This window comes from Pseudomonas sp. PIC25 (assembly GCF_002286785.1).
Lineage (GTDB): Bacteria > Pseudomonadota > Gammaproteobacteria > Pseudomonadales > Pseudomonadaceae > Pseudomonas_M.
Genome location: NZ_MUJY01000191.1, coordinates 57,672 through 144,687, shown reverse-complemented (window position 1 = coordinate 144,687; position 87,016 = coordinate 57,672). Strand labels below are relative to the sequence as shown.

The window sequence follows — 87,016 nt, the reverse complement described above, 5'->3', positions numbered from 1 at the left end:
TGTTGGAGAGACATAAAAAATCCGATGCCAGAGACCTGGCATCGGATTTTCGGGGAAGCCCCGCCGGGGCTCAAATGCTTAAGTGAACAGCATTACCGCATGAGCGGGGCTTGTCGTTTACATCAGGACTCAGTCCTCGCGATACCGACGCAGCTTCAACTGCTTGCCGGCCACACGGGTGTCCTTGAGCTTGCCGAGCAGGCGATCCAGCCCCTCTTCCGGCAGCTCGATCAGGCTGAACGTCTCGCGGATCTGGATACGCCCGATGGCCTCGCGAGCCAGGCCGCCCTCGTTGAGGATGGCGCCGAGCAGGTTCTTCGCCGCGATGCCGTCACGCGCCCCCAGCGAGGTGCGACAGCGCGCCCGGCCTTCGGCCAGCGGCATGGGCGCACGACGTTCGCGGTATTCGCCACGCTCACTGGAACGCTCGCTGCGCTCGCGCGGAGCCGCACTCGGCACCAGAGGCTGCTCGCGCTCGACTTCGGCGAGGTTGAGCGCCTGGCCGTGAGTGGCCTTGCGCAACAACGCCGCCGCCAGGGCACGCGGGCTGCAACCGATATCGGCGATCAGGCGGTCGAGCAGCTCGCCGTGGGTTTCCTCGGCGTCGGCCACCAGCGGCACCAGGCTGGCGGTCAGCTTCTTGATGCGGGCATCCAGTACCTGCTGGGCATTCGGCAGGCGTACCTCGGCGACCTTCTGCCCGGTGACGCGCTCGATCACCTGCAGCATACGGCGCTCGCGCGGGGTCACCAGCAGCAGCGCACGGCCATCACGGCCGGCACGCCCGGTACGGCCGATGCGGTGCACGTAGGATTCCGGGTCGTACGGCATGTCGACGTTGAATACGTGGGTGATGCGCGGTACGTCGATACCGCGCGCCGCCACGTCGGTGGCGACCACGATGTCCAGGCGACCGTCCTTCAGCGAGTCGATGACCCGCTCGCGCTGGTTCTGCGCGATATCGCCGTTCAGCGCGGCCGCCTTGTAACCCTTGGCTTCCAGCGCACTGGCCAGGTCAAGGGTGGCCTGCTTGGTGCGCACGAAGGCGATCAGCGCGTCGAACTCCTCCACCTCCAGCAGACGCAGCACCGCTGCGGTCTTTTGGTCGGCATGCACCATCAGGTGGGCCTGCTCGATGCGCGCCACGGTCTGGGTCTTGGCGGCGATCTTGATGTGCTGCGGGTTACGCAGGTGCTTTTCGGCGATGGCACGGATCGAATGCGGCAGGGTCGCGGAGAACAGCACGGTCTGACGCTCTTCCGGCAGCGCCTGGAAGATTACTTCCAGATCGTCCATGAAGCCGAGCTTGAGCATCTCGTCGGCCTCGTCGAGCACCAGGTGCTGCACGGTCGAGAGCATCTTCTCGTCGCGGCGCAGGTGATCGCACAGACGGCCGGGCGTGGCGACCAGAATCTGCGCGCCCTGGCGCAGCGCCTTGAGTTGCGGCCCCATGGGCGCGCCACCGTAGACGGCGACGACACCAACGCCGGGCATCTGCTTGGAATAGGTTTCGAACGCGGTGGCCACTTGCAGGGCCAGCTCGCGGGTCGGCGCGAGGATCAGTATCTGGGGCTCACGACGGGACGGATCGAGACGGCTCAGCAGCGGCAACGCGAAAGCCGCGGTCTTGCCGGTGCCGGTCTGGGCCTGGCCGATCATGTCGTGGCCGCCGAGGATCACCGGGATCGACTGGGACTGAATGGGGGAAGGCTCTTCGTAACCCACCGCGGTGATCGCGGAGAGTACAGCGGGATGAAGGCCGAGCGCGGCGAAGCCGCCGGTTTCCTGGGTCATGGGTCTGCCTCGTGTGCATCCGCAAAGACCCCATGTCCGAGGCTGCACATGCCATGAAAGACCCTGGGGTCGCCCTGGCAGCCTGGCTGACGAGAATTTGCGAGAACGCGTGAATGGATGAAACGTCAAGGATAGTCCGCGGGGCGGACACGCAGCCGAAAGCGAGGTTTCGGAGAAATTGCACTACCTGTAACGAAGCCTGATTTCAGGCCGGCGCGCACTATACCGGAAAAAAGCTGCAGGTGCGTGGATTTTTCCCGGCGCACCGCCGGACGGTCAACCCTTCCGCAACCAAAGGCAATGGCGCCCGGCCACCTTGGACAAGGTGCGAACCGGCAGCTATACCCCTCGGGTCTTTCCGTTCCCCGCACAAGGATTTCCGTCATGGCAGAAAGCCCCAACGGCCGCGTCAGCCGCGAGAAGCGCGGCCATGTCCTGTTGCTCGGCCTGGATCGCGTGGCCAAGCGCAATGCCTTCGATATCGAGCTGCTGAACGACCTGGCGCTCGCCTATGGCGAGTTCGAGAATGACAACGAGGCCCGGGTCGCCCTGGTCTTCGCTCATGGAGAACACTTCACCGCCGGCCTGGACCTCGCCAATGTCGCACCGGTGTTCGCCGAAGGCTGGGGGGTTCCCGAGGGCGGCTGCGACCCCTGGGGTGTGTTCAATGGCCCCCGGGTCAGCAAACCGGTGATCGTCGCCGCCCAGGGGTACTGCTTCACGATTGGTATCGAACTGATGCTCGCCTCGGATATCTGCCTCTGCGCCAGCAATACCCGCTTCGCCCAGATGGAAGTGCAGCGCGGCATCTTCCCCTTCGGCGGTGCCACCCTGCGCCTGCACCAGCACGCCGGCTGGGGCAACGCCATGCGCTGGCTGCTCACCGGTGATGAATTCGATGCCCATGAAGCCTACCGGCTCGGTCTGGTGCAGGAAGTGGTGGCCAGCGAAGACCTACTGCCACGCGCACTCTGGCTGGCCGAACGGATCGCGGCGCAGGCGCCCCTCGGCGTACAGGCCACCCTCGCCTCGGCGCGCCAGGCGGTACGCGAAGGCGAACAGGCGGCAATCCGCAGCCTGGCGCCCATCGTGCGCACGCTCATGGCCACGGAAGATGCGCAGGAAGGCGTTCGCGCCATGCTCGAACGCCGCCCCGGCAACTTTCAGGGACATTGATCCCGGCACCCGGGCGGCACCCGCCGCTCGGCCCCCTGCGGGGCGCCGCTAGCGCGAGCCCTGTGCCGATGCCTGCATCTCGGTGAAACCGGACGCCGCTTCCTGCACATCGGCGGGAAAGTCTTCCATCTCGAACACCTGGCGCAACTCGATCACTTCGTTGTCGCCCGCCGGGCAGCGCTTCGCCCATTCGATGGCCTCTTCCTTCGAATTCACCCGGATCATCCAGTAGCCGCCCAGCACCTCGTTGGTTTCCACGTAGGGACCATCGGTCACGGTCGGCTTGCCCCCGGCAAACGACACCCGCGCACCGGTGGCCAGCGGATGCAGCCCATCCAGCGCGAGCAGCACACCGGCCTCCTGCAGGGATTCGTTGTACTTCATCATCGCCGCCACAGCGTCCGGGTCCGGCGTGGTGCCCGGTGCCGCTTTCTCGTAGCCCTTGGGGATCATCAGCATCATGAAACGCATCGCAAGACTCCTGTCATCAATCGTTGTGGGAAATCACTCGATCACATTGAGCATCCAAGACACGCCGAAACGGTCCGTCACGATGCCGAAGCATGGCGACCAGAAGGTCTTGCCGAGCGGCATCTGCACTTGGCCGCCCTCGCCCAGCGCCGTGAAAATCCGGTCGGCCTCGGCTGCACTCTGCAGCGTGATCGACAGGGAGAAGCCCTTGAAGCCGGGCTGCTCCGCGCTGCAACCGTCGGACGCCATCACCTGCGTCTCGCCGATGCGGAAGCAGCAATGCATCACCTTGCTTTCGTAGCCGGGCGGCAGCATGCCTTCCGGCAGCGGATCGGGGCTATCGCTGAAACGCAGCAGCTCCGACACCTCCGCGCCCAGCGCCTGCCGGTAGAAGGTCAGGGCCTCTTCGCAACGGCCATGGAAGAATAGATAGGCTTGAACCAGCATGATTGCTCTCCTTCCCGAATGGGATGTCGCGAGCCTCGTCATGAGGTCGCTCTAACCCATAGTCGAGCGGCATGACGACGGATCGACAGCCGGAGAGAAAAATTTTCGTCAGGTCGCCGGGCGCAGCACCTCGATCAACGGCCGCAGGGAATAGCCGAGCCTGGGTGCCAGCGCATCGGCCCTGGCGACCAGGCCGTCCAGATCGAGCTGTTGTTCGAGATCGGCCGGCACCAGCAGGATCACGTTGCCCTCTTTCACCGGGCACTCCCAGTAATGCCGGTGATAGAGCCCGCGCAGCAGCGCCGCGCCAAGCGGCTTGCCTTCGTCGTTGGTCCACTGGTTGATCACCAGCCAGCCGCCCGGATTGAGCTGCTGCTGGCAACGTTCGAGAAAGCGCCAGGCCAGGTGCCCCGGAGCCGGGCCGGTATCGGTATAGAGATCGACGAAGATCAGGTCGGCCTGCTCGGCGCTTTCCAACAGGTCCAGCGCATCGCCGACACGGATATACAGCCGCGGATCGTCGCCCAGGCCGAGAAACTCCTGGGCCAGGCGCGGCACATCGGGGCGCAGCTCGATGGCCTCGACATCCTCCAGCGGCAGGAACTTCAGGCACGCCTGGGTCAGACTGCCGGCCCCCAGGCCGAGGAACAGCGCACTCTCCGGCGCCTCGTGGCAGAGCGCACCGAGCAGCATGGCGCGGGTGTAGTCGTACTCCAGCCAGCTCGGATCGCGGGTGAATACGCAGCTCTGCTCCACCGATTCGCCGAACTCGAGGAACCGGTAGTCGCCCACCTCCAGTACGCGGATCAGGCCAAACTCGTCGCGAACCTCGGCAAGCAGGCGTTCCTCTTTTTCCATGGGTGTCTCGTCTCGCGGCGGGCAAGAGGCCCGCGAAAAGGGAGGCGCATCTTAGCGGGCTCGGCCAATAGTCGGTAATGCCAATCGCACACTCTCCATATATAGCCTCTATCACCGCCCCGCTGGTCGATCGGTTACCATGCGTTCCACCTGCGACATGCGAAAACGAGCACACGATGACCGACACCTGGAGCCCCGACAGCTGGAGAGCCAAGCCGATCCAGCAACAACCCGAATACCCCGACGCCGCGCACCTGGCCCAGGTCGAGCAGACCCTGGCCGGCTTCCCGCCGCTGGTGTTCGCCGGCGAAGCCCGTGAGCTGCGCCGGCAGTTCGCCGAGGTGACCCAGGGCCGCGCCTTCCTGCTCCAGGGCGGCGACTGCGCCGAAAGCTTCGCCGAGTTCTCCGCGGCGAAGATCCGCGACACCTTCAAGGTGCTGCTGCAGATGGCGATCGTCATGACCTTCGCCGCCGGCTGCCCGGTGGTGAAGGTCGGCCGCATGGCCGGCCAGTTCGCCAAGCCACGCTCGTCCGGCGAGGAAACCCAGGGCGACGTCACCCTGCCCGCCTACCGGGGCGACATCGTCAACGGCATCAGCTTCGACGCGAAGAGCCGCATCCCCGACCCCGAGCGCCTGCTCCAGGCCTACCATCAGTCCACCGCCAGCCTCAACCTGCTGCGCGCCTTCGCCCAGGGCGGCTTCGCCGACCTGCATCAGGTGCACCAGTGGAACCTGGACTTCATCGCCAACTCCGCCCTGGCGGAGAAATACAGCGCCCTGGCCAACCGCATCGACGAAACCCTCGCCTTCATGCGCGCCTGCGGATTGGATACCGCACCGCAACTGCGCGAAACCAGCTTCTTCACCGCTCACGAGGCGCTGTTGTTGAACTACGAACAGGCCTTCGTCCGTCGCGACAGCCTCACCGGCGGCTGGTACGACTGCTCCGCGCACATGCTCTGGATTGGCGACCGCACCCGCCAGCCGGACGGCGCCCATGTGGAATTCCTGCGCGGCGTGGGCAACCCCATCGGGGTCAAGGTCGGCCCGAGCATGACCGACGAGGACCTGATCCGCCTGATCGACATCCTCAACCCGGATAACGACCCCGGCCGCCTCAACCTGATCGTGCGCATGGGCGCCGACAACGTGGAAGCCGGCCTGCCGCGGCTGATCCGCACCGTGCAGCGCGAAGGCCGCCAGGTGTTGTGGAGTTCCGACCCGATGCACGGCAATACCATCAAGGCCTCCAGCGGCTACAAGACCCGCGATTTCGAGCGCGTCCTCGCCGAGGTGAAGCAGTTCTTCGACGTGCACCAAGCCGAAGGCACCTATGCCGGCGGCATTCACATCGAAATGACCGGACAGAACGTCACCGAATGCATCGGCGGCGCCCGCCCGATCACCGAGGACGGTCTGTCGGACCGCTACCACACCCATTGCGACCCGCGCCTCAACGCCGACCAGTCGCTGGAAATGGCCTTCCTCATCGCCGAGACGCTGAAGCAGGTTCGTCGATAGGCACCACACTTACTCGCAGGAGCAGATTCATCCGCGAAGGAACAGCAGTCATGCGCGAATGGATTCGCGCCCCGCACATACCTTTGTAGGAGCGAGCTCTGCTCGCGAATGGGACCGCGCAGAAGCTTCGCCAGCAGAGCTGGCTCCTACAAGAGCAGCCCCGCCGATCCGACTTCAACCGTACAACAACAGCTGTAGCCGGGCCGCCAGCGCGGACCGGCAATTCAACGCCACGTCCGGCAGTTCGAGCCAATCGGCCAGAGCCCGCAACTCGCCCGCCAGGGCGACGAGCGCTTCCTCGTGCAACCCCGCCTCCTCCCCATGTACGGCATGCACCGCCAGGCGCCCATGGGCCCGCTCACTGCGCAAATCGACCCGCGCGACAAGGCGCTCGTGATGGAGGAACGGCAGCACGTAGTAGCCATACACCCGCTTGTGCGGCGGGGTATAGATTTCCAGGCGGTAATGGAAATCGAACAGGCGCTCGGTCCGTGCCCGCTCCCAGATCAGCGAATCGAACGGCGATAGCAAGGCACTGGCCGTCACCTTGCGCGGCACCCTGGGCTCGCCCAGGCAGTAGGCCGGCTTATCCCAACCCTGTACCCGGACAAGCGACAGATCGCCGCTCTCCACCAACTCAGCCAGTCGCACGCGGGTGTCGGCCGGCTCGAGCCGATAGTAGTCGCGCAGGTCCTTTTCCGTCGCCACGCCCAATGCCGCCGCCGAACGCAGCAATAGCCGGCGCTGCGCCTCCGCCTCGTCCGGCTCGGGCTGCGCCAGGATGACGGATGGGATGACCCGCTCCGGCAGATCGTACAGCCGCTCGAATCCCCGTCGGCCGGCGACCGTCACCTCGCCGGCGGCGAACAGCCATTCCAACGCGTGCTTCTCCGCACTCCAGTCCCACCAGGGTCCGGCCCGCTCTTGCCGCGTGGACAGGCTACCCGCCCCCAGCGCCCCCTGCTCCCGCACCGTTTGCAGCACACGCTGGATCAGCGGCTGCTGCTCCACGCCAAAGCGCGCCAGTTGCCGGTAGATGCCTTCCCCACGCGCCGCACGGCGCATCCGCCAGCGCATCGCGGGATACAGCTCCAGTGGCAGCAGCGAAGCCTCGTGCCCCCAGTATTCGAACAACGCCCGCTGCCGCCCGGTGCTCCAGGCAGCTTGGTCGAGCAGTTTGCGGGGGTAGATGCCAAGGCGGGAAAACAGCGGCAGGTAATGAGAACGCACCAGGGCGTTTACCGAATCGATCTGTACGACGCCAAGGCGCTCAATCACCTTGAGCAGGTGTGCCGCACGGATCGCGGCGGTCGGCCGGCGACTGGTAAAGCCCTGGGCCGCCAGCGCGAGACGGCGGGCTTCCTTGAGCGACAACGACAACGCAACGGACATCCATTCTCCAAAGCCGCACCGGAGCGGCGGTAACCCTCGGCGATCTTAGCTCAGACCGCACACACCGCCACGTTCTCATCCGGCATTGGAAACGGCCGCGCAAAGGTGAACGCCCGCTCGCTCGAGCCATGCGCATCCATACAGAGCAGCGCCCGCCGCGCCTCCTCCAGGGTCGGCACCTGCCCGGCCGGAATCCACCAGAGCGCCAGATGCGGGATCGCCAGTTTCTCGAACCACTGCTTGCGATCGCGCAGAACCTTCAGGTGGTCGCCTTGGTAGACATATGTCTTGAGCGCCTCCAGCGATTGCCACACCGACAGGTTCACGATGATCGAAGGATCGCCGAACAACCGGATTGCCGTGGCATCGCCAGCCTCGTCCTTGAGCCGCCAGACGAAACCCGGGCTGCGCTCCGCGAGAGCATTGATGTGATCCAACTGTTCGACGAACCCCTGCATGAGCGGGTCATCCAGGGGTGCCCTGGCCTTGGCTACGTTTACCTGGGCCAGATGATAGTGCTGCGTCATTCATAACTCCTTTTTGAGACTCAGCGCTTGAGCGGATCGCTCCAGAACGGCCGCTCGCTTTCCTGGTAGACGTCAGCCCGTGTCAGCCCGATATCCTTGAGCGCGTCATCGCTCAACGCAGCCAGTTGCCGGCGCTGCCTGGCCAGTACCCGCCAGCGTTGCAGCCGGTTCCAGGCACTCGCCAGCAGGAGGCCGAAGCCATGGCGGGCCTGAGGAAATGTAGAAGCAATGGCGTAACCGCGTTGGAATTTCATAGCGAAGCCCTCCGATCTGAACCATCCTGGGTATCCGAGCACTGCCACTCAGCGCTTCAGGATTGGCGACAGTGTCTCGCCGGGCTTAAGATCAATCCAACGAATGTTTTTTATGTCACTCATCTCGGAGATTGATGGATGAGCAGCTACGTCGGTATCGACACGGAACTTCTGCGCACCTTCGTTGCGATTGCCGACACGGGCGGTTTCACCCGTGCGGCCGAAGCCGTCAACCGTACCCAGTCGGCAGTCAGCATGCAGATGAAGCGGCTGGAAGAAGAAGTGCTGGAACGGGCGCTGTTCGAGCGCGATGGCCGGCAGGTTCGGCTCACGCCAGAAGGCCAGGTGCTGCTCGGCTACGCACGGCGCATCCTCAAACTGCACGGCGAAGTGCTGACCACCTTGCGCGAACCGCACATGGTCGGCTCGGTGCGCATCGGTACGCCCGACGACTACGTCATGCGCTTCCTGCCCGGCATCCTGTCGCGCTTCGCCCAGGCCTACCCGCTAGTCCAAGTGGAGGTACATTGCGAGCCGTCGTTCCAACTGCTGCAACGCAGTGATCTCGACCTGACCATCGTCACCCGCGAGCCGGGCAAGGAAATCGGCCAGCTACTGCGCCAGGAACACGTTGTCTGGGCCGAGGCGGTTGGCTTTGCCCCACACGAGCAAAATCCGCTGCCGCTGGCGATGTTCAACTCGGACTGCTTCTGCCGCTCCTGGGCCTGCAATGCCCTGGACAGCATGGAGCGCCCTTATCGCATGGCCTACACCAGCCCCAGCCTCTCGGCGATCATGGCGGTGGTCAGCGCCGGCCTGGCCATCACCGCCCAGTTGCAGAGCCTGATTCCACCGGACATGCGCATCCTCGGCGAAGCGGAGGGACTGCCAGGCATGCCGATGGCGAGCATCGTGCTGCTGCGCAACCCGCACAGCCAGAACCCGGTTACCGAGTGCCTGGCCGAGCACATCGCCGAAGGCTTCAAACTTTAAGGGCCAGCGACACCGCACAGAGCAGCAGGAAACCGCAGAACATTGCCCGCAACACGCGCTCCGGCAAGGAATGGGCGAGCCGCACGCCCCAACTGATGCTGAGCAGGCCGCCTATCGCCAGGGGAATGCCCAGCAGCCAATCGACATGATCGTGGAGTGCGTAGGTCGCCAGCGTGACGCCGGTGCTCGGTGCCGCCAACGCCAGCGACAGGCCCTGGGCGATCACCTGGGTCGTCCCGAATACGCTGGTCAGTACCGGCGTCGCCAGTACCGCGCCACCCACCCCGAACAGCCCCCCGAGCAGCCCCGCACCGCTGCCCAGTGCCCCCAGCCATGGCCAGGGGTGCCGCAGCTCGGTGCCGCCCCCGCCGTGACGCAGGAACACCTTGGCGAAGTTGTAGAACGCCAGCGCCACGAGGAAACCGACGAAGGCCATGCGCATCCGCTCGGCATCCAGCGACACGGCCCAGCGTGCCCCGAGCAGGGCGAAGCAGAACCCCGAGGCAGCCAGCGCCAGGGCATGGCGCGGGTCGATGCGATTGCGCTGGTGATAACGCCACAGCGCCAGCAACACGTTGGGTACCACCATCACCAGCGCCGTCCCCTGGGCCAGTTGCTGGTCCAGGCTGAACAGCACGCCCAGGGTTGGAATCGCGATCAAGCCGCCACCAATGCCGAACAGACCGCCCAGCGTTCCCAGGCCCAGGCCCAATACCAGGTTCAGCAGCATATCCAGAGGGTTCATCGCTTCACTCCAAGCCAACACGACGAGCATGCTACGCAGCCGTGGCTGGCACGGAAACGCACAACCACGCACAATGGCTATGCGCTTTACGCAAGAGCGAGCCTATGAATAATCCCGATACCCTCACTGACCAGTTCAGCCTGTTCCTTGACGTGCTGGACTCCGGCAGCTTTTCCGCCGCGGCCCGCCGCCATCCGCTGACCCCTTCCGCCGTGGCCCGACGCATCGACGCCCTGGAGCGCGCCCTCGGCAGTACCCTGTTTATCCGCAGCACCCATGCCGTGCGCGCCACACCGGCCGGGTTGGCGTTCGCCGAGCGGGCTCGCCGGATACTCGCCGAGCTGCGCCTGGCCCGCGCCGAAGCCGCCTCGCTGAGCAGCGCGCCGGAGGGCCTGATCCGCATCGACGCACCAGCGCCTTTCGGCCGTCGCCGGCTGGCTCCGGCCATCGCTGAGTTCCTCGCCGCCAATCCGGGGTTGGACGTGCAGTTGCGGCTGATCGACAGCTTTATCGACCTGCATGGCGAACACCTTGGCGAAGTGGACCTGGTGCTGCGCATCGGCCCGCTGGCCGACACCCGGCTGGTCGCTACTCCGCTGGCGCCTCTGGTACGCATCGCCTGTGCCAGCCCGGACTACCTCAAGCGCCGCGGTACTCCACGCGAACCGAGCGAACTGATCGACCACGACGGCCTCGACTGGGACAGTCTCGCCCCACCCTATGCCTGGCGCTTCCAGCGCGCTGGCCGGCTCCAGCATTACAAGCCGCAACGCCAGCGAATGACCGCCAACAACGCCGAGGCCCTGCTGTTCGGCGCGCTCAGCGGGCTCGGCATCACCCACCTGCCGACCTGGCTGAGCAGTGAGTATCTGCTGCGTGGCGAACTGGTTCCGCTGTTTTGCGAGGAGGGCCTGCCTGCGCCTGAGCCGAGCAGCATCTACGCCCTGCGCCTGGAGCGTGAAGCCAGTCCGCGCACCCGCCTGTTGCTGGCCTTCCTGCAGGAGCGCTTTGGCCATCCGCCGCCGTGGGATCAGGCGCTGCAGAGTCGCCTGGTGCCCTCCAGCTAGGCAGTGCGATCAGCGGGCTGGCCAAAAAATAGTCAGCGCGCTAAATTCAAGCACATCGTTATTTAGAGGTATCGTCATGAATACCCCCCGTTGCGACGACCTGCTGCTCGACAACCAAGTCTGTTTCGCCCTGTATTCCACGTCGCTGATGCTGACCAAGGTCTACAAACCGATCCTGCAGGCCGTCGGCCTCACCTACCCGCAGTACCTGGCCATGCTGGTGCTCTGGGAGCGCGACGGCATCACCGTGGGCGAACTCAGCGCCCGCCTGCTCACCGACCCCGGCTCGGTCACCCCCCTGCTCAAGCGACTGGAAGGCGAAGGGCTGATCACCCGCACCCGCAGCAGCGCCGACGAGCGCGTCGTGGAGCTGCGCCTGACCGACAAAGGCCGCGAACTGCAACGGCAGGCACAAGCCTTCCCCGCCTGCATCGTCGAAGCCAGCGGGCAGTCGGCGGAGCAACTAATGGCGCTTAAGGACGAACTGGTGAAACTACGCAGCCAGTTGCAACAGGCGCTGCCCGCCTGACTTCGCGAATCGCGAACCACGTCATCGATTCCGTCGCGTTGCCGCTTCGCTTGTTCGCGTTGGGGCTCCTACACTTCGACTCCACGCGCCGGTCCTGGGCCAGTGCGCGATCACACCGCTTCAGAAAACAATGCGGTCGGGGCGGCCAGGGACGGACCGATATCGGTCCCCAGCGATAAGGAACACAACCGATGCCACGGGAAATGTCGGCCGGCAATCCGAATGCGCCGGTCCTCAGCGGCTCACTGAGTAATGCGCTCTACCGCCATGCCGAGCAACGCTGCTTCGCCTTCTTCATCTATCTGTTCTACGTGAAGATCCTGACGGAGCGCGCGAATAATCTGCACAATGCCAACCTCCAGGCCCACGATGCCATCGAGCACAAGGCCACCCACCAGATCGACAGCGGCTTCCGTCAGCCGAACCAGCCGCACTACTACGGTTTCGACGACAACGATCCCAATATCGTCAACAAGTCCGCCACCGCCTGCGGCAAGATGGACGCCGCGCATTTCTGCAACCTGGGTATCGACAGCCGCTACCAGAACGCCTTCGCGCAACTGGGGCGGAACGACGCGGCGCTGAACGATTACTACGAGAACCTGAAGAAAATCTGCGGCGACACCCGCATGCTGCCGCAACGCATCAACATCGGCCCGGACCGCGTGATCGACCAGCTCCACGCCGAACTGGCCGTGCGCTTCCTGCGCGCCGGCGGTCCGCCGATCACTCGACAGAACGTTACGACCTACTGCCAGGAAGGTATCAAGAGCATCGCTCGGTACCAGGCCACCCGAGGCGCCGGGATCGTCGCCTGCGCCCAGCGTTACGCCGATTTCTACGCGGCGGCACAGAGCGAGATGTGGCAATCGATCTCCGGCTCGGTAGCCGCTTCCTGCGCGGCCCATGGCCTGCCAGTTACGGATTATCTGTCGTATGTCTGAGTGAGTTCCCGTGGCGAACTCATCCGCGATTGGGCGAGAGCCGTTTGCGGATGAGCCCTCCACAGAACCCGCTTTCGTATGAGCCAGCTCTGCTGGCGAAGCCTTTGCGCTGTCCCCTTCGCGAGCAGAGCTCGCTCCTACAAGAGCGAAGCCCGAATTCGCCTCTATACGTGGCGTTCCGTGTCCGGATAAATACCAACGCAATCCGTGGACGTGTTCCCGGATTGCGTCGTGGCTTATCCAGGCTACGAACGACTATAGGTGTGGTTTCATCCGCAAATGACGAACGTCGGCACTTGCCCAGTTGAACAACGTGACCGAAGACCGATCACCCTCACCCTGATCCCTACCATTACTTCAGAAATTCCTGAACTAAGTATTTGCCGCCAGCGATTTTTCCGTTTCGCCGACTGACGAAGAATCCGGCCCAACGATTCCTACAACCACAAGAACCGTGAGGCCACCCCGTGGAGAAAACCTTCCACCAGCCCCTGGGCGGCAATGAAATGCCCCGCTTCGGCGGCATCGCCACCATGATGCGCCTGCCGCACATCCAGACCTCCGAAGAGAAACGCGCCCTGGATGCTGCCTTCGTCGGCGTGCCGCTGGACATCGGCACCTCGCTGCGCTCCGGCACCCGCTTCGGCCCCCGCGAGATCCGCGCCCAGTCGGTAATGATCCGTCCGTACAACATGGCCACCGGCGCCGCACCCTTCGACTCGCTCAATGTGGCCGACATCGGCGACGTGGCGATCAACACCTTCAACATGGCCGAGGCGATCCGCATCATCGAGGCGGCCTACGACGACATTCTCGAACATGGCATCGTGCCGCTGACCCTGGGCGGCGACCACACCATCACCCTGCCGATCCTCCGTGCGATCAAGAAGAAGCATGGCAAGGTCGGGCTGGTCCACGTAGATGCCCATGCCGACGTCAACGACGAGATGTTCGGCGAGAAGATCGCCCATGGCACCACCTTCCGCCGTGCCGTCGAGGAAGGGCTGCTGGATTGCGACCGCGTGGTTCAGATCGGCCTGCGCGCCCAAGGCTACACCGCCGAGGACTTCAACTGGAGCCGCAAGCAGGGTTTCCGCGTGGTGCAGGCCGAGGAATGCTGGCACAAGTCGCTGGAACCGCTGATGGCCGAGGTGCGCGAGAAGGTTGGCGGCGGTCCGGTGTACCTGTCGTTCGATATCGATGGCATCGACCCGGCCTGGGCTCCCGGCACCGGCACCCCGGAAATCGGCGGCCTGACCACCATCCAGGCGATGGAGATCATCCGTGGCTGCCACGGCCTGGATCTGATCGGCTGCGACCTGGTGGAGGTTTCTCCGCCCTATGACACCACCGGCAATACCTCGTTGCTAGGGGCCAACCTGCTGTACGAAATGCTCTGCGTGCTACCCGGAGTGCAGCGCCGCTAAGGCGCGACCGGGCTTTTGATCCTGGCGGGTGCGCTCCCCGGCGCACCTGCAACGCTCAACAACAATAATCAGGGTGTTAACCATGAACCGTGACGAACCCATGCTCCTGATGGACGACCAGCCGCCGGCGGACGCTTCCTTCAACCCGCGCCAGTTGCTGATCTTCCTGATTCCGTCGCTGCTCGGCGTGCTGCTGTTCCTCACCCCCATCGTCTACGAGGAAAAGGTCACCATCGGCCTCGGCCTGCTCGCCGACGGACTGAAGGCGGCCGTAGGCGCCTGGCTGCCGGCCATCGCCGTGGGCCTGCTGGTATTCTCGTCGGTACTCGGCCTGGTCGGCAGCCTGGCCAAGCCGCGCTGGATCACCGAGCGTCGCGCACTGAACGAGCTGTTTAACCTGCATCCGTTCTGGCTCGTCCTGCGGGTGATCGGTGCGGTGTTCGCTGCGATGACCTTCTGGGAGTTCGGCCCGGCCTGGGTCTGGAACGCCAACACCGGCGGCGTGGTGCTCAAGGACCTGGCACCGGTGCTGATCACCTTCTTCCTGGTTGCCGGCCTGGTCCTGCCGCTGCTCACCGACTATGGCCTGATGGAGTTCTGCGGCACCCTGGTACGCAATGTGTTCCGCAAGGTCTTCGGTCTGCCCGGCCGCTCGGCCATCGATGCCATTGCCTCCTGGCTCGGCTCGGGCACCGTCGGCGTGCTCATCACTGCGCAGCAATACCAGAAGGGTTTCTACAGCGCCCGCGAAGCGGCGGTGATCGCCACCAACTTCTCCATCGCCTCGATTGCCTTCAGCCTGCTGATCACCAGTTTCATGAAGCTGGACCACCTGTTCGTGCCCTTCTACCTCACCGTGGTGGTCGCCGGCCTCGCCGCCGCCATCATCACGCCGCGCATCCCGCCGCTGTCTTGGAAGAAGGACGAGTACATGGCGGGCGTCGGCAAGCAGCTCAAAGAGGACGTCCCCAACGACACCTCGCTGCTGCGCTGGGGGCTGGTGCAGGCGGTCAAGCGCGCCAACAGCAACCCCTCGCCCGTGGAGATGGTGCGGATCGGCGTGCACAACGTGGTGGACATCTGGCTCGGGCTGCTGCCGCTGGTGATGGCCATCGGCACGGTTTCCCTGGCTATCGCCGAGTACACCCCGGTGTTCACCTGGTTGTCCTACCCCTTCGTGCCGCTGCTGGAAGCGCTGCAACTGCCGGACGCCGCCAAAGCCGCGCCGGCGATGCTGGTGGGATTCGCCGATATGTTCCTGCCGGCCGTGCTGGGCAAGGGCATCGAGAGCGAGCTGACCCGCTTCGTAGTGGCCTGCGTGTCGCTGACCCAGTTGATCTATATGTCCGAGGTGGGCGTGCTGATCCTCAAGGCCAAGCTGCCGCTGAACCTGCTGGAGCTGTTCGTGATCTTCATCATCCGCACGCTGATCACCCTGCCGATCATCGCGCTGATGGCGCATTGGATCGTGGGTTGAGAGACGGAACCGGGTCGGGCGAATGAATTCGCCCCACGGAATGGGGCTGGCGTGTACCCGGCTCCGCCTTTTGAGGATTTCGAACCATGACCACCTGCGGCGAATTTCTCGTCAAGCAACTGGAAGCCTGGGGCGTGGATACCGTCTTCGGCATTCCCGGCGTGCACACGGTCGAGCTGTACCGTGGCCTGCCCCACAGCGGTATCCGCCACATCACCCCGCGCCACGAGCAGGGTGCCGGTTTCATGGCCGACGGCTATGCCCGGGCCAGCGGCAAGCCCGGGGTGTGCTTCATCATCACCGGACCGGGGATGACCAACATCCTCACCGCCATGGCCCAAGCCTACGCGGACTCCATTCCCATGCTGGTGATCTCCAGCGTCAACGAGCGCGACCGTCTCGGCCTGGGCAAGGGCTACCTGCACGAACTGCCGGACCAGCGCGGCCTGACCGCCGGTGTCACCGCCTTCAGTCACACGCTGATGAGCGTCGAGGAACTGCCGGCAGTGCTGGCCCGCGCCTTCGCTGTGTTCGAGGGCGAACGCCCGCGCCCGGTGCATATCGAGTTGCCGCTGGACATCATCACCACCCCCGCCGATCACCTACGCGTGCAAGCCAAGCCACGCACCAGCCGCCCGGCCCCATCGGCCGCCCTGCTGCGCGAAGCAGTGGACACGCTGCGCCGAGCCGAACGGCCGCTCCTGCTGCTCGGCGGTGGCTGCGTCGAGGCCCAGGCCGAAGCGCGTACCCTGGCCGCCGCGCTGGACGCACCGACGGCACTGACCATCAACGCCAAGGGCTTGCTGCCTCCGGGCCACCCCTTGCTGCTCGGCAGCAACCAGTCGCTGGTGCCGGTACGCCAACTGGCGCTGGAGGCCGACGTGGTGCTGGCTATCGGCACCGAGCTGGGCGAAACCGACTACGACGTGGTGTTCGACGGCAACTTCAAATTGGCTGGCGAGTTGATCCGTATCGATATCGACGCCCAGCAGTTGCAACGCAACTGCACCCCGACCCTGGCGATCCAGGGCGACGCCCGCGAGGCCATGCGCCTGCTGCTGGAAGCGCTGCCGACACGCGCGGCGGACCCGCAGAGCCCCGGCGCCCGGCGCACTGCGGCGGTACAGGCACAACTGGCCGAGGACTTCGCCGGCTGGGCGCATTACCGCACGCTGTTCGCCACCGTGCTGGACGCCTTGCCGGCCGCCCGTTTCGTCGGCGATTCCACCCAGACCGTGTACAGCGGCAACCATCTGGTGGAGCTGGACGGCACGCGGCGCTGGTTCAACAGCTCCACCGGCTACGGCACCCTCGGCTACGGCCTGCCGGCGGCCATCGGTGCCCGACTGGCCAAACCGGACCGTCCGGTGGTGTGCCTGATCGGCGACGGTGGCATCCAGTTCAGCCTGCCCGAGCTGGCCAGCGCCGTGGAGGCACGAGTGCCGGTGATCGTGCTGCTGTGGAATAACCAGGGCTATGGCGAGATCAAGCGCTACATGCAGCGCCGCGACATCACCCCGCTGGGCGTGGACATCTTCACCCCCGACTTTCTCGCCATTGCCCGAGGCTTCGGCTGCGCGGCGGAGCGCGCCCGGGACCACGCCCATCTGGCCGACCTGCTGCGCAGCGCACCGCAGGACCGACCGTTGCTCATCGAGATAGCGGAGGCGCCACCGTTTCACCCCTGAGGCCCGATAACCCGTAGGAGCCAGCTCTGCTGGCGATTGCTCGACCCGAGTGGCGCCGGATCGCGAGCAGAGTTCGCTCCTACAAGCAGGGTCGCAACTCAAATCGTAGGGGCGAATGCATTCGCCCAAGGCGCCGAACGGCGCCCGCAAAACAAGAAACACCGAAACGCTTCACCTGACTGCCACGTTCCACCAAGACCAATAAGCCAATACGGGGAGTCGTCACATGTTCAAGCAGATCACCCAACACTTCGGCCAGGACGGCCTGGAGCCCACCGCCAGCGATCACCGCAGCCTCGGGCTGGGCGGCACCACCGCGCTCTGGCTGGGCGCCAACGTGGTGGTGACCACCATCCTCACCGGCATGCTGCTGGTGCCCGACCTGCCCTTCCTGCAGGCAATGCTCATCGTCCTGGTCGGTTCCGGGATCGGCATCCTGCCGCTGGTGCTGGTCGGCCTCATGGGCCAGCGCAGCGGCCTCACCACCATGGTGCTGGCACGGGGCAGCTACGGCACCCGCGGTGCCAAGCTGCCGTCCCTGGTCAACCTGCTGACGCTGCTGGCCTGGAGCTGGATCCAGGCGCTGCTGGCCGGGATGAGCCTGAACTACGCAGTGGAAGCCACCACCGGCTATTCCAACCTGCCGCTGTTCACCGTGTTTTGCGAGACCCTGGTGGTGCTCATCGCCCTGCGCGGGCACCTCGGCATCGAGCGGGTCGAGCGCTGGGCCGCCATCGGCATGCTGCTGCTCGCCGCGGCGGTGTTCTATGCCATGGGCCGTAACTTCCAGTTCGGCGAACTGCTGAGCATGCCGGTGCAGCCGCGTAACGAGATCAGCCCCGGCATTGCCTTCGACATCGTGATCGCCACCGCCTTCTCCTGGATTCCCCTGGCCGCCGACTACAACCGCAACTGCCGCAGCCAGGGCGTGGCGGCGGTGGGCACCTGGGTCGGCTACGTCGCCGCCACGCTGCTGGCCATGGGGCTGGGCGCTACGGTGTCCGGCTTCAGCGTGCTCACCGGCATGGAGCAGACCTACGACCCGGCCGTGCTGCTGGCCGGGTTCGGTTTCGGCCTGCCGGCGGCTATCGTGGTGTTCCTCTCGGTAATGACCACCAACGTGATGTGCGTGTATTCGGCCACCCTCTCCTACCTGAACATGCGCCCGCAGACGCGCTTCTGGAAACCGGCATTGACCATCGGCGTGCTGTCCATCCTGGGCTCGCAGATTCCCGGCATCCTGGATAACTTCCAGAACTTCCTGCTGGTGATCGGCAGCGTATTCATCCCGGCCTTCGCCGTGCTGATTGCCGATTACTTCGTGATCCACCGCGGGCAGTACGCGGTGAGCGAACTGCTCGACGAACGCGGCGGCCGCTACCGCTACCTGAACGGCATCAATCCGGCCGCCTTCGCGGCCTACGGACTGGGCGCCGTGCTGGCCTACTATTGGGGCTGGGTCTCGCCGCTGACCTACGGGGCCTCGCTGCCGGTATTCCTGCTCACCGCCGCCAGCTACCTGGTGCTGCGCCGCTGGGTGCTGGTACCGGGGGCGCAAGTGGCCTGATGACATGGCGTGCTGCCCGCGAGCCGTTTGTCGCGGGCAGCAGGCTCTACAATGAGCCGACAATCCATGAGGGAACGCCATGAAGATCGTCAGCCGCGACCGCTGGTTCGAGGTGGAGCACCGTTACGACGGCATCAGCCTGATCCACGAGCCCTACATCCGCCCGTTCTACCGCTGCAACCTGTGGCACGTGCAGGGCCGTGACCGCGATGTGCTGATCGATTCCGGTTCCGGGCTGGTCAGCCTGCGCGAGCAGTTACCCTGGCTGACCGAACGCCCACTGCTGGCAGTGGCCAGCCATACGCACTTCGATCACATCGCCGGTCATCATGAATTCCCCGAGCGCCTGGTGCACCCGGCGGAAGCGGACATCCTCGCCTCACCGACCCGGTCCAACACCCTGGCCGATCCCTACGTTGGCGACGAGATGTTCGAAGCCCACCCGGACTGCCCGTTGTGCTATGCGGAATATCAGGTGAAGGCGGCGCCAGCGACGCGGCTGATCGATGAGGGCGATGTGCTCGATCTGGGCGACCGGGTATTGCAGGTGCTGCACACCCCCGGCCATTCGCCGGGCGGCATCAGCCTGTGGGAAGAGAAGACGCAAACGCTGTTCTCGGGCGATATCGTCTATGACGGTCCGCTGATAGACGACGCCTACCATTCGGACCGGGACGACTACGCCAACAGCCTGCTCCGGCTGCGCCGGCTACCGGTGCGCACCGTGCATGGCGGGCATTTCCCGAGCTTTTCCGGCGAACGCCTGCGCCAGTTGATCGACGACTGGCTGCGCAGCCACAAGCCTTAATGCCGTTGCCGGGGCTGCGCCTCCTGGCGGACTTCGATCGGGCGCGGCGGCTCCACCAGGCCAAGGGCGACGCTCAGATTCCAGACCCAACGTTCAAACCATGCTTTCATCGACTGCACTCCTCTGATGAGCTGGGGACGAGGGCCCTGCCCTCTTTTCAAAGCCTAGATGCTGCCTGCCGTTTTGCCTTGCGTCATGGCGATTTGCCTGACGAACGACAGTTCAGTCGATTCCGCCTCCGGCCAACTAGGGCTGAACCTTTGCCTCATGCGAGTCGCGGCCGGCGCCGAAGCCGATCTCGCCACCCGCTCGGACCGGCCGGCTGACAACGGATGGCGTCGGCGAGGCCTTGCCGGCAAAGCCGGCGTCACGCTTGATCGACGGGAAGGGATGTGCCGTGAGCGGCACGGCGCCGTGGGCGAAACCGGCGAGCACGATGCACAGGAACAACCCGGCGAACACCACGAACACCGTTCCGAGAGGGTTTTGCTGATCCATGGGAGCGATCCTTATCGACAGGCAGCCAATACAGGATCGACGGCCCCGCTCGCAGATAGTTCTAACGGAGCGGAGGGGAAAAATGCGCGGCGGGCCTTCCCTACGGAAAACCCGCCTCCGGCACAACGAAAGATGGGCCCGCCTCAGCCCAGCGACGCGGCTTCCTGCCCGGTCGCAGAGGCACTGCGGGGAGCGAACCGGCTGAGCGCATAGAAGAACGCCCCGCCGAGGAAGCAACCGGTGAACCAGGCGAAATTGGCGATCGGCTGGAACCAGGGCACGAAGGTGAAGCACAGGCCGATCAGCGCTGCCGGCACCAGCGCCTGTACCGCGACCCAGTTGACCCCGTTGCGATACCAGTAGCGCCCGTTGGGGCTGTCGTCGAACAACGCATCGACGTCGATCTTCTGCTTCTGCACCAGATAGAAGTCCACCAGCAGGATGCCGAACAGCGGGCCGATGAAAGCCGCCAGCACATCCAGGGTGTAGTGGATCACCTCGGGGTTGTTGAACAGGTTCCAGGGCGTGATGAACACCGACGCCACCGCGGCGATCATGCCGCCGGCGCGCCAACTGATGCGGCTGGGCGCGACGTTAGCGAAGTCGAAGGCCGGGGAGACGAAGTTGGCGACGATGTTGATGCCAATGGTGGCGGTAACGAAGGTGAAAGCGCCGAGCAGCACGGCGGTGGTGTTGTCGATGCGCGCGACGGTAGCGATCGGGTCATGGATCATCTCGCCGAAAATCGGCAAAGTGCCGGAGACGATCACCACGGTCACCAGGGAGAAAGCCAGGAAGTTCACCGGCAAGCCCCAGAAATTGCCACGCCGGACATCCTGCATGCTGCGGCAGTAGCGGCTGAAGTCACCGAAATTGAGCGTTGGCCCCGAAAAGTAGGACACCACCAGGGCGATGGCCATGATCACTTGGCCGAAGGCGGCCCAGCCGGACAGCTCCTTCTCCGCCAGGGTGAAGCTGATGTTCTCCCAGCCGGCCTTCCAGACGATCCAGGCCGCCAGCACGAACATCACGGCATACACGGCCGGGCCGGCGAAGTCGATGAAACGGCGGATCGCCTCCATCCCCCACCAGAACACCAGCGCCTGGACGAACCAGAGCGAGAGGAAGCCGAACCAGCCGAGGTAGGACAGGCCGAGGAAGGTCACCTCGTGCAGGCTGGCCATCTCCGGGAAGAAGCGCAACACCACGATGATCAGCGCACTGGACGCCAGGTAGGTCTGGATGCCGTACCAAGCGACGGCGATCAGCCCCCGGATCACCGCCGGGATGTTCGCGCCGAACACGCCGAAAGCCAGCCGGCAGATCACCGGATACGGCACCGCCGCCATCTGACTGGGCCTGGCCACCAGATTGGCGATCGCCTGGATGATGCAGATACCCAGCAGCAGCGCGATGAGCACCTGCCAACTGGCCAGGCCAAGGGCGAACAGGCTGGCGGCGAAAACATAGCCGCCGACGCTGTGCACGTCGCTCATCCAGAAGGCAAAGATGTTGTACCAGTTCCATGTCTGCGGCACGGGGCCGAGATCGTGGTTGTGCAGGCGCGGGCTGTAGCCGGCCGGACGTTGCTGCTCGCTCATGAACGCTCTCCCTGGGTATCGCCCGACAGCCGTATACAGCACCTGAACCTGTCATGGCAGTTTTTGTATACGAATTAAAAGGCATGATGTGTGCCACCTGCCTTTTCCGTTTCTGCCGGAAAGCGCTAAGCGATTGGTTTTCAGAGTCGAATCACAGAAAGCCGTCCAAACGGACAAGTTCTTCCTGTACCGAAGATGCCCGCAACGAGTGCGGCAGCGCACCGTGACGGTGCGTTTCGACACATGGGAAAGAGAAACAGCGGTAACAGGCTGGAATGACCGAGAAGATCAAGAAATTTGTATACCAAACCGCATACACGAATCGATGCTGCGTTGACTGCAGGAACGAAGAATCAGGGCGAATGAATTCCCCCTACGGTTGAGATCGTTCCTACGCTCCGCGTGGGAATGCAGCCCCGGACGCTCCGCGTCCGCTTGCGTGAGCGGGACGCGGAGCGTCCTGACAGAGGTTCCCACGCGGGAGCGTGGGAACCATTAACCCAAAACCGCAGGGAGCGGCCGAAGGCCGCCCTCCACTTTAACTCACCGCTTCCTCGGCCTTGCGCCGGTACGGAAACACGTCGATCACCTTGCCCGCGCGGATGGCGTCCTGCAGGCTCTTCCAGTAATCCGCGTCATAAAGATCGCCATGCAGCTTGGCGAAAAGCCGGCGCTGGTTGATGTCGGCGAAGAGGAAACGCGGGAACTCCTCCGGGAACACGTCGTTGGGTGCCACCGAATACCAGGGCTCGGAGGACATCTCGTCCTCCGGATAACGCGGCGGCGGGATGCGGCGGAAGTTCACCTCGGTGAGAAAGCTGATCTCGTCGTAGTCGTAGAACACCACCCGGCCATGACGGGTAACGCCGAAGTTCTTCAGCAGCATGTCGCCGGGGAAGATATTCGCCGCCGCCAGTTGCTTGATCGCCAGGCCGTAATCCTCCAGTGCCTCGCGCACCTGGGCTTCGTTGGCGTGTTCCAGGTAGATGTTCAACGGGGTCATGCGGCGCTCGGTCCAACAGTGCCGTACCAACACCGTATCGCCTTCCATCTCGACGGTAGAGGGCGCCACTTCCAGCAGTTCGGCGAGGCAATCCGGGTCGAACTTGCTCTTCGGGAAGCGGAAGTCGGAAAACTCCTGGGTATCGGCCATGCGCCCCACCCGGTCGACACTCTTTACCAGCCGGTACTTCTCGATCACCGTCGCGCGGTCGACGTTCTTCGACGGCGAGAAACGGTCCTTGATGATCTTGAACACGGTATTGAAGCCCGGCAGGGTAAACACGCTCATGACCATGCCCCGCACGCCCGGCGCCATGACGAAACGGTCGTCGGTGGTGGCCAGGTGGTTGATCAGCGCCCGGTAGAACTCCGACTTGCCGTGCTTGTAGAAGCCGATGGAGGTATAGAGTTCGGCGATGTGCTTGCCCGGCAGGATGCGTTTGAGGAAACCGACGAATTCCGCCGGAATCGCCACGTCCACCATGAAGTAGGAACGGGTGAAGGAGAAGATGATCGACACCTCCGCCTCGTCGGTGATCAGCGCATCGACCTGGATACCCTTCCCTTCGCGGTGCAGCAGCGGGATTACCAGCGGCCATTGCTCGTCGCGGGTATAGATACGCCCGACCAGGTAGGCACCCTTGTTGCGGTAGAGCACCGAGGAGAACAGCTCCACGCGCAGCTCCGGGTCCTTGCAGACCCAGTCCGGCAGGTTCTGCCGCAGTTGCCCTTCGAGGCGCGCCATATCGCGGGGCAGATCCTCGTAGGGCACGTCGAAACGGTAGTCCTCGAAGATTTGCTCGAGCATGCCTTGCAGATGCCCCTGCGGGTCGTAGCTGCGGGTCTGGGCGGCGCGCTCGTGGCTGCGCAGCGACGGCCGGGTGGTATGCACGAACATGGTGCCGTCGCTGATGCAATCGTGGCTGAACAGCCCGCAGAAGATCGAGTTGTACCAGGTCTCCGCCAGTTCATCGTCGAAACGCAGGTCGATCAGCGCGATGTAGGCGCTTTTCACCAATGGCCAGAGCCCGACGCTCAGCAGCAACTCCTCGTTGAAGGTCTCGCGCAGACGCGCCGTCACTTCTCCGACCTTTTCCTCGTAGAGGTTGATCCGCGCCGCCGAGGCCCGCTGCGCTTCCTGCCACTGCGCCTGTTCGAAGCGCGCGCGGGCACCGTCGGTGATGTGCCGGAAGTGCTCACGGTAATCATCGAAGCCATTGAGGATCTGCCGGGCGATCTCTGCGGCCGATTGCTGCACCATGGGAAAGTCTCTGCTGCGAATTCGGAATGGCGAGCTTAGCCAGTGGCCGTGCCAAGGGAAAGCGGTCGGAAGTAGCAAAATGCCGTCTCATTCGACGAAAAACGGCCTGGACCATTGAAAAGCGCGTTTCGGATTGCCAAGCCCCGATCCGGGGGCAACACTTCGTTCTCCTGCCGGTCAGGGAGACCACCGTGAAAACGTCCGATTTTCTTCGCCTGCTCAGCCTCGCGGCCCTCTGGGGCGCCAGCTTTCTGTTCATGCGCATCATCGCGCCGGTAATCGGTGTTTTGCCGACCGCCTTCTTCCGGGTGCTGCTGGCCACTCTCGGGCTGCTGGCGATCCTGCTGGTGTTACGCGCGGGCTGGGACTTTCGCGGCAAACTCAGGCAGTGTCTGCTGCTGGGCGTGTTCAGCTCCGGCATTCCCTTCGCCATGTACGCCATCGCCGCACAGTTGTTGCCGGCGGGCTACTCGGCGATCTTCAACGCCACGACGCCACTCATGGGCGTGCTCATCGGCGCGCTGTTCTTCGCCGAGGCGCTGACCCTGGCCAAGGCCGGCGGCGTACTGATCGGCCTGCTCGGCGTGGCCGTGCTGACCCGCACCGGGCCAGTGGCCTTCGACACCACGCTGCTGGGAGGCGCCCTCGCCTGTTTGGTGGCCACCGCCTGCTACGGCCTGGCCGGTTTCCTCGCACGGCGCTGGATCAATCAGCAAGGCGGCCTGGACAGCCGGTTGGTGGCCCTCGGCAGCCAGGTGGGCGCCAGTCTGTTCCTACTGCCGCTGTTCGCCGTCGCCACCGCAGTGCAGCCACCGGCCAATTGGGGTGGCGGCGCGGTCTGGGCGAGCCTGGCCGGGCTCGGCCTGTTTTGCACTGCGCTGGCTTACATCCTGTATTTCCGTCTGCTCGACGATATCGGCCCGGTGAAAGCCAGCACCGTGACCTTCCTTATCCCGCCCTTCGGCGTACTCTGGGGCGCGCTGCTGCTAGACGAACCGCTGTCCTGGGCCTACCTCTACGGCGGTGCGCTGATCGCCCTGGCGCTCTGGCTGGTCTTGAAGCCGACGCCGGTCGATGCGGCCAAGGAGCGAACCGACGAAGAGAGTCCGCTTCTGCAAGAACGGCAGTGAGTACGGCCCGTGGAGGCGAACTCTCCACGGGCCGGACCGTCAAGCCGTCTCGGCGATCTTGCCCCGCGCCTCCGCCGGTGTGCGGAAAACGAAGAGCAGGCCCAGCACGATCAACCCCATGCCAACCAGGCTGAGCATTGCCAGGCGGTTGCCAAACACCAGGTAGTCAAGGATCGCCGTCCCGGCGGGTACCAGATAGAACAGGCTGCTGACATTCACCAGGTTGCCGCGGGCGATCAGCCGGTACAGCAGCAGGGTCGCCAGCAGGGAAATGACCAGCCCCATCCAGCCCACGGCAACGAGGAATCCCAGGCTCCAGTCAACCCGGAAAGGCTGGAACGGCACGAAGGCCGAGCACAACAGGAGTCCCGCCAGGTACTGCAGCGGCAGAGTGCCCAGGGGATTCTCCCGGATGCGCTTCTGCATGATCGAACCCAAGGTGATGCTGGCCAGCGCCAGCAATCCGCAGAGCATGCCGCCCCAGGACAAGCCGGCCAGCCCGATGCGTTCATAGACCACCAGCACCAGCCCGCCCAACCCAAGCCCCAGGCCACACCAGCGCGACGGCGACAAGCGGCGCTCCAGGCAGATTGCCGTGAGGATTGGCTGGACACCCAGCAGCGTAGCCATCACACCGGGCGTCACCTGTAGTTCCAGCGCCAGCAGATAGAAAATCTGGTAGGCACCGAGCAGCACCGCACCGGTCGCCAGGGCATACAGGCGCTCACGCCGACCGGCCGGCAAATGCAGACGCAGCCAGGGTGCCAGCAGAAGTATCCCGAGCAAGGCGATGGCCGAGCGGATTTCGAGAAAAGCAAAGGGCGAGGCGAACGCCAGACCCCACTTGGAAAAGATCGCGCCACTGCTCCAGAGCAGCACGAACAGACTGGTCGAGCCGTAACCGGCCCAGGCGTTTCTGTCCAACTCGTTCATGAATCGTCACCTGATAGACGTCAATCGACAGCGCGCCGTCGGCAAGCCCGACGACGGCAATGATTTCGCAAGGGAACGCCGGCTCAGCCGGCCAGCGTCAGCAGCTGGCGGGCGGCGGCGGAGAACGGTGCGCCGGAGGCGCGCCGACAGGTGGCGGAGCGAGGTTGGAAACGACCGACGACGGCACGGCGCCGGAATGCTCCGGTGCAGCAGCGAATGCCTGTGATTGTCGTCCGATCGTCATGGAGAAATGTGCCAGCGTGAATGCCGCTCGCGGCGGCGAATGCCAAGACTCTAGCCGCCCGGGCTGCACTTGGCCAGCCCGGAGCGGTATTTCAAAGAAGCGCCGCCTTACTGCACCATCTCCTGCTCGCTGAACAGTCCCTCGAACAGCATGCTCGACAGGTAGCGTTCGCCCGAGTCCGGCAGGATCACCACGATGTTCTTGCCCTGCATCTCCGGGTGCTGGGCCAGGCGCACCGCGGCGGCCATGGCGGCGCCGCAGGAAATCCCGCAGAGAATGCCCTCCTCGCGCATCAGGCGCAGGGCCATGGCCTTGGCTTCGTCGTCGCTGACCTGCTCGACGCGATCGACGACCGACAGGTCCAGGTTCTTCGGCACGAAACCGGCACCGATTCCCTGGATCTTGTGCGGGCTGGGCTTGACCTCCTCGCCGGCCATGGTCTGGCTGATCACCGGGGAGCTGATCGGTTCCACCGCCACCGAGAGGATCTTCTTGCCCTTGACCTGCTTGATGTAGCGCGACACGCCGGTGATGGTGCCGCCCGTACCGACCCCGGCGACCAGCACATCGATACCGCCATCGGTGTCGTTCCAGATTTCCGGCCCGGTGGTCTTTTCGTGGATCGCCGGGTTGGCCGGGTTATCGAACTGTTGCGGCATGTAGTACTTCGCGGGGTCGGATGCGGCGATTTCCGCCGCCTTCTCGATGGCGCCCTTCATGCCCTTGGCCGGCTCGGTCAGCACCAGCTCGGCACCGAGCGCCTTGAGCACCTTGCGCCGCTCCAGGCTCATGGAGGCAGGCATGGTCAGCATCAGCTTGTAGCCCCGCGCGGCGGCGACGAAGGCCAGGCCGATACCGGTGTTGCCAGAGGTGGGCTCGACCAGGGTCATGCCCGGCTTGAGCACCCCGCGCTCCTCGGCATCCCAGATCATGCTGGCGCCGATCCGGCACTTCACCGAATAGGCCGGGTTGCGTCCTTCGATCTTGGCCAGCAGCGTGACACCCTTGGGTCCCAGGCGGTTGATCATGACCAGCGGCGTGTTGCCGATGGACTGGGAATTGTCTGCGAAGATGCGGCTCATGGTCGTGTCCTTTACGGAAGAGGCTCTGTCGGTGGCCTTCAAGCCTAAGACGCCGATCCGGCGCCGTCCAGCGCGCCGGAACCGGTAACCGCACGGATGGTCAACCCAGAATATGAAGAGACGCTATCGCCTGCCGATCCTGATCCTGCTGAGCCTAGCCCTGTTGCTGGTGATGGCCCACCTCATCCTGCCGTATGTGATCCGCGACTACCTGAACGACAAGCTCGCCGTGATGGGCGATTACCGCGGGCGGATCGAAGACGTGGACCTCGCCTGGTGGCGCGGTGGCTACCGGATCGATGGCCTGAAGATCGTCAAGATCGACCGCGACATCCCCGTCCCCTTCCTCGATGCGCCGCGCATCGACCTCTCGATCAGCGGGCGCGCGCTCTGGTATGACCGAGCGGTGGTGGGCCGGGTGGAATTCGAACGCCCCGAGCTGAACTTCGTCGATGGCGGCACCCGCGAAGAGTCGCAGACCGGTGAAGGCGTCAACTGGCGGGCTCAGTTGGAAAAGCTGCTGCCGATCACGCTGCATGAACTGAAAGTGGTGGACGGGCAGGTCAGCTTCCGCAACTTCAAGTCCGACCCTCCGGTGGACCTGAAGGCTACCGCGATCAATGCCAGCGTCTACAACCTCACCAACCTGGATCAGGACGGCAAGCGGGTCGCCCATTTGGAAGGCCGGGCCCAGATTCTGGGGCAGGCCCCGCTGGAGGCCGAAGCGGACTTCAAGCCCCTGAGCAACCTGGAGGATTTCCAGATACGGCTGCGCGTCACCGACGTCGACCTCACCCGCCTGAACGATTTCGCCCGCGCCTACGGCCGTTTCGACTTCGCCGCCGGCCGCGGCGATCTGGTGATCGAAGCCGAGGCGGAGAACAACCAGTTGAGCGGCTATATCAAGCCGCTTCTTCGCCACGTCGAAGTCTTCAACTGGAAGCAGGACATGGAAAACGAGGAAAAAGGCTTCTTCCGCGGCCTTTGGGAAGCCCTGGTCGGCGGCGGCGAGAGCATCCTGAAAAACCAGCGGAAAGATCAGTTCGCAACCCGCATCGAACTGTCCGGTAATCTCCAGCAAAAGGAAATCAGCCCGCTACAGGCCTTCCTGGCGATCCTGCACAACGCATTCATCGAGGCGTTCACACCGCGCTTCGAGCGGGCGCTGGAGAAGAACGATACGGACAGCGGGTGACTTGCCATTCAGTGACTGAATGCCCCGTCTGCGTTCACAGTCGCGCAGGCCTCGCGCTATAGTCGCCTTTTCAATTACTGAACCGGCCGGTATTCCCGCCGGGCGTCACGTTCGAGGATTACCCGATGAAGTTCGAAGGCACTCAGTCCTACGTCGCCACCGATGACCTCAAGCTCGCGGTCAATGCCGCCATCACCCTGCAACGTCCGCTGCTGGTGAAAGGCGAGCCGGGCACCGGAAAGACGATGCTCGCCGAGCAACTGGCCGAGTCCTTCGGCGCCAGGCTGATCACCTGGCACATCAAGTCCACCACCAAGGCGCACCAGGGGCTCTACGAATACGACGCGGTCAGCCGCCTGCGCGACTCCCAACTGGGCGTGGACAAGGTCCACGACGTGCGCAACTACATCAAGAAGGGCAAGCTGTGGGAGGCTTTCGAGGCCGACGAGCGGGTCATCCTGCTGATCGACGAGATCGACAAGGCGGACATCGAGTTCCCCAACGACCTGCTGCAGGAACTCGACAAAATGGAGTTCTTCGTCTACGAGACCAACGAGACCATCAAGGCCAGGCAGCGTCCGATCATCATCATCACCTCGAACAACGAGAAGGAGCTGCCGGACGCCTTCCTGCGCCGCTGCTTCTTCCACTACATCGCCTTCCCGGACCGCGACACCCTGCAGAAGATCGTCGACGTGCATTTCCCGAACATCAAGCAGTCGCTGGTCAGCGAAGCACTGGACATCTTCTTCGACGTGCGCAAGGTGCCCGGCCTGAAGAAGAAACCCTCCACCTCGGAGCTGGTCGACTGGCTGAAGCTGCTGATGGCCGACGAAATCGGCGAGGCCGTGCTGCGCGAGCGCGACCCGACCAAGGCGATCCCGCCGCTGGCCGGTGCCCTGGTGAAGAACGAGCAGGATGTGCAGTTGCTCGAACGTCTGGCGTTCATGAGCCGTCGCGCCAGCCGCTGATTGACGCCGCCCCATGAGGGCGGACGACAGGATCGGAGAGGAGGAAGAGCCATGTATACCGGCAGTTGCCTCTGTGGCAGCGTGAAATACCGTATCGACGCCCCCATCGCGTCGCTCACCCATTGCCATTGCAGCATGTGCCGCAAGGCACACGGTGCAGCCTTCGCCACTTATGCCGGCGTGCCGCTGGACGCCTTCCACATCACCGAAGGCAAGGACCAGCTCGGCGTCTACCACTCCTCTGTCCATGTGACGCGGACCTTCTGCAAGAACTGCGGTGCCACGCTGCAGTTCGTCGACAACCGCGAGAACGAACTGGGCATCGCTGCGGGCACCCTCGATTCACCTTTGGGTGTGCCGGAACAGTCGCATATCTTCGTCGACTCGAAAGCCGACTGGTATGAGATCCGCGACGGCCTGCCCCAGCACCGGAACGACATCTGAACCCCTTTCCTCGTGCCCGTGACGGGCACGACCCGAGGTCAACATGCTGCTTGGCTTGTTCAATGAAATGCGCGCCGCCAAGGTACCGGTCTCGGTGCGCGAACTGCTCGACCTGATCAACGCGCTCGAACACAAGGTGGTGTTCGCCGACATGGACGAGTTCTATTTCCTCGCCCGCACCGTCATGGTCAAGGACGAGCGCCACTTCGATAAGTTCGACCGCGCCTTCGGTGCCTATTTCAGGGGCCTGGAGAAGCTCGACGACTACCTGAAGGCGCTGATCCCCGAAGAATGGCTGCGCAAGGAGTTCGAGCGTCTGCTGACCGACGAGGAAAAGGCACAGATCCAGAGCCTGGGCGGGCTGGACAAGCTGATCGAGGAATTCAAGAAACGTCTCGAAGAGCAGAAGGAGAAGCACGCCGGCGGCAACAAATGGATCGGAACCGGCGGCACCAGCCCGTTCGGCTCGGGTGGATTCAACCCCGAGGGCATCCGCGTGGGCGATGCCGGCAAGCGCCAGGGCAAGGCGGTCAAGGTGTGGGACCAGCGCGAGTACAAGAACCTCGACGACCAGGTCGAGCTGGGCACGCGCAACATCAAGATCGCCCTGCGCCGCCTGCGCAAGTTCGCCCGCGAGGGCGCGGCGGAAGAGCTGGATATCGACGGCACCATCGACCACACCGCCAAGGACGCCGGACTGCTGAACATCCAGATGCGCCCGGAGCGCCGCAACACGGTCAAGCTCCTGCTGCTACTGGATATCGGCGGCTCGATGGACGCCCACGTGAAGGTCTGCGAGGAGCTGTTCTCGGCCTGTAAGACCGAGTTCAAGCATCTGGAGTATTTCTACTTCCACAACTTCATCTACGAATCGGTGTGGAAGAACAACCTGCGCCGCACCAGCGAACGCACCTCGACCATGGACCTGCTGCACAAGTACGGCCCGGACTACAAGGTGGTGTTCGTCGGCGACGCGGCCATGGCGCCCTACGAGATCACCCAGGCCGGCGGCAGCGTCGAGCACTGGAACGAAGAGGCCGGTTATGTGTGGATGCAGCGCTTCATGGAGAAATACAAGAAGCTCATCTGGATCAACCCATACCCGAAGGACACCTGGAACTACACCGCCTCGACCAACATCGTCCGCGAGCTGATCCACGATCAGATGTTCCCGCTGACGTTGCGCGGTCTGGAAGAGGGTATGCGCTTCCTGTCCAAGTGAGCGGCCGGGCAAGCGCCATCCCTCGGCGCCTTGCCCTCCCCGCTTCCGTCAGTCCGCCGCCGCCATTTCCGCGAAGCGCAGCACCACCCGGCGGTTGTGCTTGCTCTTCTTCTCGATCTTGTCGCAGATCACCCGACCGATCTCGCCGGTGTGCGCGACGTGAGTTCCTCCGCAGGGCTGGATATCCACGCCGGGAATCTCGATCACCCTCACTGAGTCTCCCAATATCGGCGGCGCGACGGATTTGGTCCGTGCCATCTCCAGAATGGCCGCGTATTCCGAGGCGGGCATCCGCTTGGCCAGCACTTCGAAGTCGCACAGGATCAGCTCGTTCAGAGCGTGGGTGATGGCGTCCTTCTCCAGAGTCGATTCCGGCAGGTCGAAGTCCAGACGCCCCTTGTCAGGGGAAATGCTGCAACCGGTCACCGGCGCATCGATGATCGAGCAGAGTAGATGCAGGCAGGTGTGCATTTTCATGTGCCGGTAGCGCCGGTCCCAGTCGATGCAACCCTGCAGGGTCTGGCCGACCGCGAAGCGATACGGATCGCAGTCCACCTGGTGCCAGATCAGCGAGCGCCGCTCCGGGTCGCGCTGGGTACCGAGCACCATGGCGTAGGAGCCGTCGGCCAGGATGAAGTTGCCGACATCGCCCGGCTGACCGCCACCGGTGGGATAGAACAGGGTACGGTCGAGCGCTACGCCGAGATCGCTTACGGCTACCACGTCGGCGGTGAAGGTGCGCAGGTAGGGCGCATCGTCGAAGAGGCAAAGCGTTTCAAGTCGGGGGTCCATGTCAGCCACCTATGGTCGGGATTCGAGGGTCGACGACGCTGCGCACCAAGGCATCCAGGCCCGGTGGGCTGAGCAGCGTCACTTCCTGCAGCGCGCTGGAAATCCGCAGGTTCAGGGGGAAATTGATCGGGCCGTCCATGCCCAGCGCATCCCAGCGCAAGCGGTATTCGATGTGATTCTTGTCCTGGCTGGCACGGTCCATGGCGAGGAACGGCAACGCCTGGTGATCGGCATCGACCACCGAGATATCGTTGAACTCCAGTTTCTCGCCCAGCAGGAACAGGCGGTCGCTGACCGCGAAGGCGCTGTAGAACCCGGTCCGCTCGGCCGGGTCGCCGTGCTTCAGGGTCTGCACCTGATTGACGATGCTGACCTTGCTGTTCGCCGGGATGTCCTGGGTGATCACGCAGGACGGACTGATGAATACGTTGTCGCCAATACGTACCGGGCCAAGTATCCGCACTCCGGCCCCCACCTCGACGTTGTTGCCCAGTGTCGGGTGGCGCTTGGTTTCCGGATTGTTGGCGATGCCCGAGGCCCCCAGGGTCACGCCGCTGAGAATGTAGCAGTCGTCGCCGATCTCGCAGGTCTCGCCAATCACGGTGCCGTAGGCGTGGTCGAGCACGAAGCGACGGCCGATACGCACCGCCGGGTGGATTTCCACACCCGAGGCGATCTTGCCTTTGTTGGTCAGCTTGTGGGCGATGATTTCACGCAGGCCACCCAGGCCATCCTCCAGCGTCCAGATTTGATGGGCCAGCCGGTAATAGAGGACGGCCTTGAACGAGGCATAGGCTTCGAGGATGACGTCCTCGCGCCCGGCCGATGCCGGATCGCGCGTGGCATAGGCCTCGAGGTCCTGGGACACCTGGACGACGGCCTCCTTCAGAATGCCGTCGAGATGCCCGAACAGGCGCTCCACTTCAGCAAAATCCAACGCATCGACCAGATGGTCGAGCAGCCTGTCGTGCAAGTGAATCTTGTGCAGAAAACCCCACATACGCCCTCCCTGGCTTTCAGCTGAAGTAGGACAGATAGGAATCCACCGAGTCGTAGATGACGGTCAGGACGACCGCATCCTTTTTTATTTCCTGGGCCAGCTTGGCAATGGCCACCAGGTTGGCTGCGGACGATATTCCCAGGCTGATGGCATCGCTGCGCATGGTGGTGCGCACCCGCTCGACGCATTCGGCCTTGGACACTTTCAACATGCCGTCGAGAATCGAGACGTTGAGGATGCTCGGCACGATGCCCACCGACAGCCCCTGGATCTCGTGCGGGGCGTGACGATCGTTGAGCAGGTCGCACTCCTCCGGCTCCACGCCGAACACCCGCAGGTCCGGCCAACGAGCCTTCAGCGTCTCGCCGATGCCGGTGATGTGCCCGCCGGTGCCGATGCCGCCGACGAAATAGTCGATGCTCTTCTCGCCGAAGGAACGGATGATTTCCTTGGCCGTGGTCTGCCGATGGGTTTCCGGATTGGCCCCGTTGCGCTGCTGGTTGAGCATCACGTACTCGGGGTTCTCCAGTTGCATCTCCATGGCCTTCTGGCCGTGGGAGTTGTTGCCCAGGCGGCTGTCCGACAGCACTACCTCGGCACCATAGAGCTTGAGGAGCTTCTGCTTCTCCGGACTGTAGTTGTCCGGGATCACCAGCACCACCCGGTAGCCGAGGATGTTGCCGGCGATGGCCAGGCCGATGCCGGTGTTGCCGCCGCTAGGCTCGATGATGGTCTGGCGCTTGCCGCGCACCAGGATGCCCTTGCGTTCGGCATCCTGGATCATGCCCAGGGCGATGCGCACCTTGTGGCTGCCGCCGGGGTTGAGCGACTCCAGCTTGGCGAAGACATTCAGCCCCACTTCTTCGGAGAACGCACCGAGGCGCACGATGGGTGTCTGGCCGATGGCCTGGAGCAAGGAGTTGTAGATCATCGCGTCGAAGCCCCTCCGTCAGTAGATGGGCATCGAGGGATCGACATCCCTCACCCAACGCTTGATCCCGCCCTCCAGCACGAAGGTGTTGCCGATGGATGCCTCCAGCATCCTGCTCGCCGCGCGCTCCGCCCGGCCGCCGCCGTAGCAGACCACGTAGTAGGTCTTGTCCTTGTCCAGTTCGTCGAGGCGCTGGTCCAGCTCGCCCAGCGGAATGTTCAGCGATCCTTCCAGGGCACAGACCTCGCACTCGTTGGCGTCCCGTACGTCCAGCAGCACGGCGTCTTCGCGGCGCTCATGGAGAATCCGCTGCAAAGCCTTGGGTTCGATGTAGGCGTCCGCCGCCAGCAGCGGCTGCGAAGACAGGCTGCTGGCGCAGACCTGCTGCTCTTCGCGCAACGAGGTGATGCTGGGGTTCGCCGAACAGGCCGGGCAATCGGCGCGCTTGGCGAAGCGGATTTCATTGAAGCGCATGGACAGCGCATCGAAACGCATCAGGCGACCGGACAACGGCTCGCCGATGCCAAGGATGAGCTTGACCGCCTCGGTGGCCTGAATCATGCCAACCACGCCGGGCAGCACGCCGATAACCCCGCCGGCGCTGCAATTCGGCGCCAGCTCGGGAGGCGGGCTCTTGGGAAACAGGCAACGGTAGCAAGGCCCGTCCTGATGGTTGAATACGCTGATCTGCCCGTCGAACCGGTAGATCGCCCCGTACACGAAGGGCTTTTCCAGCATCACGCAGGCATCGTTGATCAGGTAGCGGGTGGCGAAATTGTCCGAGCCGTCCACCACCAGATCGTATTCGGCGATCAGCGGCAAGGCGTTATCGGCATTCAACGCGCAGTTGTAAGGGATCACCCGGATGTCCGGGTTGATGTCCAGCAGCCGCCGCTTCGCCGACTCCACCTTGGGCAAACCCAGGGTGCTGGTGCCATGGACGATCTGCCGCTGCAGGTTGCTCGACTCGACCACGTCGAAGTCGATCAGGCCCAGGGTGCCGACTCCGGCTGCCGCCAGGTACAGGGAAATCGGCGAACCCAGCCCGCCGGTACCGATCATCAGCACGCGGGCCTTCTTCAGGCGCAACTGCCCTTCCCGGCCGACGTTCGGCAAGGTGATATGGCGGACGTAGCGTTTGATTTCCTCGTTGGACAACTGGTCCACATCCAACCCGCCGGACGTCGCCAGCATGATGTCCACTTCGCAGCCCTCCGGCAGCTCGCTGTCCGGATCGACCAGCCCACCGTTGGCGGTCAGCAGGAAGTGCTCCTTGAAGCTGTCGTTCTGGTAGAAAAGATGAGCACGCAGCTCGGCATGGCGTTCACAGATGGCGTTGACCAGCTCGCGCAGGGTGCGCCCCTCGGCCGGAATGGCCGTTCCCGGGAGCTTGGCTACGCGTGCCAGCACTTCCGGAAAAATCACCGTCTTCATGTACAACTCCTTTTGCAGGGTCGTTGATCAGCAAGAAAATTCCTGGCTACAGACAAAGCCGTCATTCGCCCACTCGAACAATTTGGCACCGCAAGGCCGGGCCTCGCGGACATCCACCACCAAGTACTTCACCGGGTAGATGGGCTGCCCGAGAAACAACGCCTTGTCTTCGTCCTCTTTACTGAAGTAGGCACCGACGTCCGGGTGCGAGTGGTAGATGACAGTCACCGGGTTATCGCTGCGAAAACTCTTGTTCAGCATCAGCGTGTCAGACACCGAAAAGGTGTAACCGGTACTCGCCGTGCGCTGATAAATGTCGGGATCGCGCGCATTCAGTTCGTTCTGAATATTCATTCCCTCATGCACGCCGCCATTGGCGAAGACGAATCCACAACATTCCTCGGGATAGGTACGGGATGCGTGGCGATAAATTCGTTCGAGATTTTCTTTATTCAGACATTCCATGGTTAACCCAAATGCTCCTTGGCATTTTTCGACAGCAACTTTTCCACCGGTAGTTTGGTGATGGCGAAACCCGCTAGAAGGATTGCGGAATAGGTGGCCAGGTCCGACGAGATGGGCTGCCCCTCGTACCAGGAACCGAAGATCACCGCGAACACCGGGAAGATGATGAAGACGAAAGACAGAATGACCGGGCTGAGCCGCTTCAGCAGGATGAAGTAGGCGATGAAGCCCCCCACCGACGCGATGACGCCCAAGTAGGCCAGGGCCGTCCAGGAGCGCAGGGTCACCGCGCCCAGGTCCGGGCTTTCGAGCCACAGGCCGCTGACGAACAGCAGGAATCCGGCCACACCGATCGGCAGGGTGTTGTAGGTGAGCACACTGATCGCCGAGCCCCTCTGCTTGGTGATCACATAGCAGAAGCCATGCATGATCGCCGCCGCCAGGATCGCCGCCACGCCGAAGATACCGGTATGGCCGAGATGCAACCCCTGGGTCTTGATGATCATGAAGAGGCTGGCGAAACCAATGGCGATACCAACCATCTGCGAGGTGTAGATCCGCTCTTTCAGGAACATCGACGAAAAGATCAGGATGAACACCGGCATGCTGCTGAACAGCAATGCGGTCAATCCGGAAGAAACGTGCTGCTCGCCGTAATTGAGCAGGTAATAGGGAATGCTGAAATACGTCAGCGTCACGAAAACGAAGAATCCGGTTTGCTTGCGCGGAAAGAAGATCGGGTCCTGGCGCACCAGCGCGAAAATCAGGAACAACGGAAACGCAATCAAGAAGCGCAATCCCGCCGACGTCAGCGGCGGCACACTTTCCACCGCCACCTTGATGCCCAGCCAGGTCGTTCCCCAACTCAGGCAAACCACCAGAAACAATGCCGCTGTAATCAGTTTTGCTAACCACAAATTCTGAGTTTTCTCAGTGTTCCCAATTACAGCGGACATTGGCATGATGACAATTCCTTTTTCAGTGGGTGGCAATGACCGTTTACAAGCGGGTTATAACCATCTATTGATACAGTGTAAATCAGGCTATTAGGACGAAAAATGGCTGTCAAACCAATTATTGACACGGTGTCAATACTGCAGAGCGCTCTGGAATCCGGGCTGGGTGCCAAGTACAAGAAGCTCGCCGAAGCGCTGGAAGTGAAGATCCTCGACGGCACCATCGAAGCCGGTGCCAAGCTGCCGCCCCATCGCGCACTCGCCGACCGCCTGGGCATCACCATCGGCACGGTAAGCCGGGTCTATGCGGAACTGGAGCGGATGGGTCTGGTTGTGGCGCGGGTCGGCGACGGCACCTTTGTCCGCCGGCGCGGGCTGGAGCGCAAGCGCGACGAGGGTTTCCGCAACTTCATCGACGAGCCCCAGCAGTACTACGACATGAGCCGGAACATGCACATTCCGGGGCACGAGATCGACTACCTGTCCGAAAGCCTGATGGCCTTCGCCAGCGACCCGAAGACCCTCCAGGACCTGACGCTGTACACGCCGGATGTGGGGCTGCCGCGCTATCGCATGGCCGGTGCGAGGTGGCTCGGCCACGACAGCTTCGAGCCCCAGGCCGACCAAGTCATCTGCACCAACGGCGGCCAGCACGGCCTGCTGTGCGCCCTGCTCGCCCTGCTCCGCGCCGGTGACACCATTGCCACCGAGCAATTGACCTATCCGGGGCTGATCACTGCGGCGCGCTTCCTGGGGATCAAGATTCTCGGCGTGGACATGGACGAACAGGGCATCATTCCCGCCGCCCTGGAGGAGCTGTGCCGCAGCAACCGAATCTCCGCGCTGTATTGCACCCCGACCATCCAGAACCCGACCACCGCCGTGCTGTCACCGCAGCGCCGTGAGGAACTGGCCCGTGTCTGCCGGGACAACAACCTGCTGATCATCGAAGACGAAGCCCACGGCGTGCTGGTGGAAGACCGCCCGTTGCCGCTGACCTGCCACGCCCCGGAGCGGACCATCCTCATCAGCAGCCTGAGCAAGGCGGTGGCGGCGGGATTGCGGGTTGGCTATCTGCATGCGCCGAATTCGTTGCTGAGCCGGCTGGCGGCCTCGTTGCGGGCGACCTGCTGGATGGCTACGCCCCTGGCCCTGGAACTCGCCACCCACTGGATCGACGACGGCACCGCCGACAGGCTGCGCCGCCAGCAGGTGCACGAGATCAGTCGGCGCAAATCACTGGTGGAAGGCCTGTTGTTCGGCCTGAACTACCGCACCCACCCGCAGAGCCCGCACTTCTGGATCGAAGTACCCGAACCCTGGCGCGCCTCGGAGATCGAGGCCGATCTGAAACAAAAGAACTACCTGATCACTGCCGCCGAAGCCTTTGCCGTCGGCCGAAGCGCCGTACCGCAGTATGTGCGCGCCAGCGTCAGCAATGCTTCCAGCAACGATCAGCTGTTGAGCGACGGCTTCCAGGCCCTGGCCAGGACGCTGAAGGAGGAAGCCGGCCAGTTCGCCATGTGAGTGATGGAGAAGCCCTGAACGCCAGGGCAACGACGGTCAGCGCCAATGCCGCTGCTGCACTTGTTTGCTGCGCCCCATGGAAAAGGGCATGGCCAGCAGCAGAACCAGGCTCTCCACCAGCCAGGCCAACAGCAAGGCGCACCCCAGGCCCCAGGCGATGGCTTGCGGCGCCAGCAAAACCTGATAGCGATAGGCCCGATAGGTTTCGTCGAGCAGTACGCGATCGGCATCGACCAGCACATGCCAGGCCTGCGTATACCAAGGCCCCTGCATGGCCTGCCATTCGCGGTCCAGCAACCGGACCCGCTCCACCAGCCGCCCGATGCTCTGCGCATCGTTGCGGAAAACCGGATCGTCACTGGCCTGATAATGGGCCACCAGCGCGTTCAGATCACCATTGAAAAAACGACGCGCCGTTTCCTCGAACCCGCTCAACCCCTGCTGCGCTTCCAGCCGGTGTGCCTCCACCCGCTTGGCATAATCATCGATGAACCCTGGCACCTGGACCCCGACCAGCAGCCCCAGGCCGAACAGCAGCAGACGCAGATAGCTTCGCAGCATGGATGATCCTTATGGTTTCGTCTCGGAAGTGGCATCCGGCTCGCGCCGCCCTTGGGCGATGCATTCGCCGTTGCGCCACAGGCTCCAGTCGCCGGGCTGGTAGAGGGACCAGGTTTCGTTGGCGGTCAGCGGCTCGGTGGCCAGCACCGTGACCACGTCATTCGGCGTGGTCTCCGCCTGGAAGTCCACGGTGAGCTCGGCATCCTTGAGCCGGGCCGGTCCGAACGGCGCACGCCGGGTGATGTGTGCCAGCTTGGTGGTGCAGAAGCTGAACAGCCAGTCGCCGTCGCTCAACAGGCAGTTGAACACGCCTTTGCGGCGATAGTCGGCACAGGCCTCGACCAGTATCGGCAACAGCGCCTCGACCGGCACCGGCTCGGGAAAGGTCGAGCGAATCCGGTTGAGCAGGTCGCAGAAGGCCGCCTCGCTATCGGTATCCCCCACCGGCCGGTAGAACCCCGGCGTGGTGTCCAGCCCCGCCAACTGGCCGTTATGGGCGAAACACCAGTTGCGCCCCCACAGCTCGCGGACGAAAGGATGGGTATTGGCCAGGCAGACGCGCCCAACGTTGGCCTGGCGGATGTGCCCGATCACCACTTCACTCTTGATCGGATAGCGCTGCACCAACCGGGCGACTTCCGACTCGGCGCTGGCCGCCGGGTCCTGGAACAGGCGCAGCCCCTTGCCTTCGTAGAAGGCAATGCCCCAGCCATCACGATGCGGACCGGTACGGCCGCCACGCTGCATCAGCCCGGTGAAGCTGAACACGATATCGGTGGGTACGTTGGCGCTCATGCCAAGCAGTTCGCACATGGTCAGGTCTCGCGTTGCAGCGCCTGGCGCAGGACCTCGGCCTCGCCTTCCAGACGGCGCTGGAGGGTTTCCCGGCCCAGCGGCAGGAAGCGCGTCAGCATGCGCCATAGCAACCAGGGCAGATCGCCCAGCCGGCGCGGCACCAGGTGCAGATGGAAATGCGGAACGTGCTGGTTGGACGCCGGTCCGTCGTTGATCATGATGTTGATTCCGTCACGCCCATGGCCACTGGCCCGCAGCGCCCGTTGGACTCGCTCCGCCAGCTCCACCAGGCGCTCACGCGCCGACAACGAGAGATCGCTCAGGTGCGGCGCATGCTCGCGGCTGACGAGCAGCACATGGGCCGGGCGTATCGGGTAGATATCGAGAATGACCAGGAAGTGCTCGTCCTCATGCAGCAGGTGGGCGGGCAACTGACCGGCGGCGATGGCGCAGAAAGGGCAATTCATGGGTCCTCCTTGAGCAAGTGGCCCATGCTGAACGGCTCGCTCCGGAGGTGCAAGTGCCCGGCCGGAACGCCCTCACGAAAGCAGGATTACAGCTTGGGCTCCAAGCGCATCCGCCGCTCTCCATTGCGGTCGTAGCGCACATCCGCGCCGTCGGCGCCGTCGCGGCTCATCATCTCGCGCAGGGTCGGCTCGTCCTCGTCGGCCGGCACCGGTTGGCGGCGTCCTTTCAACCAACGTTCCAGCGGCCAGCGCAAGGCTACGAGCAGCAGGTAACAGGCGAACGCGACCATGCCGAATATCGCCAGGTCGGAAACCGCGTACCAGGCGTTGTTGCCTACCTTGAACAGCAGGTCCAGCGCTAGCACCGCAACCGCCGGCGCATACAACTCCTTGGTTGGCTCGACGATGGTCGGGGTCAGCAGCAGCACAGCCCCGATCAGCCACAGCGGCTCGCGCAACCATCGCCACATCCAGCCGGTGAGGCGGAACCAGACCAGGAGACAGCCCAGCGCGGCGACTCCATAGGCGGCCCAGGCAAGCGTGTAGTCGTTCTCGATCATCGGCGGCGATTCATGGCAGGGCTGACAAAGGGGCGCTTATGATAACGGCTTTTGATCGGCCCGGCGCGTCCGCCGTCGTCCGTTCCAGGAGAGTTTACGCATGCAAGCACCCATCGCCCGTATCGATCATGACAGCCACGATCCCTACCGCTGGCTGGAGAACCGCGACAGCGACGAGGTGCTCGACTACCTCAGGGCCGAAAATGCCTACCTCGATACCGTTCTCGCGGACCAGACCGAACTGCGCGAAACCCTGTTCCAGGAAATCAAGGGCCGCATCCGCGAGACCGACCTGTCCCTGCCCTCGCCCTGGGGACCCTACCTGTACTACCAGCGCACCACCGCGGGCGACGAATACCCGCGCCACTATCGCTGCCCACGCCCGGCGGACGGCTCCCTGACGGTCGACGAGAGCCGCGAGGAACTGCTGCTCGACCCCAATGCCCTGGCCAATGGCGGCTACCTGTCCCTCGGCGCCTTCACCATCACCCGCGACCACAACCGCCTCGCCTACAGCCTGGACACCAACGGCGACGAGATCTACCGGCTGTTCGTCAAGGACCTGCGCAGCGGCGAGGTCGAGGAGCTGCCCTTCGACGACTGCGACGGCAGCATGACCTGGGCCAACGACCACCAGACGCTGTTCTTCGGCGAGCTGGACGACACCCACCGGCCGCATAAACTGTACCGCTACCGCCTCGGCGAGCAGGAGGCAGAGCTGGTCTTCAACGAGCCGGACGGACGCTTTTTCATTCACTGCTACCGCTCCAGTTCCGAGCGCAAGCTGATCCTGCTGAGCAACAGCAAGACCACCTGCGAAGCCTGGGTCCTCGATGCCGACCGGCCGCACGACGCCTTCGTCTGCCTGGCACCGCGCGAAGATGGCCACGAGTACTACCCCGACCACGGCCGCCAGGGCGGCGACTGGGCCTGGCTGATCCGCAGCAACCAGGCCGGTATCAACTTCGCCCTTTATCGCACCGCCGAAGAAACCCCGAGCCGCGAGCACTGGCAGACGCTGGTTCCGCACAGCGACACGGTGACCATGGAGGGCCTCAGCCTCAACGCCGACGCCCTGACTCTGAGCCTGCGTGAAGGCGGCCTGCCGATCATCGAAGTCCATCCGCAGGGTGCCCCTGCCTACCGCGTACAGCTTCCCGACGCGGCCTACAGCCTTCACGTCCAGGACACCCTGGAGTTCGAAAGCGCGGTCATCCGCCTGCGCTACGAAGCGCTCAACCGGCCGGCGCAGATTCGCCAGTTGGCCCTCGCCAACGGCGAACAACAGGTGCTCAAGGAGACGCCGGTGGAAGGGCCGTTCGACGCCGATGCCTATGTCAGCCAGCGGCTCTGGGCAACGGCAGCGGACGGCACGCGGATTCCCATCAGCCTGGTCGCACGCCGCGATACCCTGGGGCGGCCCGCGCCGCTCTACCTGTACGGCTACGGTGCCTACGGCGAGAGCCTCGACCCCTGGTTCTCCCATGCCCGCCTGAGCCTGCTGGAGCGCGGCTTCGTCTTCGCTGTCGCCCATGTACGCGGCGGCGGCGAACTGGGCGAAGCCTGGTACCGGGCCGGCAAGTTGGAACACAAGCCGAACACCTTCGGCGACTTCATCGCCTGCGCGGAATCCCTCGTTGCCGAGGGCTACACCACGCCCGCCCAACTGGCCATCAGCGGCGGCAGCGCCGGCGGCCTGTTGATCGGTGCGGTGCTGAACCAGCGGCCCGAGCTATTCGCCGCAGCCATCGCCGAAGTGCCTTTCGTCGACGTGCTGAACAGCATGCAGAACCCCGATCTGCCGCTGACGGTCGCCGAGTACGAGGAATGGGGCGATCCGCGCGAGGCGGACGTCTACGAGCGAATAAAAGGCTACGCCCCCTACGAGAACGTCCGGGCCCAGGCCTATCCCGCGATTCTCGCGGTGGCCGGTTACCACGACAGCCGCGTGCAGTATTGGGAAGCGGCGAAATGGGTGGCCAAGCTGCGTGCCCACAAGACCGATGACAATCTTCTCCTGCTGAAGACCGACCTCGGCGCGGGGCACGGCGGTATGAGCGGACGTTACCAGGCGCTGCGCGACGTCGCCCTGGAATACGGCTTCCTGCTCAAGGTGCTCGGACGGGAATGAGCGGCAACGCCGGGGTCGATCAGGGCGGCGTTTTTTCCCCCGGGTCCTTGCCCTCTGGATGATGATGCTCGATCACCGCGTTCAGCTCCGCCCCCATCAGCAGCACCGCGGCGGAAATGTAGAAATACAGCAGCAGGACGATGATCGCGCCGATGCTGCCGTACATGGCGTCGTACTTGCCGAAGTTCTTCACGTAGAAGCCGAATCCCAGCGACGCGCCAATCCATACCAGTACCGCCAGCACCGAGCCCGGCGTGATGAAACGGAAGCGCTGCTTCACGTCGGGCACCACGTAATAGACCAGGGCCAGTGCCATGATCAGCAGGAAAACCGCGACAGGCCAACGCACCCAGGCCCAAATCACTACCATCAATTGCTCCAGCCCCAGGTAACGCGCCAACCAGTTCATTACCTCCGGCCCGATGATCATGAAGCCCGCCGCCATCAGCAGCATCAGGGCGATGCCGATGGTGTAGACGATCGACAGCGGAAAACGCTTCCACGCCGGCCGCCCCTCCTCCACGTCATAGGCCTTGTTCATCGCGTCCATGGCCGAGCGCACCCCGGACGAGGCCGTCCACAAGGCCACGATGATCGCCATCGAGAACAGCCCGCTCTTCTGCTCCATGATCTTGTCGATGGCCGGGTTCACCTCGTCCATGGCCTGCTGCGGCAGCAACAGAGCCGCTTGCTGGCGCAGCCACTCGAAGAAGTTCTGTAGATCGAGGAAGCTCAGCAGGGCGATCAGGAAGATCAGGAACGGGAACAGCGAGAAGAACATCTGGAACGCCAGCGCGGCCGAATAGGTCGGCATTTCGTCGTCAATGAAGTCCTTGACGCTGCGCTTGATTACCTCCAGCGGCCCAAGCCCTCGCAGATAGCGTGAAAACATGTGCTGCCCCTTCTATCCTGGGTCGATTACAGATTCGGACGGCCCAGACGATCCGGAGTTCGCCCCACCTCGAGCGGAAGGCCAGGATCAGAGCTATCAGGAAGAAAACCCATGGATGACACCGTTCTACGCGATTGGCATGAACTGTCGGCACGCCAGCGCCTCGCCGTCGCCGAACTGCGGATCGACAATGAACAACAAACCTTTGCCGGGCGAATCGATGATGCCATCCGCGCCTGCGAACAGGCGGCACCCAGTCACTTGCGCGGGCTCGCCGTCCTTCACGACGAGCGCCCGGTAGGGTTTCTGCTGCTCAAACGTCCGCCGTTATCGCCTGCCTGGGCAGCGGACGACGCGATCACCCTGCATGCGCTGCAGATCGACCTGAGCCATCAAGGCCGCGGATACGGCCGGTCGGCCCTGGCGGCACTGCCCAGCCTCGCCATGCGTACATGGCCACAGGCGCGATGCCTGGCTCTCTCGGTGGACGCCCATAACGCTGCGGCCATGGCTCTTTATGTCCGCAGCGGATGGCTGGATAGCGGGCAGACGTACCAGGGGCGCCTCGGCCTCGAGCGGCGCTTCAACCTTCCCCTCTTTTCAGGAACGCACCAGCCATCGTGAAATCCCTTCGCGGCTCGAACGGAATCGAACGGCTACGCCCGCAAGCAGTCACTTCTTAGTGACACCTCTTTTTCAGGAGCTTGCCCATGAAGACTTCGAGCCTGCCCGGTCAACGGCATACCTTCGAACCCAACGTGCATGGCTGGGAACGCACCGCGTCGATCGCCGGCGGGCTGGTCCTGCTCGGCAAGGGGTTGCGCAAAGGCGGCATCCTGGGAATGGCGCAGGCAGTCATGGGCGGCATGACACTGCTACGCGGGCTGACCGGCCGATGCGCCATGAAACGCGCCATCACCGAGGCACGCGATCATCTGCACGACGCACAACTGGACGTCCGGGGAAGCGACCTGGGTGCCTTGCAGAGCAGCGCCGAAGCCGCCACCTCCACCGCCACGGTGACCGGCAACGATTCGCTGACCAGTCCGCGTGCCGGCCTCTAAGATCGTCTCAGCGCAGCAGACGCGTATCGAGCACCTTGGACGGCGCCCCCATGACGTTTTCGCTGATCTCGATGAAGTCCTTGGTGCTGGCCCTGTCCAGGCGCATCAGGCCACGGGTGACATCATCCAGGGAGCGCTCGCCGCGTTCCCGGGTACGCTGGCGGATTTCCCGATCCAGGTCCTGCAACAGCAGCACCGCACGGGCGGTGACCGGGCCGGTGGCGTTCTCGCCGCGCAGGCTCTTCACATCGCGGCTCCATTTGATCAGGTGTTCGCGGACCTTCTGGTAGCGGTCCTCGCTCAGTCCGCCGGCGCGACGCATCAGCTCGATGGCGTAGTACTCGGCCAGCCCCTCGGTGATCCAGTCGCTGCGATCGGTGTCGGAGATGCGGCTGAACACGTGCACCAGCTCATGCACCAGCGAACTGGTGCCGTTCTCGCTCACCAGCGGGCGGTCGGCATGCATGAACAATGAGTTGCCCGCCGACAATCCGCCCCGCCACATGGGGTCGCCAGCGCCGACGATCAGCAGTTTGTCCGGATCGCGCGGGAATACCGCCTGGGCTTCAGGCCAGACGAAGGTGAGCAAGGTCAGCACATCCATCCGCCGCATGCCCTCACCCACCGGCGCCGCCACGGCGACTTCGGTGTCGCCGAGCCGCGCCCGACGGGTGCCGAGCTTGCCGGCCAGCATCCAGCCAGTCGGGCGGTCGAACTTGCGCGACGGGTTATGGATGCGGAAACGGTTCTTGCCGATGCGCGGCCAGCCGGTTTCCACACTCTTCCAGCCCTTGGGTAACTCGAAAGTCAGACGCGAGACCAGCTCGATACCGTCCTGCTGCTTCAAGCGAGCGCTCGGCACCAGATCGTCGCCCCGTAGCAAGGCCCAGTTTTCCGTCATGCGGGCATCGAAGCGGTCGTCCTGCCGCGGATGACTGACCTTCACCCGGTAGCTGAGACTGGCCTTGCCTTTCGCCGGCAGCCAAATGCCACGGCTATCACCGTTCGGTTGCCACTGGCCATCGGCCTGGAAATCGCTGTAGTAACCCTGGTCGCCAAGGTCGAAATCGAGGCTGGTGACGGCCTCACCACGTTCCAGGGTCAGACGGACCTCGGCTTGGTCGCTTTCGGGCAGAAACCGCACGTGATAATCCAGATCGACTTTCTTGGCCGCCCACGACGGGCTGCTCAGTGCCAGCAACACGACAGACAACAGGGACTTCGGGCAAACGGGCATGGAGGCGGTTTCCTTGATAACGAGGAGGATCAATCCATAGACAAGGCAGGATACAGAACGGCTCGGTCGGAATCGAACCGGCTCGACCGCTTGGCTCAGCCGGCGCGGAAGATCAGATGCTCTTCCCAGTCATCCTCGGAGACGCTGGTTTCGCTGAGCATCTTGCCGGACTGGGAAATACCGGCCTTGTGTACCGCCTCGGGGTCGCCGCAGACGAGCGGGTGCCAGGGCAGCAGGTCCTTGCCTTCGGCCACCAGGCGATAACCGCAGGTAGGTGGCAACCACTGGAACTGGTCGGCCTGGGCCGGAGTTAGCTGGATGCAGTCGGGCACGCTCTGCCGACGGTTCGGGTAATCGGTGCAGCGGCAAGTCTTGAGGTCGAGCAGCTTACAGGCGATGCGCGTGTAGTAGACGCTGCCGTCGTCCTCATCCTCGAGCTTCTGCAGGCAGCACAGACCGCAGCCGTCGCACAGCGATTCCCACTCATCCTGATCGAGCTGGACGAGGGTCTTGCGTTTCCAGAAGGGTTCGACTTTGGCGGCCATGGCACATCGGACGGCGGGGCGGAAGGCGCGCAGTCTAACGGCCAGCCCGGCCGACGCCAAGGATGGGCACGACAAATGGACCTTGCGGTTGACGAGCCAATGACCCGTATCTCAATAGCCGCGCCGGAAATCCACCAGCCCACGCAAGGGCTCGTCGCGGCGGTAACGCCGAAGGTTGTCGAGGAACAGCTCCGCCATGGGCCCCGGCAGGGTCGGCGCCGAGCTGTGACCGGTGAGCAGCAGGCGCGGCGCGTTCCAGAACGGGTGCTCCGCCGGCAACGGCTCTTCGCGACAGACATCGATCACAGCGCCCGCGAGCCGCTCTTCCTCCAGCGCGGCGACCAGATCGGCATCGACCACCGCCACCCCTCGCCCGGCGTTGATGAACAAGGCGCTGGGCTTCAATTGGGCGAACAGCGCGGCGTCGTACAGGTCGCGAGTCGCCGGGGTGTCCGGCAGCAGGTTGATCAGGTAGTCCGCCTGTGCCGCCTGCTCGGCCAGCTCCGGCAATCCGGCAACCACCCGAAACGGCTCGATCGGACGTGGCTCACGGGCGATGCCGTGCAATTCGACGCCGAAAGGCTGGAGGAAGCCCGCGACACTCTGGCCGATGTCGCCGCTGCCGACGATCAGGACCCGGCGCCCGGCCAGGCTGTGCGGCAGGCGATTGTCCCAGCGCCGCTCGACCTGGCTGGCCAGACGAGCCAGCAACTGCCGCTCATGGGCCAGGATGTAGGTCAGGACATACTCCGCCATCACCTGGCCGAAGATTCCCACCGCCCGGCTCAAGCGATAGTCCCGCGGCAACTCGGGCGCCAGCATCGGCGTGATCCCGGCCCAGGTGGACTGCAGCCAAGCCGGCTTCAGCCCTTGCCGCAGCAGGGGCAGCAGCAGGTCTGGACAGCCCAGCCAGATCGGACAGTCCCCGGCCAGCCGGGCCAACTCCTCGGGATCGGCACTGCTGCGAAGCACCAGATCAGGCGCGGCAGCCGCCAGTAAATCGCGGTAAAGGGAGTGCTGGTGTTCGGCGATCAGAATGGACATGGCGAGATCCGACAGAGACAAGGAGAAGGCGGCTCAGACCGGATCGTTCATGCGCAGCAGCTCTTCCGGCAGGTGCTCGATGTATTCCTCTTCCGCCGGCGGCATCTGCAGGTGATAACCCTGGTTCTCGATATTCGCCAGGACCTTGTCGATATCCTCCCGCGCCAGCTTGCGCTCCGGCGTCAGCAGCAGGTCGAAGGCGTGCTGCGGCGGACCGAACGCCGTCAGCAGCCCTTCGGGCACGCGACTCAGCGCTTCGCGCTTGTCGACATAGAGGTACATCTCGTTCTTGCGCGGGCTCTTGTAGATCGAGCAGATACGTTTCATGGCTGATCTCCGGTCAGGGTGTCGAGCAGCTGTTGTCCCATCAGCTCGCGACGCCAGCCGCGCAGCGATTCGGGCAGATGGTAGGGACCATTGGGGTAGCCGCTCTTCAGCAGGGCCTCGAGTACTTTCTTGCGCAGCATCAGTTCCGGCGCTATCTGCAGGCGCTCCGCCTCGCGCTGGCCGACGGCGCGCAGCCGCTTCATCAACGCCGCAGCCTCCAATGGCAGGGGTTCGGGAAGCGTCTCGGGCCAGGCCTCCGGCGGCTGTGCCGCGGCACTCTTGATCAGTTTCAGCAGGGTCTCTCCGTCCTGGCGCACGGTACGCGGATGCATGTCCTCGATACGCGCCAGCGCTACCAGATCGCTCGGCTGGAAGCGGGCCAGCGGCCACAGGGTATGCTCCCGCAGGATGCGGTTGCGCGGCAGATTGCGCCGGCGCGCCTCCCGCTCACGCCAGGCATAGAGGTCGCGCAGCACGCCGAGCTGGGCCCGGGAGAGCTTCCAGGCCAGCTTGCCTTCGCGGTACAGCTCGTCCGGGTCGACCTCTCGGCGAAGTCCGGCCACCAGTTCGGCACCGTCCTCCAGCAGCCAGGCGCGCTTCCCGTCGGACAAGCGGGGATTCAGCGCTTCGTAGAGTTCGGCCAGGTGCTTGGCGTCCTCGGCCGCGTAGCGTTCCTGCATCTCCGTCAGCGGACGCTGCAGCCAGTCGGAACGGGTTTCGTCCTTGGGCAAGTCGATCTGCAGCACGGCCTGGACCAGCCGCGAATAGCCCATGGAAAAACCCAGGTTGAGGTAGGCGGCGGCCAGTTGGGTATCGAACAGCGGTGTCGGCAGGCTGCCGGTCAGACGCAGCAGTACTTCCAAGTCTTCGCTGCAGGCATGCAGCACCTTTACCACCGCCGGGTCTTCCAGCAGGGCGGCGAACGGGCTCCAGTCGCGGATCAGTAGCGGGTCGATGAGATAGGCGCTGTCGCCGTCGCCGACCTGCACCAGGCCGGCCATGGGATAGAAGGTATCGACCCGCATGAATTCCGTATCGAGGGCCACAAAAGACAGGCGCCGCCACTCGGCGCACCGCTGCGCCAGACTGGCGTCGTCACGGATCCAATGAATATCGATAGCCACACGGCACTCCTTAACAATAGTGGCCAGTATATCGACCCGGATGGTCGGCGGGTATTCGTGGCTTGCCGAGGGGCCCGCCGCCCCCCTATGCTGCGGCGTTTTTTCTCACGCTAAGGGAATGCCATGAAGAAGCTCCTGGGCCTCGTCGCCGTGTTGATCGCCGCCGCCGCGCTCTATCTTGCCATCACCCCCAGTCCCATCGACCCATTGGCCTGGGAGGCACCCACGGCGCCTGCCATGACTGGCGTCCTGGAGCCCAACGACACCCTGATGAAGGCCGAACTGCTCGGCCAGGGGCAGATCCACGGCCCCGAAGACACCGCCGTGGATGCCGAAGGCCGGGTCTACGCCGGTCTGCACGATGGCCGGGTGGTGCGCATCGGCACCGACGGCACGGTGGAGACCTTCGTCGAAACCGGCGGCCGCCCGCTGGGCATGGACTTCGACGGCGCCGGCAACCTGATCCTGGCCGATGCCTACAAGGGCCTGCTCAGCATCGACCCGCAAGGACAGATCAAGGTGCTCGCCACCGAAGCCGGCGGCGTCCCCTTCCGCTTCACTGACGATCTCGATATCGCCAGCGACGGGCGCATCTACTTCACCGACGCTTCTTCGAAATTCGAACAACCCGATTACCTGCTGGACTTGCTCGAAGCCCGCCCCCACGGGCGCCTGCTGCGCCATGACCCTGCCAGCGGCGCCACCGAGGTCCTGCTCGACGGCCTGTACTTCGCCAACGGCGTCGCGCTCTCGGCTAACGAAGACTTCGTGCTGGTCAACGAAACCTACCGCTACCGCATCACCCGCTACTGGCTGAAAGGCGATAAAGCAGGCCAGCACGATGTATTCATCGACAACCTGCCGGGCCTGCCGGACAACCTCCAGGGCGATCGCGCCGGTACTTTCTGGGTGGCACTGCCCAGCCCTCGCAAGAGCGACGCGGACTTCCTTCACCGCAACCCCTGGCTGAAAGCACAACTGGCCAAGCTGCCGCGCGCGCTCTGGCCGAAAGCCGTAGCCTACGGACTGGTCATCGCCCTCGACGAGAACGGCAAGATCGTCCGCAGCCTGCACGACACCAGCGGCAGCCATCTGCGCCTGATCACCTCGGCCAAGCCGGTGGGCGACTACCTCTATCTCGGCAGCCTGGAAAACGACCGTATCGGTAAGCTGAAGATCCATTGATTCGCCGACGCCGGCCCACTGCCGGCGTCGCTATGCTGTCCACTGCCCGACCGACGACAGGAGAGTCCGCATGCCCCTCGCACAACTGCTCAGCCCGCAGCAACTGGCCGACCGCCTCGACCAACCCGGCCTGGTGATTCTGGATTGCCGCTTCGCCCTGGAAGATCCGTCCTACGGCCAGCGCAGCTATGCCGAAGGGCATCTTCCCGGCGCCCAGTTCGTCGATCTGGAGCGGGACCTGTCCGGCCCGGTGGAAAAAGGTGTGACCGGACGCCACCCGCTGCCCGCCCCCGCACAACTGCTGCAACGCCTCCGCGATTGCGGCCTGGATAGCGACAGCCAAGTGGTGCTCTATGACGACGGCCCCGGCGCCTTTGCCGCGCGGGCCTGGTGGCTGCTGGCCTGGCTCGGCAAGCGCGACGGCGTCTTCTTGCTCGATGGCGGGCTCAAAGCCTGGCGCGAGGCCGACCTTCCCCTCACCACCGAGACGCCAGCCGTACGCCAGGGGCATTTCGAAGGACAGCCCGACCCGGCCCTGGTGGTGGATGCCACAACCCTTCGGCAGCGCCTGGACGACCCGCAACTGGCCCTGCTGGACGCCCGTGCCCTGCCCCGTTTCCGCGGCGAGGTGGAGCCGATCGACCCGGTAGCCGGCCATATTCCCGGCGCGCGCTGCGCAGCATTCACCGACAACCTGGGCAGCGATGGCCGCTTCCTGCCGGCCGACCAGTTGCGCCAGCGCTTCGCGGCATTGCTCGAGGGCCGCTCCCCGGAACGGCTGGTGGCCTACTGCGGCTCCGGCGTCACCGCCTGCCACAACCTGTTCGCCCTCTGCCTCGCCGGCTATCCCCTCGCACCGCTCTACGCCGGGTCCTGGAGCGAATGGATCACCGATCCTGGGCGCCCGGTGGCGACCGGCAACTGAGTCATTCCGCACACCCGGATGCGAGCCCTATGGCGCTCCGTTGCCCGGCGCCCTGTCTGCCACGGCTTACTACCGAACGGCATATGGCTCATAACCAATGTGTGGAAATGATTTAAAAACAGCCCTTTACAGCCAACTTATCGCACTACACTTCAAATCGAGCGGCTAAGTTCGCTCCCGGCGGGGCCCTCACAGAACGAGAAGCTGCCAAGCGCCCAGGCCCCCGCCGGCCATCGATGTCGCGAGGGCTGTCATGGGTATTGCCGCAAGCGAACTGTGCAAGCACGTTATCCGCCCTACCCTGCTCTACCTGGGGCGCCCATCCGTCTCCGCCGAAGCCCTGCTGCTGGGAGTGGCCGCCAGCCAATCCGCGCTCGGCGCAGCCCTCGACGATCGCCAGGGCCATGGCCTCTACCGCATCGACGAGGCCCGCCACCAGCGGCTCTGGGACCTGTACCTGGCCAAGGACCCGGACCTCGCCAGCCTGGTGCGCGGCTTGGCCAGCCAGCATGCCTTTCTCGCTGCCCCTCATCTGGAACTCACCGTGAACCTGCGCTACGCCACCGCCATCGCCTGGCTGCTGGTGGAGGCGGAAATCAGCAGCCTCCCTGCCGCCGACGACCTGTCCGGCTTGGCGAACATCTGGCGCCAGGTGTTCCAACCGCAAGGCAAATCCGGCGATTTCATCGCGGCATGGACCCGCTGGATAGGTGCGCTCAGTCAGGTCGCCTGACCGCCTTAAAAACCATCCAAACGATCAGGAAATGACCTCTCGCCAGAGTGTCGGATTGTCCTACAAACCGCTCTATTCCGCGGCCTCCAGCTTGGCAATGTTGGTCAAATCGGGTAGCGTGCCGTCCCCCCGCCCCACGTGCACGGAGTTACCCCAACAATGAGAAAAGTCTGTCTCAAGACCTCCATCGCCCTGGCCCTTACTGCCCTTTCCACACAGACCCTGGCCAACGGCATCGCAATCAACGAGCAAAGCGTCAGCGGCATGGGCACCGCGTTTGCCGGGCGCTCCTCTTCCGCGCAGGACGCCAGCACCCTCTATGGCAACCCGGCAGGCCTGTCCAAGCTCAAGCGCAGCGAGGTTAGCGGCGGCCTGGCGGCGATCAAGGCCAAGGTCGAGATCGACGATGCGTCCAGCAGCGCCAGCGGCACCAACGACGGTGACATGGTGCCCTTCGCCAGCGTGCCGTTCGGCTATTTCGCCACCCCGCTGAACGACGACTGGCACTTCGGTATCGGCGTGTACGCGCCTTTCGCCCTCATCAGCGATTACGAAAAGAGCTTCCAGGGGCGCTACAAGGGGCTCTACAGCAAGGTGCAGGTGGTCACGCTGCAACCAACCCTGAGCTACCAGATCAACGACCGCGTATCGGTCGGTTTCGGCCCGACGATCAACAGGATCGACGGCAAGCTCACCAACATGCTCGCCACCAACGCCCTGAACGGCGGCAACGGCGACACCAAGCTGAACATCAAGGGCGACGACACCGCGCTCGGCTACAACATCGGCGTGCTGGTCGACATCAACGACCGCACCACCTGGGGCCTGACCTACCATTCCAAGGTCGACTACACCCTGGAAGGCCGCACCAAGGTCAGCAACTCTCCCGCACTCCTCGGCCTCGACGGCAGCTACGACGCCAAACTGGACTTCACCACGCCGGAGTCGGTCGATACCTCCATCACCTACAAGCTGGACGACCGCTGGACCCTTTACGGCGGTGCCACCTGGACCCGCTGGAGCCGCCTGGACAAGATCGTGGTGGAGAACGAGGGCATCCCGGCCCTGGTTTCCGGCCAGTTCAGCACCCTGACCGAAGAAATGCACTGGGAAGATACCTGGTCCTATGCGATCGGTGCGGCCTACCAGCTCAACCGCCAGTGGGTCCTGCGCACCGGTTTCGCCCTGGACGCTTCCCCCACCAGCAACGCTGACCGCACCGTGCGCATCCCGGTGGGCAACCGCAAGGTGTTCTCCCTGGGTGCGGGCTGGTCGCCGAGCGACGATCTAACCATCGACGTGGCCTACTCCTACCTGCGCGAGAGCAAGGCGTCGGTCAACCAGGAAAGCTCCGGCCAGATCGGCCCGTTCACGCTCCAGCCGGGTTACAGCGCCGAATACCGCAACAGCGCTCATGGTATTGGTACGCAAGTGACCTACCGCTTCTAACACTGCATTCCGAATGCGCTAGACTCGCGCGGCGATAATCACAACAAAAACGCCGCGTGAGACGCCCATGACCGCGCTATGCACCGCTCTTCCCGAGCGACTTTCACTGCTTCTGGTGGATGACCACCGGATATTCCTCGACGGCCTGGCCCTGGCGCTCGGCCCGCTCTGTCCGGACCTGCGCATCCAGACCGCGCAGACCGCTGCCGAAGCCGAGCAGTGCCTGCAACACGGCAGCTTCGACCTGATCCTCCTCGACCTGCGCCTGCCCGACGTGCCTGGCCTGGAACTGCTGCAACGCTGGCAGCGCCAGGGACTACCGACGCCAGTGGCGATTCTCAGTGGCAGCGATTCCAACCAGGACGCCCAGGCGGCATTGGCGGCCGGCGCACTGGGGTTCATTCCGAAGAGCGCCGATAGCGAAGACCTGCGCCAGGCGGTGACCCGTGTCCTGCTCGGCGAAGTCCTACCGATGCCACAGACGACGGAGCGCCCGCATCTGACGCCCCGGCAACGGGAAATTCTCCTGCTGCTCGCCGAGGGCCTGCCGAACAAGGCCATCAGCCGTCGCCTGGGGCTCTCCGAAGACACCGTCAAGACACACCTGAAAGCCCTGTTCCAGGAACTCGACGTGCATACCCGCACCGCCTGCGTCAGTGCGGCGCGGCAGCGCGGCTGGCTGTGACCGCCCCCGGCAGCAGCAACGCCAGTGCCCGGCGCAGGCGGGCCGGCAACAAGGGCTTGGCCAGCAGGGTGACATGCGCCGGCATGCAGCGCTCCTGCAATTCGGGACTGACATCCGCACTGATCAGCAATGCCGGCAGCATCTGCCCGGCCGCTTCGCGCAAGCGTTCGATGGCCTTGAGGCCATCCTCTTCCCCGGCCAACCGGTAATCGCTGATCAGCACCTGTGGCCGAAAAGCGGCCTGGCGGCCCAAGGCTTGCGGCAGATCGGCACAAACCTCCACCTCGCATCCCCAACGTTGCAACAGCCCTTGCAACGCCTCGCGTCCCGCTGGGTCGTCTTCCAGCAACAGAATCCGTCCAGCCAGCACATTGACTGGTGCGGCGCTTCGCGAAACCTCGGCGCCCGGCGCCACCGCCGGCAGACGCAGACTGAACCGGGCCCCCTCCCCCGGACGGGAATCCAGGCGCAACGGATGCTCAAGCAACGCCGATAGTTGCCGGACGATGGCCAGGCCGAGCCCCAGCCCGCGTTCGGTGTTGCGTCCCGGATTGTCCAACTGACGGAACTCTTCGAAGATCAGCTCCTGTTCCTCCGCAGCCAGGCCACGCCCGTCGTCGCCCACCTCCAGCAACACCTCGTCGCCTTGCGCCTCGGTCCGCAGCCAGACGTGCCGGGCCCCGGCATGGCGTAGCGCATTGTTGAGCAGGTTGCGCAGCAGGCGCTCCAGCAGCAGCGCATCGCTGCGTACCCAAAGCTCCCCGCAGTCCAGGCGCAACTGACAATCGCTCTGCTCGATCTCGGCCTGCGCCTCGTCCACCAACCGCGCCAGCAAAGGGTGCAGCGGCAGGCTCTCCGGACGCGCCTGTACCCCACCCGGCAGCGTCAGACGGGTGAAATCGAGCAAGGATTGCAGCAGGCGGCTGAGCTGCTCCACCGAGGTCACCAGACGCTCGCCGACCTGCCGGGTCAGCGGCTCGCGGGTCTGCTCGAGCAAGTGCTGGGCATACAGCCCCATGGCATTGAGCGGCTGGCGCAGGTCGTGGCTGGCTGCGGCGAGCAGACGCAGCTTGCGCGCATCGTCCGCCTCGGCGCGCAAGCGGGCGAGGTCCAGTAGCCGCAGGTTGAGCCAGGCGCTGCGCTGGCCATGCTCCTGCAGGTAGGCACCGACGCTGCCGATCAGGTTGGCACAGACCAGGAACAACCCTGGATAGGCCAGGCTCGCCCGGGTTTCGGGAAACCACAGGCTGGGCAGCAGGAACAGGCCGCAGAATCCCCAGCCCGAGAGGGACGCCGCCCGGAAAGACAAACCGAGCAGCACGTAGCCGAACAGCAGGATCAGGAACAACCCTTCGTACGGCATGGGCACGCCCTGAGCCCAACAGAAGTGGACGATCAGCGCAACGCAACCGCCGTTCAGCGCGTACACCGTGGCATAGACAGCGTGCGTCGCCCTGGGGGAACCGTGCGGGCGCCGGCAATAAAAGAACCCGACCGCAAGCCCACCCAGCGCCAGCAGGCGTAGCGGCAGCACCGAGCCGGCAACCGCTGGCGGCATCAGGGCGAAATCGAGAAAGGTGTAGATCAGTTGGAACAGCACCGCGGTCGCCGCGATCAGCGGCAGGCGACGACGCAGTCGACGTACCCGGTGTTCGACGAACAGCCGTTCCAGCGTCGGCACGAAACGCAGCCTGGCATGCCCCCGGCGCTGCTGGGCCAGCAGAAGCCGCTCCAACTGCTCCGGCGTCGGCGCCTCGTCAGCGCCCGTCATGACCGAGGGCCATCCGCATCAATGGCCGGAATCGGCAAGCTCCTGTTTGGCGGCAATCGCGTCATAGGTTTCCACCCGGTGCAGGTCATCGGCGCTGAACAGCCGCTGGCGCAGGAGCCGGCTTTCCCGCTCCCGGTCCGCCTCGCTCAGTCCGTTGCCACGCAGGCCGGCGAGTTCGCTCCGGTACGCCGCATAGCGCTGCTTCCAAAGCCGCTCGGCCCGCTGCTCGGCGAGCAGCCGTTCGACCGTGGGCGGATCATAGGTCATGGCGAGGAAATCGCGCACCTGCTCCTCGCTCGCCCCTTCCTGCCACAGCCGCTCGCTTTCCTCCTGCACGGCCAGCGCTTCGCTGGCACGCATGGCCTCCGGCAGTTGTGCGCGCAACGCCTCGATGGCCTGCGCCTTATCTTCGCCGGAGAGGTCATCGCGGGCCTGCAGTGCGAGGCTGTCCAGGGTGTAGCGCGCGTAGGCCTCCTCGGCGCCGAAGAATGCCTCCACCGCGACAGCGTCCATGTGTTCCCGGCGCAACCGGGCAAGGCGCTGAAACGCGTCCTCCAGCGCCTGCGGCTGGCTCTGCGACGAATCCAGCGGCTGCTGCATGAGCGCCAGGCTGGCGCGCTTGTAATCCATGTAATCGGCCAGCAGCCGGGAAAACTGCCCGAGCGCCGGCTCGCGCAGACGCCGGCCGGCATCGTCCACCATAGCCGCTACCGCAGGCTCCAGCCCGATCCGCTCGGCGGCGCTGAGGAAATAGTCGAGGTAATCGCGTACCCGCAGACTCAGCACCAGGTTGCCGGCGGCGTCCATCGTCAGTTCGCCATCGATCTCGGTGTCCGCCATCGCCGGTATCGTCGGTCGTTGCACGGACGGCGCGTCCTGCGCCCGGGATGGCAGCGGTACGACGCCAAGCGGCGCCGGCGCGAGGCTGGCGACCATCCGGCTCGACGTCGCGACTTCCGGCGTCGCCGGCCATTGCCAGTACAGCACCGCACCGGCGCAAACCAGGGCCAGGGCGACGCTGGCCAGAAACCAGGATCGTGGAAACATGGGAATCGCTCCGCTGGAGGGCCGCTCGGGCCCTCCGTCATCTCAGACGCCCTTGTTCTTCAGGCGATTGGCATGCTGGCGATACAGCGAGACCGGATCGGTCCAGCCGCGCAGGCCGAACAGATGGTTGATCGCATCCACGTGGTTCATGTTGTAGGTGTCACCCAGCACCGAACCCAGGTAGGTGGAACAGACGCCCACCAAACCATCGTTCTTCTCGCTGCCGAAGGCCAGCCCGGTGATCGCCAGGAACGGGTCCACGGCGTCCAGCACGTTGGTGTAGGCGGTATTGCCGGTCCAGGAGAAGTAGCGGATGTCATAACCGCGCACGTTGTGCACTTCGGTGGATTTAGCGCAGTAGCTGGAGGTGTTCACGCCCCACGGATGACGGCTATTCAGCGCGGCGGTACCCGCAGTCGTCAGCGTTCCCAGCGCAGCGATGGCGTTCTGCGGATTGCTGCTGCCGGAGAGCAGATTGATCATCGCTCCCAATGCATTAGCCAAGGCAGCAGCTCCGCCCTCGATGGCACCGTTCGCCGGAATGGCGCCACGTATCACATCCGCCACCTTCGAACCCTTGTTCACGCCGTTGACGGAAGTCACCGACGCCACCAGGTCCGGCCGCAGCGAAGCCGCTACCCGCGAGGTCGGCGAGCCCTGGCTGTGTCCGATCAGGTTGACCTTGCCGCCATTGGCCGTCGCCCAGGGCACGATCTGCTGCGCCAGCGCCGCGCCGCGCTGCTCGCTATCGTTGAACGCGGCCACACTGGCGACATACACCTTGGCGCCGTCGCGCTCCAGGTTCCAGGGAATGGTGTGGAAGTAATTGACCAAGCCACCGATGGTGTCGAAACCGGTAATACCGTGCACCAGCACGATGGGATATCTGGTCTGGGTGTATCCGCTGGCTTGCGCTTCGATAGCGCCCGCCAGGGCCAGGGTGGCCAAAGCAGTGGAAATGACTCGACGCATGGAGTGCCTCCGTTGTTTTTGTTGTGGCACGCCGGGGGAACGGCATCCGGGCGTGGAGGCAGTCTAGGGAAGCACCCTTCCCCGACCTATCGCCCAGATGGGTGAAGGGATACAAACGAAAAGGCCGGACATGAAGTCCGGCCTTTCCTTTCAGCGACAGCCTCGGCGCATCAAGCCTTCGGCTCATCCTTGTTCAGGTCCATCACGCTCTGCGCGGGCGTGCTGGGCTGCACCGGCTCGGGTTCTTTCGGCGTCACGACCGGTGCCGGCTCGCTTTTCTTGCCGCGCAGACGGGACATGACCCAGCCGCCGATGGCGACGGGCACAATCCAGAACTTCTTCAGCAGGATCAGAAGCATGGCCAGCAGGCCGGTCTTGGCGGCGACCTTGCCGGCGATCAGTGCGCCCAGACCGTAGGCGGCGACTTCGTCGAGGTCGGGGTTGAAGTCGGCGTAACGGCTGCCCTGGTTGAACTCGGTCATGGCCAGGACTTCCGGCAGGTTACGCTCGATGTCCGGCAGTTGGTTCATGTTGGCGATGAAGTTCAGCACCAGCACGCCTTTGCGGCCCAGCACGCGGATGTTGTAGTTGAGGGTGTTTTCCTCGGCCTCGCCGAACTTGAGCTCCTTGGCCCAGTGCAGTTTCTTGCCGGCGGCATCGTAGTGCGGCTTGGCGGCCCAGCCGACCAGCTCGACGCTTTCGTAGCCGTTCTCGCTGCGCCAGGTGTTATCGGCCACGGTGTCTTCTTTCATGCCTTCGAGCATTTCGTCGTAGTCGATGTCGGCGGCGTCTTCGTCGGAGACGTAGCCACTTTCCTCGTATTCGACGGTGACGGCCCAGGATTCCTCGGCGAATGGGGAAATGCCGGCCGGCAGGATCATGCCCAGCGGCAGCGTATCGCTCGGCGGGTTGCCCCATGCCTCGACCAGAACGCGCTCGGCATCCGGGCCATCGAGGAACACGAAGCGGTCGGAGACGTCGAGGGTCGCCAGGTTATCGCCGATGACGATCTTGCCCTGCTGGAACTTCAGGCTGGCGAGGAACTCTTCGGGGCTGGGGTATTCCGCCTCTTCGGCGGCTGCCTCATCGGCGTCGACGAGAATTTCCTCGTGGTTTTCCTGAGGCTCTTCGGCGGCGGTATCGGCAAACACAGGGGAAACGCTGACGGCCAACAGACTGGCCAGGATCAATTCCTTGATCATGGGAACTTCCTAAGGGTAGGGATAAAGGCGGCTAGTCTAGCAAAAGGCCACCCACCAGCGCGGAAACATTTTGCAAAATAGCTCACGCTTCTATCAGCGACTACCTCAACAGCTCCCCAGCCCCAGCTGCAACAACGCCAAACCGCTGTGGCGCCAGCCCCACCAGGCCAGCGTCAGCAGGGCCACACCCAGCACCAGCACGCTGGCCAGCCACAGATGGCCGGCTTTCATGCCGCGTTACCTGCCGCTTGCAGGCGCGCCACCGGCCGTTCGCGCACCGGCCAGTTAAGCGCGGCGGCCATCAGGCTGAGCAGGATGGATAGTTGCCAGACCAAGTCGTAGCTGCCGGTGTGGTCGTACAGGTAGCCGCCCAGCCATCCGCCGAGGAAAGCGCCGATCTGGTGGAACAGGAAGACGATGCCGCCCAGCATGGACAGGTTGCGTACGCCGAACAGCGTGGCCACGGTGCCGTTGGTCAGCGGAACCGTCGAAAGCCACAGCAGGCCCATGGCGATACCGAAAGCATAGGCGCTCCAGACGGTCAGCGGCGCCATGATGAATGCCGCGATGACCACCGCGCGCACCAGATAGAGGCCGGTCAGCAGGCGCGGCTTGGACATCCGCCCGCCGAGCCAACCGGCGATGTAGGTGCCAAAGATGTTGAACAGCCCCACCAGTGCCAGGACCGTGGTCCCCACCTGCGCCGGCAGGTGCTGGTCCACCAGATAGGCCGGCAGGTGGACACCGATGAACACCACCTGGAAGCCGCAGACGAAGAAGCCCAGCGCCAGCAACCAGAACCCACTGTGGCTGGAAGCCTCGCGCAGCGCCTCGCCGAGGCTCTGTTCATGGGCCTGCACCGGCAGCGGCCGGTCACGCAGCATGGCCGCCAGGGGAACGATCAGCGCCACCAGCAGGCCGAGGGCGATCAGCGCCGAGGACCAGCCGAGCCAGCCGATCAGCCCCAGGGTCCCCGGTAGCATGATGAACTGGCCGAACGAGCCGGCCGCCGCGGCGATTCCCATGCCCATGCTGCGTTTCTCCGGCGGCAGCGCGCGACCCACCGCCCCGAGGATGATCGAGAAGGTGGTCCCGGACAGACCGAAACCGATCAGCAACCCGGCACTCAGCGACAGCGACCAGGGCGAATCGGCGAACCCCATCAGCAACAACCCCAGCCCGTAGAGCACCCCGCCGACCACCACGACACGCATCGCACCCAGGCGGTCGGCCAGGGCGCCGGTGAAAGGCTGGGTCAGGCCCCAGATCAGGTTTTGCAAGGCAATGGCGAAGGCGAACACTTCGCGCCCCCAACCGAACTCCGCGCTCATCGGCGGGAGGAACAAGCCGAAGCCATGGCGGATTCCCAGCGACAGGGCGAGGATCAGGGACCCACCCAGCAGCACCCAGACACTCGCACGCCAGACAGCGTTCATCGCACTCTCCTTATTGCCGCTCCCGGTCTGCCGGCAGACCGCGACGGGCTTATACGGCGCCGCGTGCTGCGGCGCTCCGGTCAATCCAGGGTTTCCAACTCTTCCAGCAGCGCCATCAGCGCCGCACGCTTTTCCGCGCCAAGGCGCTCGGCCAGCTCCGCCTGCACGACTTCCCAGGCTTCGCGGGCCTGTTGCAGGCGCGCCCTGCCCTCGTCGGTCATCAGCACCACGCGATTGCGCTGGTCGCTGCACGCACCGAGACGGATCAGCCCTTCGCTCTCCAATACCCGCAGGTTGCGCCCGAGGGTGCTGCGGTCGAGGCCCATGGCCTCGGCCAGATTCGTGATGCAGGGCTTGTCCAGCCGCTCCAGATGGCGCAGCAACGAATACTGGGCAGCCTTGAGGCCGGCGCCTTCGAGGGCATCGTCATAGCGTTTGGTGACGTTGCGCGCGGCGCGGCGCAGCTTGGTACAGAGACATTGGGTCGGCAACATGAATGCGTGTATATACCCGCATTTGCCTATGCGTCAACCGCGACCAAAGTGGAACAGGGTTTACCACATCCCCATCCGTCCATTGCCGAGAACCCCGCCGGCGGACTCGGGTCAACCCCTTATGCCGAAATCCACGGAGGAGAATTCATGAGCACTCAACGCTACGCATCCTGCATCCAAGCCTGCAACGCCTGCGCCGTGGCCTGCGAACACTGCGCCGCCGCCTGCCTCCAGGAGGCCATGATCAAGGACTTGGTGACCTGCATACGACTGGACCGCGACTGCGCCGATATGTGCCGCCTCGCCTCGCGCCTGATGTGTCGCGAGAGCGCCCTGGTGGATGAGATCTGCCGCCTCTGTGCCATCGCCTGCCGTGCCTGCGGCCAGGAATGCGCCAAGCACCTGCACGAGCACTGCCAGCAGTGCGCCCAGGCGTGCGAGCGGTGTGCCGAAGAGTGCGAGTCGATGTCGAGGGCGGCTTGAGTCCCGCCAGGCGTTAGCTAAGGGCGACGACCACCAGCACCCCACACTCCACCAGCTCCAGCAGAGCGCCGGCGGTGTCGCCGGTGGTCCCGCCCACACGCGCCATGAGCCCCTGGCGGGCCAGGCCGAACACGGCAACGGCGGCTAGCAAGGCCAACAGCCCGCTCCAGCCGAGAAGCAGGCAACCCCCGGCCGCCACGCCGAGCACACTCCAGCCCCGCTGCCGTGGCAGGTGATCGGCCAGGGCCTGGCCAAGACCGCCCGGGCGCACGTAAGGGGTCGAGAGGAACAACGCCAGCAAGGCGGTACGCCCGAGCACAGGCGCCAGCAGAAGCGCGGCCCATTGCCCGCCGTCGCTCAGCGCGGCCAGGGCGGCGAACTTGAGCAGCAATACGATCACCAGAACCACCACGGCGATGGGTCCACTGCGCGGGTCCTTCATGATCGCCAGGGTGCGCTCGCGGTCGCCGAGCCCGCCCACCCAGGCGTCCGCCGTATCGGCCAACCCGTCGAGATGCAGCGCGCCGCTGGCGAACGCCCAGAACGCCAGCAACAGCCCCGCATGCAGCAAGGGCGGCGCACCATCCAGCAGCCGGTCGAGCAGCAGCAAGGCGCCGCCGAGCAGCACCCCGACGACCGGGTACCAGAGCAGCGAACGGCCCAGTTGCTCCGCCGCCGGCATGCCTGCCAGACGCACCGGCAGGCGGGTGAGGAACTGCAAGGCGATCAGGAAGTCCGTCATGCCGCCTCGCCCGGCCATTCGAGGCGGTGAAGCGAGCCGTGCGCCACCTCCACCGACAGCAGCGCCCGCCGCTCCAGCCCACGGGCGCGGGCCAGCAGCAGGCGCATCACGCCGCCATGGGTGATCACCAATATGCGCTCGCCGGCGAATTGCCGGGTCAGCCGCTGCATTGCCGTCAATACGCGAACCTCGAAAGCCTGCAGCGCTTCTCCGTCGGGTGGCGTGAAGGCATAGGGATCGGCCCAGAAACGACCGAGCGCCTCGGCATCGGTCTCCATCAACTCGGCGGCGCTGCACCCTTCCCAAGCGCCGAAATGCAACTCACGCAAATCCGTTTCCAAGTGCAACGGCACGCCAGACCCTCCAGCCAACTCCCTGGCGAAGTCGGCACAACGCGACAGCGGCGAGCTGACCAACCGATCCCAGGGGCCAGCCCCGACGATGGCGGCGCACATCTGCGCCCAGCCGACCGGCGTCAGCGCATCGTCCAGGCTGCCACGGAAACCACCGCCCTGCTCGGTCTCGCCATGGCGCAGCAAGTCCAGTTGCACATTCATGCCGGACGATCCGCCACCGCCGCTTCAGCGAAGGTGGCCATTTCGTTGTGCAGGCGGCAGGCCATCTGCAACAGCGGCACCGCCAGCGCCGCCCCGCTCCCCTCGCCCAGGCGCAGCCCGAGTTCGAACAGCGGTTCGGCCTGCAAGGCCTCGAGGATCAGGGCATGCCCCGGCTCGGCCCCTCGATGGGAGAACAGCAGCCAGTCGCGACAACCCGGATTGAGGCAGGTGGCGACCAGGGCGGCGGCGCTGCAGATGAAGCCGTCCACCAGCACCGGCAGGCCCTGCTGGGCACAGGCCAGGTAGGCGCCGGTCAATGCCGCGATTTCGAAGCCACCCAGGCGCAGCAGGCATTGCAGCGGATCGGCTAAATGCTCGCCATGCAGCACCAGGGCGCAGTCCACCACTGCCGCCTTGTGCCGCACACCGGAGGCATCGAGGCCAGTGCCGGGCCCGACCAGCGCCCGCGCCGGCAGGTCCAGCAGGGCACAGGCCAGGGCGCTGGCGGCCGTGCTGTTGCCGATGCCCATCTCACCACCGATGTACAACTGCGCTCCCGCCTCGCAGGCACGGCGCACGCTGTCGCGACCGGCCTCGAGGGCGATCAGGCACTGGGCGTAGGTCATGGCCTGGTCGTGGACGAAATTCTGCGTGCCGGGCCCCAGGTTGAGGTGGCGCACATTGGGCAACGGCTCCAGGGGAACGGCGGTGCCCAGGTCGATCACTTCCAGCGCCGCGTCGAGCTGCCGCGCCAGCACGCTGACCGCCGCACCGCCTTCGACGAAGTTGCGCAGCATCTGCCCGGTGACCGCCTGCGGGTAGGCCGAAACGCCCTCCTCGACCACGCCGTGGTCGCCGGCGAACACGGCGATCCACAGTGTGTCGACGGCAGGCCGCGCGGTGCCCTGCAAGCCCGCCAGGGTGGTGGCCAACGACTCCAGGCGGCCCAGCGAGCCACGCGGTTTGGTCAATTGATCCTGGCGTGCCAGGGCTTCGCGCTGCGCCTCCAGATCCAGGGGACGGCAAGCCGCTTCCCACCACGACAGGTTCATAGTTGTGCTCCTTTCAAGACCATCGGCAACCCCGCCACACAAAAGACCACCCGCTCGCAGCGCTCGGCCAGCGACTGATGCAGCCAGCCGGCCTCATCCACGTAACGCCGGCTCAACTCGCCGAGCGGCACCACGCCCAACCCCGTCTCGTTGCTCACCAGCAGGACCCGCCCTGGCAGTTGCGGCAGGCACTCCAGCAGCGCGTCGCGCTCGGCGTCGAGACGCACCGGGTCGTCCAGCATCAGCAGGTTGGTCAGCCAGAGGGTCAGGCAATCCACCAGCAGGCAACGACCGGGAGCGGCTTGCTCGCCCAGCACGCGCGCCAGCGCCAAAGGCTCCTCGACCAGATGCCAGTGTTCCGGACGGCGTTGACGGTGCCGTGCGATACGCAATGCCATTTCGCCATCAAGCGGTTGGCTGGTGGCGATATAGCAGACCTCCAGCTCGCTTTCCATCGCCAGGCGTTCGGCCAGGCGGCTTTTGCCGGAACGGGCACCGCCGAGAATCAGTTCGATCATGGATTCGCCTTCAGGGAAAAGGGCTCGCCAAGGCCACAGAGGCTGCGCAGGCGGGCCGTATCCAGATGCCGCTCCACCAGATCGGCCAGCCGCTCGATGTCGCGTTCGCGCAACGCGTGGTAGTCGATGGTCTGCGGAGCCTCAAGGCCGGCCCAGCGTAGCAGTGCACCGCAAGCCGCCGGCTGCTCGAACAAGCCATGCAGGTAAGTGCCGAGCACCGCTCCATCCTCGCTGAACACGCCGTCAGGGCGGCCATCGTCCAGGCGGACGGCAGCGTGCTCCAAGGCCGACCCCTGGCTGACACCGGCGTGGATCTCGTAGCCGCTCACTAGCGCATCCTCCAAACACAGGCGGCCCTGGACGTTGCGCAACTGCTTTTCCGCCTCCAACCGCGTGACGAAATCCAGCAGGCCCAGACCCGCGCTGCTCCCCGCCTCGCCTTCCAGCCCGAGCGGATCGTCGATACGCCGCCCGAGCATCTGCAGGCCGCCGCAGATGCCCAGCAACCGGCCGCCATAGCGCAGGTGCCGCTGGATCGCCGCGTCCCAGCCATTGGCACGCAGGAAGGCCAGGTCGGCGCGCACGCTCTTCGAGCCCGGCAGGACAATCAGGTCGGCCGCGGGAATCGGCTGGCCGGGCCCGACGAAGCGCAGGTCGACCTGCGGGTGCAGGCGCAGCGGATCGAAGTCGGTGTGGTTGCTGATGCGCGGCATCACCGGTACCACCACCCGCAGCGTTTCGCCGCTCTTGGCCGACTGGCGGGTATCGATAGCGTCCTCGGCTTCCAGGTGGAAATCCGTCAGATACGGCAGCACGCCCAGCACCGGCTTGCCGGTATGGGCTTCCAGCCAGTCGAGACCCGGTTGCAGCAAAGCGAGATCGCCCCGGAAGCGGTTGATCACAAAGCCCCGGACCCGCGCCCGTTCGCTTTCCGAGAGCAACGCCAGGGTTCCGACCAGATGGGCGAAGACGCCGCCCCGGTCGATGTCGGCGATGAGGATCACCGGGCAGTCCACCGCCTCGGCGAAGCCCATGTTGGCGATGTCGTTGGCGCGCAGGTTGATTTCCGCCGGCGAACCGGCGCCCTCCACCATCACCACCCGGTGCGCCGCGCTGAGCCGGGTATGGGAAGCCAATACAGCCTCGCGGGCGATGCGCTTGTAGTCGTGGTAGGCCACAGCATCCATGCTGGCGACAGCGCGGCCATGGATGATCACCTGGGCGCCGATGTCGGTGTTGGGCTTGAGCAGCACCGGGTTCATGTCGGTATGCGGCGCCAGCCCGGCGGCCTGGGCCTGGACCGCCTGGGCCCGGCCGATCTCGCCGCCGTTGGCGGTCACCGCGCTGTTCAGCGCCATGTTCTGCGGCTTGAACGGCGCCACCGTCACGCCCTGGCGGCGCAGCCAGCGGCAAAGCGCGGTCACCAGGGTGCTCTTGCCAGCGTCGGAGGTGGTGCCCTGCACCATCAGGGTGGTCATGGGAAGTCCTTGCGCAAGGCTGCCAGCGCCTGGTCTAGCCGCTCCCACGCCGGCTCGTCCGCCGGCAGGCCGAAACGCAGGCTCGCCGGCTCGCGGAACAGCCGGACCAGCACCCCCTGCCGGGCCAGCCCGTCGTACAGCCGCTCGGCCCGCTCGCTTGCCACCCATTGGAACAGCGCACTGCCGCCACGCGGCGGCAGGCCCCGTTCGGTCAGCAGTTGTGCCAGGCGGTGGCTCGCCTGCAATTGGCGCTGGCGCTGCTGTGCATGGTGCTCGCTCTCCTCCAGGCACAGGCGCCCGAGCGCCCGCGCCGGCCCGCTCACTGCCCAGGGGCCGAGCCGCTCGGCGAGCTTCAGTAACAAGGACGTTTCCGCCAGCACGAATCCCAGGCGCACGCCGGCCAGGCCAAAGAACTTGCCGAACGAGCGCAGCACGATGAGCCCGGGACGGTCGCTGAAGGCCGCCAGGCTCAACGCCGGGGTGGCATCCATGAAGGCTTCGTCCACCAACAACCAGCCGCCGCGCGCGGCCAGGCGGGCATGCCAGTCGAGCAGGCGTTGCGGCGCCAACAGCCGGCCGGTCGGGTTGTTCGGGTTGACCGCCACCAGCACGTCCAGGCTGTCGAGCAGCGGCTCCACCGCGTCGTCGTCCAGCTCCAGCACATCGTGGCCAGCCGCGCGCCAGCCATGGGCGTGTTCGGCATAACAGGGCGACAGCACTGCGACACGGGCCGGACGCGGCCACAGGCGGGGCAACAGTTGGATCGCTGCCTGCGAACCCGGCACCGGCAGCAACTGGCCACAGCCGTAATACGCGCAAGCCGCCGCCTCCAGGCCATCGCCGGCCTCCGGCAGACGGGTCCAAGTGCTCGCCGGCAGCTCCGCCAGCGCCCAGGACCAAGGCGAAATGCCGGTGGAAAGATCGAGCCAGCCCGCCTCGGGAATCCCGTAGCGATGCGCTGCCGCGCGCAGTTGTCCACCGTGCTCAAGCATGCCAGACACCCCAGAGCACCAGCAGCGCCAACCAGAGCGCGACGCCGCCCCAGACCCGGTTCAGCGCCCGTTCGATATCCCGTGCCAAGGGCGCACGCCCCTCACCCAGCGGCGGTCGCTCGTGACGCTCGCCGTGGTAGATCGCCGGCCCGCCCAGGAGAACGCCCAGGGCGCCGGCACCGGCCGCCATCACCGGACCGGCATTGGGACTATCCCAGTCGGGCGCCTGCCGCCACCAGCATGCCAAGGCCCGGCGTGTGCGGCCTTGCAGCGCGTAGGTCAGCGCCACCAGTCGCGCCGGCAGGTAGTTGAGCAGATCGTCTATGCGCGCCGCCGCCCAGCCGAAGCGTTCGAAACGGGCGTTGCGATAGCCCCACATGGCATCCAGGGTATTGCTCAGGCGATAGAGCACCACGCCCGGCGCGCCAAGCAGGACGAACCAGAACAGCGCGGCGAACACTGCATCGCTGCCGTTCTCCAGCACCGATTCGGTCGCCGCGCGGGCCACGCCGGTTTCGTCCAGTTGCGACGTATCCCGGCTGACCATGTAGCCGACCCGCCGCCGCGCCTCTGCCAGATCGCCGAGACGCAGGGCCTGGGCCACCGGCATGGCGTGGTCGTACAGGCTGCGCAAGCCGAGGGCGAAGTACAGGGCGAGCACTTCCACGAACCAGCCGAAGTGCGGCGACAGACTCAGCAGCCAGACCAACAGCGTCGGCGGCAGCACCGCCAGGCACCAGGCGGTGACGCCATGGCTGCGCCAGCCCCGGCCCGCCTCGCCCTCCCGCGCCTGAACGGGCGGCAGCAATGAAACCCGAGCGCGCTCCCAAAGGGCGGCGGCTCGATCGTGCGGATGCCCGGCAGCCTCCGCGGCGGGTGCCGGGCCATTGAAACGGGCCTCGATCCGGTTGGCCAGGCGCCCGAAAGCCGCCAGCGGATGGCGCCGCTGCGGCTCGCCCAACCAGGCGTCCAGCGCCACCCCGGCACAGGTGAGAAAAACCAGGCTCATGCGTTTCGTTCCCAATGATTTTCGTAGAGCAGATCGGCCAGTGGCCGCGGCTGCGCCCAACCTTCCAGCGCCAGCATCGGCGCCGGATAGAAGGCGTCGACCGGCCCCAGGCAGAGCACCGCCACCGGTTTGCTGCCCACCGGCATGCCCAGCAGCCGGGCCAGGGCATCGGGATCGAACAGCGACACCCAGCCCAACCCCAGCCCTTCGGCGCGGGCAGCGAGCCAGAGATTCTGAATGGCGCAGGCCAGGGACGCCAGGTCCATTTCCGGCAAGGTGCGCCGGCCGAACACATGCTCTTCGCGTCCCTCCATCAAGGCGGCGACCAGCAGCTCGGCGCAATCGCGAACGCCCTCCACCTTCAACCGCATGAATTCATCGGAGCGTTCGCCCAAAGCTTCGGCGGTACGAACCCGCTCCTCCTCCACCAACCCTTGGATGGCCTCGCGCAGCGCGCCGTCGGTAATGCGGATGAAGCGCCAAGGCTGCATCAGGCCGACGCTGGGCGCGCAATGCGCCGCTTCCAGCAGCCGGGCCAGCAGCTCCGGCGCCACTTCGCCGCCACTGAAATGGCGCATATCGCGACGCTCGGCGATGGCGCGGTAGACGGCCGCGCGTTCATCGGGCGTGAAGGCGTGCTCGCTCATGGCCGGAATAAGGCCGCCGCCGCGGCGGGCGCGGACGGCAGATAGAAGTGAATGTAGGAAGCGGTCAGCCGGCCTCGGCGGTAGACGGCTTCGGCGGTACGCCGATAGTTCGGGCACTGCCCGCACGCCAGCGGCTCCAGCGCCGTCTGCAATGCCGAATGATGGAAGGTATGCCCACGCAAGCGGCCTTCCGGCAGCTCGACTTCCTGCAACGCCAGGGCCGTCAGGCGTGGCTGCATGCGCGCTTCGCCCGGCAGCAACCCGAGCATGGACGCCCGCTGGCCCTCCACATCGACGAGGCCATCGAGCAGGTAGAGCATGCCGCCGCATTCGGCAAGGATCGGCTTGTCGGCGGCATGATGGGCGCGGATCGCCTCGGCCATCGGCCGGTTCCCGGCCAGTGCCTGCAGATGCAGCTCCGGATAGCCGCCGGGCAGGTAGAGGCTGTCCACATCCGGCAGGGCCTGATCGCGCAGCGGCGAGAAGAACGCCAGCTCGGCGCCGAGCCGCAGCAGCAGATCGAGATTGCCCTGGTAGAGAAAGGCGAACGCGGCATCCCGCGCCACGCCGATACGCACCCCGTCCAACAGCGGCGGGATGTCCGCGGGTTCTGGAGAGGCGAAGCACACGGCTGGCGGCAGATCCACCGACGCGCTGGCGCCCAGGGCATCGGCGGCCTGGTCCAGGCGCGCATCCAGGTCGGCCAGTTCCTCCGCCTGCACCAGCCCCAGGTGACGACTGGGCAGCTCGATGCCGGCGCTGCGTGGCAAGGCACCGAACCAGCGGATACCGTCCGGCAGGCAATCGCGCAGGATCTCGCCGTGCCGCGCACTACCGGTGCGGTTGCCGAGCACGCCGGCGAACGGCAGGTCCGGTTGGTAGCTGGCCAGCCCATGGGCCAGGGCGCCGAAGGTCTGCGCCATGGCCGAGCCGTCGATCACGGCCATCACCGGCACGCCGAAACGCCGCGCCAGGTCGGCGGCGGACGGCGCGCCGTCGAACAGCCCCATTACGCCTTCGATGAGAATCAGGTCAGCCTCTCCGGCAGCCTCCCAGAGCAGGCGCCGGCTCTCCGCCTCGCCCACCATCCACAGGTCCAATTGGTAGACCGGCTGGCCGCTGGCGCGGGCGAGAATCATCGGGTCGAGGAAATCCGGCCCGCACTTGAACACCCGCACCCGTCGCCCCTGACGGCTATGCAGGCGGGCGAGCGCGGCGGTGACGGTAGTCTTGCCCTGGCCGGACGCCGGTGCGGCGACCAGCAACGCGGGGCATGGGCGGACGCCGTTCAAAACTCCACGCCCTTCTGCGCCTTCACCCCGGCCTTGAAGGCGTGCTTGACCAGGGACATCTCGGTGACGGTGTCCGCAGCCTCGACCAATCCCGGCGGCGCGCCCCGGCCGGTGGCCACCACGTGCTGGTACAACGGACGTGCGGCGATGTCGGCCAGCACTTGGTCCAGCTCCAGATAGCCGTGCTTGAGGGCAATGTTCAGCTCGTCCAGCACCACCAGGCCAATGTCCGGGTCGCTCAGCAGCTCCGTCGCCACCACCCAGGCCTGGCGGGCTTTCTCGATATCGCGCTGCCGATCCTGGGTTTCCCAGGTATAGCCCTCGCCCATCACGTGGTAGCGCACCTCCTCGGGAAAACGGCGGAAGAACAGCTCCTCGCCCGAGGTGGCGGCACCCTTGATGAACTGCACCACCCCGACCTTCATGCCGTGCCCCAAGGCGCGGGCCACCATGCCGAAGGCCGAGCTGCTCTTGCCCTTGCCATTGCCGGTATGCACCAGCAGCAGGCCGTATTCGTCGGTCGCCTGGGCGATCTTCTCGTCGACGATGGCTTTCTTGCGTGCCATCCGCGCCTTGTGCCGCGCGTCGCGGTCAGCCGATTCGCTCATCGGGGTTCTCCAGGGGTCGTGGGTGTCCGAACAGTGCGCAGGCGCCCGCATAGAGCACCGCCGCGATGCCGACGTACAGCGCCAGGCTGGCGAAGTAGCGCGGGTAGTACATGCCGATGCGCTGCACGAATTCGGCGAAGATCGGCTCCGGGTAGCGCCCGGAGAAGTAATAGAAGCCGCCGCCGGAAAACAGGTAGCAGACGAAGGCACTGACCACCAGGGTCAAGATCAACGTGGCCAGGCTGACCCATTCGTTACGATGCCAGCCAGCGTACAAGCGCCCGCCGAACCACAGCGAGCCGTAGGCCGGCAGCAGCAGCCAGTAGGCCGGCGACACGCACCAGTCGCTCACCCCGGCCCACTGGATCGCGGCGAAATCCAGCAGCGACGCCTCGATGAACAGCGCCGGGAACACCCAGCGCGGCCGCAGGAAGACACCAGCGAGAAAAAACACCGCCCAGGACGCGCTGGGCAGGTTGACGGTGGCGAAGTGTTGGCCTCGGGTCATGGCCATCAGCAGCGCCAGGGCGATACCGACGACCAGTTGGACACGGGGTGACAGTGTGGGCATGGCGGTTCTCCTTTCCTGGAAACGGTTCCCTAGAGGGCCTGGTAGCGCACGGTGACGTACACCGCCTGGCCCGGCTGGTTGAAGCCTTCGATGGTCCGGTAGTCGGCGTCGAACAGGTTGGTCAGCCGCGTCTGCAGGCGCCAGGCTTTGTCGATGCGGTATTCGCCGCGCAGGTCGAGGGTGGCGAAGCCGGCCAGTTCGGTCTGGTTGTCCAGGTCGTCGTAGCTGGAATCCTGGGCGTGCAGGCTGGCACCGACGCTGAAGTCGCCAAAGGCCCGGTCCACATCGAGATTGAACAGTTGCGAGGGTCGCCGGTTGAGGTCCTTGCCGTAGAGATCGCCCCGTGTGGAGCGGTTTTCCGCATCCATCAAGGTGTAGTTGGCGGACCAGTCCCAACCGAGCAGCGTGCTGCCGAGCGCCAGTTCGAGGCCGCGGATACGTGCCTTATCGACGCCCTCGGCGCGCAGGTTGCCGTTCGCCCGCACGTTGGCGATCAGGTTGTCGATGGACGTGCGATAGGCATTCACCGACCAGTGCCCCCAGCCATGCTTGCCAGAGAGGCCGGCCTCCAGGCTGCGCGAGGTTTCCGCGTCCAGGTTTGGGTTGCCGAAGCCAGGGAAGTAAAGCTGGTTGAAGGTCGGTGCCTTGAAGGCCGTGCCGTAGCTGGCGGTCAGCCGCAGCGCGTCGCTGAGCGCGTAGCCCCAGGCGGCGTTGCCGGTGTCGTGGTCGCCGAACTGTTCGTTGTCGTCGCGGCGCAGCGATAGTTGCCAGTCGTGCCGGCCGTATTCGCCCAGGTACTGGACGAAAGCGCCGGTATTGTCGCGGGAATCCTCGACGTAATCGGTGGTGCCATTGACTTCGTCGCGCTGATGGTCGAAGCCAAGGCTAAGGGTATGGCCTTCGGCAAGGCTGAGGTCGTTCTGCCAACTGGCGCTGTCGCGGCGGCTGTCGAAGCGCGACTCGAAAGCGCCGTCCAGGAAGCTGTCGGACTTGTCTTCGCTGCGCCCCACTTGCAGCGTTACCAGCCAGGGCTCCAGCGGAGCGAAGCGCGCACGCCCGCCGATAACCTTCTGCACCCCGTCGGCGTTGGCGCCGAAGCCGGCGGTGCGGCGGCGGTTCACCTGGTCGTAGTCGTTGTGGGACTTGGCCTGCAGCAAGTTGCCGTCCAGCTCCAGGCCGTTGTCGAAGCGGTAGCCGGCGCTCAGCGAGCCCGACAGATTGCGGTAGCCATCGGCATCGTTCTCATAGCCGCTGGCGTCGGCGGTCTTGGCATTGATCCCGTCGGTGTCCTGGCCGCTGATGCCGAGGCTGTACCAACCGTGCCCATCGCCACCGGACACGCCGGCGCTGCCGTTGTAGCTGTCGTGGGTGCCGTAGCCGGCGGAGAAGAACGGCTTGGCGCCCTGCCCCATGCCCCGGCGGGTGAAGATCTGGACCACCCCGCCGATGGCCTCGGAACCGTAGAGGCTGGAACGCGGCCCGCGCACCACCTCGATGCGCTCGATCAGTTCCACCGGCAGGTCCTGGAACGCCGCGCCCCCGGAGCTCACCGAACCGACCTTGATACCGTCGATCAGCACCAGCACATGGTTGGAGTTGGTGCCACGCATGAACAGCGAGGTGGTCTTACCCGGCCCGCCATTGCTGGTCAGGGAAACGCCCGGCACCTTCTTCAGCAGCTCCGGCACCGATTGCGCCTGGCTGCGCTCAATCTCGGCACGGTCGATCACGGTGACCGCGGCCAGGCTCTGCTCGGCGGTCCGCGCTGTGCGGGTGGCGGTCACCACCTGCTCATCGAGGCTCAGGGGGTCGGCCGCCTGGGCCAGGGGAAAGGAAGACAGGCCCAGCAGCGCATACGCCGCCGGCCTCAGCAAAGGCTTGCGAATCAAGATCGTTCTCCGTCGTGCCACCCGCGCGACATGGGCTGGATAAGGCAGTGGAGAACGAGCGGAGACCGCGGCGGCGACATGCCCCGCGAGCCCGGCAAAGCCCTCCGCGATGCCAATGGATGCGACAGGCCGGTCTCCGGGCTCGCGAGCGGAACTCTGTTCCCGACCGCGCCTTCCCATGCCTGTGGCACAGTGGCTGCGTTGCGGTCGTTGACTCGCCTACCGTTGCGGGGGCAGCGCCGGATTCTTCGTGCGAATGAACCGGCTTCCCTGTTTCACCCCTTCGGCACATGGCCAAGGGGCACCTGAAGCAAGGTGCGGAGGTTAGAGAGAGAAGGAACGGGCGTCAACGGCGCCCAGCGAAAACGCGGCCTGTCTCGGGCGACACAGACCGCAACGACCACCGGGCACGGCTGGAGTCCGGTGGAGATACTGCTCAGTTGCGCAGGTTGCTGCCGGCCTCCTGGATCTTGTCCTGCATACTTCTGTTCAGTTCGGTGGCCATGGTATCCGTGGCTGTCCGTATCAGATCGTTGAGAATGCCGTTGACCTGGTTTGACTGTGCCGCCGAGAACTGCGGCGCCCCGTCAGCAGGTGCGGCCTGCCCTTGCGGCAGGTAGGAGGAGGAAGGCTGCAGCGTTCCGCATCCGCCCACGCCGAGCAACAGGGCAGGCAGCGCGATCGCCATGACGAATGGTTTCATGTGAAATATCCCTTTCAGTACACGCCGAACCGCTTCATCGGCTCGATGGATGAAACTGCTACGGTTCGTATGCTTCGCCGATCGCCGGCCGGGACCAATACGACAGATGTACTACTGCGGGGGGATGCGGATGAACGGCCCATCATGATGGGAGCGGATGAGTTGCGGGACGGCGCACTGCGTCTCGGCACAATGTTTCTTTTTGGCTAGGCTGGGGCTAATCCCCGACAAGACCACAATGCATGCCCGAGCGAACGGTAAAAGATCGAATCATCGTTGCCGACGACCACCCGGTGTTCCGCGATGGCTTGAAACGCATCGTCCTGAAGCGATTCCCCAGCGCCCAGGTACAGGAAGCCGGCTGCATGGAAGAAGTACTCACCCATGCCCGTGCAGGCGAGGAACCGCCAGATACCTTTGTCCTCGACCTGCTCTTCCCCGGCCTCGATTCGACGCGCAGTATCGGCGAGCTGCGCCAGGAATTCCGCAGCAGCTCCATCGTCATCGTATCGATGGTGGATGACGCCGCGCTGATCCAGGACATCATGGCCGCCGGCGCCGATGGCTTCATCGGCAAGTCCGTTTCCCCCGACGAGATCGGCGCCGCCCTCGCCGCCATTCGCAACGGCGAGTTCGTGGTGAAGTTCTCGCCCAGCGGCCTGGTTCCGGCACGGCACGAGCCCCCTGCGCCACTGGAACCTCTGACCCCGCGCCAGCGCGACGTGTTGCGCCTGGTCGCCGAGGGCCTGTCGAACAAAGAGATCGCCCGCAAGCTGGAGATTTCGCCGTTCACCGTGCGCATCCATGTGTCGTCGCTGCTGCGCGCGCTCAACGTCGGCACGCGTTCGGCCTTGGCGGCCAAGGCGGTGAAGTCAGGTTTCTGACCGATCAGGCCACCGCCTGGGCCCGCGCGCCCAGACGCAGCGCGCTCAGCACCGAGCGCAGCTCCGCCGGCCGGACCGGCTTGGCCAGCACCGGGATGTCCTTGTCGCCGACCCGCCCCTGCCGGCCCTGACGCCGGTCCAGTGGCTGGGCTATGCCTACCTGTCGCTGGTCGGTGCGCTGCTCGCCTATGTGCTGTGGTTCCGCGGCATCTCCCGGCTGACACCGGTGGCCGTCTCCTCGCTCGGCCTGTTGAGCCCGCTGACCGCGGTGATCCTCGGCTGGGCCTTGCTGGGCCAGGCCATGGGCGGCCTGTCGCTGGCGGGGCTGCTGATGGTGCTCGGCAGCGTCCTGGCCGTGCAATGGCAAACCGGCCGCGAGTCGTCGACGCCTTGCCCCACCGAAATAACCCTGGCCACCCGCCGCCCAGCCTGAATCCCCTCCCTCCGACGGAACGACACCATGGACAACCCCATCCGCACACTCATCGAATCGCGTATCTCTGCCAACTATTACGACACCCGCCGCGACGTACCGGAAGCGTTGATCGAGGAGCTGGTTCGCCTGGCCACCCGAGCGCCTTCGGCCTTCAATTTTCAGAACTGGAAATTCATCGCCGTGCGTTCGACGGAGGCCAAACAGCGCCTGAAAACGGTCGCCTTCGGTCAGCAGAAAGTCGTGGACGCCCCGGTCACCTTCATCATCTGCGGCACCCTCGCCGCCCACGAACGTCTGCCCGAGGTGCTTCGTCCGTCGCTCGAGGCCGGCATCCTCGATCGCTCGGTGTTCGACGGCTGGGTGGCGATGGCCGCGCGCTCGCACAGCGACAACCCCACCCTGCAACGCGACGAGGCAATCCGCTCGGCCTCCCTCGCAGCGATGACGCTGATGCTCGCCGCCGAAGGCATGGGACTGTCCAGCGGCTCGATGAGCGGCTTCGATCCCGCGGGGGTGGCACGGGAATTCCAGTTGGCGGAAACGGAGATCCCGGTGCTCCTGGTGACCGTGGGCTACCCGGCGCCGGGCAACTGGCCGCAGAAGCCGCGCCTGCCGTTGCGGGACGTGCTCGAATTCGCCTGAGAGGAAAGAAAAAGGCCTGGCCGATGGCCAAGCCTTTTCGAGATGGTGGACCGAAGGAGGATCGAACTCCCGACCTCCGCATTGCGAACGCGGCGCTCTCCCAGCTGAGCTATCGGCCCGATGTGGCGCTGACTGTAGCCTGACGAAATGCGCCTCGCAATAGGGCCCGGCAATGCTCGTGCCGCCTTGCCGAGCCAGGGCTCGGTGGCGGCGGATGGAGCCTTTGAGCAGGCTCGCCATCGTTCAGTGCCTGGGGACGAAGCCGGACGGCTTGGTCGACAGCCAGTCGACGAACTGACGGAGGCGCGAGTCGGCGAGCAGGGCGTCGCGGCTGTTGTAGGTCAGCGCCAGCTCCTTCTCGCTGAACAGCTTGTGGATCTGGTTATGGCAAGGACGGCAGACCCAGAGGGTAGCAGTGATGCGCTCGCTCTTCGCGTAGCGCTTCTGCACATAAGGCTTGTCGTGCAGGGCCTTGGGAATCAGGTGGTGCCGGGTCAGGGGCGCCGGGCGACCGCAGAGTTCGCAGGTGTCGGGCTGAGGCGGCAGGCGAATCGGTTCGGGCATGACGGATCAGCGTTTGCGGCAGAGTGTCAGGCCATCGCCGATGGGCAGCAGGGACAGGTCGATCCGCGCGTCATCCCTCAAGGCCCGGTTCAGTGCCTGGATCGCCCGCGTGTCGGCGCTTTCCGGATGGGTTTCGAGGACGCGTCCGCTCCATAACGTATTGTCGAACAGGACCAGGCCGCCGGGCCGCAGCAGTGCAAGGGCCTGCTCGAAATAGGCCGGATAATTGGTTTTGTCCGCATCCACGAAGACCAGGTCGAAGTGGCCGCCCTGACCATCGCGAAGCAAGGCCTCCAGTGTCTCCAGTGCAGGTGCCAGCCTGACCTGGATGCGCCCCTCCACGCCGGCCTCCCGCCAGTAGCGATGCCCGATCACGGTGTACTCCGCGGAAACATCGCAACAGATCAGTTCGCCATCCTCCGGCAGGGCCACGGCCATGCAGAGTGCGCTGTAGCCGGTGTAGGTACCGATTTCCAGCAGACGCCGTGCGCCAGTCAGCTGGACCAGCAGGCCCATGAACTGGCCCTGCTCCGGGGCAATCTGCCAGCCGGCAGTGGGCAACCCGGCGGTTTCTTCGCGCAGGCGGCGCTGTACCTCGCTCTCGCGCAGCGAGACGTCCAGCAGGTAGCGGTATAGGGCGTCGTCCAGGTTCAGGGTACGGTTGGTCATGGGCATCTCCAACCCGTCAGGGCTTCCAGTGAACCGAACGGAATCATGGATTCCGGGCGAGGTGGCCGCTGTCCAGCACGCGCTTGGCGTTCAGGTAGCTTTTTTGCCAATAGGCTGTGGACAGGCTGTCCAGACGCACGGTTCCACCGCTAGACGGGGCATGGACGAAGCGGCCCTCGCCGACATAGATGCCGGCATGGCTGACCTTGCCGCCCCCTTGGGTGGAAAAAAACACCAGGTCGCCGGGCTGCAAGGCCCCGACGCTGACATTGGGCACGCGCATGGCCAGCAACTCGCGGGTCGAGCGCGGCAGGCTGATGCCGGCGGCATCCCGGTAGACGTAGCCGATCAGGCCGCTGCAATCGAAACCGGAGTCCGGCGTGTTGCCGCCATAGCGATAAGGAGTGCCGACCAACCCGATGGCGCGGATCAGCACATCGTCGGCGACCGGCGGGTAGCTCGCGCTGGGGGTAGTGATGATGGGACCAGGAGGGGGAGCGTGGCCAGCGCAGGCAGTGAGCAGCGCAGCGAGAACGAGAAGCAGAAGGCGAGCCGTTGCAGGCATGGGCGGCGTTCCGTTGCAGAATGCGCCCTACTCTGCCGGCTGCGAGGCTCTGGCGCAAGCCCTGTGCCGCGTTGGGACTGGCGACGCTCCGTCACGGCATGGCGGAACGTGGGGCATGGTCAGCGACGGTGCAGCGGATTGTGCTCGGTGGGAGCGTGCGCCAGGATGCGCTTGGCTTCCATGTAGCTGGCGCTCCAGTAGCGGTCATCCAGGCTGTCCACCCGCACGCCGCCGCTGCGGCGACTGGAGGAATGGACGAACTGGTCGTCGCCGATATAAATGGCAGCGTGACTGACCCGGCCACGTCCGCGGTCGTTGAAGAACAGGATGTCGCCCGGCTCCAGCTCGTCGCGGGAAACCAGCGGCGCCTTCAGGTTGATCATTTCGCGTGTGGAGCGCGGCAGCAGGATGCCAGCCTCCTCGCGGAACAGGTAGCCGACGAAACCGCTGCAATCGAACCCGGTCTTCTCCGACCGGCCACCGAAGCGGTACGGCGTACCGACCAGTTCGAGGCCACGCTCGCGGATGCTGTCCGCCAGGCTGGGCAGCTCGTAGGATTGGTCGTCGGTCAGGTCCGCCAGCTGGGCGGCGGTGGGTTCGTCGGCCGCCGGAAGGGGCAGAGCGACAGTGGCCTGGGGCTGCGGCGCATAGCCGGCGCAGGCGGTCAGCAGCAGGGCGAAGGCAACAGGCACGAGGGGTGCGAAGCGCTTGAGCATGGGCACGACCGTGTCGGGAATTCTGAAGAAGGCGCGAATATGCCTTTTCGTTCCTCAATATGCAAATTTAGTTGGGAGGAATGTGACTCAGTATTCTCGGCAAAACATCTAAGGCCCTCCCCGCCAACCGGATATCCACGGTCGTGCTCAGGTCCGTGAAGCCCGGGTTGATTTCCACGGTGAAGCCGCCAGCCGCCCGTGTGTGCAGCACCGGCTCGACGATATACGGGAAGCTCGCCGTGGTACCGACCGCCAGAACGGCGTCGAACCCCCTGCGCAGTTCGGTATAGAGCGTTTCGATGGCTCGCTCGGGCAGCATCTCCTCGAACAGCACCACCGGCGGCCGGAGAATGCCGCCACACTGCCCGCACAAGGGCGGCAGCGGGCGTAGCAGGTGCTCTTCCAGCTCGGGGCTCTCCGCCCCGCAGGACTGGCAGAAAAGGGGCGCCAGCTCGCCATGGATCTCGATCAGGCGCTCCGGCGGGCTGCCGGCGGCCCGATGATAGCCGTCGATATTCTGGGTCAGTACCCAACAACCGGGCTTGCGCCGCTGCAGTTCGGCAATGGCCTCGTGGCCGGCGTTGGGACGCGCGCCCAGGCAGGCCTTGCCCAGTTCGGCGAGGTATTTCCAGCAGAGCCCCGGATCGCGGCGCAGCATCGGCCCGGACAGCGCCGCCTCGATGGGCAGCCCCTCTTCCGTGCTGCCGTTGTAGAGGCCGCCCAGGCCACGGTAGGTAGGCAGGCCGGAGTCGGCGGACACCCCCGCTCCGGTGATGACCAGGATGCGCTCCGCCTGCTTCAAGGCTTCAGCGACGCGGATGATGTCGTGTTCCAAGCCGATCTCCTGCGATTACCTGCCTGTCCCGCCAGTGCGCAGTGGACCCTGGTGGGTTTCAATGATTCACGGTGTGCGCCAGCATGACCGACAACTGGCACAACGGACGACCGCTCTCGGCATGCCAGCGGTTGAAGGCCTCTTGAACGATGGCGAGATCCTTCTGGCTGGTCGGCGTCTTGTCGACGATGTCCTGGGCCTTGAGCGCCGCCACCATGTCGTCGGTGGGGATGAAGGTATCCTTGCCGACCATGCGCAGGAAACGCGGCGCCGACATTCCGCCGAGCTGGTTACCGTGCTTGGCCAGGTATTTCCACAGACCGACGATATCGGTCACCGGCCAGTCGGCGATCAGCGCCCCGAAACGGCCCTTTTCCCGTGCCACGTCGAGCACCATCTGGGCATTACGCGGCACGCTCTTGAGCTTGCCCAGGTGGCGGATCAGCCGCTCGTCCTGCATCAGCCGCTCCAGGTGCTCGGCGCTCATCAGCGCAACCTTTTCCGGATCGAAGCCGAAGAAGACCTCTTCGAACGCCGGCCACTTGGCGTCCACCAGGCTGTGCTTGAGGCCGGCCCGGAAGATGCGCAGGCTGATCGTCGACAGGTAGCGGTCGTCGCCCAAGTCACGCAGCTCCGCGTCGCTCCTGGGCACCGGCAGGCGCGCTTCCAGGGCTTCGCGGGAGCCGAAGCGGTTCAGGCAGAACTCGTACAACCAGGTGTAGTCACGCACGCGCTTTCGCTCCTTGCTCGTCGCTGGCGGATTGCAGCTCGCTGCTGGGGTTACAGGCTCATCACATCGAGAAAACGCGGCGTGGCGCTGTCATCGATACGCAAGCTGGCGAAGTCGAACAGGTTGCGGTCGGCCAGTTGCGACGGCACCACGTTCTGCAAGGCCCGGAACATGATCTCGGTGCGCCCCGGCGACTTGCGTTCCCATTCCTGGAGCATTTCCTTGACCACCTTGCGCTGCAGGTTCTCCTGCGAACCGCACAGGTTGCACGGAATGATCGGGAATTCCTTCATCCGCGCATAGGCCTCGATGTCCGCTTCGTTGCAGTAGGCCAGCGGACGGATCACCACGTTGCGGCCGTCGTCGGAAAGCAGCTTGGGCGGCATAGCCTTGAGGGTGCCGCCATAGAACATGTTGAGGAAGAAGGTTTCGAGAATGTCGTCGCGGTGATGCCCCAGGGCCATCTTGGTCGCGCCGATCTCGTCGGCGAAGGTGTAGAGCGTGCCACGACGCAGGCGCGAGCACAGCGAGCAGGTGGTCTTGCCCTCGGGAATCTTTTCCTTCACCACCGAGTAAGTGTCCTTCTCGATGATGTGGTATTCCACCCCGAGGGATTTCAGGTATTCCGGCAACACGTGCTCGGGGAAGCCGGGCTGCTTCTGGTCCATGTTCACCGCGACGATCTCGAACTTGATCGGCGCGACCTTCTGCAGATAAAGCAGCACGTCGAGCATGGTGTAGCTGTCCTTGCCGCCGGACAGGCAGACCATGACCTTGTCGCCATCCTCGATCATGTTGAAGTCGGCGATGGCTTCGCCGGCGAGGCGGCGCAGGCGTTTCTGCAGTTTGTTCTGGTTGACCGAAAGGGTGCCCATGGTGCTCTGGAATCCGGGGGAGTTGCGAAAGGCCGGCATTTTACGCGGAAAGCGCCGCCAGCCCCAACCCGCCGATCAGGAGCGCTCAGGGTTCGTTGAGATCCCAGTCGAAGCGATAGCGAACGCCGCCCTCGAAACTCGCCAGGCGCCTTGCAAGCTCGGGCTCCGCATAGGCCGCCAGGTGCTGGAGCAAGCCGGCTTCGCCGCCGAAATCGGCGGGAAACCAGTCGTAGAGCTTCGAGAGCACCAGTTGGCCCTTCTCGAAATCGACGCCACGCGGATGGTTGATGTAGCCCCGTGCGCCCTGGTCGAGCAAACGCTCGCTGTTCTGCGCGGTAAACGCTTCGGCGGCCAGGTTCGGACTGCCCAGGCTGCCGTTGTTGAGCGCGTAGTGCAGCCGGGGGTCTCGCCAGAACGGTCGCAGGATACGGTGTTCGATGTCGTTGAGGCTGAGCCTGTGGCCAGCGACCTCCACCAATTCCAGGTCCCAAGGCCCGAGCCGGTACCAACCGCCCAGGCGGATGACCGAACGGACCGGATAATGCTGCAGTATCAGGCGCACGGTCAGTGCGTTGTAGAGGTTGATCCAGTAGGCGCGCTGCTCGTCGCGGGTGAACTGGCGCGGATCGAGCGCCGCGAGCTGCTCGAGGTAGATGTCCAGCAGACGGACATGATCAGGATCCACCCGGGCATAGTCGAAGCGGGCGATACCGCTGGGATGGCGGTCGTCCAGGTAAAGCGTCAGCAGTTCCTGCCAGGCACTGTGGTCGATGCTCGCCGCCCGCGTCTCGTCGCTGCGATGCCAGACCTCCCAGGGTTCCATGGCGGGCGTGGCAAAGGCCACCCGCGCAGCGGCGAATATCAGCAAAGCGGCGCTCATCCAGCGTAGCAGGGTCATGTACATCCTCCGTTCGACGCACCTGGGACCGGAGCGAGCCGCTCAAGTTCATCGCCGACTCCGGAAGCGTGATAGGCTCGTCCCATGGCTTCAGATCTCGATCCCACCCTCGATCTCGCCGACCAGTTGTTTTCTCTGCTACGCGAAGCGAACGATGGTTGCAGCGAATACCAGTTGATCCAGCAGCTCAAGGCGCGTCGATCGACGCATATCCCACACCTGTCACTGACCGACCGGCTGGTGCTGTTCCGCACCCATTTCCTGCTGTTCAATGCCCTCTACCGGCTGCGCGACCGGCTCTGGGAAGAAGGCTCTGCCCATCTGGAGATCAGCCCGCTGCACATCCAGCTCCATCCCTACCGGAGCGGTACGGCGGAGCTGAGCGAGCAGGACCCGTTGCGCGAGTACTACCTGGACATGCGCCATCTGCGCGAAACCACCGAGCAGGACGTCGAGAAACTGCTGGCCAGTTTCTGGACACGCATGCAGGGCGGCGACGAGAAGCGTGCCGCGCTGGAACTGTTCGAACTGGACCGGCTGGACGAACCCGTCAATCTCGCCACCATCAAGCTGCGCTATCGCCAGTTGGTCAGCCTGCACCACCCGGATCGCGGCGGCAGCACATCGCGCCTGCAGTCGATCAACCGGGCGATGGAAATACTGCAACGCTATTACACCTGAACCTCAGAGACGAATTCGCTCTAAAGCCGCGCGCTGCGCGGGCTCCAGCCCATGCCTATACTGCGACATACGGTCGCATAGGTTCGGCCTCGCACCCGGTGGCGCTGTGCATGCGCGCCGGGCGCATCGCTGGGGGGCGATCGTTATAACAAGAGGAGGTGTTGGCATGATCCATCACGTTTGGGGGCTTTTCACCCATCCCGACCAGGAATGGCAGGAAATCCGTGGCGAGGAAGAAACCATCAGCCACATGTACCTGACCCACGTCCTGATCCTTGCGGCCATCCCGGTCATTTCTGCTTATATCGGTACCACGCAGGTCGGCTGGGCCCACGGCAGCAGCACACCCGTGAAGCTCACGGAGGCCAGTGCGCTGCAAATGACCATCATGTCCTACCTGGCGATGCTGGCCGGCGTTGCGGTCATGGGGGCATTCATTAAGTGGATGGCCCGTACCTACGATGCCAGCCCGAGCCTGGCGCAGTGTGTGGTCTTCGCGGCCTATACCGCCACTCCGCTGTTCATCGGCGGTCTCGCGGCGCTGTATCCCAACCTCTGGCTGGCGATGCTGGTAGGGACCGCGGCAATCTGCTACACGGTGTACCTGCTCTATGTAGGCATCCCGACCTTCATGAATATCCCCGAGGACGAGGGCTTCCTGTTCTCCAGTTCGGTGCTGGCAGTGGGGTTGGTAGTGCTGGTGGCGATGATTGCGATCTCGGTGATTCTTTGGGGTATGGGCATGGGGCCTGTCTATACCAGTTGAACCACGTTTTCTCTTTTCGACGAGGCCGCCACAGGGCGGCCTCTTTTTTGCCGGAACGCAATCCCGCACCGGGAAAAATTGAAACCCTGCCCCGCCTGGCCGTCTAACCCTTTAACCAGCCCGTTTCCGGCAGTGCCGGAGGCGGGTCGCAAAGGAACGGAGGAGGCCTCGCATGATTCCGCACTTTCTGGAGCTGATGACCCATCCCGAACACGCCTGGGAAGAAATCCGCCAGGACGAAGACCGCAACAGTTTCCACTACCTGCCGCACCTGCTGCTGCTCGCGCTGATTCCCGCAATCAGCCTGTTCATCGGTACCACCCGGGTGGGCTGGAGCCTGGTGGAGGACGAGCGGGTGATGCTGACAACGATGAGCGCATTCCAGCTCAGCGCCCTGCTCTATCTCACCATCATGCTTGGCACGCTGCTGATGGGCTGGTTCATCCGCTGGATGTCGCGCACCTTCGACTCCCGCCCTACGTTCAACCAGTGCGTCGGCTTCATGGCCTACATCGCCACGCCCTATTTCATTGCCGGCCTGGCCGCTCTCTACCCCAGCCGCTGGCTGGCGCTGGCCGTATTGCTGCTGGCGTCGGGCTACGCCACCTTCCTGTTGTATGTCGGCTTGCCGCGTTTCATGCGCATCGGCAACGAGCAGGCGTTCCCCTATGCCAGCTCGATCTGGGGCGTCGGCCTGCTGGTCCTGGTGACCATCCTGGTCAGCATGATCCTGCACTGGCAATACGTCCTGCTGCCCGACTACGAACGGCCGACGATCCAAGACCAGGCCTATCCGACCCAGGACGAACGCCCGCAGTAACCGCTCGGCAGGCAAGCGGTTCGGCGAGAACAGGGTTTGCGGCATAATCACGGGGCTCTGGAGTGCCCCGTTTCATGCCCGAACTGCTCAATGCCCGCGTCGAGGCCTGCTATCAGCAGGCCGAAGCCTTCTTCAAGCGCAGCTTTCCGCGCCCCCGGGTCAGCCTCAAGCTACGGGGGCAGAAAGCCGGCGTCGCCCATCTGGACGAGAACCTGCTGCGTTTCAACCTGCAGCTCTATCGCGAGAACAGCGAGGACTTCCTGCGCCAGACCGTCGCCCACGAGGTGGCCCACCTGATCGCGCACCATCTGTTCGGCCCACGGATCAAGCCGCATGGCGAGGAATGGCAGTTGATCATGCGCGGCGTCTACGAATTGCCGCCGAACCGCTGCCACAACTATGCGATCAGGCGCCGCAGCGTGACCCGCTATCTGTACCGTTGCCAGTGCCAGGATTTCCCCTTCTCCGCCCAACGCCATGCCCTGGTCGGTAAGGGCCGCCGCTACTATTGCCGGCGCTGCAAGGCGACCCTGGTCTTCACCGGCCAGCAAAGCCGAGAGTGAGTCTCCTCAGGCGATCACCCCGGCAGCCTTGAGTTCTGCGATGCGTGTTTCCGCATAACCGAGGCCGGCCAGCACCTCTTCGGTATGCGCGCCCACGGGCATGCCGATGTGACGGGGCTCCGGCAACCCGGCGGAGAATTTGATCGGACAGGCCATCTGCCGCTGCGGCGCCGCCCCGTCGCGCGGCACGTCCACCACCAGTCCGCGCGCCTGCAACTGGGGATGCTCCACAGCCTCGGACAGGCTCAGCATCGGCTCGACGCAGGCATCCACCGCGGCGAAACGCTCGCACCAGTCGGCGAAGTCGCGCTTTTCCAGCTCGATGGCGATCTCCCGCTTGAGCAGGTGTTGTTCCTCCGCGCTCGGCGACAGGCCACGGGAAGCCAGCTCCGGGCGGCCGATGGCTTGGCAAAACTGCATCATGAACTGCGGCTCCAGGCTGCCCACCGAAAACCAGCGGCCGTCACGAGTCCGGTAATAGTCGTAGAAGCTGCCGCCATTCAGCGCCTGGCTTTCCATGTCCGGCTCCACGCCACAGGCCAGGTAGCCGGCACCGGCCATGCCGTTCAGGCTGAAGACGCAGTCGGTCATGCTGACATCCACCTGCTGGCCCTCCCCCGTCTGCTGGCGGTGGATCACTGCGGCCAGCAGCCCCATGACGCCGTGCAACGAGCCGCCGGCGATATCCGCCAGTTGCACACCCAGCGGCAACGGGCCGGTGTCGCGCCGGCCGGTGTAGCTGGCGACACCGGCCAGGGCCAGGTAGTTGATGTCGTGCCCGGCGCGATCCTTGTAGGGGCCGGTTTGGCCGTAACCGCTGATCGACACGTAGATCAGCCGGGGATTCACCGCCTTCAGGGCCTCGTAACCGACGCCAAGCTTGTCCATCACACCGGGTCGGAACTGTTCGAGCACGATGTCGTATTCGCCCACCAGTTGCTTCACCACCTCCACCGCCTCCGGCTTCTTCAGATCCAGAGCAATGCAGCGCTTGTTGCGATTGAGATAGGCGTGGCTGGCCGAGGTATCGCCGTCATGGGGCGGCAGCAGGCGCACCAGGTCCAAGCGCCCAGGCGACTCGACCCGCAGCACGTCGGCGCCCATGTCGGCCAGCAGCAGCGAGGCAAATGGCCCTGGCAACAGGGTGGAGAAGTCGAGAATCTTGAGGGAGGACAACGGGCCTTTCATGAGCACTCCTCAGAGTTTGAATACACGCCTGGCGTTGCCGTGCAGAAACTTCGCCTCCACTTCAGCGGGAAGGTCCAAGCCCTTCACTTGCTCCATGCAGCGGCTCAGCGACAACTGCGGGAAGTTGCTGCCGAACAGGACCTTGTCCTGCCCGTAGCTCCGCATGAAGTGCAGCAGCTGCGGCGGATAATAGCGAGGCAAGTATGCGGAGGTATCGATGAACACGTTGTCATGCTTCCAGGCCACGCCGATCATTTCGTCGGTCCAGGGGTGGCCGATGTGGCCGGCGACGATGCGCAGCTCGGGGAAATCCAGTGCGACGCGATCCAGGTAGGGCACCGGCCGGCCGGTCTCGGAGGGCATCAGCGGCCCGGTGTGACCGACCTGGGTGCAGAACGGAATGTCCAGTTCGATGCACTTCACGTAGAGCGGATAATAGAGCCGGTCGTCCGGCGGCAGCTTCCACAGCCAGGGCACCACCCGCAGCGCCTTGCAGCCCAGCTCGGTCACCGCCCGCTCCAGCTCGCGCACTGCGGCCATGGGCTTGCCCAAGTCGACGGCGGCGACGCCGACGAAGCGCTCCGGGAAGGCGCGGGTGAATGCGGCGATCTGGTCATTGTCGATCACCCAGCCCTCGGGACGGCACCAAGCGGCAAGCATCAGTGTGTCGACATCGGCCTTGTCCATTTCGGCAACGGTCTGCGCCGGGTCGAGACGCCGCTCGAGCAGGTCGGCGGAGCCGGATTTATCGAACAGCCGCACCACCTCGGGCATCCGTTCGCGCAGGTTGCCCATGGCCGGCTGGGCCCAGGCGTCGATGGCACCGCTCCGAAGCGACATGATCGTTCTCCTTTCAGTCGTGATGTCCGCTGGGCGAGAAGTTGCCCCTACAGCCTTGCGGTGCGGATGGATAGGCAGGTTAGGCGCCGCGGCTCAGGCCGCTCAATGACGCAAGCGCTCAGCACGATTGACGCTTTCGACCAGACACGTACCGCTCGAGCACAAAATACCGTCGCTGAAAAGTCCCCAATGAGCATGTGGCAATGTGACAGCAAAGACAGGTAAAGTCCTCGAAGCCCGGCGGCTCCGGAACGGCCGCCCCACCCATGCAGTTTTCGCGATGTCCGACACCACGCCGCAGCCATCACCCGCCACACCGGCCTCGTCTGTCGCGAGCAGCTCGCTGTCGCAGCGCATGACCTTCTTGCTGCTGGCCATGTTGGCGCTGCTGTTGCTCGCCGTGTGGACGCTGCCGACCGCCTACGGGCTGCGTCTGAGCGATCAGTGGTTCCCGGTTTCGTTGCACATCTTCATCGAGTCCAGCGCCGTCGCCGTCGCGATCCTGGTCTTCGCCGTGACCTGGCACGCCTACCGGCCGGAACGCCCGGCCAACCTCGTCGTGCTGGCCTGCGGCTTCCTCGCCGTCGGTCTGCTGGATTTCGCCCATGCGTTGTCCTACAAGGGCATGCCCGATTTCGTCACGCCTGCCTCGCCGGAAAAAGCCATCTATTTCTGGCTGGCGGCCCGGCTGATCGCGGCCCTCACGCTGCTGACCATCGCCTTCCGTTCCTGGCGCCCGCTGGTGTCCGCCCGCCGCCGTTATGCCCTGCTCTGCGTCACGC

Annotated in this window: 92 protein-coding genes, 1 tRNA gene, 1 pseudogene and 1 riboswitch (1 of these 95 running past the window's edge); of the genes and pseudogenes, 34 read left to right on the top strand and 60 right to left on the bottom strand. The window is 64.8% G+C overall.

Features of this window, described 5'->3' with window-relative positions; all coding sequences use genetic code 11:
• Nucleotides 1–129 precede the first annotated feature (129 nt).
• On the bottom strand, nt 130–1,794 hold the full coding sequence (locus BZL41_RS27570) for a DEAD/DEAH box helicase (RefSeq protein WP_095602221.1): 1,665 nt from the start codon (nt 1,792–1,794) through the stop codon (nt 130–132).
• Between the two features lie 384 nt (nt 1,795–2,178).
• Here BZL41_RS27570 and BZL41_RS27565 point away from each other — a divergent pair, with 384 nt between their 5' ends.
• The gene (locus BZL41_RS27565; protein ID WP_095602220.1) at nt 2,179–2,970 is read left to right on the top strand and encodes a crotonase/enoyl-CoA hydratase family protein; all 792 of its coding nucleotides are present in this window, start codon (nt 2,179–2,181) and stop codon (nt 2,968–2,970) included.
• Nucleotides 2,971–3,018: 48 nt separating this feature from the next.
• Here BZL41_RS27565 and BZL41_RS27560 read toward each other — a convergent pair whose 3' ends face one another.
• From BZL41_RS27560 to BZL41_RS27550, 3 genes are all read right to left on the bottom strand, one after another.
• A complete protein-coding gene (locus tag BZL41_RS27560; protein ID WP_095602219.1) occupies nt 3,019–3,441 on the bottom strand; it encodes a YciI family protein in 423 nt (140 codons plus the stop codon).
• A 33-nt stretch (nt 3,442–3,474) separates the two neighbouring features.
• Nucleotides 3,475–3,888, bottom strand: coding sequence for a VOC family protein (locus BZL41_RS27555; RefSeq protein ID WP_095602218.1), 414 nt, complete (start codon nt 3,886–3,888; stop codon nt 3,475–3,477).
• A 108-nt stretch (nt 3,889–3,996) separates the two neighbouring features.
• Nucleotides 3,997–4,746 (bottom strand): spermidine synthase, encoded by a 750-nt coding sequence (locus BZL41_RS27550; protein WP_095602217.1) that lies wholly within the window; start codon nt 4,744–4,746, stop codon nt 3,997–3,999.
• 176 nt (nt 4,747–4,922) lie between these two features.
• On the opposite strand from BZL41_RS27550, the gene BZL41_RS27545 reads away from it, so the two are divergent.
• Entirely contained in the window at nt 4,923–6,269 is a 1,347-nt protein-coding gene (locus BZL41_RS27545; protein WP_095602216.1) for a class II 3-deoxy-7-phosphoheptulonate synthase, read from the top strand.
• 174 nt (nt 6,270–6,443) lie between these two features.
• On the opposite strand, the gene BZL41_RS27540 is transcribed toward BZL41_RS27545, so the two are convergent.
• Genes BZL41_RS27540 through BZL41_RS27530 form a run of 3 tightly spaced genes read right to left on the bottom strand, consistent with a single transcriptional unit; the run spans nt 6,444 to nt 8,442 of the window.
• A complete protein-coding gene (locus BZL41_RS27540) occupies nt 6,444–7,661 on the bottom strand; it encodes a winged helix-turn-helix domain-containing protein (RefSeq protein WP_095602215.1) in 1,218 nt (405 codons plus the stop codon).
• Between the two features lie 50 nt (nt 7,662–7,711).
• Entirely contained in the window at nt 7,712–8,188 is a 477-nt protein-coding gene (locus tag BZL41_RS27535; RefSeq protein WP_095602214.1) for a DUF3291 domain-containing protein, read from the bottom strand.
• A 20-nt stretch (nt 8,189–8,208) separates the two neighbouring features.
• Nucleotides 8,209–8,442: a DUF1127 domain-containing protein gene (locus BZL41_RS27530; protein WP_095602213.1), complete on the bottom strand. Its 234-nt coding sequence runs from the start codon at nt 8,440–8,442 to the stop codon at nt 8,209–8,211.
• Between the two features lie 138 nt (nt 8,443–8,580).
• Between BZL41_RS27530 and BZL41_RS27525 the strand changes: the two genes are divergently transcribed.
• On the top strand, nt 8,581–9,435 hold the full coding sequence (locus BZL41_RS27525; protein WP_095602212.1) for a LysR family transcriptional regulator: 855 nt from the start codon (nt 8,581–8,583) through the stop codon (nt 9,433–9,435).
• Here BZL41_RS27525 and BZL41_RS27520 read toward each other — a convergent pair.
• Nucleotides 9,425–10,180, bottom strand: a complete 756-nt coding sequence (locus tag BZL41_RS27520) for a sulfite exporter TauE/SafE family protein (RefSeq protein WP_095602211.1) — start codon at nt 10,178–10,180, stop codon at nt 9,425–9,427. The two genes, BZL41_RS27525 and BZL41_RS27520, sit on opposite strands and share 11 nt — an antisense overlap.
• A 104-nt stretch (nt 10,181–10,284) precedes the next feature.
• Here BZL41_RS27520 and BZL41_RS27515 point away from each other — a divergent pair, with 104 nt between their 5' ends.
• From BZL41_RS27515 to BZL41_RS27480, 8 genes are all read left to right on the top strand, one after another.
• Nucleotides 10,285–11,247 (top strand): LysR family transcriptional regulator, encoded by a 963-nt coding sequence (locus BZL41_RS27515; protein WP_305884123.1) that lies wholly within the window; start codon nt 10,285–10,287, stop codon nt 11,245–11,247.
• 76 nt (nt 11,248–11,323) lie between these two features.
• On the top strand, nt 11,324–11,776 hold the full coding sequence (locus BZL41_RS27510) for a MarR family winged helix-turn-helix transcriptional regulator (RefSeq protein ID WP_095602209.1): 453 nt from the start codon (nt 11,324–11,326) through the stop codon (nt 11,774–11,776).
• Between the two features lie 191 nt (nt 11,777–11,967).
• The gene (locus BZL41_RS27505) at nt 11,968–12,720 is read left to right on the top strand and encodes a hypothetical protein (protein ID WP_095602208.1); all 753 of its coding nucleotides are present in this window, start codon (nt 11,968–11,970) and stop codon (nt 12,718–12,720) included.
• Nucleotides 12,721–13,187: 467 nt separating this feature from the next.
• Nucleotides 13,188–14,147 carry an agmatinase gene (gene speB / locus BZL41_RS27500; RefSeq protein ID WP_095602207.1) on the top strand — a complete coding sequence of 320 codons (960 nt, stop codon included), beginning with the start codon at nt 13,188–13,190 and terminating at the stop codon, nt 14,145–14,147.
• A gap of 82 nt (nt 14,148–14,229) precedes the next feature.
• Entirely contained in the window at nt 14,230–15,624 is a 1,395-nt protein-coding gene (locus BZL41_RS27495; RefSeq protein ID WP_095602206.1) for a YjiH family protein, read from the top strand.
• 86 nt (nt 15,625–15,710) lie between these two features.
• The gene (locus BZL41_RS27490; protein WP_095602205.1) at nt 15,711–17,312 is read left to right on the top strand and encodes a 5-guanidino-2-oxopentanoate decarboxylase; all 1,602 of its coding nucleotides are present in this window, start codon (nt 15,711–15,713) and stop codon (nt 17,310–17,312) included.
• 226 nt (nt 17,313–17,538) lie between these two features.
• Nucleotides 17,539–18,879, top strand: coding sequence for a cytosine permease (locus tag BZL41_RS27485; protein ID WP_095602204.1), 1,341 nt, complete (start codon nt 17,539–17,541; stop codon nt 18,877–18,879).
• 79 nt (nt 18,880–18,958) lie between these two features.
• Nucleotides 18,959–19,687 (top strand): MBL fold metallo-hydrolase, encoded by a 729-nt coding sequence (locus BZL41_RS27480; protein ID WP_095602203.1) that lies wholly within the window; start codon nt 18,959–18,961, stop codon nt 19,685–19,687.
• Here the strand turns inward: BZL41_RS27480 and BZL41_RS29310 are convergent.
• The 4 genes from BZL41_RS29310 to aceK all read right to left on the bottom strand — a co-directional run bounded on the left by BZL41_RS29310 (nt 19,684) and on the right by aceK (nt 24,049).
• The gene (locus BZL41_RS29310; protein ID WP_305884122.1) at nt 19,684–19,797 is read right to left on the bottom strand and encodes a PA1414 family protein; all 114 of its coding nucleotides are present in this window, start codon (nt 19,795–19,797) and stop codon (nt 19,684–19,686) included. The two genes, BZL41_RS27480 and BZL41_RS29310, sit on opposite strands and share 4 nt — an antisense overlap.
• 136 nt (nt 19,798–19,933) lie before the next feature.
• On the bottom strand, nt 19,934–20,185 hold the full coding sequence (locus tag BZL41_RS27475; RefSeq protein WP_095602202.1) for a hypothetical protein: 252 nt from the start codon (nt 20,183–20,185) through the stop codon (nt 19,934–19,936).
• 143 nt (nt 20,186–20,328) lie between these two features.
• Nucleotides 20,329–21,786 (bottom strand): NCS1 family nucleobase:cation symporter-1, encoded by a 1,458-nt coding sequence (locus tag BZL41_RS27470; RefSeq protein WP_095602201.1) that lies wholly within the window; start codon nt 21,784–21,786, stop codon nt 20,329–20,331.
• A 538-nt stretch (nt 21,787–22,324) separates the two neighbouring features.
• Entirely contained in the window at nt 22,325–24,049 is a 1,725-nt protein-coding gene (aceK, locus tag BZL41_RS27465; protein ID WP_095602200.1) for a bifunctional isocitrate dehydrogenase kinase/phosphatase, read from the bottom strand.
• A gap of 191 nt (nt 24,050–24,240) precedes the next feature.
• Between aceK and BZL41_RS27460 the strand changes: the two genes are divergently transcribed.
• Entirely contained in the window at nt 24,241–25,179 is a 939-nt protein-coding gene (locus BZL41_RS27460; protein ID WP_095602199.1) for a DMT family transporter, read from the top strand.
• A gap of 39 nt (nt 25,180–25,218) precedes the next feature.
• On the opposite strand, the gene BZL41_RS27455 is transcribed toward BZL41_RS27460, so the two are convergent.
• Nucleotides 25,219–26,112: a DMT family transporter gene (locus BZL41_RS27455; protein ID WP_095602198.1), complete on the bottom strand. Its 894-nt coding sequence runs from the start codon at nt 26,110–26,112 to the stop codon at nt 25,219–25,221.
• A gap of 351 nt (nt 26,113–26,463) precedes the next feature.
• A complete protein-coding gene (cysK, locus tag BZL41_RS27450) occupies nt 26,464–27,438 on the bottom strand; it encodes a cysteine synthase A (protein WP_084339610.1) in 975 nt (324 codons plus the stop codon).
• Nucleotides 27,439–27,550: 112 nt separating this feature from the next.
• Here cysK and BZL41_RS27445 point away from each other — a divergent pair, with 112 nt between their 5' ends.
• The 4 genes from BZL41_RS27445 (at nt 27,551) to BZL41_RS27430 (ending at nt 31,270) form a co-directional block, all read left to right on the top strand.
• The gene (locus BZL41_RS27445) at nt 27,551–28,633 is read left to right on the top strand and encodes a DUF748 domain-containing protein (RefSeq protein ID WP_095602197.1); all 1,083 of its coding nucleotides are present in this window, start codon (nt 27,551–27,553) and stop codon (nt 28,631–28,633) included.
• A 125-nt stretch (nt 28,634–28,758) separates the two neighbouring features.
• A complete protein-coding gene (locus BZL41_RS27440) occupies nt 28,759–29,604 on the top strand; it encodes a MoxR family ATPase (RefSeq protein WP_095602196.1) in 846 nt (281 codons plus the stop codon).
• A gap of 51 nt (nt 29,605–29,655) precedes the next feature.
• A complete protein-coding gene (locus BZL41_RS27435) occupies nt 29,656–30,048 on the top strand; it encodes a GFA family protein (RefSeq protein WP_095602195.1) in 393 nt (130 codons plus the stop codon).
• A gap of 43 nt (nt 30,049–30,091) precedes the next feature.
• A complete protein-coding gene (locus BZL41_RS27430; RefSeq protein WP_095602194.1) occupies nt 30,092–31,270 on the top strand; it encodes a VWA domain-containing protein in 1,179 nt (392 codons plus the stop codon).
• Nucleotides 31,271–31,318: 48 nt separating this feature from the next.
• Here the strand turns inward: BZL41_RS27430 and BZL41_RS27425 are convergent, their stop codons facing one another.
• From BZL41_RS27425 to BZL41_RS27405, 5 genes and pseudogenes are all read right to left on the bottom strand, one after another.
• Nucleotides 31,319–32,062: an alanyl-tRNA editing protein gene (locus BZL41_RS27425; RefSeq protein ID WP_095602193.1), complete on the bottom strand. Its 744-nt coding sequence runs from the start codon at nt 32,060–32,062 to the stop codon at nt 31,319–31,321.
• Nucleotide 32,063: 1 nt separating this feature from the next.
• Nucleotides 32,064–33,062: a serine O-acetyltransferase gene (locus BZL41_RS27420; RefSeq protein WP_095602192.1), complete on the bottom strand. Its 999-nt coding sequence runs from the start codon at nt 33,060–33,062 to the stop codon at nt 32,064–32,066.
• A 16-nt stretch (nt 33,063–33,078) separates the two neighbouring features.
• Nucleotides 33,079–33,993 (bottom strand): PLP-dependent cysteine synthase family protein, encoded by a 915-nt coding sequence (locus BZL41_RS27415; RefSeq protein ID WP_084339617.1) that lies wholly within the window; start codon nt 33,991–33,993, stop codon nt 33,079–33,081.
• An 18-nt stretch (nt 33,994–34,011) separates the two neighbouring features.
• A pseudogene (moeB, locus tag BZL41_RS27410) lies at nt 34,012–35,892 on the bottom strand (molybdopterin-synthase adenylyltransferase MoeB).
• A gap of 2 nt (nt 35,893–35,894) precedes the next feature.
• Nucleotides 35,895–36,848: a DMT family transporter gene (locus tag BZL41_RS27405; protein ID WP_095602191.1), complete on the bottom strand. Its 954-nt coding sequence runs from the start codon at nt 36,846–36,848 to the stop codon at nt 35,895–35,897.
• 102 nt (nt 36,849–36,950) lie between these two features.
• Here BZL41_RS27405 and BZL41_RS27400 point away from each other — a divergent pair, with 102 nt between their 5' ends.
• On the top strand, nt 36,951–38,375 hold the full coding sequence (locus tag BZL41_RS27400) for a PLP-dependent aminotransferase family protein (RefSeq protein ID WP_095602190.1): 1,425 nt from the start codon (nt 36,951–36,953) through the stop codon (nt 38,373–38,375).
• Nucleotides 38,376–38,411: 36 nt separating this feature from the next.
• Here BZL41_RS27400 and BZL41_RS27395 read toward each other — a convergent pair whose 3' ends face one another.
• The 4 genes from BZL41_RS27395 to BZL41_RS27380 form a co-directional block, all read right to left on the bottom strand.
• Nucleotides 38,412–38,936 (bottom strand): DUF2937 family protein, encoded by a 525-nt coding sequence (locus tag BZL41_RS27395; RefSeq protein WP_095602189.1) that lies wholly within the window; start codon nt 38,934–38,936, stop codon nt 38,412–38,414.
• 9 nt (nt 38,937–38,945) lie between these two features.
• On the bottom strand, nt 38,946–39,749 hold the full coding sequence (locus BZL41_RS27390) for a class II glutamine amidotransferase (RefSeq protein WP_095602188.1): 804 nt from the start codon (nt 39,747–39,749) through the stop codon (nt 38,946–38,948).
• Between the two features lie 2 nt (nt 39,750–39,751).
• Nucleotides 39,752–40,198 (bottom strand): HIT family protein, encoded by a 447-nt coding sequence (locus BZL41_RS27385; protein WP_095602187.1) that lies wholly within the window; start codon nt 40,196–40,198, stop codon nt 39,752–39,754.
• Between the two features lie 86 nt (nt 40,199–40,284).
• Complete coding sequence (locus BZL41_RS27380) at nt 40,285–40,758, bottom strand: MFS transporter (RefSeq protein ID WP_095602186.1); 474 nt, start codon at nt 40,756–40,758, stop codon at nt 40,285–40,287.
• A gap of 100 nt (nt 40,759–40,858) precedes the next feature.
• On the opposite strand from BZL41_RS27380, the gene BZL41_RS27375 reads away from it, so the two are divergent.
• Nucleotides 40,859–42,889 (top strand): S9 family peptidase, encoded by a 2,031-nt coding sequence (locus BZL41_RS27375; RefSeq protein ID WP_095602185.1) that lies wholly within the window; start codon nt 40,859–40,861, stop codon nt 42,887–42,889.
• 19 nt (nt 42,890–42,908) lie between these two features.
• Here the strand turns inward: BZL41_RS27375 and BZL41_RS27370 are convergent, their stop codons facing one another.
• Nucleotides 42,909–43,781 (bottom strand): YihY/virulence factor BrkB family protein, encoded by an 873-nt coding sequence (locus tag BZL41_RS27370; RefSeq protein ID WP_095602184.1) that lies wholly within the window; start codon nt 43,779–43,781, stop codon nt 42,909–42,911.
• A gap of 111 nt (nt 43,782–43,892) precedes the next feature.
• Here BZL41_RS27370 and BZL41_RS27365 point away from each other — a divergent pair, with 111 nt between their 5' ends.
• Nucleotides 43,893–44,405: a GNAT family N-acetyltransferase gene (locus BZL41_RS27365; RefSeq protein ID WP_095602183.1), complete on the top strand. Its 513-nt coding sequence runs from the start codon at nt 43,893–43,895 to the stop codon at nt 44,403–44,405.
• An 86-nt stretch (nt 44,406–44,491) separates the two neighbouring features.
• Complete coding sequence (locus tag BZL41_RS27360; RefSeq protein WP_095602182.1) at nt 44,492–44,845, top strand: YgaP-like transmembrane domain; 354 nt, start codon at nt 44,492–44,494, stop codon at nt 44,843–44,845.
• Nucleotides 44,846–44,852: 7 nt separating this feature from the next.
• On the opposite strand, the gene BZL41_RS27355 is transcribed toward BZL41_RS27360, so the two are convergent.
• The 5 genes from BZL41_RS27355 to rnd all read right to left on the bottom strand — a co-directional run bounded on the left by BZL41_RS27355 (nt 44,853) and on the right by rnd (nt 49,122).
• Nucleotides 44,853–46,082 carry a hypothetical protein gene (locus BZL41_RS27355; RefSeq protein ID WP_095602181.1) on the bottom strand — a complete coding sequence of 410 codons (1,230 nt, stop codon included), beginning with the start codon at nt 46,080–46,082 and terminating at the stop codon, nt 44,853–44,855.
• Nucleotides 46,083–46,177: 95 nt separating this feature from the next.
• Complete coding sequence (locus BZL41_RS27350; RefSeq protein ID WP_095602180.1) at nt 46,178–46,627, bottom strand: YcgN family cysteine cluster protein; 450 nt, start codon at nt 46,625–46,627, stop codon at nt 46,178–46,180.
• 111 nt (nt 46,628–46,738) lie between these two features.
• Complete coding sequence (locus BZL41_RS27345; protein ID WP_095602179.1) at nt 46,739–47,671, bottom strand: D-2-hydroxyacid dehydrogenase; 933 nt, start codon at nt 47,669–47,671, stop codon at nt 46,739–46,741.
• A 33-nt stretch (nt 47,672–47,704) separates the two neighbouring features.
• Nucleotides 47,705–47,998 carry a YcgL domain-containing protein gene (locus tag BZL41_RS27340; protein WP_095602178.1) on the bottom strand — a complete coding sequence of 98 codons (294 nt, stop codon included), beginning with the start codon at nt 47,996–47,998 and terminating at the stop codon, nt 47,705–47,707.
• Nucleotides 47,995–49,122 (bottom strand): ribonuclease D, encoded by a 1,128-nt coding sequence (gene rnd, locus BZL41_RS27335; protein WP_095602177.1) that lies wholly within the window; start codon nt 49,120–49,122, stop codon nt 47,995–47,997. The genes BZL41_RS27340 and rnd overlap by 4 nt, the downstream gene beginning before the upstream one ends.
• Nucleotides 49,123–49,245: 123 nt before the next feature.
• Between rnd and BZL41_RS27330 the strand changes: the two genes are divergently transcribed.
• The 5 genes from BZL41_RS27330 (at nt 49,246) to BZL41_RS27310 (ending at nt 54,099) form a co-directional block, all read left to right on the top strand.
• Nucleotides 49,246–50,307, top strand: coding sequence for an SMP-30/gluconolactonase/LRE family protein (locus tag BZL41_RS27330; protein WP_095602176.1), 1,062 nt, complete (start codon nt 49,246–49,248; stop codon nt 50,305–50,307).
• 70 nt (nt 50,308–50,377) lie between these two features.
• Nucleotides 50,378–51,232, top strand: a complete 855-nt coding sequence (locus BZL41_RS27325; RefSeq protein WP_095602175.1) for a sulfurtransferase — start codon at nt 50,378–50,380, stop codon at nt 51,230–51,232.
• A 253-nt stretch (nt 51,233–51,485) separates the two neighbouring features.
• Nucleotides 51,486–51,965 (top strand): hypothetical protein, encoded by a 480-nt coding sequence (locus BZL41_RS27320; RefSeq protein ID WP_095602174.1) that lies wholly within the window; start codon nt 51,486–51,488, stop codon nt 51,963–51,965.
• A 159-nt stretch (nt 51,966–52,124) separates the two neighbouring features.
• Complete coding sequence (locus BZL41_RS27315) at nt 52,125–53,414, top strand: outer membrane protein transport protein (RefSeq protein WP_095602173.1); 1,290 nt, start codon at nt 52,125–52,127, stop codon at nt 53,412–53,414.
• A 67-nt stretch (nt 53,415–53,481) separates the two neighbouring features.
• Nucleotides 53,482–54,099, top strand: coding sequence for a response regulator (locus BZL41_RS27310; RefSeq protein WP_095602172.1), 618 nt, complete (start codon nt 53,482–53,484; stop codon nt 54,097–54,099).
• On the opposite strand, the gene BZL41_RS27305 is transcribed toward BZL41_RS27310, so the two are convergent.
• From BZL41_RS27305 to BZL41_RS27280, 7 genes are all read right to left on the bottom strand, one after another.
• Nucleotides 54,068–55,870, bottom strand: a complete 1,803-nt coding sequence (locus BZL41_RS27305; RefSeq protein WP_095602171.1) for a hybrid sensor histidine kinase/response regulator — start codon at nt 55,868–55,870, stop codon at nt 54,068–54,070. The genes BZL41_RS27310 and BZL41_RS27305 overlap by 32 nt on opposite strands.
• Nucleotides 55,871–55,888: 18 nt before the next feature.
• Nucleotides 55,889–56,917 carry a lipase secretion chaperone gene (locus BZL41_RS27300; protein ID WP_095602170.1) on the bottom strand — a complete coding sequence of 343 codons (1,029 nt, stop codon included), beginning with the start codon at nt 56,915–56,917 and terminating at the stop codon, nt 55,889–55,891.
• Between the two features lie 42 nt (nt 56,918–56,959).
• Nucleotides 56,960–57,889 carry a triacylglycerol lipase gene (locus tag BZL41_RS27295; RefSeq protein WP_095602169.1) on the bottom strand — a complete coding sequence of 310 codons (930 nt, stop codon included), beginning with the start codon at nt 57,887–57,889 and terminating at the stop codon, nt 56,960–56,962.
• Nucleotides 57,890–58,059: 170 nt separating this feature from the next.
• Nucleotides 58,060–59,091, bottom strand: coding sequence for a DUF2167 domain-containing protein (locus BZL41_RS27290; RefSeq protein WP_095602168.1), 1,032 nt, complete (start codon nt 59,089–59,091; stop codon nt 58,060–58,062).
• A gap of 105 nt (nt 59,092–59,196) precedes the next feature.
• The gene (locus tag BZL41_RS29255; RefSeq protein WP_256578262.1) at nt 59,197–59,322 is read right to left on the bottom strand and encodes a hypothetical protein; all 126 of its coding nucleotides are present in this window, start codon (nt 59,320–59,322) and stop codon (nt 59,197–59,199) included.
• A complete protein-coding gene (locus tag BZL41_RS27285; protein ID WP_095602167.1) occupies nt 59,319–60,527 on the bottom strand; it encodes an MFS transporter in 1,209 nt (402 codons plus the stop codon). Before BZL41_RS27285 ends, BZL41_RS29255 begins: the two co-directional genes overlap by 4 nt.
• A gap of 80 nt (nt 60,528–60,607) precedes the next feature.
• Nucleotides 60,608–61,021, bottom strand: coding sequence for a MarR family winged helix-turn-helix transcriptional regulator (locus BZL41_RS27280; protein ID WP_095602166.1), 414 nt, complete (start codon nt 61,019–61,021; stop codon nt 60,608–60,610).
• A 147-nt stretch (nt 61,022–61,168) separates the two neighbouring features.
• On the opposite strand from BZL41_RS27280, the gene BZL41_RS27275 reads away from it, so the two are divergent.
• Complete coding sequence (locus BZL41_RS27275) at nt 61,169–61,504, top strand: four-helix bundle copper-binding protein (protein ID WP_095602165.1); 336 nt, start codon at nt 61,169–61,171, stop codon at nt 61,502–61,504.
• Between the two features lie 13 nt (nt 61,505–61,517).
• Here BZL41_RS27275 and BZL41_RS27270 read toward each other — a convergent pair whose 3' ends face one another.
• The 13 genes from BZL41_RS27270 to BZL41_RS27210 form a co-directional block, all read right to left on the bottom strand.
• A complete protein-coding gene (locus tag BZL41_RS27270) occupies nt 61,518–62,246 on the bottom strand; it encodes an adenosylcobinamide-GDP ribazoletransferase (protein ID WP_095602226.1) in 729 nt (242 codons plus the stop codon).
• Nucleotides 62,243–62,803 carry an alpha-ribazole phosphatase family protein gene (cobC, locus tag BZL41_RS27265; RefSeq protein WP_095602164.1) on the bottom strand — a complete coding sequence of 187 codons (561 nt, stop codon included), beginning with the start codon at nt 62,801–62,803 and terminating at the stop codon, nt 62,243–62,245. The genes BZL41_RS27270 and cobC overlap by 4 nt, the downstream gene beginning before the upstream one ends.
• On the bottom strand, nt 62,800–63,855 hold the full coding sequence (gene cobT, locus BZL41_RS27260; protein ID WP_095602163.1) for a nicotinate-nucleotide--dimethylbenzimidazole phosphoribosyltransferase: 1,056 nt from the start codon (nt 63,853–63,855) through the stop codon (nt 62,800–62,802). Before cobT ends, cobC begins: the two co-directional genes overlap by 4 nt.
• Complete coding sequence (cobU, locus tag BZL41_RS27255; protein ID WP_095602162.1) at nt 63,852–64,373, bottom strand: bifunctional adenosylcobinamide kinase/adenosylcobinamide-phosphate guanylyltransferase; 522 nt, start codon at nt 64,371–64,373, stop codon at nt 63,852–63,854. The genes cobT and cobU overlap by 4 nt, the downstream gene beginning before the upstream one ends.
• Nucleotides 64,370–65,851 carry a cobyric acid synthase gene (locus tag BZL41_RS27250; RefSeq protein ID WP_095602161.1) on the bottom strand — a complete coding sequence of 494 codons (1,482 nt, stop codon included), beginning with the start codon at nt 65,849–65,851 and terminating at the stop codon, nt 64,370–64,372. The genes cobU and BZL41_RS27250 overlap by 4 nt, the downstream gene beginning before the upstream one ends.
• A complete protein-coding gene (gene cobD, locus BZL41_RS27245; RefSeq protein WP_095602160.1) occupies nt 65,848–66,843 on the bottom strand; it encodes a threonine-phosphate decarboxylase CobD in 996 nt (331 codons plus the stop codon). The genes BZL41_RS27250 and cobD overlap by 4 nt, the downstream gene beginning before the upstream one ends.
• Nucleotides 66,836–67,852 (bottom strand): adenosylcobinamide-phosphate synthase CbiB, encoded by a 1,017-nt coding sequence (gene cbiB, locus BZL41_RS27240; RefSeq protein ID WP_095602159.1) that lies wholly within the window; start codon nt 67,850–67,852, stop codon nt 66,836–66,838. Before cbiB ends, cobD begins: the two co-directional genes overlap by 8 nt.
• Nucleotides 67,849–68,499, bottom strand: coding sequence for a 5,6-dimethylbenzimidazole synthase (gene bluB / locus BZL41_RS27235; protein WP_095602158.1), 651 nt, complete (start codon nt 68,497–68,499; stop codon nt 67,849–67,851). The genes cbiB and bluB overlap by 4 nt, the downstream gene beginning before the upstream one ends.
• Nucleotides 68,496–69,791: a cobyrinate a,c-diamide synthase gene (locus BZL41_RS27230; RefSeq protein ID WP_095602157.1), complete on the bottom strand. Its 1,296-nt coding sequence runs from the start codon at nt 69,789–69,791 to the stop codon at nt 68,496–68,498. Before BZL41_RS27230 ends, bluB begins: the two co-directional genes overlap by 4 nt.
• Nucleotides 69,788–70,399 carry a cob(I)yrinic acid a,c-diamide adenosyltransferase gene (gene cobO / locus BZL41_RS27225; protein WP_095602156.1) on the bottom strand — a complete coding sequence of 204 codons (612 nt, stop codon included), beginning with the start codon at nt 70,397–70,399 and terminating at the stop codon, nt 69,788–69,790. The genes BZL41_RS27230 and cobO overlap by 4 nt, the downstream gene beginning before the upstream one ends.
• Nucleotides 70,383–70,970, bottom strand: coding sequence for a hypothetical protein (locus BZL41_RS27220; RefSeq protein WP_095602155.1), 588 nt, complete (start codon nt 70,968–70,970; stop codon nt 70,383–70,385). The genes cobO and BZL41_RS27220 overlap by 17 nt, the downstream gene beginning before the upstream one ends.
• Before the next feature lie 29 nt (nt 70,971–70,999).
• Nucleotides 71,000–72,856: a TonB-dependent vitamin B12 receptor gene (gene btuB, locus BZL41_RS27215; protein WP_371916574.1), complete on the bottom strand. Its 1,857-nt coding sequence runs from the start codon at nt 72,854–72,856 to the stop codon at nt 71,000–71,002.
• 112 nt (nt 72,857–72,968) lie between these two features.
• Nucleotides 72,969–73,183: riboswitch (cobalamin riboswitch) on the bottom strand.
• Between the two features lie 112 nt (nt 73,184–73,295).
• A complete protein-coding gene (locus BZL41_RS27210) occupies nt 73,296–73,562 on the bottom strand; it encodes a hypothetical protein (RefSeq protein ID WP_095602153.1) in 267 nt (88 codons plus the stop codon).
• 242 nt (nt 73,563–73,804) lie between these two features.
• Here BZL41_RS27210 and BZL41_RS27205 point away from each other — a divergent pair, with 242 nt between their 5' ends.
• The 3 genes from BZL41_RS27205 to BZL41_RS27195 are packed head-to-tail and all read left to right on the top strand — an operon-like array spanning nt 73,805 to nt 75,524.
• On the top strand, nt 73,805–74,446 hold the full coding sequence (locus BZL41_RS27205) for a response regulator transcription factor (RefSeq protein ID WP_095602152.1): 642 nt from the start codon (nt 73,805–73,807) through the stop codon (nt 74,444–74,446).
• 16 nt (nt 74,447–74,462) lie between these two features.
• On the top strand, nt 74,463–74,879 hold the full coding sequence (locus BZL41_RS29585; RefSeq protein ID WP_095602151.1) for an EamA family transporter: 417 nt from the start codon (nt 74,463–74,465) through the stop codon (nt 74,877–74,879).
• A 27-nt stretch (nt 74,880–74,906) separates the two neighbouring features.
• Complete coding sequence (locus BZL41_RS27195; RefSeq protein WP_095602150.1) at nt 74,907–75,524, top strand: nitroreductase family protein; 618 nt, start codon at nt 74,907–74,909, stop codon at nt 75,522–75,524.
• A gap of 43 nt (nt 75,525–75,567) precedes the next feature.
• Here BZL41_RS27195 and BZL41_RS27190 read toward each other — a convergent pair.
• The 9 genes from BZL41_RS27190 to BZL41_RS27150 all read right to left on the bottom strand — a co-directional run bounded on the left by BZL41_RS27190 (nt 75,568) and on the right by BZL41_RS27150 (nt 81,376).
• Nucleotides 75,568–75,643 (bottom strand) — tRNA-Ala (locus BZL41_RS27190).
• A gap of 124 nt (nt 75,644–75,767) precedes the next feature.
• Nucleotides 75,768–76,088 (bottom strand): hypothetical protein, encoded by a 321-nt coding sequence (locus tag BZL41_RS27185; protein WP_095602149.1) that lies wholly within the window; start codon nt 76,086–76,088, stop codon nt 75,768–75,770.
• A gap of 6 nt (nt 76,089–76,094) precedes the next feature.
• On the bottom strand, nt 76,095–76,757 hold the full coding sequence (locus tag BZL41_RS27180; RefSeq protein WP_095602148.1) for a class I SAM-dependent methyltransferase: 663 nt from the start codon (nt 76,755–76,757) through the stop codon (nt 76,095–76,097).
• A 43-nt stretch (nt 76,758–76,800) separates the two neighbouring features.
• On the bottom strand, nt 76,801–77,322 hold the full coding sequence (locus BZL41_RS27175; RefSeq protein ID WP_095602147.1) for a C40 family peptidase: 522 nt from the start codon (nt 77,320–77,322) through the stop codon (nt 76,801–76,803).
• 119 nt (nt 77,323–77,441) lie between these two features.
• Nucleotides 77,442–78,038 (bottom strand): C40 family peptidase, encoded by a 597-nt coding sequence (locus tag BZL41_RS27170; RefSeq protein ID WP_095602146.1) that lies wholly within the window; start codon nt 78,036–78,038, stop codon nt 77,442–77,444.
• 67 nt (nt 78,039–78,105) lie between these two features.
• The gene (locus BZL41_RS27165; RefSeq protein WP_095602145.1) at nt 78,106–78,873 is read right to left on the bottom strand and encodes an NAD-dependent deacylase; all 768 of its coding nucleotides are present in this window, start codon (nt 78,871–78,873) and stop codon (nt 78,106–78,108) included.
• 58 nt (nt 78,874–78,931) lie between these two features.
• Nucleotides 78,932–79,603, bottom strand: coding sequence for a DNA-3-methyladenine glycosylase I (locus tag BZL41_RS27160; protein ID WP_095602144.1), 672 nt, complete (start codon nt 79,601–79,603; stop codon nt 78,932–78,934).
• 50 nt (nt 79,604–79,653) lie between these two features.
• Nucleotides 79,654–80,478: a tRNA 2-thiocytidine(32) synthetase TtcA gene (gene ttcA, locus BZL41_RS27155; protein WP_095602143.1), complete on the bottom strand. Its 825-nt coding sequence runs from the start codon at nt 80,476–80,478 to the stop codon at nt 79,654–79,656.
• A gap of 85 nt (nt 80,479–80,563) precedes the next feature.
• Complete coding sequence (locus BZL41_RS27150) at nt 80,564–81,376, bottom strand: DUF547 domain-containing protein (RefSeq protein ID WP_218224652.1); 813 nt, start codon at nt 81,374–81,376, stop codon at nt 80,564–80,566.
• Between the two features lie 84 nt (nt 81,377–81,460).
• On the opposite strand from BZL41_RS27150, the gene BZL41_RS27145 reads away from it, so the two are divergent.
• The 4 genes from BZL41_RS27145 to BZL41_RS27130 all read left to right on the top strand — a co-directional run bounded on the left by BZL41_RS27145 (nt 81,461) and on the right by BZL41_RS27130 (nt 84,206).
• Nucleotides 81,461–82,057, top strand: coding sequence for a DNA-J related domain-containing protein (locus BZL41_RS27145; RefSeq protein ID WP_095602142.1), 597 nt, complete (start codon nt 81,461–81,463; stop codon nt 82,055–82,057).
• Nucleotides 82,058–82,223: 166 nt separating this feature from the next.
• Nucleotides 82,224–82,823 (top strand): Yip1 family protein, encoded by a 600-nt coding sequence (locus tag BZL41_RS27140; RefSeq protein ID WP_084337405.1) that lies wholly within the window; start codon nt 82,224–82,226, stop codon nt 82,821–82,823.
• A gap of 172 nt (nt 82,824–82,995) precedes the next feature.
• The gene (locus tag BZL41_RS27135) at nt 82,996–83,643 is read left to right on the top strand and encodes a Yip1 family protein (protein ID WP_095602141.1); all 648 of its coding nucleotides are present in this window, start codon (nt 82,996–82,998) and stop codon (nt 83,641–83,643) included.
• Nucleotides 83,644–83,717: 74 nt separating this feature from the next.
• Nucleotides 83,718–84,206 carry a SprT family zinc-dependent metalloprotease gene (locus BZL41_RS27130; RefSeq protein ID WP_095602140.1) on the top strand — a complete coding sequence of 163 codons (489 nt, stop codon included), beginning with the start codon at nt 83,718–83,720 and terminating at the stop codon, nt 84,204–84,206.
• 6 nt (nt 84,207–84,212) lie between these two features.
• On the opposite strand, the gene BZL41_RS27125 is transcribed toward BZL41_RS27130, so the two are convergent.
• Together BZL41_RS27125 and BZL41_RS27120 are read right to left on the bottom strand one after the other, a co-directional pair.
• Complete coding sequence (locus BZL41_RS27125; RefSeq protein WP_095602139.1) at nt 84,213–85,394, bottom strand: CaiB/BaiF CoA-transferase family protein; 1,182 nt, start codon at nt 85,392–85,394, stop codon at nt 84,213–84,215.
• Nucleotides 85,395–85,403: 9 nt separating this feature from the next.
• Complete coding sequence (locus BZL41_RS27120) at nt 85,404–86,234, bottom strand: amidohydrolase family protein (protein ID WP_095602138.1); 831 nt, start codon at nt 86,232–86,234, stop codon at nt 85,404–85,406.
• 280 nt (nt 86,235–86,514) lie between these two features.
• Here BZL41_RS27120 and BZL41_RS27115 point away from each other — a divergent pair, with 280 nt between their 5' ends.
• A protein-coding gene (locus tag BZL41_RS27115; protein WP_095602137.1) for a bifunctional diguanylate cyclase/phosphodiesterase crosses the window boundary here: on the top strand, nt 86,515–87,016 show its beginning. 1,700 nt of this gene lie beyond the right edge of the window; only the first 502 of its 2,202 coding nucleotides appear in the window; the start codon lies at nt 86,515–86,517; the stop codon falls past the right edge of the window.

Coding starts and splice junctions, on each gene's coding strand:
- BZL41_RS27340 (WP_095602178.1), bottom strand. CDS start 47,998: ATGAAACGTATCTGCTCGATCTACAAGAGCCCGCGCAAGAACGAGATG.
- BZL41_RS27290 (WP_095602168.1), bottom strand. CDS start 59,091: ATGATCAAGGAATTGATCCTGGCCAGTCTGTTGGCCGTCAGCGTTTCC.
- BZL41_RS27490 (WP_095602205.1), top strand. CDS start 15,711: ATGACCACCTGCGGCGAATTTCTCGTCAAGCAACTGGAAGCCTGGGGC.
- BZL41_RS29310 (WP_305884122.1), bottom strand. CDS start 19,797: ATGAAAGCATGGTTTGAACGTTGGGTCTGGAATCTGAGCGTCGCCCTT.
- BZL41_RS27125 (WP_095602139.1), bottom strand. CDS start 85,394: ATGAAAGGCCCGTTGTCCTCCCTCAAGATTCTCGACTTCTCCACCCTG.
- BZL41_RS27130 (WP_095602140.1), top strand. CDS start 83,718: ATGCCCGAACTGCTCAATGCCCGCGTCGAGGCCTGCTATCAGCAGGCC.
- BZL41_RS27440 (WP_095602196.1), top strand. CDS start 28,759: ATGAAGTTCGAAGGCACTCAGTCCTACGTCGCCACCGATGACCTCAAG.
- BZL41_RS27530 (WP_095602213.1), bottom strand. CDS start 8,442: ATGAAATTCCAACGCGGTTACGCCATTGCTTCTACATTTCCTCAGGCC.
- BZL41_RS27145 (WP_095602142.1), top strand. CDS start 81,461: ATGGCTTCAGATCTCGATCCCACCCTCGATCTCGCCGACCAGTTGTTT.
- BZL41_RS27550 (WP_095602217.1), bottom strand. CDS start 4,746: ATGGAAAAAGAGGAACGCCTGCTTGCCGAGGTTCGCGACGAGTTTGGC.
- BZL41_RS27400 (WP_095602190.1), top strand. CDS start 36,951: ATGGCTGTCAAACCAATTATTGACACGGTGTCAATACTGCAGAGCGCT.
- BZL41_RS27345 (WP_095602179.1), bottom strand. CDS start 47,671: ATGTCCATTCTGATCGCCGAACACCAGCACTCCCTTTACCGCGATTTA.
- BZL41_RS27525 (WP_095602212.1), top strand. CDS start 8,581: ATGAGCAGCTACGTCGGTATCGACACGGAACTTCTGCGCACCTTCGTT.
- BZL41_RS27475 (WP_095602202.1), bottom strand. CDS start 20,185: ATGGATCAGCAAAACCCTCTCGGAACGGTGTTCGTGGTGTTCGCCGGG.
- cobO (WP_095602156.1), bottom strand. CDS start 70,399: ATGAGCGAATCGGCTGACCGCGACGCGCGGCACAAGGCGCGGATGGCA.
- BZL41_RS27425 (WP_095602193.1), bottom strand. CDS start 32,062: ATGGACCCCCGACTTGAAACGCTTTGCCTCTTCGACGATGCGCCCTAC.
- BZL41_RS27310 (WP_095602172.1), top strand. CDS start 53,482: ATGACCGCGCTATGCACCGCTCTTCCCGAGCGACTTTCACTGCTTCTG.
- BZL41_RS27210 (WP_095602153.1), bottom strand. CDS start 73,562: ATGAAACCATTCGTCATGGCGATCGCGCTGCCTGCCCTGTTGCTCGGC.
- cysK (WP_084339610.1), bottom strand. CDS start 27,438: ATGAGCCGCATCTTCGCAGACAATTCCCAGTCCATCGGCAACACGCCG.
- BZL41_RS27565 (WP_095602220.1), top strand. CDS start 2,179: ATGGCAGAAAGCCCCAACGGCCGCGTCAGCCGCGAGAAGCGCGGCCAT.
- BZL41_RS27355 (WP_095602181.1), bottom strand. CDS start 46,082: ATGCCCGTTTGCCCGAAGTCCCTGTTGTCTGTCGTGTTGCTGGCACTG.
- BZL41_RS27220 (WP_095602155.1), bottom strand. CDS start 70,970: ATGCCCACACTGTCACCCCGTGTCCAACTGGTCGTCGGTATCGCCCTG.
- BZL41_RS29255 (WP_256578262.1), bottom strand. CDS start 59,322: ATGAAAGCCGGCCATCTGTGGCTGGCCAGCGTGCTGGTGCTGGGTGTG.
- BZL41_RS27320 (WP_095602174.1), top strand. CDS start 51,486: ATGGGTATTGCCGCAAGCGAACTGTGCAAGCACGTTATCCGCCCTACC.
- cobT (WP_095602163.1), bottom strand. CDS start 63,855: ATGAACCTGTCGTGGTGGGAAGCGGCTTGCCGTCCCCTGGATCTGGAG.
- BZL41_RS27485 (WP_095602204.1), top strand. CDS start 17,539: ATGTTCAAGCAGATCACCCAACACTTCGGCCAGGACGGCCTGGAGCCC.
- BZL41_RS27120 (WP_095602138.1), bottom strand. CDS start 86,234: ATGTCGCTTCGGAGCGGTGCCATCGACGCCTGGGCCCAGCCGGCCATG.
- BZL41_RS27365 (WP_095602183.1), top strand. CDS start 43,893: ATGGATGACACCGTTCTACGCGATTGGCATGAACTGTCGGCACGCCAG.
- cbiB (WP_095602159.1), bottom strand. CDS start 67,852: ATGAGCCTGGTTTTTCTCACCTGTGCCGGGGTGGCGCTGGACGCCTGG.
- cobC (WP_095602164.1), bottom strand. CDS start 62,803: ATGAATGTGCAACTGGACTTGCTGCGCCATGGCGAGACCGAGCAGGGC.
- BZL41_RS27370 (WP_095602184.1), bottom strand. CDS start 43,781: ATGTTTTCACGCTATCTGCGAGGGCTTGGGCCGCTGGAGGTAATCAAG.
- BZL41_RS27140 (WP_084337405.1), top strand. CDS start 82,224: ATGATCCATCACGTTTGGGGGCTTTTCACCCATCCCGACCAGGAATGG.
- BZL41_RS27405 (WP_095602191.1), bottom strand. CDS start 36,848: ATGTCCGCTGTAATTGGGAACACTGAGAAAACTCAGAATTTGTGGTTA.
- cobD (WP_095602160.1), bottom strand. CDS start 66,843: ATGCTTGAGCACGGTGGACAACTGCGCGCGGCAGCGCATCGCTACGGG.
- BZL41_RS27175 (WP_095602147.1), bottom strand. CDS start 77,322: ATGCCTGCAACGGCTCGCCTTCTGCTTCTCGTTCTCGCTGCGCTGCTC.
- BZL41_RS27415 (WP_084339617.1), bottom strand. CDS start 33,993: ATGATCTACAACTCCTTGCTCCAGGCCATCGGCCAGACACCCATCGTG.
- BZL41_RS27205 (WP_095602152.1), top strand. CDS start 73,805: ATGCCCGAGCGAACGGTAAAAGATCGAATCATCGTTGCCGACGACCAC.
- BZL41_RS27135 (WP_095602141.1), top strand. CDS start 82,996: ATGATTCCGCACTTTCTGGAGCTGATGACCCATCCCGAACACGCCTGG.
- BZL41_RS27515 (WP_305884123.1), top strand. CDS start 10,285: ATGAATAATCCCGATACCCTCACTGACCAGTTCAGCCTGTTCCTTGAC.
- BZL41_RS27185 (WP_095602149.1), bottom strand. CDS start 76,088: ATGCCCGAACCGATTCGCCTGCCGCCTCAGCCCGACACCTGCGAACTC.
- BZL41_RS27285 (WP_095602167.1), bottom strand. CDS start 60,527: ATGAACGCTGTCTGGCGTGCGAGTGTCTGGGTGCTGCTGGGTGGGTCC.
- BZL41_RS27375 (WP_095602185.1), top strand. CDS start 40,859: ATGCAAGCACCCATCGCCCGTATCGATCATGACAGCCACGATCCCTAC.
- BZL41_RS27390 (WP_095602188.1), bottom strand. CDS start 39,749: ATGTGCGAACTGCTTGGCATGAGCGCCAACGTACCCACCGATATCGTG.
- BZL41_RS27350 (WP_095602180.1), bottom strand. CDS start 46,627: ATGGCCGCCAAAGTCGAACCCTTCTGGAAACGCAAGACCCTCGTCCAG.
- BZL41_RS27180 (WP_095602148.1), bottom strand. CDS start 76,757: ATGACCAACCGTACCCTGAACCTGGACGACGCCCTATACCGCTACCTG.
- BZL41_RS27305 (WP_095602171.1), bottom strand. CDS start 55,870: ATGACGGGCGCTGACGAGGCGCCGACGCCGGAGCAGTTGGAGCGGCTT.
- BZL41_RS27300 (WP_095602170.1), bottom strand. CDS start 56,917: ATGTTTCCACGATCCTGGTTTCTGGCCAGCGTCGCCCTGGCCCTGGTT.
- BZL41_RS27540 (WP_095602215.1), bottom strand. CDS start 7,661: ATGTCCGTTGCGTTGTCGTTGTCGCTCAAGGAAGCCCGCCGTCTCGCG.
- ttcA (WP_095602143.1), bottom strand. CDS start 80,478: ATGGGCACCCTTTCGGTCAACCAGAACAAACTGCAGAAACGCCTGCGC.
- BZL41_RS27395 (WP_095602189.1), bottom strand. CDS start 38,936: ATGCTGCGAAGCTATCTGCGTCTGCTGCTGTTCGGCCTGGGGCTGCTG.
- bluB (WP_095602158.1), bottom strand. CDS start 68,499: ATGAGCGAGCACGCCTTCACGCCCGATGAACGCGCGGCCGTCTACCGC.
- BZL41_RS27325 (WP_095602175.1), top strand. CDS start 50,378: ATGCCCCTCGCACAACTGCTCAGCCCGCAGCAACTGGCCGACCGCCTC.
- BZL41_RS27435 (WP_095602195.1), top strand. CDS start 29,656: ATGTATACCGGCAGTTGCCTCTGTGGCAGCGTGAAATACCGTATCGAC.
- BZL41_RS27495 (WP_095602206.1), top strand. CDS start 14,230: ATGAACCGTGACGAACCCATGCTCCTGATGGACGACCAGCCGCCGGCG.
- aceK (WP_095602200.1), bottom strand. CDS start 24,049: ATGGTGCAGCAATCGGCCGCAGAGATCGCCCGGCAGATCCTCAATGGC.
- BZL41_RS27330 (WP_095602176.1), top strand. CDS start 49,246: ATGAAGAAGCTCCTGGGCCTCGTCGCCGTGTTGATCGCCGCCGCCGCG.
- BZL41_RS27270 (WP_095602226.1), bottom strand. CDS start 62,246: ATGACGGACTTCCTGATCGCCTTGCAGTTCCTCACCCGCCTGCCGGTG.
- BZL41_RS27385 (WP_095602187.1), bottom strand. CDS start 40,198: ATGAATTGCCCTTTCTGCGCCATCGCCGCCGGTCAGTTGCCCGCCCAC.
- BZL41_RS27275 (WP_095602165.1), top strand. CDS start 61,169: ATGAGCACTCAACGCTACGCATCCTGCATCCAAGCCTGCAACGCCTGC.
- BZL41_RS27280 (WP_095602166.1), bottom strand. CDS start 61,021: ATGTTGCCGACCCAATGTCTCTGTACCAAGCTGCGCCGCGCCGCGCGC.
- BZL41_RS27360 (WP_095602182.1), top strand. CDS start 44,492: ATGAAGACTTCGAGCCTGCCCGGTCAACGGCATACCTTCGAACCCAAC.
- BZL41_RS27420 (WP_095602192.1), bottom strand. CDS start 33,062: ATGTGGGGTTTTCTGCACAAGATTCACTTGCACGACAGGCTGCTCGAC.
- BZL41_RS27510 (WP_095602209.1), top strand. CDS start 11,324: ATGAATACCCCCCGTTGCGACGACCTGCTGCTCGACAACCAAGTCTGT.
- BZL41_RS27560 (WP_095602219.1), bottom strand. CDS start 3,441: ATGCGTTTCATGATGCTGATGATCCCCAAGGGCTACGAGAAAGCGGCA.
- BZL41_RS27195 (WP_095602150.1), top strand. CDS start 74,907: ATGGACAACCCCATCCGCACACTCATCGAATCGCGTATCTCTGCCAAC.
- BZL41_RS27570 (WP_095602221.1), bottom strand. CDS start 1,794: ATGACCCAGGAAACCGGCGGCTTCGCCGCGCTCGGCCTTCATCCCGCT.
- BZL41_RS27470 (WP_095602201.1), bottom strand. CDS start 21,786: ATGAGCGAGCAGCAACGTCCGGCCGGCTACAGCCCGCGCCTGCACAAC.
- BZL41_RS27380 (WP_095602186.1), bottom strand. CDS start 40,758: ATGATCGAGAACGACTACACGCTTGCCTGGGCCGCCTATGGAGTCGCC.
- BZL41_RS27430 (WP_095602194.1), top strand. CDS start 30,092: ATGCTGCTTGGCTTGTTCAATGAAATGCGCGCCGCCAAGGTACCGGTC.
- BZL41_RS27295 (WP_095602169.1), bottom strand. CDS start 57,889: ATGCGTCGAGTCATTTCCACTGCTTTGGCCACCCTGGCCCTGGCGGGC.
- BZL41_RS27480 (WP_095602203.1), top strand. CDS start 18,959: ATGAAGATCGTCAGCCGCGACCGCTGGTTCGAGGTGGAGCACCGTTAC.
- BZL41_RS27170 (WP_095602146.1), bottom strand. CDS start 78,038: ATGCTCAAGCGCTTCGCACCCCTCGTGCCTGTTGCCTTCGCCCTGCTG.
- BZL41_RS27445 (WP_095602197.1), top strand. CDS start 27,551: ATGAAGAGACGCTATCGCCTGCCGATCCTGATCCTGCTGAGCCTAGCC.
- BZL41_RS27555 (WP_095602218.1), bottom strand. CDS start 3,888: ATGCTGGTTCAAGCCTATCTATTCTTCCATGGCCGTTGCGAAGAGGCC.
- BZL41_RS27250 (WP_095602161.1), bottom strand. CDS start 65,851: ATGACCACCCTGATGGTGCAGGGCACCACCTCCGACGCTGGCAAGAGC.
- BZL41_RS27315 (WP_095602173.1), top strand. CDS start 52,125: ATGAGAAAAGTCTGTCTCAAGACCTCCATCGCCCTGGCCCTTACTGCC.
- BZL41_RS27150 (WP_218224652.1), bottom strand. CDS start 81,376: ATGACCCTGCTACGCTGGATGAGCGCCGCTTTGCTGATATTCGCCGCT.
- BZL41_RS27520 (WP_095602211.1), bottom strand. CDS start 10,180: ATGAACCCTCTGGATATGCTGCTGAACCTGGTATTGGGCCTGGGCCTG.
- cobU (WP_095602162.1), bottom strand. CDS start 64,373: ATGATCGAACTGATTCTCGGCGGTGCCCGTTCCGGCAAAAGCCGCCTG.
- BZL41_RS27455 (WP_095602198.1), bottom strand. CDS start 26,112: ATGAACGAGTTGGACAGAAACGCCTGGGCCGGTTACGGCTCGACCAGT.
- BZL41_RS27535 (WP_095602214.1), bottom strand. CDS start 8,188: ATGACGCAGCACTATCATCTGGCCCAGGTAAACGTAGCCAAGGCCAGG.
- BZL41_RS27505 (WP_095602208.1), top strand. CDS start 11,968: ATGCCACGGGAAATGTCGGCCGGCAATCCGAATGCGCCGGTCCTCAGC.
- BZL41_RS27545 (WP_095602216.1), top strand. CDS start 4,923: ATGACCGACACCTGGAGCCCCGACAGCTGGAGAGCCAAGCCGATCCAG.